The organism is Comamonas sp. SCN 65-56, assembly GCF_001724135.1.
GTDB lineage: Bacteria > Pseudomonadota > Gammaproteobacteria > Burkholderiales > Burkholderiaceae_C > Comamonas_C.
The window spans coordinates 1-93688 of sequence record NZ_MEDS01000009.1 but is presented as its reverse complement, the minus strand read 5'-3'; the positions used below and the strand labels follow the sequence as shown (position 1 = coordinate 93688).

The window sequence follows — 93688 nt, the reverse complement described above, 5'->3', positions numbered from 1 at the left end:
CAACGAGCAGCGCGTGTACGGCGACTCGGCCTACGCCAGCCAGAAGGCTCTGATCCGGGGCAAGGCGCCCCAAGCCAAAGACTTCACCAACCAGCGCACACGCAGGTGCGGGGTGGTCGACCAGACGCAGCGGTCCAAGAACCGCAACAAGTCCCGCATCCGCGCTCGCGTAGAGCATCTATTCGGGGTGGTCAAGCGGCTGTGGGGCTTTGGCAAGGTGCGCTATCGCGGGCTGCAAAAGAACGCCACGCGCGCGTTCACGGCCTTGGCGCTGGCCAACATCTACCTTGCCCGAGGGCGTTTGCTGGGACAGATGCGCCCGTAAGGGCGGGAATCGGGCCTCAAGGCCCCGCGAACTGCCCAAATGGGCGGCACAAGAGGCCACAACGTCCGAAAAACTGCATCATCCAGTGCCGCACGGCAAATCACGAAGGCTTGTTCAGCGTAGCCTTAAAGATAACGTGGTTTTAATTGTGCTGCGAATTGACGCTTCTGTCCATGCAGAAGCGACCCATCCAGCGCGGCCGACCGGCCGGCGCCACCACCTTCGACGCCGAGTTGGCCCAGGCCTTCGGCGCGGCAGTGCGTGCGCTCCGGTTGGAGCGCGGGATCGCGCAGGAATCGCTCGCGCACCTGGCTGGCGTCGAGCGTTCACACATGGGCAAGGTTGAGCGCGGCGAGCACATGCCCACGCTGGCGATCATCTTCAAGATCGCCGGCGCGCTCGAATGCAGCACGGCGGTGCTGATGACCGCGACGGAAGGCCAGCTCGCGGCCTCCGAGACATAGGCCGTCGACCTATGCGCCCCGCCGCGACGGACGGGGCGCTGCGGCGGTCACGCCGCCTGGGACTTGCTGCGCGACCAGATCAGGGTGTGCGTGCCGTCCTCTTCCTCGATCAACCGGGCATAGACCGTCGCCGGGAACGAAGGATCATCGAGGGTGCAGGACACGTAGGCTCGGCCGGCCTCGCTGGTCTTCCTCCATGCCGCGCCCACGTCATAGCCCGAAGCCTGGATGCGGAAGTCCGGGGCGTTCTCGTTGCCGCCCTTGTCGTTGGGAACCAGCTTGGCCTTGACGTTGAGCGTCAGGGTGCGGAGCGTGCCGGTGAAGCCGTCTTTGTCTGCGGTGAAGGTGCCGATGGTTGCCATGATGAATTTCCTTTCGGTTGAACAAGGTTCGCGCCCATCGCGTCCTTGTTGTGATCCGGCCGGCGGGGGATGGGCTGGCTGCACCGTTTGCGGGCGCAACGCAGTGGAGAACCGGGAGGCAAAAAGAATTTGGCCCGCGAGGAATGCGCCGAACGCAGTGACAAAGCAGGGGAAATTGTTTTCGCGGGACGGTTGCAGCCATTAAGCCCGAGGCGCAGCCGCGCCTCCGCCAGGATTCACAACGAGACAAGGACGCCTTGGGCCGAACCGCTCCGAAAGGAGGCATGGCCGACTCGACATCCCCGCACGAAGGCTTCAGCGGCTCGCGCCCTGACGCGGGCCAGGCCAACGCTCCAACGACACGCGAGAACGTCCCCATCGCACCCTGCGGCGCCGTTGAGACGCGGCGTGGAAGCTCCATAGCGAGGTCGGGCGTTGTGTCCACGAACCATCCTTCGTGACGCGATGGACGAGAGCCGCCAGCGTCGAGGACGACACGCATCTGCACAACCTGCCGCAGCCAACTGCGGCGTATCCGCCACGCCTTGACCATTGCAGTGGGCACTGGCTTGGCCGATCCGGCACCGCCGGTTCGGCGGTAATCGAGGGGCGCCAAGCATCGCGCGGCGGGGATGGGCCTCGCGCCGATCCCCTGGAGGCAAGCGAAGCGCGCAGCGCCGCAGGCGCGAAGGCGGGAGGGATTGAAGCCGAACGGTCGTGACGACAAAGGCGGCACGGGGCGCAGCCCGCAAAGCCCGGCGGCGCATCGCGCCGACCCGCCAAGGCCGTTCTATATTCTGGAAAGAAACAGATGCAGATGCTGGCCTGAAGTGACGTCTGTACTGCTTCCCCTTGGCCAGCAGGCCTGGTGGCGCTTCGCCTTCCCGTCAGTCGGCTTCTGGTTCGTGCTCCAGCTTGATCGCGTGAATGCGTGCCTCGATGGCGTCGTCCTGCACGCGTATTGAGTCGAGGCGTTCCAGCAGGAAATCCTCTCGAATGACCTCCACGACCGTCGTTTTACGATCTTCGCCGTCGTGCCAGTTGAATTCCAGTCTGGCAAGTGGCACCTCTTGCAGTTGCACCGCCCCGTCTACGGTCACCTTCGCGGTAAGAAGCTGGCCGCTCACGACCACCATCGGGTGCCAAAAGAACAAACGCCAATACCGGCCCGTCTCCTCTGCGACCCACCCGTTGAACGTGCCTACTTCGGCTTCCGTGTACTGGCTGGCCTTGAGCAGCGCCGAGTAGATGTCGTCGGGTTGACATGCCGTGAACTTGTCCTGGCCATGCAGCTTGCTCAACGCGCAAATCTCAGAGAACAGGTTGTGCCAGTCCGCGGCCCTCTCCTCGTAGGGGTGAATCTGATCGAGGAAGGGGCAAGGAACCGGGCTTGTGCCGAACTTGATGTAGCTCTCGAAGTCTGCGTTGGGCGTCGATGGCCGCTCCGTCAGGAGAACGATGGGATAGGCGTTGTTTATGGTCTGGACCACGAACGTCGTCTTGACACAAACACCACGGCGATTCAGTCCACCAGCGGCTTCCGCTGTGAGATCGATTCCCCGCGCCTTGCCATGATTGTCTTTGTGCGTGACGTTCGGCTCCACGAAGAAGTCCGCCGCCGCGAGCGCGCGCACAACACGAGACTTCATCAGGTATCCCGAGCGTTCGAGGGATTCGCGAATATCGTCGATTGGGATTGGCGGCTCTGCAGGCATGGCGGGATTGTGCCGCCTGCGGTGATCTTGCCATGCAGCGCATGGGCGGCGGCGCGATGTTCTGGCTGTTCGGTTTCAACACCGGGCGCGGCCACTGCCGCGCCCGGACTCTGCGCTCACCGCGCCCAGGCCGGAACGGCTTGGGCGCGGTGCAGATCGCGGTTATTCGTTCGTCTCGATGAGCCATCACACGGCACGCGGCGAGGCTCGGCCCGTGATGGGGTGAATGTCGGTGAGGTCGGCGCGGGCCGACCAGCCCGAGGGCGGGCGGTAGCCGCGCACATCACTTTCGCCGTGCCATCGGCGGGCGCGTACCGTGCCGGGGGCATAGATCGCCGCCATGCGCGGGTGGGGTGTGGTGGTGCGTGGGCAGTCCTCCATGCAAGCGAAGCGCCCGATCGAAGCCGGGGCGCTTGCCTTCGGTGCAAATCAAGCGGTCAAAGCCTCGGCGGGTTCATACGACACGGTGGCGGCTTCCTGCGCGTTGTCCGGCTCCACATCCTGCGGGCCTTCTTCGGGCGCATCCTCCTGCATGCCTTCGGCCTTGAAGATGGCGGGCATCCAGCCCGTGCCATCGGCCAGCCGTTCGGCTTCGCTGGCAATGTCGACCTTCTTCAACTTCGCCAGCCGCGTGACGTGCTCCGGCGCGTACTCGCCCACGGCTTGCAGGATCACGGCTTTGGAAACGTGCTTGAAGTAGCTCTCGGCGGTCGGCTTCCACCACGCGGCCATGTCCAGCCCCACGGCCTGCGCCAGATCCTTGCCGGGCTGGTGCGGCGTGGCACGCGGCGTCACCACGTCCACCGTGGAAGCCACGCACACGGCCAGCAGCTTGACCAGTTCGTCTTGCGGCTTCGCCAGCAGCGCGGCGAACAGTTCGGCGCTGTCCTCCGGCAAGGCAACACCTGTCACCTGTTGCAGTTCGCGCAGCGCCACGGCGGCAGGCGATTCCGGCCAGTCCGGGGCCATGCCTTCCAGCCGGTCTTGCACCGTCAGGCGCACACCCAGCGGCAGATCGTGCTCGTAGTGGCGATTCTGCAGGACGGTTTGCACCATGCCATGCACCAGCGCGGCCAGCGCCACTTGCGGATGCCGTGCGACTTCGATTTGCAGCGCGGCGGTGCGGTGGGCGCTCAAGCGTTGGGCCAGCCGGTCGGAGATAGAGGCCTTGGGCGCTTCGTCGCGCTCGCCTTCGTCGTCGTTCTCGGCTTCGCCTTCCACGCTGCCGAAACCTTGGCGCAGCTTTTCCAGCGTGCGCAGCGCCTTGGCCTCGGCTTCGCGCAGCAGCCCGCGATGAATCACGGCCTCACCATTGCGGTCGATGGTGACGATGGCACCGGCTGCGGCCTGCACGTTCGCGGCATAGCCCAGCAAGCCATCTTCCAATGCCTGCAAGTGCTGGCCCAGGCGCTCGCCGTTTTCCTGCAAGGCTTCGGCCTTTTCCTCGTCGTCGGCTTCCATCGCGGCGTCAATGGCTTCGGCAAGCTCCTGCATCTTGGCTTGCAGCTTCTCGATGCGCAGGGCATCGCGCTTGCCCGGCGTGCGCCGTTCCCTCGGAGCGCGTTGGAAGGCTTGCAAGTCGGCATAGGTGGCAGCGGGCGCGGCATCCACCCATGCCCATCCTTCGGCCTTCACCTCGGCGGTGATGCCTGCCAGCTTGTCGTGCGCCAGCCGTTCCAGCAAGGCCGCATCGTTGAGGTACACGCCCGCATCGCCTTCCGCGAACAGGTCGCGGCGCACGCCGCCGCCTGCGGCCTCGTAGGCGGCGAGCCCCACGAAACGCACTATCGGATGCCGATGGGCGTCGATCTCGCGCTCGGTCAACCGCTCGCGCAGGGCCGAAGGGCTACGCTGCCACTGCGGCGCATCGTAAAACGCAGCGTCCTGCAGGGTGTGATCGTCGGTCACGGCCAGCGCCATGAGTTGATCCAGCGTCACGGCATCGGCCCGGTAGTCGGCCATCAGGCGCGGCGAGACGTTCGCCAGCTTCAGACGGCGCTGCACCACCAGCGGCGTGACGCTGAAATCCGCCGCGATGTCCTCGATGGGCCTGCCCTCAGCCACGAGTGCCGCGAAAGCCTCGAACTGGTCAGCGGGGTGCATGGCTTCGCGCTGCACGTTCTCGGTCAGGCTGGCAGTGCGGGCCGTGCCATCCGCCACGCGCAGGCAAGGCACCTGCCAATCCTTGGCGATGCGGTGTTTCTTCGCCAGCAGCTTCAACGCTGCGAGGCGTCGGCCACCAGCCACGACCTCGTAATGGTCGCCATCGGCGGCAGGGATCACGATCAGGTTTTGCAGCAGGCCCACGCGCTCGATGGATGCGCTGAGTTCAGGCAGAGACAGGCGCGGCACGGTCTTACGCACGTTGCGGCCCGTGGGGCGCGACACCAGCCGCGACAGCGGCACCAGGATCATGTGCTTGCTTGGGTCGGCGGCTTGTAACCCGTTGGCGGCGATGTTGGCGGCAGTGGCGTTGACGGCGTGGGCTTCGGTGGTGGTCAAGGCGTTCATGGTGAATCTCCAATCAGATGAAACAAGGGATGGAGGGGAAACGCCCCTCCGGCGGGTAAAACGTCGGCGGGATTCAGGCTTTCAGGGCGCGCATGCCATCGGCCAGCAGCCACAGGGCGCGGTTCAGGCGGATGTCGGAATCGATACCCTGCACCGGCCGGGTCTGTTGACGGCGCCCGTTGGCGCTACGCCCGGACAGCCCGCCCTTGGTCAGGTTCTCCTGCGTTCGGTTGAACACGCTCCACAGGTCGGGGCGGCGATCCTCGAAGCGGCGCGGCATCAGGATTTGCGATTCCGTGATGGGCGCGGGCTTGTCCGGGTCGTCGTACTTGAGGGCCAGCGCGGCGCGGGCGAACACCTGGGATTCGCCATCGTCCAAGGTGATGCCGCGCATCAGGTCGCGCGACTCCTTCACCCGCTCGAAGCCGTCGAGCACCTGATAGGCGCCCTCGATGACGTGGCCCGCCACGTCGCCCTTGTGGGGCACGCGCACATCCGCGAAGGTGTCGCCACACACCAGCCCATTGGCAGAACTATGTCCAGCATCGAACTATGTCCAGTGCTACGTTGACCCGCCTCGTAAAGGCGGCCATGCAACACGGGACATAGGAGGCAGCGGCTAGAGACTCTTCAAGAACGCCAACAGCGCGTCGTCTGGACGGTACCGACCTGGCTTGCTATCCGGCGGCGTCAGTTTGTCGAGCAGCTTCGACTTCATCTCCAGATCGGCGTCGAGGTAAATCTGTGTCGTCTCGACGGACTCGTGCCCGAGCCACAGCGCGAGCACAGAACGTTCGACTCCCTCGTGCGTCAGGTCCATCGCCGTCGTGTGCCGAAGCACATGCGGGCTCACCCGCTTGTGCGCCAGCGAGGTGCAGACACGGCTGGCGGTGGCGACGTGCTTGGCCACGATGTATTGCACACCGTGAGCACTCAGTGGGCCGCCGCGGGCGTTCGGGAACACGGGTTGATCAGGCGCTCTGGGCGGTTCACGCATCCACGCCGCCATGACCGCGCGCGAGGCCTTGCTCAGAGGCGTACATCGTTCCTTGCGTCCCTTGCCAATCACACGCACGTGCGCGCCCGCGCCCAGCACCACGTCGTCCCGGCGCATGCCCGTCAACTCCGACAGCCGCAGACCGGTCTGCACTGCGACCAGCATCAGCGCGTGATCGCGACGCCCAGACCAGGCGTGCAGATCCGGCGCCGCCAGCAGTGCATCGACTTCGGGCCTGCTCAGGAAGGGAACCAGCGCTCGGGTGAACTTCTTCGCGGGGATGGCAAGCACCCGGGCAATCTGCGCCGCATGGGTGGGAGCCTCGTAGGATGCGAAGCGGAAGAACGAATGCACGGCCGTCAGCCGCAGGTTGCGCGTGCGGGCTGTGACGCCGCGCAAGGCTTCCAGCTCATCGAGGAACGCCGTGACCAGCGGCGCGTCGATGTCCTCCAGTGCGAGCGCCGACGGCGCTTTGTGCAGCCGCTTCTTGGCGAATTGCAGCAACATCTTGAACGTATCCCGGTAGGAGGCGATGGTGTGTGGGCTGGCTTGGCGCTGGTGCATCAGTCGCTGGGTGAAGTAGCGTTGCAGCAGGCTGGCCAGCTTGGTGTCGGCCGTCATGACGATGCCCCCCAGCGCCGCTCCAGGCGTTCCATGGCGTGCGACATCAGTTCCGGCCAGGCGCTGAGGTACCAGTACGTGTCCTCGACCCGGACGTGGCCCAGGTACGTCGACAACACGGGCAGGAGCCGGGTGGCATCCTGGCCTGCCTCGTACCAGGCCGTCAGCACCTTCACCGCAAAGCGATGCCGAAAGTCATGCAGCCGAGGGCCCCGGCTCGCGCCTGTCGCACGCAGGCCGACGCTGCGGGACAGTGCGTAGAAGGTTCGGTGCAGGCCCGCCTGATCCAGCCGGTTGCCGCGACTGGACACGAAGACGTAAGCTGAGACTGCGGCGCCAAAGAACTCCGTGCGCCGACGCAGGTAGTCCGCCAGCACATCCCTCGTTGATGGATGCAGCGGGATGCACCGGCTCTTGCCGAGCTTGGCGCTGCGGATGGTCAGCAGTGCCTGGTCAAGATCGACGTCGGGGACCTGCAAGTCCAGCGCCTCGGACATCCGCATGCCGGTCGTGCTCAGCAGGCCGATCAGGCAGTGGTACTTCCACGGGTACAGCGGGGTGCGGTGCCAGTTCGTCGGTAGCTTCAAGGCGGCGGCCAGCAGCCGTTGCACTTCCTCGTCCGAATACAGGTACGGTCTGGCACGCATGGCCCGATGGGGCAGCAGACCCAGCGGCGGGATCTCCGTCAAGGGATCGCTGGCGTGGCGGTAGCGCGCGAATCCCCGAACTCCACCAAGGCGCCGCGCCCACTCCGCCGGCTGCACAGCGGTCGGTTGCTGCGCCCATTCCATCGCCAGCGCCGTCGTGATGTGCAACGCGCCGCGGGTATCGAGGAAGTCGATGAACCGCGGCAACTGCAGGCCAGCGTCTTCCAGCTTGTAGCCCAAGCTGCGGCGCAGCTCGAGATAGTCGCGCAGGGCCTCTCGAAGCCCGCTCATGACAAGCTCCCGGGCCACGGCAGGGCCAGAGGGCGAAGCGCAGCGAGGTCCACCTTGGCATAGATCGAGGTGGACAGCTGGCTGCGGTGGCGAAGGAGCTCACCGATCTCGGGTAGCGACGCCCCGTCTCGCAGCATCCCGACCGCCAGGGCATGCCGAAACTGGTGTGATCCCTTGCGAGGCGTGTCGACGCCGGTACGCTCGATCGCGTTGCGCACGATGGACCCGATGCCATCGGAGCCGTGAAGCAAGCATTGATGAGGCGCGCGCGTGCGCAGGAACACGTGGCGATCCAAACTTGCAGGTCGTCCTTGCCGCAGGTAGGCGGCGATGGCTTCGCCGACATCGACTGGCAGCGGCATCAGGCACTGGTGGCCGTTCTTGCCGCGCACGCGCAGAAGACCGGTGTCCCACTCGATGTCCTCCAGTAACAGGGTGAGGACCTCGCCGCCTCGCAAGCCCAGGCGCGCAAGCAGCAGTAAGACGGCACGGTCCCGTCGGCCGACGGCGGTGCACTGATCGCAGCTGTCGATGACGCGCCGCGCGTGTTCCGCCGAGATGGCCCGGGGCAGCGGTGGCGTCGTTGTCCATGCCGCCACGGCTGGCACGGCGTTGATCAATGAGCCCTTGATATCGCCGCGGTACTGGGCATAGCGAAGGAAGGCCCGCAACCCGTTGACCACATGCTTGAGGCCGCGCGGACGAAGGCGTCGCGCCTCCCGCCGAACGAAGTCGATGACGTCGGTGGCACGGATCGCGCCAAGATCGATATCGTCGCTGCCGAAGCGGTGTGCAAGGAAATCACGGGCGAGGGTCCGGTAGCCACCGATCGTCGTGGAGGCCAGCCCTCGCGCATGCCCCAGGTACTGCGCGAAGCTGGCCGCCAGTTGATCGGCGGGCGTGATGGCCGACGCCGGGACAGCGCACAGGCCTTGCGCGCGCAGGTACCGCAGCAACTGGCGAATGGCCGGTGGCTCGTGGCGACGAGGCGTGTCCCGGCAGTCACTTCGAGGCTGATACGGTCGACGCAGGAACGCCTCGACATGCGCATCCTGAAGCTCGGCAAGCACAACGCCTTGATCGTCCAGCCAGGTATCGAACTCAGTCGCGCGCCAGGCCTTGGCGCGCAGGCAAACGACGGCGTAGCCATGATCAATTAATGACGTGACGAACGCCGGCAGGTGCGGCGAGAGCGGTCCCTTCGCGCGTAGGACGAGCGCCATCGCGCCTTCAATGGTTGGTTCCAAGATGGTCTCCTTGTGGGCGACATGCCCAGCAAGGAGGATTGCTATGTAAGGAGGATTGCTATGTACAGCGTTATTGGCCAGCAAGACTTGCTCGCTCAGGCGCAAGTCGAATGACTGGACATAGTTCGACGCTGGACATAGTTCCGCCTATGTCCCGTTGGGCATAGACGGAACTGACCCGCGAGCATCTGATAGCTGCTGGTGCCGTCGTGCGAGTTCAGCAGCACGACCTCATTGGCTTCCGCGCCGTTGATCTGGCTCGCATGGCGAAGCCGGATCAGGTGCTTGGTGAAGTCGCGCCGGTCTTCGCGCCGCACGCGGGTCTGGCACACCATGAAGGGCTGGAACCCTTCCTTGCGAAGCTCGGTAAGCACCGTGGCGGTGGGGATGTAGCTGTACCGCGGGGACCGGCTCTCATGCGGGGCGTCCGCGAAGATGGACGGGGCCACGCGGCGAATCTGGTCATCCGACAGGGGATGGTCGGAACGCAGTGCGGGGGAATGGTTGGCGAAACGGGATGCAAGCATGTCTTTCTCCTGAAAAATCCAACGGGTTGTGTTGGCTGTTGAAGAAACCGCACACCGGATTCCAAGATTCGGAGCCCAGCCTCGTGGCTGTTCGGTGCGGTCGGCACGAAGAACCCGGTTGGCCTCGTTGCCACCGTCTTCCTGAGTTCATCGCCCGCGACGAAAGGGAGCCCGTGGACGGGGGCCGTCAAGGAGACAAGCGCAGGGTGGGTGCGGCCCGCAGGCGCAGCCAAGGACACGGCCCTGCGCGCCTTGACGGCACACGGCCGCGGGCTACAGTCGCGGACAAGGTGATGGAGTCAGGGAAGACGGCTGAACAAGGCAACGGCCCTCCCACACGCCGACCGCACGGCAAGCGAAGCGCGCAGGCCCGGATCTGGAGCCGGGCCGGAGGCGTCAGCCGAGCGGAGCGAGGGGACGATGGAAGCCCGTCAGGGGCGAGACTCGCGCAGCGAGGCTCGATGCGCCACGCGCACGACAGCGCGACCGGCCATCTCCCAGGGGCCGGAGACGCCCGGAGTCCGTTACCGTCTCGACACGTTGATCCCAAGACATAGAAGTACCGGATGAGCACTCCAACACCCAGCACCGAAACCCGTGTCGCCGTCCTGGTCGACTGCGACAACGTCTCCCCAGAGATCCTCGAACATGCCCTGCGCATGGTCGCCCAGTTCGGCCGTGTGGTCCTGCGCCGTGGCTACGGCAACCAGAACACACTGGCCCACAAATGGCAGGAAGCCCTGGTCCGCCTGGCCTTCACGCCGTGCCTGCAGTACCAGTACGCCGCCGGAAAGAACACCGCAGACATCGCGCTTGCCCTGGATGCGCTGGAAGCGCTCTTCGATCACCGGGCCGACACCTTCTGCCTGGTCACCAGCGACTCCGACTTCGCCTACCTGTGCCGCAAACTGCGCGAGCGCGGCGCGACGGTGTGCATCGTGGGCGAGGCCAAGACGCCCGACGCGCTGCGCAACGCGAGCGACCAGTTCTTCGAGTGGACCCGCCCCGAGCCGCCTGCCGAACCCATCGCAGACACAACCCCAAAGACATTGAAGGCAGAGCCCGCGAAGGCGGAGGCCCCGAAACCCGAGGCAGCCAAGCCCGCCGTCAAGCGCCGCCCGCGCTTCCTCGTCGAAGCCGTGTCGCTGCTGGCCAGCGACACGTCCGAAGGCAAGGTGGGCCTCGGCGTGCTGGGCCAGTACCTCAAACGCACCGACCCCGCCTTCTCGCCGCAGACCTATGGCCACTCCGGCCTGCTGAACATGGTCAAGACCTACGACCTGCTGATTCCGCGCCAGGAGGAAGGCGGCCACTGGTCAGTGAGCCTGGCGCCGAAAACCGACGCGACCCTGGAAGGAACCGAAGTGCCTGGCGGCTGAGCCCCCAGGCACATGGGGCCGCAGGCCCCAGAGCTAAACCAGTCCGCGTTCAGCCATCGACAGCACAGTCGTGCCTGCCACGATCAGGTGATCCAGCACCCGCACGTCCACCAACTGCAGCGCCGCCTTGAGCGTCTGCGTCAGGACCTCATCGGCCCGGGATGGATCCGCCAGTCCCGATGGATGGTTGTGCACCAGCAGCACGGCCGAACTGCTCTTCAGTAGCGCGTCCTTGACCACCTCCCGCGGATACACCGACGTCTGCGCCACGGTCCCACGGAACATCTCCACGTAGTCGACCACCCGCAATTGCGAGTCCAGATGGACCACCGCGAACACCTCATGCGGCAGATGCGACAGCCGAGCCCGCAGGAAGTCCTTCACCACCGCCGGCGAGTTCAGCATGTCGGCCCCACGCACCCGGCCAGCTAGCAGCCGCTGCGCCGCCAGCAATACCTCATCGGCATCGGCCAGCCGGTAGTCGCCTGCCACGTCGCGGACCATCAGGGCCGTATCAGCTATGGAAGCAGAAGCGAAGGAATCGAGGGAAGAAAACAGATCGTGCGCCATGGCGGACTCCAGTGATCGGGCGGGATTGCCCGAGACCGGAAACCGGCACGCCGCAGCGCAGTGCTCAAGTCTCGAAGACGGCCGTAAGGACGCCAGCGTGCAGCGCACGCGCCGGACTTGAACGCGAGAACGGTGTGGCACCATGAAGGGAACAGCAAGCCTGCCCCTCAAGCCACACAGCCATGCCTTCATCGGCAAGCGCAATGCGCAGGCCAGGAGCGCAGCGGGGCCGAAGTGCGTGAGGGATCGGAGCCGAATGGCCATAACTCGCTTCGAGGCATGGGGCGCAGCCCGAGAGCCCGGCTGTGCAACGCACAGACACGCCATGAACCTTGATCGACGAATGGGGACAGAAAAATCCTGTCATGGTCTGGCCCGGCTACATGCGCCGTTGGCAAACCCGCGCCGCACTCAAAGATCGTCATCATGCCGCTGCAGCCAGATGCGTCGGTAAACTCTCCGCGGCAAGCCAACTGCCTGGTTACACGAGCAACCCAGCTCTGGAGCTTGCGCGCCAAGCAAGGCGCTGCGACGAGAACCTTCGCCCTCGTGATCCACGCAGGCTGCCTCCATCACAGTACACCCAAAGGGACTCTTTTGAACAAGACCGAACTGATTGCCGCCATCGCTGCGGACACCGACCTGAGCAAGACCGATGCGAGCCGAGCGCTTGACTCCGTTCTGGAGAACCTGTCCCAGGCGCTGGCGCGCGGCGACTCCGTGCAGTTGATCGGCTTCGGCGCCTTCAGCGTGTCGAGCCGCGCGGAGCGCGCCGGCCGCAACCCCGCGACGGGCGAGGCGATGACCATCAAGGCGAGCAAGGTGCCCAAGTTCACGCCTGGCAAGGCGCTGAAGGATCGGGTGAACGAAGGGGCCTGATCGGCCCTGAATGTCCGGGCGAACGGTGCCGCGAGGCTCGGCAGCAGGAACAAGAGGAGGCAATGGCACAAGGATCCAGCATCTGGCAGGTGAGAAGCTCCACTTCCGTAGACCGGCGCACGGTCTCCGCCAGCAGCGTGCCGCTGAAGTGGGCCCACGATGCGCGCACCGGCGAGCCTCGCTACATCCACGATGCCGAGGTCTCCGAAGGTCGGGCCGAATGCCAATGCCCGTCCTGCCATCTTTCTCTGACGCCGGTGCTGGCTGGTCAGCCTCTGCATCGCAACCCCACAGCGCACTTTCGTCACCCCAAAGGCGCTCAGAAAGATGACTGCACGCTTGTCGCTGCGCGGCTCGCGGCGATTCGAAACCTCCAGGAGCGGGGTTTCATCGATCTGCCTCGGCACAGGAGATCGGCTTCTGCCGTCGGGTTCAGCGGTCAAGGGTATGAGGGCTGGGCCGAGATGCCGGCACGGCGCGTCTCGATTGCCGGCGCGGTACTCCATGACCATGCCACTGCGCTGCTGACGCTCGACGACGGCAGCGAACTCCTGGTCGATCTCACCGGCCAGCGCGAGATTGGCAGCGATGGCCATGGGCGGGCGATCGTTACGGTATCCCTGTCCGATCCCGCCATCGCGATGATGTCTCCAGAAGAGATCCGCGCACGGCTGCGGTTGCTCCCAGACATCCAGTGGTGCACCCATTGGAACGACCAGGCTCTGCAAGCGGCAGCTGCCGCACAGGCCCGTCAGGCCGCGCTGGACGCCATGGATGCCTGGGGAGATGCGGAGGAAACCTCGTTTCATCGCAGCCTGTCTCCTGATCTGGATCTTGCCGCCGCCCTGCAACTGCGTCGCGAGACGCTGCTGCACAGCGAAGTGAAGGCGATCCTGGAGCAGTCCTCGCACATCGCAACGCCGGGCCTCAATGTGGAGGTGATCCGCTACGCCCCGGACGAATTCAGCGGTGAATGGGAGAGCAACACGCTTCGCATGCAATGGTTGACCGGATCCACGACGCTGTCGCTTGAAAAGACTCGGCTGGAAAAGCAGCAAGGCAGCATCGTCCCCGACGTCATCAGCACCCTGCGCGAGCCTCGGCCCTTCATCTTCGGGGTTGTGGAGACCTGGCTCGATGATGGCTTCGAGGAATTGATCGAAGACAGCCACAGCAGCCAGCGTTGGCCCGAGACCTTGCTGGTCGAAGTCACCGTGACGCATGGCATCGACCAGGAGAAGCTGCGCCGCATTCAGGAGCTTGACCTTCCAACATTGGAAATAGACATCGGATCGCTTGGCGGCCGGGTCACCCGGGAGGGACTACGTCGCCTGGTGGTGGACGAGACCGTCGGCAAGCGCTGGGTCCATCACCCAGCCTGGCGTTTTCGTCGCCAACTCCTCGAAATGGAGTTGGACGAGCACCCGGTCACAGTCCGCTTCCAGGAGCGCCTTGCCGAACTGAGGCGCCCTCGGCTGCTCGCGACACCGGCATCGGAGTGGGCATCGATCTATCTGGCGGCCGCCACGGAATTCCACGATACCAACACCCGCATCGACAAGGCCAGGCGAACGCATCGAGGAGAAGGCCCCAAGCCCGAACTATTGAGCAAGGACAGCGAGCCCTGGCAGCGGCTCACGGAGGCAGCCGAAGCCCTTGCCGTTCACGGCTACCCAGGCGCAGCCGACCCCGAAATGGCGGGGCTTGCGGGCATCGTCCCAAGGCTGCTGTCGATCCAGCATGACCGCGGCATCGGCTATGCATTCGACACGGGGTATCAGGTTCTCAACGCCATCATGCAGAGCGGCTCCGACTACCAGCAATGGCATACGCTGTACCCCATGGCGGTCAAAGCCTACGGCCTGGAGTCCAGATTCACGGCCAAGCAGGCCGAGCGCTACGCATCCTGGCGTCAAGGGATCATCGACAAGGTGAACGCCAGCGATGCAACCCACCTGCGGCCGGCGCGCTACGACGCGGTACTCAGCATGCTTTTCCCCGCAATGGCTTCCCGCCTAGTCAAGGGCTATGGCCGAGCCTCATGAACTGAGGCTCTTTCCGGACAAAGGCACCATTGAGGCGTTATGGCGATGCAAGGAGGGTCTGTCGGGTCGACGCTGGGATGCCAATGAATTGATTGGCGGCTATTCCACGGCGTTCAGCACCGCGCCGCGACCTGAACTGGGCACCAGTTCAACATGCAGCGACTTTCGTCCAACGATGACGGCGAGCATGGGCCGCTTGTCTCGACGCTGCGCTGAAAGTCGGTTCCATTCCGATCTGTCGAGACCAGAAGGATGGGGATGATCTTCAGGATGGGTATGCCATTCGCCCAGATAGCGCACCGTTCCGGCTTCGTGTCCAAACGGCATCCGCTCGAACAGGTAGCGAAACCGTTTGTCCCAAGCCGTGGGAACCGTCGCTTGCTCAATGAGCAAGTGGCCTCCATGCACGGAGCCAAGCAAAAGCCCACCGGCTTCGCAGTCGGCATCAGTGCCCTGAATATGCTGATTGAATGTCTGCAGCGTACCTGCCGAAAAATGCAGCAACGTGCCTTTGTCGCCGGTTGCCCAGGAACCTAGGAATTGCATAGAGGGCAATCCCGATCTCGCTGAGGATCGCAGTCGGACGTGGCCAGCTGATGGGTCTGATCGATCAGCCGGGTTCGCAACGCAGGAGAGTGGACGCCGTTGATCCAATCAAGGGCCATATCAGCGCCCAGGCTGGCAGCCTGCACCGACACCGAAGCCGGAAATGGCACATACAAGCCCTCGCACCCATGGCCTGCCAAGATGTTCGGTAGAGCATCAACGGTCGAGCGAAGTTCGCCTCTTCTGTGGCTGTGCCATAAGCACCGGTAGCACGCACCCGACGCGTTCGTTCTCAGGAGCGCCCGCACAGCTGTTCCAGGCCCTTCGATCCAGACAGAAAGCATAGGGGTGGGCGCCCGATATCGGCCGCACAGCCAGTGCCCGAGGGATTCTTCGCCGGTGGCATCGATGAGCAGGTCAAGCTTTCCCAATTGAGCCTGTCTGACATCTACAGGAAGCGCGTGAACCTCGGCGCCTGGCGACAAGCGCTTGAGTTCCTGCGCCATGGCCTCTGCCTTGTTCGACAGCAGGTCGGGAAATCCGAGGCGATGCCGCCCGATGTTCTGTGGAAGGAGTGCGTCGAAATCCACCAGCGTGAGTTTTCCGCCGCATGTGCCCGCCCCGGCCTTGACCAGCATGTCCGAGAGGTATCCGCCGATCGTGCCGCACCCCACAAGTGCGATTCGTTTCCCCGCCACCGTTCTCAACTTGGGAATGTTGCGCTGGGCCAGATACCGGTCATCGATCCGGATCACAGAGACGGGCATCACCTTCAGTCCAAAGGTTGAATCTCTGCGATCAGCGAGCTTGGCTTTGTGCGTCAACGGTTGGTGGTCAAAGAGCACAACAAAGCCATACGTCATCAATGGCGACTCGATGACGATGAGGACACCATTGGCCTTCTTGCTTTGCCCCTCCTTGATCCGTTCGTGAATCTTGCGCCGACACCGAGGGTCCAGGGTGCTTTGCCAAGTCAACACGTCCCCCACGGTTTCGGGAGGCCAGTGGCTGGTCAGCGGCCGGGGTTGAGCGGTCGTCTTGACTCGGTAGGTCAGCACCGTTCTATCGGTGACCTGGTAGCCGAGCGAATGCAGCTTTTTGGTTGTTCGTTCTTCGTTGTCGGTGATGAACCAGAGCGGATTGCCATGGGCTTGCGCAACGATACAGTTCTGCCGGCCCAGATCTTCGCCTTGCATGTCTACGAAGCAAAGCCAGCCGCTCCAGTAGGCAAAGAATTCTTCGGCGAGGTCTTCGATCATCTCGCCTTTCAATATTCGCCCCAGCACGGCGGCCGCGCGTTGCAGACATGCCAAGGACTGCCCGACTGGATCGTAGATGTCCAATACCACGGTCCCCTTGGCCAAATAGCAAAGGCCGCCATCCGCACCAAGATGAGGAACCGCCTTGGGCAGTTCAGGCGGAATTTCAAGCAGCCGGATGCGAGGCAGGTCGAAGAAGGCAGGGTCGAGCTGAACCTCACATGGAATGCCATCGACCGCGCCGCAAGGGATCAACAGCCCCCGCAGCTTGAACCAGCTGTCTTCCGTCTTGCCGACGAACTCGAAGCCTTGCCGCTCAAAGGCTTCGATCACGTCCGCGACTGCGGCAACGCTGCTCATCCCGCCTTCGTTCGCCCGACCAATTCGCTCGGACCAGCCGTAGCCGGCGCTGCGGCGATGGTGGCTGCAACGGATACCACCTTGACCCGAGCCGGTTCATTCGGGAAGCGCGGGCCGAACTCGCCTTGCATCCAGATGCAGGCCTGTGAAGGACTGCCGGCGTCAGTTGCGCCGCGCAGCACCTTCTCCAATGCTTCAAACGCCTTCGCCGCTTCTTCGACGCCCTCTTTGCCGAGTCGCACCGTGAGCGACTCCGACTCATCCACCGGGTTGTTCACCCCCGCACGCAGCTTAGCCGGCAGGGCCGCCACGACGTCCAGCAACGCCAGGTCGTCGCGCCGATCCCGCTTCTCGAACAGTGGTGCCGCCGCAGCCATCAACAGGATGGAGGCGGGTCCGCCGCTGGACCACCGCCAATCGCGGAACGCTTTCAAGTAGCGAATCACACGGCGGAACTGTTCGCCCTTGGCCTCCACTTCGCCCAAGAACCATTCCTTGACAGGTCTGGGATCGGAGGGCATCCAGTTGCACTCGCGGTGAGCCAGGAGCACCTTGTCTGCGGGCAGCGCCGTCCAGGCATCCCGCTCTGCCATGTTCACCGCCTCCGTCAGCGAGTCGTAACCGTATCGCTCCATCGAGGCCTTCGCGAGCGTGACGAACTCTTCATCGGGGATGGCGTACAGCGGAACGTCGATGTGGGCATAGGCCGCAATAACGATCCGGACGCATGTCGGCTTGTCGGAGACCAGCTTCCAGTGCTTCTCTTGGACCAGCGGCTTCAAGGCTTCTTCAGCGGCGGCAAAGAACACCGTCGTGGCCCTGCTGGGGCGCTTCGTCTGCGAGACGAAGCTCAGTGGGAGATAGCAGCCATCATCGACATCCGCTTGCTGCGGGCGCTGTGCAGGAGCGTTCAAGGTCTTGTACGCCCACGATCCTTGCGTGAAAAAGCGCGGCTGCGGCACGTCGTCCGTATACCCGCGTTCGCGCAAAACGCGCGGGATGCCGGTGCGCAGGCAGTTTCTGACATCGTTGCGAGCGCTGGCGATCCAGGCACGTTGTTCAACTGGCAGATCCAGCTCTTCATGCATGCAGGTTCCGTCATCGACGGTGGTGAAGAAAAGCGGACTCAGGTTCAGCATGCGGCCTCCGGCACATTCTTGTTGGGGCCGTGATAGAAGGTAGGTGCGCCGGCCTGGTGCGCTCGAAACGGTTGGAACAGAGGGTCGCCCAGTGCGCGCTGTGCAGCGTGGCTGCCGCGGTCCTTCAGCGTGTTCGTGGCACCGATGGACACACGGTCCAGCGCTTTTACGTCCTTGCTTTGATCGGGCGTGGCCTTGTCGTCGATCTGGAAGTAGTTGCCACCCAAGGCCTGTCGCAGCATGTAGTCCACCGACGACTCCTGGGCGGAGATCACCAGATCGAATAGCCCCCCGCGCCACTTGCCGAATCCTCGGTCAAGGCTGGCGCCACCGCGGACCGTTGCGCCGATCGTCATCGTGCCGATGGACAGCACCCGAACCAGCGCACTCTGTTTAGGCGCGAGGAACGTATTGACTTCGTGAAGCCCGAACAGTCCGGGCGCATTGCCTACCAGACCCCCATCCGCAAAGACGCCACGGTCGTTGCGCGCCAGTGGAAAGTAAACGGGGGCAGCGGCGGTCGCCAACGCCACATCCACGATCTTCATGCGGTGGTCCATCTCAAATGAGGGATGGTGAGGCGTCTTGAAGAACTGGCCACGCCCGGTCGAATAGTTGACGGCTGGCACGAGAACACGGTGCTTCAAGTTGCCGATCGTGGCGTCTTGGAAACGATCGGTCAGCACCGACCGCAATCCCGCGGAGTCGTGCTTGGCGGTTAACCAGAAGCCCAGAAGGCGCCGAGCGAGACTGCGGCAACCAAAGATGCGGGAGCCCTGCTTCTCGAACAGTGCCTTGAGTTCAATGGCCGGGATTTCTGCTGCCAGTCCCAAGGCCAGCATGCCGCCTGCGGAAGTACCGCAGATCAGATCGAAATGCGAAGCGATGGGGCGGCCCAGCACGGCTTCGAGCTCGGCCAGAACCGTCGCTGTGTACAGGCCGCGATAGCCGCCCCCAGACAGGGCGAGCACATGGTAGGTGGGCACGCCCGTCATCGCACTCAGCCCTTCGGCGGGAAGGAGTCGTTGCCGTGGCTGTCCTTGTCACGGATGCGGCCATCCGGACGGTGGATGACCAGTTCCGACTGCTGGTTGCGCGCGATGTCTCGCCCAGCGTCAATGGCCTGCTGCTGTGTGTCGTGCACGGATGATTGCCGGCACCCTTGACGGCCCAACCGTCCTGGTGAGGAACTACATGCTGATTCTTGCCTGTCATGGCGAATTTCCTAAAGTTGAACCATCGAGACCCCGGCCAGCCGGCCGAGTTGCCAATGACCACCTGCTGAAGCAAAATACGTTGCTCTTGCAGACAACGGGCGAGTCAAGCCAAGTCAACCTGCTGGAGTCGAAGAATCCATGTCTGTTGTCTGGCTGGACAACAATGTATCAGAGTTGGTGCCAGGCTGCAAATGGTGGGCTTGGTGCCGCATAACGCAGTAGCTGCGGCGGCGGGCGCATCGCGCCGTCCGTCGCAGTCGCAAGGAACGGAACGGATGTCACAAACAGGCCTGGGCGTCGCCCTCAAGACGCTACGCGAGCGCAGGACCCTCTCATTGCGCGAAATCGGGCAACTGTCCTCGGTGGACCATGCCTATGTCCACCGGCTGGAGTCCGGCGAGAAGACAAACCCCTCAACTGACTTGGTCGAGAAACTGCTGAAGGTCCTGAAACCAGGTGAAAGAGATGCTGCGCTGGTACTGTGGCTGGTTGACCATGCGGAGGCTGATCCGCGCCTCGTGGAATTCGTGCTGAACGATCCGTCCATCAGCATTGAGATCTTTTCGGCTGCAGCAGGCGTGAGGCATCGTGGAAATACAAGGCCCGATCCCGCGACACTGATCGCCCGGATACAGCGAGCATTCGAGGACGAGGACGACTGAACATGGATGAAGCGGATGTCACACAGAAAGCACGGGCCTTTGTTGCGAAGGTTGATGTGTCCGGCATCCGGGAAGACCTGACTCCCTATGTGGTCGCGGCCAACGCCAAAGTCAAGAAGGATGAGCTTGGTGAGGGTGAGTCCGGCTACACGATCACCAAGCCGAATGGCAGGCACGTGATCACGGTGAATTCGCTGGAGACAGAAGAACGCCAGCGCTTCACCATCTGCCACGAAATTGCGCATATCGTGCTTGCGCTGGAATCGAGCCATGAAGAGGTGCCGTCCTGGTCCTATGCGAAGCGGCATCCGAACGAAGTCGCCTGCGACACCTTCGCCGCCGAGTTGCTGATGCCGTATCAGCAGTGGCTGTCGCTTGTGCCCAAGGAGGAGCCTTCGCTGGAACTGATCCAGCGCATGGCGACCTTGTTCAGCACATCATTTCCCGCCGCGGCGTCACGGTTCGCCTCCCTCAGCGACATCCCGTGCGCCTTCGTAACCATGGAGCGCGGGGCCGTGCGCTACGCGGCACGCTCCACCAGTTTGCGACAGGCTGGAGCTTGGATATCTCCCAGATCTGTCATCCCCGTCGGCTCTGTGGCTCACCGTCTCCGTTCTTCAGGCAGCAGTGCTACCGACACGGATGAAGTTGCACAAGACATCTGGTTCGACAACTGGGAAAAGGGCCTTGACCTCTGGGAGCTCTCCAGGCACTACGCACGCACTGACACCACAACTTCGCTGTTGTGGTTCGACAGCGAGGATTTACCCGAGGTCGAACTGAACCGCTTTGGTGTGCGTGTCGAGGACGATGGTGGTTTGGCTGAACTTACGGGGCAACTGTCTTGGCCTGGGCGGAGCAGGCGTCGTTAGCAAAGCATGATCAACGGCGACGCCTGTTTCGCACACCAACCACAACCCAAACTAGTGAAGGAAGGCTGATGGGCCAAGCCTCGAAGCTGTTCAACGGAAACATCGACCAGACACTCATTGGACGCGTCACCCCGACCACGGAGCAGCGAGAGTTTCTGCAGCAACAATGGAATGACCTCGCTGACCACTTTGAACCGCCCCGGGTTTTGAGGAGGCTCTTTTCTCTGAGAGGATTGAGCTATGAAGAAGTCGAACAAGTTCTCACCCGAGGTGCGCGAACGCGCTGTTCGCATGGTGCGAGAGCACCGAGGCGATTACCCGTCGCTGTGGGCCGCCATTGAATCCATTGCCCCCAAGATCGGCTGCGTGCCGCAGACCCTGAATGAATGGGTCAAGCGCGACCAGATCGACACTGGCGTGCGCGATGGCATCACCACGTCCGAACGCGAACAGATGAAGGCGCTGGAACGCGAGAACAAAGAGCTGCGCAAAGCCAACGAGATCCTCAAGCTCGCGAGCGCTTTTTTCGCCCAGGCGGAACTCGACCGCCGTTTGAAGTCCTGAAGAGCTTCGTCGACCAACATCGACAAGCCTATGGGGTCGAGTCGATCTGCAAGGTACTGCAGATCGCCCCGTCAGGCTACTGGCGCCACGCCGCCCATCAACGCAATCCCCATCTGCGCTGTGCCCGTGCACAACGAGACGACACCCTTGTTCAGCAGGTTCAACGTGTGTGGCAAGCCAACCGGTGCGTCTACGGCGCCGACAAGGTCTGGAAGCAGATGAATCGGGAGGGAGTTGTCATTGCCCGCTGCACGGTCGAGCGCTTGATGAGGCGTCTGAATTTGCAGGGTGTGCGCCGAGGCAAGGTGGTGCGAACCACGATCAGCGACATGAAGGCGCCTTGTCCGCTGGACCGTGTCAACCGGATCTTCAAAGCCGATCGGCCCAACCAGCTCTGGGTCTCGGACTTCACCTATGTCTCGACCTGGCAAGGCTGGTTGTATGTGGCCTTTGTCATAGACGTGTACGCCCGGCGCATTGTGGGTTGGCGGGTGAGCAGCTCCATGCACACGGACTTTGTGCTCGATGCCTTGGAGCAAGCCTTGTACGCCAGGCAACCTGAGCGCGATGGCGCATTGACGCATCATTCCGACAGGGGCGTTCAATACGTCAGTATTCGCTACACCGAGCGGCTGGCAGAGGCCGGTATCGAGCCCTCGGTGGGCAGCAAGGGCGACTCATACGACAACGCCTTGGCCGAGACAATCAACGGTCTATACAAGGCCGAGGTGATACACCGCCGGTCTTGGCCAAACCGTGAATCAGTAGAGCTGGCAACGTTGGAATGGGTGTCCTGGTTCAATCATCACAGGCTGCTCGGGCCCATCGGATATATCCCACCGGCAGAAGAAGCTGAGGCAAACTATTACCGGCAGCTTGCCAAGCAGGCCACCGCGGTGGTGGCCTGACTTAAACCAAACGGCCTCCACGAAAGCCGGGGCGGTTCACACGGCTACACCATCTCCACGTGGCTTCAGGGCTCCTACAAGTACGCTACGCTCATCAAGCCGGTTCACCTCGGTGAAGAGTATGACGTTGACGTCGGCCTGTACTTCGAGTGGAACAACGACCAAGACGCAGAACCAACACCTAAGCAACTGTGAATCGCCCCGGCTTTTCTAGACACCCCTGAGCCGTTGGAAATGTCGCTGCTCGAACTCTACCGGCGATAGTCCATCGGCCGACGAATGGCGGCGTTGGGAGTTATAGAACATCTCGATGTAGTTGAAGACATCGCTGCGTGCATCACTGCGAGTCGCATAGATGCGTCGGCGGATGCGTTCACGCTTGAGCAGTTGGAAGAAGCTCTCGGCCACGGCGTTGTCGTGGCAGTTACCGCGCCGGCTCATGCTGCTGATCAGGTTGTGGTCACGCAGGAAGGTCTGCCACTCATGGCCTGTAAATTGGCAGCCCTGATCGGAATGAACCACTACGGGTGTCAGCGGCTGGCGTCGCCATAGCGCCATCAGCAGCGCATCGAGGACCAAGCTGGTGTCGATACGGCTTGCCATGGACCAGCCCACCACCTGCCTGGAGAACAGGTCAACAACGACGGCCAGGTAGAGCCAACCTTCATGGGTTCGGATGTAGGTGATGTCGGTGACCCAGGACTGGTTGGGCTCGGCCACCGTGAACTGGCGCTGCAGGTGGTTGGGTGCAACTACCGCAGGCTTGCCACCTCGCATGCCTGGCCTGCGACCGTAGCCGGTTTGCGAACGAAGACCTTCGGCCTTGAGCAGACGCGCCACGCGGTGCTTGCCGCAGCGCTCACCCAAGTCGCGCATGTCCAGCGTCAGCTTGCGGTAGCCGTAAATACCGCCGCTCTCCAGCCACGCCTGCTTGAGCAGGCCCAGCAGGCGCTGGTCGTCCCTGGCCCGCGGGCTCTGCGGTTCTGCCTTCCAGGCGTAGTAGCCACTGGGATGGACCTGCATCACTTTGCACATGCGCCGCACGCTGTACTCCTGCGGCGGCCTTTTTTAGGATGTCGCGCTCCTCGGTCACACGCCTGAGTTCGGCCTTCAGGCGCCGCAGCTCCTCGGTCTGGGACACCTGGACCTGGCGCTCAGATTCAGGCACTGCGAAGAGCTTGATCCATTTGTACAGGCTGTGCTGGCTGACACCGATCCGCGCGGAGACCTCGGCCACCCGATGGCCTCGCTCCGTGATCTGCTTGACCGCTTCGATCTTGAATTCCTTGAATTCTTCAGGGTAAGGTTGTTTGCTTGTCATGGCACCTCCTATTGGGCCTCAGGTTTGAGGCTCGAAGGTGTCTACTGAAGCCGGGTCGATTCAGGGACTGGGTTCAAGCCGAGCTTCTTGAGTACGAAAGAGTGTGCGCAGAATTGAAGAAGGTCGAAGTTCCGCCCAAGGAGCGCTGCTCCCGCGCCTCATACATTCAGCAGTTCCACATTGACACGCCGGTCTACCATCTCAATACAAACTCTGACGTCCGACGTTTGGCCTGTTTGTCTGGGAAGTGGGAGCACAGCGACCCAAAAAAGTTATACAAGTGGTTCAAAGAAGCAGTCAGTGGCGACGATCGCGACCAGCTTCGACGGCTTGTTCGGTATCTCAAGGCTTGGGCAGCAGTCTCTTTTGATGATGCTCCCGGGTCGCGGCCGACATCCATTTTCCTGACCGTCATTGTCACTGAGGCCTATCAGGACTTGTGGGCGCAGCGCCTGCTCGGCTTGACTGATGACGATGCGCTCCTTGCGGTCATTAAGAAGATGCACGATCGATTGTTCGATGACCCTAAGGTCGAGAATCCGATCGACAAAAAAGAAGATCTGAATCGAATGACGGTGGAGGCATGGGACGGGTTCCTGCCTCGGCTGTCTGCGCTGCAGGACATTGCCGAGCGAGCTGGCGACGCCAAAGACGAAGCATCGGCTGCGCTTACTTGGTCGGAAGCGTTCTCGTTCCTTATGCCATTACCTGAGGCAGACCAAGTTGAGATCGTAGACGAAGGCTCCGGGCGAGCAGTCATGCAGCTACCAGAGATCGAGGTGAAGGTGTTCACTGGAACGCCTCCTCGCACCGTGGCTACATATCGTAATGAGGTGCCAGGCGTTGCAAAAGACTGCACGCTCTCCTTCGTCATTGTCAATCCGCATGTGGTGCCAGAGTTTGCGACGGTCGAATGGACTGTTCGCAATGAGGGGGTTGAGGCGGACCAGCGCAGCGACTTGGGACATCGACGCGTTGGAATGCGGCTACTCAGCGCGGAGGAGCACACCGCCTACGTGGGGCGACACTTCATGGACTGTGTCATCCGCTTGAACGGGCAGGTTTACGCGGTACGGCGTGTGCCTGTCACCATTCGCAACGTTCAGCACGTGGCTCGCAACCCTCCAAGGCCTCCATATACAAAGCTCCGAAGCTTTTTTCGCCGGCGCAGGTAATAGGTCGTTCGGTATTGGGAGGGAGCGGCCGCGGGTAAAGTGTGCACCACCGCCGCGAGCATGATTTTTCGGTAGCTTTAGGAAATTAGTCGATCCCGCCGGCACGCAGTAAGGGCGGAAAGCTGAATCGCGCAGGGCGGTTCAAGTACTCATGACTTCTATATAGAATCCGACTTCAGTTCGAGACGTTTTTTGTTCCTTAGAGCATCCTCGAACGAGCGAATGTCATTGCAATCGCGGGTCAGTAACATAAGGCGAATGCGACCGGAGGACGGCGAATTCGTCCAGTAATGACCTGTGAGCTCCCTGTCCTCGCCACCAAGCACCAAATCCCCGTAGCCGAGGGTGGCCTTGTTCTCTGCGTTAGCCCGTCTAGTCATTTGATAGGCGTAGCGGAGGTTCGCATCACCGGTCACTGGATGCGCATGAAGCGTTTCAAGGATGGACTCACCCGGTAAGGCGGACGTGTATGACTTAATCGACAAGGTTAAGTAGGTCTGCCTGATGACGAAGGCGATAGGAATGGGAGGAAGTGAGGCATCTCCTGCATTCTTGACATAGTCCGAATCAAGCTCTCCCCACCACAGTCCGTGAGCCATACGGCGACCAAGGAGCTTCGAAAGCCATGGATACTTCCACTCAATCTTTCTCACTATCAAGATGACCAGCGTAGGGGCCGCTAAGGCAGCAGAAATCGCCGGCCCAATCACTGAAAAGGGAGCAGTTGAAAGCGCATCCCACCGGGCCGTAACGGCTAACGCAGCGGCAATGGTTCCCAACACCGCTGAAAGCTTAGCAAGCCGCTCTAGGTCAGACGAAGTAACGCTTAAAGGAATCACCGCAGCCGCTCCTCGAATATTTTGATTCCGTCCTTGTAAACGACACCATTGCCATCCTTTGCCATGAGAGCCGTTGCCTCTATACCTTGGGCTCTAGATGCCAATTGTGCAGACATGTGCCTTGCACCTGCGGCGAACTGGACATTCGATAAATCTGAAGGAATCACTGGAGCAATGAATTGGCAAACGTGAGTCAACGCAAAGCCCTGAGCTGCGATGAAATGAAACCCATCGTGAAGCGGCGAGGAGCCTCGCGACGCCTCTGCGAGGAAGGCCCCGGTAGCGATCACCCCAACAACGGGCAGTGCGCGGACCGAGCATGGTGGAACATTTAACGCCAGATGGGGCAGGCCTGAGAGGTCGCTATAGCAAATGAATCCCACGCCGGAGAAATCGGCGTCTGCATCCTTGGCAACGCAATGTAGTAGTTCGATGCAAAACGAGCAGGTGTTCATTATGGACATGGCAGCCCCATTGATTTTAGTCGTCAGCAACTGTCTTGAATGTGAACCCTGGCGGCGCAAGTCTGGCGGCTGATGGCGTGTTCCACGGATCACGGTGGAGTGGTCGGTGGGCTGAATTTAGTTGGGCTGGCTCGGCCAACGCCTGCACACCGCTGAACAAGGGCAATCATCACCAAGGGCGCCACCATGGCCGCGACTCTCCGCGTGCCGACAGCGGCCGCATGTCCAGCACGACTTGCGTTGCTTCGTTGCTGCTGCTCCTGCCCCGGCGTCTCAATTCGACCTCGTACAGGTGCGCAGTTCCCCGCGCATCCTTGGAGCCGCGCAGCGCCTCACCGCGCCAACGCCGCGCCAAATCGGCCAGTTCGTCGTCCGGTATCCCTTGCAAGTCCGTCATGCGTCAACGAGTCCTGAGCGGCCTCGGCCGGTCAGATGCACGAGCTTCCTTTCAGATGATGGCCTGCAGGCCCTTGTCCGCGATCACGTTGAGCAGCTTGAGCGCAGGCCCCGCCGGCCGCGTCTCGCCTTGCTCCCACTTGCGCACGGTCGAAGCCGACGTGTGCAGGTGATGCGCGAACACCGGCTGGCTGAAGCTCAGTGCTTCGCGAAGACGCTTGATGTCCATCGCGCTGAACTCGCGCACCGGCGGCGGGCAGATGGCGTCGAACTCGCGCATGGTCACCTTGCCGATCGCGCCGGCCTCGTGCAGCGCGGCTAGGTCGCCGCGCAGCGATTCAATAAGCTTGCTCGTCACAATGCACCTCCAGTAGAACGCCTGCCTGCAATGCCTTCACAAGCGCTGCCGCGGGAAGGTCCAGGAACACCTTGCCCGCGTACTGCAGCGCCTTCTTTTCATCCTGCGCGATGTTCGCCGTGGCGCTCTTGGGAAACCCGTGCAGGAACACGTACCGGGTGCCGATGCGGGCCGAGAGCAAGGTGCGATAACCAGCACTCTTGCCGCCACCGGCGCGCGCCACGCGCTTTTTGTAGAGGTGGCCGCCCAGATCGGCATCGATCAGACCGCTTTCCATCTCCCGCACCGCTTTGCACAGGGCGGCATCGGACAGTTTCTCGCCCGCCTGCCACCGAGCGAAGTCCTTGCGCTTGAGAACCTGCGGCAACGTATCACAACTATACCCGAGACGGGTATAGTTTTCCAGTGTGGCCGTCACGGTGCTGCCACCAGTTCCGTTGCCAACCGCGCGCCCACCACCGTCTTGCGCCGCTGGGCCACCAGTTCGGCCGCCTCGCGCACCGGCTTGTCCTCGGTGTGGACGTAACGCATGAACATCGCCACGGTCTTGTGTGCCGTCAGCGCCATGCCGACCTTGACCGGAATGCCGGAGTTGGCGATGTCGGTCGCCGAGCGATGGCGGATGCCGTGCGTGCCAACGTGGGACACGCCGGCACGCTTGAGGATGCGGGTCCAACCACCGTAGTACTCGCCCGTGGTCATGTGCTGCCCGGGATGGTTCGGGGAAGGGAAGACATGCGGGCAGTCGTCGTGACGAGGTGCGGCGGACAGCAGCCGCCAGGCTTCCTCGCTCAGGGGCTTGGACATCCCACCGGTCTTGCTGTCGGGCCAGACCACACGCCGGTGCTCCAGGTCAACCCAGTCCCATTGCAGCGTGACAACCTCGGAGCGGCGACCCGCGAACTCGAACTGCAGCCGGATCGCCAGGGGCAGGACGGCGTGGTCCAGTCCCAGCCCATCGGTTTCCAGGAAGTCGAGGTATCGGAACAGCTTGCCCATCTCCTCGTCGCTGATGAGGTGGGTGGCCTTGCCGTTCGGGTACATCGGGACATGGCGGCAAGGGTTGGTGCCGTCAGGCCTGTAGCCCCAGACTTCAGCGAGGTTGAACATCTTGCGCATCACGCTGAAAGTGCGGTTCGCGTCCGCCGGCTTGTGCGCCATCTTCTTCATCGCCCCGGCCACGTCCGGGCGCTTGACGTCCTGCACCTTCATGCGGCCCAACATCGGAATGATGTTGTTCCTGATGCACTTCTGGTAGCCAGCCTGCGTGCTGGGCTTGTTGCGCTGTTTGGAGTGCTCCTCCATGAACTTGTCGCACAGTTCGGCAACGGTCGGGGCTTTGCGTGCAGCAGTCTTGGCCGCGCCGGGATCGCCGCCCCGACGGACCTCGGCCAGCCATTCCTGGGCCAGCGAGCGCGCCTGCTCGACGGTCAGTTCCCCGTACAGTCCGATTGCCGGCTTGCGGCGCTCGCCAGCGTTCGTGCGGTACTGCAGCATGAACACCTTGCGGCCCGCTGGGGTAACCTTGCACAGGAAGCCGGGCACCAGGGTGTCGCGCAGTTCGACCGGCTGCGCCTGGGGTTGCGCCGCATCGACGGCGGACTTGGTGATGATGACTCCTCGGAAAGACCCGGTTTCCAGGGGCCACATGGGAGCCATGCGGGCACAAGCCGGGTCAGGTTTCGGAAAGCACCGGCATATGTTGAACGCGCCTAAGTGATTGATAAACCTGCTGTATCGGGCTTGGGCGTAGTTCAGCGAGATGCGGTACTGGAGTCATGGTGAAATGAAAAAAGCCCGCAGTGGTGTGCACTGCGGGCTGTTCAATACCTTGGGATCAGAAAACTGCCGTCCTCAGAAACGGTGACGGATGCCCACCGCGAAGCTGCTGCCGCTGGTCTGCGCCGTGATGCGGTCGTTCATGTACATCGCGTACAGATCGGTGCGCTTGGACATGAAATAGTCGTAGCCCACGGTCAAGGTCTTGCGCGTGGCGCTTCCCCCGCCGATGGTGTTGCGGGTGCGGGCCCAAGAAGCCAGCAGGCTGCCGGTACCACCCAAGGGAGCGGAGGCCCCCAGATGGAAGGTCTTGGCGTTGCCACCGACCGATTTCACCTTGGACTGACCGTAGCCGAGATAGGGCTTGACGACCTTGAAGTCATAGGCGGCCGTCAGCAACCAGTTGGTCTTGGTGTGGCCAAGATCTGCCGGGACGGGGTTGGCGAGCTGGGTCCGCTCGTAGAAACCCGTCACCGTCAGGGGGCCCTGGAAATACAGGAAGCTTGCGCCGGCGTTGTGCTTGCCTTTGTCAGCTGCATTGCTGTTGCCCAGTTGGTAGTGCACCGTGCCCTTGAAGCCACCCAAGTTGGGCGTGGTGTAGGCGATCTGGTTGCTCCAGCCGGTGTCCCCCTCGATCGTGCTGCCCCAGCCGCTGCCGTTGAAGAGCGGCACATCCATGTGCAGGATCAGCGGCGCAAAGGTGAACGAATCGCCCAGCGGGTTGCCGATGATGGACGGCAGGAAGTTGGGCGCCAGCCAGCGGCCCAGCTTCACGGAACCGAAATTGCCGGATAGACCGATATTGGCATCGCGCGACCAGAAGGTATCGCCGGGGAAGCGCCCTTGGCGGCCGTTGGACAGGTTGAAAAACGAGGTGAAGGCAAAGTCGACCTTGAGCCCGCCGCCCAGGTCTTCCGAGCCAGTGAGGCCGAGCCAGGAGGTGGTCATGCCGCTGTCGCCCAGGCCGGTGCGGCGGGAGGCGTCACCCGCCATGCGGATGGAACCGGCATACACGTCGGCGAGGCCGCTCAGTTGCACCGAACTTTGCGCCTGTGCGCCCAGGGTGCAAGCCGCGGCAGCGGCAAAGGCTATCCATGATTTACGCATTGTGTCTCCTGTGGTGGATGGGGCTTCTGTGTTGGAAAAGGCAGAGTTCGCCTGTCGTTCACAAAAGTGTATACAAAATATCGGTCAAGTCGCAAGCGTTGGCAGCGCTGGCCCCGGCAATTGTGGCGTGGTTGCATCATTGGGTGGCACTCAGTGCGCCTCCTGGGGTTCGCCGTAGCGCTGCACCAAGGTCCAGGCGATGGTGGCAGTCACCACACCCCACACCAGGACGCCATGCACCAGCGGCCAGATGCTGCCATCCAGCGCGTTGCCAAGCCAGAAGCCGGCGGCAAAGGCCACAACCATCATCATGAAACCGTTCATCGCGGATGCCACACCGGCGGCCTGTGGAAAGGGCGACACCGCGCCCACCTGCCCGCAAGGCTGATGAATGCCGTGGCCGAGCATGAAGAGGTAAAACGGTGGCAGCAGCGTGGTGATGCTGCGCGCCCCCAGCGAGGCCGACAGCAGCATCAGCAGCCCGCCCGAGAGGCTGAGCCAGCCAGCCACGGCCACCGTGCGTCGCAGCCCCAGCCGGGTGAGCAGCCGACGGCACAACAGGGTGCCGGTCAGATAGAACATGGAGATTGAAAACAGCGCCAGGCCGAACTCCGCCCGCGACAGGCCCAGCACCTCGATGAAGACAAAGGGTGACGCCGCGAGAAACGTGAACAACCCGCCGTAGGTGGCGCAGGTCAGCAGCGAGTAGGCGAGAAACGTGGGCGAGCGTGTGACCAGCGCCCAGGTGTGCATCAGCACCTTGGGTTGCAGCGCGTGCGGATTGCGCTGGCGCAAGGTCTCGGGCAGGCGCAGCACCACCAGCGCCAGTACCGCGCAGCCATAGAGGGTGCAGACCAGCAGGGCGGCGCGCCAGTGCAGCCATTCAGTCACCAGACCTCCGGTCGGCGCGCACAGCGCGGCGATCACCCCCAGGCCGGTCAGCGCGCGCGACATGGCGCGCGCGCCGACCAGTGGCGTGTACAGGTCGCGCACGATGGCGCGGGCGCACATCACCGCGGCACCCATCGCCGCCCCCTGCAGTACGCGCCAGGCGACCAACCAGCCCATGCTGGGCGCCAGCACACTGCCGATGGAGGCGACGGCGTAGACCGACAGCCCCGCCAGCAGGATGGGGCGGCGCCCGAAGCGGTCCGACAGTGCACCCCAGAACAGCTGCGAACAGCCAAACGCGAGCAGCAGCGCCGACAGCGTGAGCTGTGCCATCGACACCGGTGCCTGCAGATCGCGCGTGAGCGCGGGCAGTGCCGGCAAGTAGACGTCGGTGGTGATGGGCTGGATGCTCAGCAGCAGCGCCAGCGCCACCACCGCCAGTGCTGGCGAGACCGTGCCGGATTCGAGCGCGCCCTCCCGGGGGGCTGCGGGTGGCATCAGGAGCCAGACCCGGTGGTGGAAAGCGCCGTCTGCAGGCGGCGGGCGTAGTCAGCCAACTGATCGGCGCCGGGGTTCTTGCGCGGCCAGGTGAAGTCGATGCCGTCGTCTGCATGCCGCGGCACCACGTGCAAATGAAAGTGCGCCACGGTCTGGCCGGCCACCTCGCCATTGGCCTGCAGCAGCATCAGACCGGCGGGCTCGAACACCGTGCGCGCGGCAGCGGCGATGCGGTGCGCGGTGCGCATCACGGCGGCAGCTTCGTCGGGCGTCACATCCCACAGCGTTGCCGCATGGCGGCGCGTGGCAACGAGTACATGCCCGGGGTTGACCTGGCCCAAGTCCATGAAGGCCACGGTCTGCTCGTCCTCGAAAACCCTGGCGCTGGGAATCTCCCCCGCGATCAGGCGGCAAAAGATGCAGGAACCGGGGGCGGAGGTGTCGGTGAAGTTCGGCATGGCGGATTCTGTGAAGGCGAACGCGATTGTCGCCGCATCGGCGATGAAGCCGGGCGGCGTCGGCGTCGATCAACCTAGGGTTTTCCTTGCGGCATCACAGGGTTGTACCCAAGGTGACGGCACGCCGTCCCTGTCTATAGTCGTTCGGGAGCCGGTGCAGGATCGGCTGGATGCATGCGTATGCAGATCGTCTTGGGTTGGGTGCTGACCGGTGCGCGCGCGGTGTGGGAGGAGCGCTGATGGACGCTGCCCCCGACACGCCGGTGCCCGAGGAGGCCCTGCGCCGTACCTGGCTGCCCGGCCCGCTGGTGCGCGCACTGGCGTTGCTGTTGCTCGTGGCCGTGGTCGCCAGCGGGGTGGCGTCGGCATGGCTGATGTCGCGCACCAGCGAGCCGCAGGCGGTGCGGCGCATCCTCGACCAGGATGGCGGCGAGGTGGAGATGCTCGCGCGCATGCTCTCGAGCAAGATAGAGCAGAACCTGAAACTGCTGGCCACGGTGGCCGACGGCGTGACGCCTGCCGTGCTCAATTCCACGCCGAAGTTGCGCACCTGGCTGCTGCAAGGACGGCAGGTGGGGCGGGTGTTCGATTCGGTGGTGGTGCTCAAGGTGAATGGCGCGAGCGGCCTGCGCCTGCAGGGCGACCGGGTGGAATCGGTGGCGGCCATCTCTGGCGCCGAGCAGGAGGTACTGCAGCGCGTGCGGGCGAATGGCAAGCCCATGGTTTCGGGCGTGCTGGGGGACACCGCCGCCCAGGCGCAACTGCTGCTGGCGCTGCCGGTGCTGGACGACGCAGGAGGGGTCACGGCGGTGGTGGTCGGCGCGTTGCGCCTGCAGTCGCAAAGCCTGCTGCCGCCGGCGCTGGCGCTGCCGGTGCGCGATGACACCCGCTTTGTGGTTTTCTCGCGCGACGGGATCATCCTCTCGCACCCCGACCCTGCCCGGGTGCTGGGTCCGCTGCGCGACGAGCCGGAGCTTGGCGGGCTGTTCATGCGCAATGGCGCGGTGCGCTCGCCCGTGGTGCCGGGCAAGGTGGTGCTGGCGGATGGCTCGGTCGTGGGCTGGGCCGTGGTCGGCCTGCCGCAATGGGTGGTGGTTCGGGTCAACCACAGCCCGGCGCTGCTGCAGCCCCTGGTGGCGGCCGAGCAGCGCGCATGGTGGCTGGCTGGCGCGGGAATGGCGCTGGTGGCGCTGCTGGGACTGGGGGCCCTATGGTGGCTGATGCACCCGCTCACGCTGCTGCGTCAGCGCGCGCGGGCGGTGCTGGCGGGGGAGCACCCGGCCAGCGTGCCGTGGTCGGAGCAGCGCCGCGCGCTTGCCAATGGCGAAGTGGACGACGTCGTGCGCGTCTTTGGCCGCCTGGTGCAGTTGCGCCGCCAGCAATTGCGCAACGCGCTGGTGCTGTCGCGCCACCTGGACGCGGTGCTGGAACAGGTGCCGCTGGGCATTGCGCTGACGCGGGCGCAGCGCATCGAGCTGGTCAGTGGCGAAGCCTGCCGCCTGCTGGGCTATGACACCTCGGCGCAATTGGTGGGGCGCGACCTGCTGCAACTGGTCTCCAGCGCACCGGATGGCGCCGATGTGCTTGAGCGCGTGCGCGCCGATTTCGCGGCGCACGGGAGCTTTCATGGCGAATTGCCGCTGGCACGCAGCGACGGTGCCACCTTCTGGGCGCGGGTGCAGGGCGCTGCGGTGCGGCTCGACGGCCCGATCGAGGGCGTGGTCTGGGTGCTGGAAGATGGCTCCGCCGAGCGCGAGGCACGCCTGCAGCATGATTGGGAGCGCTGGAACGACACGCTCACCTTCCTGCCCAACCGTGCGGCCCTCGAGCGGCGCCTGCAGCTGCTGCTGTCGGAGCGCGTCGGCCGCGGCGCGCGCGCCAATGCAACGCTGTTCCCCGAGGCCGGCGCCCTGCTGCACATCGATATCGACCACTTCACCCTGATCAACGAGCTGGCCGGTCATGCGTCGGGCGATGACGTGTTGCGCCACCTCGCACGCTTGCTGCAGGCGCAGGTGCGCCAGATGGGCTGGGTGGCGCGACTGGGAGGTGACGAATTTGCGGTGGTGCTGCCCGGGGCCAACGTGCACCGCGCGACGGCACTGGCCGACCAGCTGCGCCGGGTGGTGGCAGGGTGGGAGCCGACCTACCACGGGCGCAGTTTTTCCATGAGTCTGAGCATCGGCCTGGTCATGCTGATGCACGATGCCGCAGTGGCCGATGTGCTCTCGCGTGCCGACATGGCATGCTATGTGGCCAAGCGGGCGGGGCGCAATCGCGTGGAAGTGAAGGCTGTCGACGCGGCGCAGCCGGGAGCGTCACCCGCTGCGACGATGGATGCGGCATCGTCTTCCAGCGCATGATGGCGCGCTTCGCCTTGCCGATTCAGAGACCTGCGTGCCGCTCCCCGTCGGGCTCGGCGCTGGTGACTGGGGTTTCTTCGGGTTTCTGCTGATGCTCGATCACTGATTTATGTGCACAATTTTGGTGTACAACGATCGTATGCAATTTTTGGCTGGTATCGGCTTGCCGGTGCCACACAATAGACCACTGCGGCCCTTGTCCCGTCGGGCAAAGATTTCATCCATACCTACAAGAGAGACAAACCAGCATGCCGCCCCTGCATGTCAACCCTGCGCTCGATGCGACCGTGCCCCGGTTGCAGCTGAGCGGCATCACCAAACGCTATCCTGGCGTCGTCGCCAACAGCGATGTGTCGCTGACCGTTCAGCCCGGCGAAGTGCACGCGGTTCTGGGCGAGAACGGCGCCGGCAAATCCACGTTGATGAAGATCATCTACGGCGCGGTCAAACCCGATGCGGGCGAGATGCGTGTCGATGGGCATCTGGCGCTGGTACGCAACCCGCAGGCGGCGCGCCAACTCGGGATTGCGATGGTGTTCCAGCATTTCAGCCTGTTCGAGACACTTTCGGTGGCGGAAAACGTCTGGCTGGGCCTGGACAAATCCTTGCCGCTGGTGCAGGTGACGCAGCGCATTCGGGATACCGCCACGGCCTACGGGCTGGACATCGATCCGCTGCGGCCGGTGCACACGCTGAGCGTGGGCGAGATGCAGCGGGTGGAGATCATCCGCGCGCTGTTGGCCGGCCCGCGCCTGCTGATTCTGGATGAGCCCACCTCGGTACTTACGCCGCAGGCGGTGGAAAAGCTCTTCATCACCTTGCGGCGCCTGTCCGCGGAAGGCTGCTCCATCCTCTACATCAGTCACAAGCTGCACGAGATCCGCGCGCTGTGCACCGCCTGCACCGTGATGCGCGGCGGCAAGGTCACGGGCGTGTGCGATCCGCGCCAGGAGACCAATGCGTCGCTCTCACGCCTGATGATAGGTGCCGAGCCGCCACCGCTGACCCATGTCGCCAAGGAGCCGGGGGCGGCGGTGCTGACCGTGAACCAGCTGAGCCTGGAGCGGGATTCCCCGTTTGGCGTGGACCTGCACGGCGTGTCCCTGCAGGTGCGCGCGGGCGAGGTGGTGGGTATTGCGGGGGTTTCCGGCAATGGCCAGCGTGAATTGCTGTTTGCGCTCTCTGGCGAGGACCGGCGTGCGCCAGCAGCATCCATTTCGATAGCAGGCAAACCGGCGGGGCGCATGCGCCCGTTTGGCCGCCGCGCGCTGGGTCTGCACTTTGTGCCCGAGGAGCGCCTGGGGCGTGGCGCCGTGCCGGACATGAGTCTGGCGCAGAACCTGCTGCTGACGCGCAAGGAGGCCGTGGGCCGCATGGGATGGCTGAGCATGGGCAAGCTGCGTGCGCAGTCGGCGGACATCATCCAGCGCTTCAACGTGAAAACGGCTGGCACGCATGCCGCGGCGCGCTCGCTCTCGGGCGGCAATCTGCAAAAGTACATCATGGGACGCGAGATCGATGCCAAGCCCAGCCTGCTCATCGTTTCGCAGCCGACCTGGGGTGTGGATGTGGGTGCTGCGGCGCAGATCCGCGGCGAGATTCTGGCGCTGCGCGACAAGGGTTGCGCGGTGCTGGTGGTGAGCGAGGAGCTGGACGAATTGTTCGAGATTTGTGACCGCCTGCACGTCATCGCCAAGGGCCAGCTTTCGCCCAGCTTGCCGCGCAAGGATGCGAGCGTGGAGCAGATTGGTCAGTGGATGAGCGGCCTGTGGCCTGGTGCCGAGGGTGCGCAGGCAAGCGAGAAGGAGGTAGCCCATGCTGCGGCTTGAACTGCGCCCGACACCCTCGCGCACCTGGGCCTGGGCCTCGCCGTTGCTGGCGCTGGCCATTACCGTGGTGCTCGGGGTGCTGCTGTTTTCGCTCTTGGGCAAGGACCCGGTCAAGGGCCTGGGGGTGTTCTTCTGGGAACCGATCAAATCCACCTATGCGCTTGGCGAACTGGGCGTGAAGGCGACGCCGCTGCTCTTGATCGCGCTGGGCCTGGCGGTGTGCTTTCGTTCCAACATCTGGAACATCGGCGCCGAGGGTCAATACGTGATCGGCGCCATTTTCGCCGGTGGCGCGGCGCTGATGGCGGGCAAGGAAACCGGTCGCTGGATCGTCGTCGTCGTGCTGCTGGCCGGGGTGATCGGCGGCATGCTGTGGGCGGCCATCGTGGCCTTTTTGCGCGACCGCTTCAATGCCGGTGAAATTCTCGTCAGCCTGATGCTGGTCTACGTCGCCATCCAGGTACTCAACTACCTCGTGTTCGGACCGTGGAAAGACCCGATGGGTTACAACTTTCCGCAGACGCGCACGTTTGAGGCGATGGCGCGCATCCCGAAGCTGATGGCCGGCTCGCGCGTGAACATCGGCGCGCTGATCGCGCTGGCGGGGGCGGCGTTGCTGTGGCTGTACCTGTTCAGGACGCGCGCCGGCTATGCGCTGCAAGTGGGCGGCGTGGCGCCCGCGGCGGCACGCTATGCCGGGTTTTCCTCGCGCAGCGCGCTGTGGACGGCATTGCTCATTTCGGGTGCGACGGCCGGTCTGGCGGGTGCGCTGGAGGTGGCCGGCCCGGTCGGGCAGCTCACGCCCTATGTCCCGGTGGGCTATGGCTTTGCCGCCATCATCGTCGCCTTCGTCGGGCGGCTGCATCCGCTGGGCATGGTGCTGGCGGCCATTTTGATGAGCATGTTCTACATCGGCGGTGAGCTCGCGCAATCGCGCCTGGGCCTGCCCAAGTCGCTCACCGATGTGTTCCAGGGTTTGCTGCTGTTCTCGCTCATGGCCTGCGACACCCTGGTCAATTACCGCATTCGCCGCGCCAGTCGCGTGGGGGTTCGCTGATGGAAGTCTATCCACTCCTTTTTGCTTCGACGCTGAGCGCCGGCACGGTGCTGGCACTGGCCGCGCTGGGCCTGCTGATCAATGAAAAATCCGGGGTCGTGAACCTGGGTGCCGAGGGCATGATGCTGTGCGCGGCGATCGCCGGCTTTGCCACCGCGGTGCACACCGGCAGCGATAGCCTGGGCTTCCTCGCCGGCATGGCCGTGGGCGCGCTGCTGTCGGCGGCCTTTGGCTGGCTGGTCATCTGGCTCAATGCCAACCAGTACGCCACGGGGCTGGCGCTGACCTTGTTCGGCGCCGGCTTTTCGGCCTTTGTCGGCACGGGTTATGTGCAGGCCAGGCTGGCGGAGCGCCCGCGCTTCAACTGGCTGGGCATGGGAGATGTGCCCATCATCGGCCCGGCACTGATGCGCCAGCACCCGCTGGTGTATTTCGGCATCGCGCTGACCATCGCGCTGATCTGGATGCTGTACCGCACGCGCGTCGGCCTGGTGCTGCGCGCGGTCGGCGAATCGCCGGAATCGGCGCACGCACTGGGCTATCCGGTGCGACGCATCCGCATGCTGGCGGTGATTTCCGGCGGTGCGCTCTGTGGCTTGGCGGGTGGCTTTCTGTCGCTGGTGTACACGCCGCTGTGGGTGGAAGGCATGGTGGCGGGCAAGGGCTGGATTGCGCTGGCACTGACCACCTTTGGCACCTGGCGCCCGATGCGCGTGCTGCTGGGCGCCTATCTCTTTGGCGGCGTGACGATGCTGCAGTTCTATCTGCAGAGCCAGGGTTCGGCCATTCCCAGCCAGTTGCTCAGCGCCATGCCTTACCTGGCCACGGTTGTCGTGCTGGCGCTCATTTCACGCAATCCGACCTGGATTCGTGTCAATATGCCGGCCTCGCTGGGCAAGCCTTTCTACCCTGGCTGATCCGATTCACACTTTTCCCTTACCCCTGTTACCGGAGGATTTCTTGATGATGACTATCAACAAACGCACCGCGCTGCGTCTGGCCATGGCTTCGGCTGCGACGCTGACCATGGCAGCCTGCGGGCAGAAGGAAGCATCTGCCCCGGCTCCCGCTCCGGCACCCGCGGCCGCAGCGCCTGCTGCCGCGCCCGCACCGGCGCTCGCGGAGCCCCTGAAGGCTGCCTGGATCTATGTGGGCCCGGTCGGTGACGGTGGCTGGAGCTATGCGCACGACAACGGGCGCAAGGCGGTAGACAAAGACTTCCCCGGCAAGGTGATTACCAGCTATGTCGAGAACGTGCCCGAGGGCGCCGACACCGAGCGCGTCGCGCGTGATCTGGTGGCGCAGGGCAACAAGCTCATCTTCGGTACCAGCTTCGGTTTCATGGAGCCCATGGCCAAGGTCGCGGCCGACAACCCCGACGTGAAGTTCGAGCACGCCACCGGCTACAAGAGCTCGGCCAACATGCGCACCTACGACAGCCGCACCTACGAGGGCGCCTTCATGGCCGGCGTGGTTGCCGGCGCGATGACCAAGAGCAATGTGCTGGGTGTCGTCGGCACCGTGCCCATTCCCGAAGTGGTGCGCAACATCAACAGCTTCACGCTGGGCGCGCAGATCACCAATCCCAAGATCAAGACTCTGGTGGTCTGGATCAATGAGTGGCACAACCCGCCCAAGGAAACCGAAGCCGCGACGTCGCTCATCAATGGCGGCGCCGACGTGCTGTTCCAGAACACCGACTCGCCCGCCGTGCTCAAGACGGCCGAATCGCTGGGCAAGCGCGCCTTCGGCTGGGATTCGGACATGACCGCCTACGGCCCCAAGGCGCACCTGGCCTCAGCCATCATCAACTGGGAGCCCTACTACAAGAAGGCCGTGGGTGAGGCCTTGGACGGCACCTGGAAGACCGGCCCGAACCAGTGGTGGGGCGTGAAGGAGGGTGCGATCGACCTGGTCTCGATCGCCGACGACGTGCCCGCCGAAGCCAAGGCCAAGCTGGCCGAACTCAAGGCGGGCCTCAAAGACGGCAGCTACCACATCTGGAAGGGCCCGCTGTCCGACAACACCGGCAAGGAAGTGCTGGCCGAAGGCAAGAATGCCGACGACGACTTCCTGCGCGGCATCAACTTCTTCGTCAAGGGCGTGGAAGGCAAGGTTCCTGGAACGGATGGAAAATAAGTCCGTCTGAGCAGGGAGATTCGGGCCGCCTCGTGCGGCCCTTTTTCATGCGCGTTGGCGCAGCGTTCGGCGCGCCATCAACCCGAGCGCGGCGCACAGCAGCACCATGGCCCAGCCCGAGAGCGTCGGTATGGTGTGCGGCGCGGGTGGCACGGGAGGGCTGGGCGGCACGGCGCTCGCATCGCAGGCGCCGGTGAAGGGCAGAGGTGCGCTCCAGCGCCCCGGCAGCATTTGCACGCCACCCGCAGGCGTGCCCGAGCCATCGTCGAAGCTGCCGCCACCGCCGCCCGCCATCACGCCAAAGACCTGTGGTGCGCCATCCGCTGCCCAGCCGATGGCGCTGCCAGCGGCCAGGCCCGCCACGTCGAAATCGGCCCAGGCCATGGCACCGTTGGTATGTACTGCAGAGAACAGGCCGGTGAGGGTGCCAGCCGCATTCGTTGTCGCCACGCCCGCGCCTTGCGCGATGCCGCCGGATAGATCGAGCGCCACCGCCACTCTGCGCGCAGCGTCCACACGCCAGCGCCAGAAGCCGCAGCGCAGATCGGCCATCGACCAGCTCTGGCTGCCCGCGCTCGCGCCGCCGTTGTCCAGCACCAGAGTCAGGGTGAATGCGGCGCCGTCTGGCGCATCAAAGGGCAGGCCGGAATGAGCGATCACGCCGCCATAGGTGGTGGCGAAGGGTGCGGCCGTGGCACCCGCAGCCACCCAGAGGCCTGCGATGGCGATCACGCCATGCGCCAGGCACAGCACAAATTTGTTCATCGTTTTTGATAGCTGTTTGCGCTTGACCAGTATGCGCAAACAGCTTTTTTCATCCAAATTTTCAAGGCAAATACTGCACCGGCAGCAGCGCGGTGATAGGTCTGTGCTGCAGGGCGCTGCCTGCCGGGGAAGGAATGCGCATGTCGTCGCTCCTCGCGAAGGGGAAGGGTCGGAAACTGGCGCCATGGCAGGCGGTGGGAAAGCCCCTGCGCCATGCCATCGCCATGGGTTGAAAAATTCTAGAAACGAATGCCTGCCTGACGAGCAGTGAAGTCGAGGGCAAACGTCCCGGATTGAGGTGATGTGTCCCGCCATCCCTTGGTCCAGAGGTGACACCTGCGCGGCGCAGGTTGCCGGGATCGTTCGGGTGGGCAGAAGTAAACTTTCCGCCATGCACAACCCGCCTCCCTGCGTACTGGAACACTGGTCTTCCAGCGAGGTCGATCCGGCCATTCGGCTGGCGTACTGGCGCGAGGTGGCGCACAACTGGGTCGACGTGCAGCCGCTCTCGCGCGGCGCCGAATTGGACGCATCCTGGTCTTTGCTGCGCGGCGAAAACCGCTTTTTCGGCACCAAGCGCTCGACCGCGTACGAGATGCGCACCCATGCGCGCCATGTTCCGCCGGGCGAGGACATGGTGGTGTTGTCGATGCTGGAGTCCGGTGAGCTGGATTTGAATGCAGCGCCAGGCCAGGGCCACCATGCCGGCACCGGCATGCTGGGCTTGTACGTGCCGCAGCAGGAGGGCGCCTACCGCTGGGGCCACAATGCGCGCCAGACCTATGTGGCGCTGGAGCGACGCGAGGTCTGGGCGGCGCTCGGTCATCCGCCCGGCAACCTGCTGGTGGCGGCGCAGCGCTGCGAATTGGTGCCGATGCTGATGAGCCAACTCAGCCACCTCGGGCGGCTGGTGCGTCACCCCGGCACGCTCACCGATGAGGATTTCGCAGGTCTGCTCGATGCCACGCGGTCACTGGCGCTGCTGTTTCTGCGCACGCTCGGGCGCCAGGATCAGGAACGTGCCCCGGACGATGGGCATGAAAGCCTGCACGCCGGGCGCCATGCGGCGGCGCTGCGCTTCATGGAACAGCAGGCGCACCAGCCATCGCTGGACGCGGCGCAGATCGCGCATGCGATCGGGTGTTCTCGCACCCGGCTGTATGAGGCGTTCGCGGCGCAGCAGCAGACCGTCATGGGCAGCTTGAGAGAGCTGCGTCTGCAGCGCGCGCGGCGCGCCATCGAAACCAGCCTGCGTCTGCATGTCGGCATGCTGGCCTGGCATTGCGGGTTTGCCCATGCGTCCGACTTCAGCCGCCTGTTTCGCACGCGCTTTGGCCTGTCGCCCACCGAGTGGCACCGCCAGGCTCGGGGCGGGCCCGATTGACGCCGCTGGCAGAGTCCCGCACACCATGCGGAAATAGTTGAGGCAATGCGTCCCGATGTGCGGGAATGCGTCCGGCGCGCGGCATCTGCGTCGGGACGGATTTCTAGAATCTGCCGGCATGATGCACGCACTTTCCACCCCACCCGCGCCTCTGCTGGAGCACCACCGTTCCGCGGCGCTGGAACCTGAGTGCCGCCACGCGGCCTGGCAGGAAATTGCGCACCGCTGGAACGATTTCGAACCCGCACCCGATGCCCCGCTGCAGGCGGAGCTGCTGCTTTTGGGAACGGACGTCACCTGCCTGCTGGGCGCCGCGCAGTCCTCGGCGCACGAAATGCATGGCGGCTCACCGCGCGCGCTGCGCGACGATGTGGTGGTGCTCTCGCTGTTGCAGGCAGGCGGTGTGCGCTCCAGTGCCTATTCGCGCAAAGGCCCGGGCAGCCTGAGTCTGTGCGATTTGCGAGAGAGGCACTCCTACCACTGGGAACACGACACGCGCCAAGTCTTTCTGACCTTGCCACGGCAGGACGCGGCGGCCGCACTCGGCGCCGAACCGACGACCCGGTTGCTCAGCACGCGCTGCGCCCTGGCGCCCGCGTTGTCCAGCCAGATGGCGCACGCCGCCTTGCTGCTGCGTCAGGGCGGTCTGGACGATGCCGAATGCGCCGGGCTGCTTGAGGCCACGCGCGCACTGGCGCTGCTCACGCTGCGCAATCTGGGCCGCCAGGGCATGGCCGTTGACTTGCCCGATGCTCACGAAACTCTGCACGCCGGCCGCTATGTGGCGGCGCTGCGCTTCATGGAGCAGGAGGCGCATCGCCACACGCTGGACGTGGCTGCCATCGCACGCGCGGCCGGCTGTTCGCGCACGCGCTTGTACGAGGCCTTCGCGGCGCGCAACCAGACCGTGATGGGCGTGCTGCGCGACATTCGTTTGCAACGCGCGCAGGGGCTGCTGGCGCAGAGCCGGCGGTTGAACGTGGGCGCGCTGGCCTGGCGCTGCGGCTTTGCCGACGCGTCGGGCTTTGCCAAGCTGTTTCGTGCGCGCTTCGGTCTTTCGCCGACCGAATGGCATGCGCGTGCGCAGGCCGTGGGCCTTGATTTTCTGGAACATTCATGACATCACTTCTTGACAGCGGCCTGCCCCGGCGCAGCTTTCTGGCTGGCGCCGCCAGCGCGCTGATGGCGCCCGCGGTGTCTGGCTGCAGTGCCTCGGCCAAGGAATCCGGCGGCGATTCCGGTTTAGAGCGCGGACAGTTGCGCGTGGCCGGGTTTGCCGATGCGGAGATGGACTTTCAGCTCATCCGCCAGATCGGCGCCGCACGCTACGGCGGCGCGTCGCTCGGCGAATGCCTGGCGCTGGCGCAACGCATCACCAATGCCGACCCGGCCAGCTGGGTGCGCGAGTTCGCCGCCGCCGCAGCGCGCCAGGAGGCCGATGCGCTGGTGCGCGCGCAGCGCGGCCATGCGCTGAGCGCACAGGAGCAATACCTCGTCGCCTGCAACAGCTACCGCGCGGCCGAGTACTACGCCAGCATCACCGATGCCGAGCACCGCCGCCACGGCCTGCAAAGCCGTGCCTGCTTCAAGGCGGCGATGCAGGCGGGTGGCGTGGACTGTGAAGAGGTGAACCTGCCCTGGGGCGATACGCCGCTGCCCGCCTACTACGTGCGTGCGCCGCAGGTCGGGCGTGCGAAGGCCAAGACCCTGATGCTGATCAGCGGCTACGACGGCACGCTGGAAGAAACCTGGATCGCTTATGGCCGCGCGGCACTGGCGCGGGGCTACCACCTGTTCCTTTTCGCCGGGCCGGGGCAGATGGACACGCTCAGGTTCTACCCGACGATGGGCTTCATCCCCGAGTACGAGCGCGTGGGCAAGCTGGCGCTCGACCATGTCCTTGCGCGCTCCGACACCGATGCGCGCCATGTCGCGCTGATGGGTATCAGCTACGGCGGCTACTTTGCCACGCGCATCGCGGCGCACGACGCACGCGTCACCGCGCTGATCGCCAACTCGCCCATCGTCGATCTGCACGCCTACATGGTGTCCTTCGTCGGCTTCGATCCGGCGCAGATGCCACCCGAGGAGGACATCCGGCTGGAAGACATCGACCACCTGCCGCCCGACGCGATGCCGGCGCAAACCCGTGAAATGCTGCGCAACCTGATGCTGCGCATTGGGCAGCCCAGCTTTCGCGCCACCTACGAGTACCTGCGCGCGTTTCGCGTGGACGAAGCGGCGCTCAAAAGCATCCGTTGCCCGGCGCTTGCGCTCGTGGGCAGCGGCGAAGGCAAGGAGCCGCTGGCGCAGCACGCGCGCTTTCTGCGCAGCGTCGCGGGGCCGGCGGCCAGCCATGTCTTCACGCTGGAGGAGGGCGCGGAAGGGCATTGCCAGACGGCGAATCTGGGGTATTCGGCAGCGGTGTCCATGGATTGGCTGGACGAGGTATTTGCCGTGTGAGCTGCAACCGCGCGAGTGCGGCACCGGGACGTCGCGCCGCAACCCGGGACGGCGGCAGGCAAGTCGTTGCGACGGATTGCGCCGTACAGGCATACAGTGCATCCCATTCGTTTCCTGGAGGTTTGAAGATGCTGCGTCGATCCTGGCTGTTGTCTGCGGGTGGCTTGGTGGCCCTGCCCTGGTCCATGAGCGCTGGCGGTGGTTCGGCCGATGCCGACGTCACCGAGGCCCGCGTGCGCGATGCGCTGGCGGCCATCGACCAGCAGGTGCCGCAATGGCTGGCGCGCACGGGAGTGCCAGGCGCGTCGGTTTCGGTGGTGTTTCGCGGCGAAACCGTGCATGCGCGTGGCTATGGCGTGCGCCGGGTCGGACAGGCAGCCGCCGTCGATGCGGATACCGTGTTCCAACTGGCCTCGGTCTCCAAACCGGTGGGCGCTACCGTGATGGCGGTATGCATGCCCGGTGGCGCGCATGCGCTGGCCGGCCGGTTGGTGGACTGGAACACGCCGATTGATCAATTGTTGCCGGATTTCGCGCTCGCCTATCCGTCGCCCGCGGATAACGCGCGCCTGACGCTGGGCGACCTGTATGCCCACCGCAGCGGCCTGCCCGATCACGCGGGCGACGTGCTGGAAGACATGGGCTACACGCGCTCGCAAATTTTGCAGCGCCTGCGGCTGGTGGCGCTCAAGCCCTACGGCAGTTATGACTACACCAACTTCGGCCTGACGGCGGCGGCGCAGGCCATGGCGCAGGCGCAGGGAATCGATTGGGAGAGCCTGTCGCAGCACGCGCTCTACGAGCCGCTGGGCATGCGTCGCACCAGCTCGCGCTTTGCCGACTTCGCGGCGCAGGACAACCGCGCGTGGGGCCATGTGGTGGCCGGCATCAGCTGGGACAGCTATGGTGCCATGCCTGCGCGCTATGTGGTGCAAGAGCCGCCCCGGCGGCCCGATGCACAGTCTCCCGCCGGGGGGGTGAGTTCCAGCGCCGCCGACATGGCGCAGTGGATGAAGCTCGTCCTTGCGGGCGGCGTGTGGCAGGGCAAGCCATTGGCCAGCGCAGCGGCGTTGCAGGCCGCGATGACGGCACGCCCGGGCGGCAAATACGGTTACGGTTTCAATGTCGGGGCCGACCCTCGCGGCCACGCCAGCGTCTCGCATTCCGGCGCTTTTCTGATGGGGGCGGCCACCAGCGTGGTGCTGTGGCCGCAGGCGCAGCTCGGGATCACCGTGCTTACCAATGCGCCGCCGCGCGGCCTCGCGGAGGCGATTGCGCTGCGCTTGGGCGAGCTGGCCTGGGGCGACGTGGCCGTGGGCCAGTCGTCCACCGACTGGCTCGCGAGCATGCAGGCCGCCATGCACGACCTGTACAAACCCGAAGGGCGCCTGGCGGGTGAGCAGCCACCGGCGCAGCCCGAAGCAGCGCCGCCGCTGGCCGATTGCACCGGGCGCTACGTGAACGATTACTTTGGCACGGCGCAGGTCACGGTGGGTCAGGGCGGACTGTTGCTCACCATCGGCCCCGCCGCGGTCAGTTACCCGCTGCGCCACTGGAGTGGTCGCGTGTTCGTGTTCTCACCCGGCGGTGAGAGCGCGGCGCCGCAGTCCCTGTCGACGGTTGAATTTGCTGATGGTGCCATGCGCATCGAGCGTTACGCCGAAGACCTGTCGCATGGGCTCTTCACCCGCGCCGCCGCGGCTTCCTGAACCGCACCATGCCACATCCCCGTTTGCAGGCACCGCCCTGCGCTGCCCCAATCCCGTTCACTTCACGGAGCCTTGTCATGAGAGTCCTTCAACTATTGTTCTTCAGCTTCGCGCTGCTGCTGGCCGGCTGCGGCGGTGGCAACGACACCCCCGCCGCGGATGACGGCGGCGACCTCACGCAGCGCATTTATCTGCTCTCGTCCGCTGGCGGACAGATGCAGCCCGATGCCACGGGCACGAGCTACAGCGTGGTGCTCACCGGTGTCGAGCCCCGGGTCGATTGGTACAGCGATCGGCCCGCGCGTCTCACGGGCGATGGCGCAACAGAGGATTTCACGGCGCCCGCGTACTGGCAACGCGTCTATGGCCAGGTGGCGCCCAACGGCTTGCTGCAGGCCTACACCCCCGCCGGGGTGAATGCCGTTTTTGGCAGCGTGCAGGCCGTGAGCTACGACGCCGCCTCGCGCACCTTGCGTTTGACTCTGCATCGAAGCGCATCGGCCGCGAGCGCGCCGCCCGCGACCTTTGGCACCGCGGTGCTCACGCTGCTCAACAATCTGCAGCCCCCGGCGGAGGGCTCCACCTTTGCGCTGGCGGCCGAGCGCAGCACGGTGGTGAGCGACGGCGCTGGTGGCTGGCGCCTGCAAATGCAGGGCGTTGTCGGCGACGTACTGTGGATGAACAACGCGCCGGCGCGCGCCGCCGATACCGAGATGCTTGGCAATTTCATCAACCTTTGGCCCGAGCGCTTTGCCGCGGCGCTGCCCAATGCGTCGGTGGCTGGCGATCTGGGCGATGGGGATTACGACATCCAGCCGCTCACCCTGTCCGATCCGCGTTACGACGCAAGCGTTCAGACGCTGAGCTTCGCGGTCACGCCGGTCAGCGGCCCCGGCATTCCGGCCGCCGATTCGGTGCTGCGCAACGTGGTGCTGTTTGTCGATGCGGGCGCACGCAACAATCCCTCTGACGTGTTCAGCAAGGCATGGCGCGGCGTGGCGTATTCGGCCATTCCGGCCCAATTCACCCATGCACCCGACGGTGCTTTCTTTGATTCGGACACTACGGCTTCGGCCTTCCAGGCACTGTGGGGCAGCAAGGACGGCTGCGGGCGCAACGACCTTGAGGCCATGGCCGCGCAGGGCGTGAACCTGGTGCGCCTGTACGACTACAACTACCAGCGTGGCTCCGACAAGTGGATGACCGCGGGCAGCGGCCACATCGCTTTCCTGGACAAGGCACAGGAGCTCGGCATCAAGGTCATCATCCCGATTTCGAACTACAACTTCAGGAACCAGGTCGATGGCAACCGGCCCTGGGACAACATAGAGCACACGGTGACGCAGATCATCAACAGCGTGAAGAAAAACGGCGCCATCCACCCGGCGGTGCACTCCTTCAGCATCGGCAACGAGCTGGATCTGGACAAGTATGGCGAGACGGCGGCCACGCTGATGCCGAAGGCGATCAAGGTGGCGGGGCTCATCCACAAGCTCGCGCCCGATCACTACATGACGGTGCCCATCAGCAACGCCAAAGAGAAAGATTTTTACCGGATGCTGCGCGACCAGTTGCCGCCCGAGATCTACAACGGCCACTTCTACAACTCGGTGCAGACCTTCAAGCGCAAGGACGGCAATGACCTCAGGGACAACATCCTCAAGGCCTACGACGACCTGAACCTGGGCGTGCCGCTCATGATCACCGAGCTGGGTACTTACAGCTGGCAGATAGGCGTCGACGCCAAGGTGGATGCGGTGCTGGGTCAGGCGAGCGCCGTGCGCGAGTACATGGACGCCAATCCGCAGTCTATGGTCAAGGGCTTTGCGATCTTCGAGTGGCAAAACGCGAACTCGAAGCGCGATGGTGGCGCTGACAACTCCGAGAGCACCTTTGGCATCAACGCCTACGGCGGCACGCTGTGCCAGTCCAAGACCGGCGCGTTCGGCATGTGGAACGCTGAAAAGGGGTTCTGGGCAGGGTTTCACGACGACGTGACCTACAACGTCGACAAGCTGGTGCCGCTGGTCAGCAGCGCTCATCCTGAAGGCCTGCTGCCGGCCTTGTCGGTGTACTTCAAGTAATCGTGGTGCAAGCCCTGCGCCGCCACAGGGCGCAGGGACTTTTCACGTCCGCACGCGCAGTGAGCTGCAGATGCCCGAGGCCACGGCAAAGCCGGCGGCCAGCAGCAGCCCCAGCGATTCCGCACGGCCGTCGTGCCCGGGATACAGCGAGAAGAGGGCGGCAAGGATGACTGCGCCCAGCGTCTGGCCGGTCAGGCGCGCCGTACCCAGCATGCCGCTGGCACCGCCGCTGCGGTGCAGCGGAGCGGAAGACACAATGGTGTGGTTGTTGGGCGATTGAAACAGCGCGAACCCCGCACCTGCCAATGCCATGCGCCAGGCGACGTCGAGGTTGCCTGCCTGCACGGGCATGAGCGAGAGTGCGGTGAGGCCGCAGGCAAACACCGCCATGCCCAGGCCGCCCAGCATGCCGTCGTGAAAGCGCCCGATCAGACGCCCCGCAATCGGCGCGACGATGGCTGTGGCCAGCGGCCAGGCGGTAATCAGCAAACCAGCCTGCAAGTGGCTCTGGCCGTGCGTCTGCAGCAATAAAAACGGAAGCGCGAGAAAGCTCAACATCTGTGCGCAGAAGGCGCCAATCGACGCACCCATGGAGAGCGCGAACACCGGGATGCGCAGCAGGTCGACTGGCACCAGCGGCACGGCGAGAGACCACTGGCGCCGTAGATGCACCGCGCCCACGGCCAGCCCGGCGGCGAGCAGCCACCAGCCCGAGATCACAGGCGCTTGCATGTCACCGCCGCGCTGCGTCAGCTCGGCGCTGCCCAGGAACAACAGACCGAACATGGCTGCGTTCAGCAGCACGTCCAGCAAGGAAAAACGCGCGGCGGGCGTGCTGCTTGCAGGATTGCGCGGCAGCACGCGCCCGGCGCGCTCCCAGGCCAGCACGCCCAGCGGCAGGTTGAGCGCGAACAGCCAGGGCCAGCTGGCGACCGACAGAATCAGCGCCGACACCGTGGGCCCCGCCATGGCTGAGACGGCCACCACCAGCGAGTTGAGCGCCATGCCTCGGCCCAGGCGATCGGCGGGATAGATGAGCCGTACCAGCGCGGAGTTCACCGCCATGATGCCCGATGCGCCCAGCCCCTGCAGGGCTCGCGCAGCAATCAGCGTGCCCATGCTGGTAGCCAGCATGGCCGCGATCGAGGCGAGTGCAAACAGCAGCATGCCGGCGCGGTACACGCGCCTGTAGCCGATGCGCTCGCCGATGGCTGCCAGCGGCAACAGCGACACCAGGGTGGCGAGCTGGTAGGCGTTGACCACCCACACACTTTGCGCCGCATTCATGCGCAGCTCGCGCGCAATATCGGGTAGTGCCAGGTTGACGATGCTGGTATCGAGCACCGCGAGCGTCAGCCCGAGCACGATCACCCGCATCGCGCGCGAGCGTTGCGGCTCGCTCAAGCCATCCGGCACCGGTGTGTTCACGCCGGTCCCGCCTTGGCCAGCGCCTGCGGACGGTGGCGGAACGTGATCCAGGTCAGCAGCACCCCGATCAGCGCACCCGTCGCCATGCCAATCACCATGGGCAGCGGATCGCCGGTGGCAAACAGGCCGGCAACGGCCATCGCCACTGTGCCGATCAGCATCTGCAGCGTGCCCATCAGGGCCGAGGCGGTACCGGCGATCGGACCGTGATCGTCCAGCGCCAGTACCGAGGTGGTGGGAATCACCAGCCCCATGCAGCCACTGGCAATGAAGTAGCAGGTCAGCAATACCCACATGCCATCGCCGCCCAGCAGGTAGTAGGCCAGCAGCAGCACCATCATCACCCCCGCGCCGCTCGCGGCCCAGACGGTGACGGGCTCCAGGCCGAAGCGCCGCCCTAGCCGCGCGGTGAACTGCGCGCTGACGAAGAATGCGGCAGCGTTGATGGAGAACGCCAAGCTGTACTGCACCGGCGTCAACCCGTAGTGGTTGATGAAGACAAACGGTGAACCGGCCAGGAAGACGAAAAAACCCGCCATCGTGAAACTGCCTATGCCCACCAAGCCGAGATAGTGCACATCGCGCAGCAGTACGCCATAGGCCCGCGCGGCGTTGGCAAGCGTGCCGGCGTGGCGGTTCTCGGGGGCCAGGGTTTCCGGCAGCGTACGCCGCACCATGAGCGCACCCGCCACACCCAGCAGCGCCACCACCCAGAACACGCCGCGCCAGCCGGTGAGCGCAATCACGCCGCTGCCTATGAGTGGCGCCAGCAGCGGCGAGACGCTGAACACCAGCATCAGCAGGGACATCAAGCGCGCGGCTTCGTGGCCAGTGTGCAGATCGCGTACCACGGCGCGCGGGATGACCGTACCCGCAGCCGCACCGAGGCCCTGCAGAAAGCGCAGCAGCACCAGCATGCGGATATCGCTGGTGAGGGCGCAGGCAATGCTGGTCAGCACAAACAGCGCGAGCCCGAAGTACAGCGGCGGCTTGCGCCCGAGCATGTCCGATACCGGGCCGTAAACCACCTGCCCTACGCCCAGCGCCAGAAAGAAGGCGGTCAAGCTCCACTGCACCGGGCCGACCTCGGCGTGCAGGCTCGCACCGATGTCCGGCAGCGCCGGCAGGTACATGTCGATGGCAAAGGGGCCTATGGCGGACAGCAGGCCGAGAATCAGCGCCATGCGCAGGAATGGGGAGGAAGGCATCGGCGCGATTGTCCGCAGCCGGCCGGCCTTGCGCTGTCGCCACGGCGGAAGGCAGGGCAACATCCTCGGGTTTACCCTTGGTTTTCTCGGCATTTCCGGCTGTCGGAATGGGTGGCGACACCGCACAATTGCCCTATGGGGGTGCCATGTCCATGCGCTTTTTTCTGAACTGTGCCCTGGCTGCGGGCGGGCTGCTGCTGGCGGGGGCGGCGGCGGCGCAGACGAGCGCGCCCGCCAGGGTTCATGCCGATGGTGCGCTGGTGATCGATACGCGCGCAAAGATTGCCTGGCCGCGCTGTGTCGAGGGCATGCATTGGGACGGCAAAACCTGCACCGGCCGCGCGAGACTGCTGACCTACGCGCAGGCCAAGGCGCTCGCCACGCAGCGCTGGAAGGCCGACGGCGTGCGCTGGCGTCTGCCGCGCGTGGCCGAGTTGCGCCGCCTGGTGGACCGCAGCGCCCATCCGCCGGCGGTGGACCCGGTGCTGTTTCCCAATGCCCCCGGGGGCTGGCACTGGACGGGCACCAGCAGCGTGAATGCCGGCGCGGTTAACCCCTATGCCTACGAGAACGCGGCACGCGGCGGCAAAGGTGGGGATGAGCTCAAGGTGCAGCATGCCTGGGCGGTGGACATGGATTCGGCCAAGGGCCGCGGCGACATGCCGCGTGGCACGGCGCTGCCGGTGCGCCTGCTGCGGCCGGCGCCGTGAAGCGAAGCGCCGTTCAGGGGGCGTCGCGCCTCCGTAGTACAAACGGCGCTTGATGTCGGCGTCCGAATCCGTCCTTACCGGCCTGCCTCCCTTGGTGAGCCCCCATACGCGCGTGTTGATTCTCGGCAGTTTTCCCGGCGTGGCGTCGCTGCGCGCGCAGCAGTACTACGGCCATCCGCAGAACCAGTTCTGGCGACTGTTGTCGGCGCTTTGGCCGGCGTATCCCCTGCCTGCGGCACACGACTACGCGGCGCGATGCGACTGGGTGCTGGCGCGCGGGTTGGGGATTTGGGACGTGTATGCCGTCTGTGAACGCGAAGGCAGCCTCGATACCAGCATACGCAATGCACGGCTCAACGATTTTGCCGCGCTGCATGCGCGCCTGCCGCGCTTGGCCGGGCTTGCGCACAATGGCGGGGAGAGTTTTGCACGCGCCAGGCAGGTGCGCGCCAGCATGGGGCTGGCGGCGGATGCACCCGTCGCATCGCTGCGCCTGCCTTCAACCAGCCCGGCCAATGCCTCATGGAGTTTTGCGCGCAAGTGCGAAGCCTGGGGCGAGGCCTTTCGACGATGGGATCTGCTCTGATGTCTCCAGCCAAACGCTCGCTGCAGCTGCCCGAGGTGAACATTTCCGACGATGGCGAGCTGCGCTATCTGCACCTGGCCACGCCGTGGGTGCAAGGCGCAATGCGCGTCGACGCTCCGTACGACATCGCGCTCGAATACGTGCAGCGCATGATGGCCTGGCTGCTGTTCGTCGAGCCTGACAGCGTTGCAAAACGCCGCGCGATGCAGCTCGGTCTGGGCGCGGGCGCCATCACCAAGTTCTGCTGGAAGAAGCTGCGCATGCGCACCACGGCAGTGGAGCTCAATCCGCAGGTGGTTCATGTCTGCCGCAGCTGGTTCAAGCTGCCGCCCGACGGACCGCGCATGGCAGTGGTGCAGGGCGATGCCGGTACCGAGATCCGCCAGGTCGGGCATCTGGCAACGATAGACGCACTGGCCGTGGACATGTACGACGACGATGCAGCCGCGCCGGTGCTCGACAGCGTGGACTTCTACCGTGACGCCCGTGCGGTGTTGACGGATGAGGGATGCATGACGGTGAACCTGTTTGGCCGAACGAACCACTATGAGCAAAGCGTCGCGCGCATCGCCGAGGCGTTTGGTCAAGAGGCCGTCTGGGCCTTCAAGCCGACGCGCGAGGGCAACACCATCGTGCTCGCGCAGCGCACGCCCTCGCGGCCCAGGCGGGCACTGCTGCTCGAGCGTGCGGCCGGGATCGAAGAGCGCTGGGGTTTGCCTGCGCGCAAGTGGTTGCGCAGTTTCAAACCCGTCGCCGATTGATTTTTGCGGCACCATAGCGCCATGACATCCGCCTCCGCCGCCCCGCATCCTGCACCTCATCGCGCCAGCGCTCATGGCCCGCTGCAGTGGCGCCAGATCGTCGAATGGCTGCGCGAGGATGGCGTGATCTCCGCCGCGCAAGCCGAGCGCACGATCGAGCGCTGCTCCAGCGCCGAGAGCAGCCAGCACCCGCTGGTGCGCCTGGCCAGCGTCGCCATGGCGCGCGAGAGCGACGGCAAGCGGCTGGGCACCGAGTTGCTGACCGAGACCATCGCGCCGCGCTGCGGCCTGCCGTTTTTGCGCATCGATCCGCTCAAGGTGGACGCGGGGCGTGTGGCCGAGGCCATGAGCGCGAGCTACGCCGAGCGCCACAAGATCCTGCCGGTGCAGGTTTCCAATAGCGAGATCGTCGTTGCCACGGCCGAGCCCTTCATCGCCGATTGGGTCGGTGAAGTAGAGCGCCAGACCAAGCGCAGCGTGCGCCGCGTGCTATCAAACCCGGAGGATATCAAGCGCTATACCGCCGAGTTCTATGCGCTTGCCAAGTCGGTGCGTGCAGCGCAAAAAAGTGGTGGCAATGCCGGCGGCAGCAGTTTCGAGCAGCTCGTCGAGCTGGGGCGCAACAACAAGCAGCTGGACGCCAACGACCAGGGCGTGGTCCGCGTGGTCGACTGGCTCTGGCAGTACGCGTTCGACCAGCGCGCCAGCGACATCCACATGGAGCCGCGGCGCGAGCAGGGCGTGATCCGCTTTCGCATCGACGGCGTGTTGCACACGGTCTACCAGATCCCGATCGGCGTGCTCAACGCGATGGTGGCGCGCATCAAGCTGCTCGGGCGCATGGACGTGGTCGAAAAGCGCCGCCCGCAAGACGGCCGCATCAAGACGCGCAACCCCGGTGGCGAAGAGGTGGAAATGCGCCTCTCCACCTTGCCCACGGCCTTCGGCGAGAAGATGGTGATGCGCATTTTCGATCCGGACAACACCGTCAAGGACCTGGATGCGCTGGGCTTCGCGCCGCACGATGCCGAGCGCTGGCAGCAGCTGGTAGGGCGACCGCATGGCGTGATTCTGGTCACGGGCCCGACGGGATCAGGCAAAACGACGACCTTGTACTCCACGCTCAAGCGCGTGGCGACGGAAGAGGTGAACGTCAGCACCGTCGAAGACCCGATCGAGATGATCGAGGCGAGCTTCAACCAGACGCAGGTGCAACCGCAGATCGACTTCACCTTTGCCGAGGGCCTGCGCGCGCTGATGCGTCAGGACCCGGACATCATCATGGTGGGCGAAATCCGCGACCTGGAAACCGCCGAGATGGCGATCCAGGCGGCGCTCACCGGCCACCTGGTGTTCAGCACACTGCACACCAACGACGCGCCCAGCGCGATCACGCGTCTGATGGAGCTCGGTGTGCCGTATTACCTGATCAACGCCACGTTGCTGGGTGTGCTGGCGCAGCGCCTGGTGCGCACACTGTGCGTCAATTGCCGACGGCGTGACCGCGAAGCCGACCCGGCGGAAATTGCCGAGCTCATCAAGCCCTGGAAGCTCAGCGGCGGCTATCGCGCCTACCGCCCGGTGGGCTGCGTGGAGTGCCGCATGACGGGTTTTCGCGGGCGCATGGGCATCTATGAGCTGCTCACCGTGACCGAAGGCCTGCGCGAGAAAATTTCGCAAAGCCCGTCAATCGACGCGCTGCGCCGCCAGGCGGTGAGCGACGGCATGCGCCAGTTGCGCCTGGCAGGCGCCCTGCGCGCAGCGGAAGGCGTGACGACGGTGGACGAGGTGGTGGCCACCACGCCGCCGCTGGAATGAATTCTGCTTGTCCTTTGTGCCTGTGTGCCGCAGCCTGAGCGCCGCGCCACCCCGGGCACCAGAAGGAGACATCGGTGAAGATCAAGAACGAGAAGGATTTTTTCGCGGGCCTGTTGTTCCTGGCGCTGGGCACGGCCTTTTCCTGGGGCGCGACGATGTACCCGCTGGGCACGGCCGCGACCATGGGCCCGGGGTATTTCCCGTTGCTGGTGGGCATCCTGATGGCGGTGCTCGGCGTGCTCATCCTGTTCAAGGCCCTGGTGATAGAGACTGAGGGCGGTGGGCGCTTCGGTGCCTGGGCTTGGAAGCCGGTCATCTTCGTGCTGGGTGGCAATCTGGTGTTCGGCCTGTTGCTGGCGGGTTTTCCTGCGCTGCATGTACCGGCCCTGGGCATGGTGGTGGCGATTTACGGGCTGACGGTGGTGTCGAGCATGGCGGGCGATGAATTCAGCCTGAGGCAATCGCTGCTGCTGGCTACCGTGCTGGCGCTCGGCTGCTATCTGGTCTTTGTGCTGGCACTGGGCATGCCGCTGCCGATGTGGCCCGGCTTTCTCTCTGCCTGAGCCGGCACGAGGCGCACGATGGATGTATTTGGCCACCTCGCCACCGGGTTTGCGATTGCGCTCACCTGGCAGAATCTGGCGTATTGCTTCGCTGGCTGCTTTCTCGGTACGCTGATCGGCGTGCTGCCCGGCATCGGGCCGCTGGCGACCATCGCCATGCTGCTGCCCATCACCTACGCGTTGCCACCGGTGGCAGCGCTCATCATGCTGGCTGGCATCTACTATGGCGCGCAATATGGCGGTTCCACCACGGCCATCCTCGTGAACCTGCCGGGCGAGGTGTCGTCGGTGGTGACGACGATCGATGGCTACCAGATGGCCCGCCGCGGCCGCGCCGGGCCGGCGCTGGCATCGGCGGCCATCGGCTCCTTCATCGCTGGCTGCGTGGGCACGGTGATGCTGGCGGCGTTCGCGCCGCCACTGACCGAGGTGGCATTCAAGTTCGGCCCGGCCGAATATTTTTCGCTGCTGGTGCTGGGCATGATCGGCGCGGTGGTGCTGGCCTCGGGTTCGCTGCTCAAGGCGATCGGCATGGTGGTGATCGGCCTGATGCTGGGCCTGGTCGGCACCGACGTGAATTCAGGCACGGTGCGTTTTGCCTTCGGCATTCCAGAGCTTTTTGACGGGGTGGACTTCGTGCCGATTGCGATGGGCATCTTCGGCTATGGCGAGATCATCGCCAACCTCTCGCGCCCGCCCGAGCACCGCGAGGTCTTTGCCACCAAGGTCAACGGCCTCATGCCCACGCGCGAGGACTTTCGCCGCATGCTGCCGGCCATGCTGCGCGGCACCTCGCTGGGCTGCGTGCTCGGCGTACTGCCGGGCGGCGGCGCGGTGCTGTCCTCGTTTGCCGCCTATTCGATCGAGAAAAAAACCCGGTTGCGCGAAGGCGAGCTGCCCTTTGGCCAGGGCAACATCCGTGGCGTGGCGGCGCCCGAGTCGGCCAACAACGCGGGCGCGCAGGCATCGTTCATTCCCATGCTGACGCTGGGCATCCCGCCCAACCCGGTGATGGCGCTGATGATCGGTGCGATGACCATCCACAACGTCCAGCCCGGGCCGCAGGTGATGACGAGCAACCCGGAGCTGTTCTGGGGGCTGGTGGCTTCGATGTGGCTTGGCAACCTGATGCTGGTCGTCCTGAATCTGCCGCTGGTGGGGATCTGGATCAAGCTGCTCACCGTACCCTACCGCTGGTTGTTCCCCTCCATCGTGCTGTTCTGTGCGCTGGGGGCCTATACCAACAGCAACAACGTTTTCGACGTCTGGACGCTGGCGCTGTTTGGTCTGATCGGCTATCTGTTCTACAAGCTGGAGCTGGAGGCACCGCCGCTGCTGCTGGGCCTGATCCTGGGGCCGATGATGGAAGAGAACCTGCGCCGCGCGCTGCTGATCTCGCGCGGCGATTGGGGCGTGCTGGTGACGCGGCCGATCTCCGCCAGTCTGCTGGCGGCCGCAGCGATCATGGTGCTGGCGGTGATGGTGCCGGCCATAGGCAAGAAGCGCAAGCAGGCGTTCATCGAAGATTGATGGTCGGGAGCGGTTGGCAGAGGCCTGACAATCGCCGGCTTGCGAGGATGTTCATGCCAGCACCATCACTGCCCAGCCCACACCCTCAGCGCACTGCGCTGCACAACGAGATCCATGCCCGCCCGCCGGAGGCGCTGACGCCGCCGCTGGCGATTTCGCACGTCGTCATGTGGGCCGACGCGGCGCAGCGTGAGGCGAGCCGCGAACACCTTGCGGCGCTGCTGCGCGACAACCACCTGGCGCCACCGGATGCGCGCATGACGCATCTGCGCGCTGATCTGGGAACGTTCCATCTGCGTTGGGAACTGCACACCGAGTTCATCAGCTGGACATTTTCCGCCCCGCTGCAGGCCGATGGCTTTGGCCACCAGGAGCCAGCGGATGCGCTGGCGGCCGTGCCGCGGGAGTGGCTCGCAGCGTTGCCGGGCCAGTGCCTGTGCCGGCTCAATCTCTGGGTGCTGCCGATGGGCGCGCTGCCCGACAGCGCGCTACTGGCGCATGTGCTGCGTGAGGACACCCTGGTGGCCTCCTCGATCGCCGAGGGGCATGCGCAGGTTTTCACCGATTTTGCGCTGCAGGCCGACGGCAGCTCGCGCATGGTGCTGCTGGCGGGCGCGATGTCGCCGCGGCGCGTGGGGCGATCGGTGCAGCGGCTGCTGGAGATCGAAACCTACCGCATGACGGCGCTCATGGGCCTGCCCGTGGCGCGTCAGGCCGGGGAAGCGCTGGCGCAGGCAGAGCGGGAGCTGGCGGCGTTGGCAGAAGCCATACGCGTGGCCGAACGCGATGCCGAGCCGCAGCTGCTCGATCGCCTCACGCGCCTGGCGGGGCAGGTGGAAAGCCTCTATGCCGCCACGCACGCGCGGTTTTCGGCCAGCAGCGCTTACTTCGAGCTGGTGGACCGACGCATCCGCGACATCGGCGAAGCGCGGCTGCGCAATCTGCAGACCATTGGCGAATTCATGGACCGGCGCCTGAGCCCGGCGCGCAGTACCTGCGAATGGGCGGTGCGCCGCCAGAACGCGCTCTCGGAGCGCGTTTCACGCGTCAGCAACTTGTTGCGTACCCGGGTGGAAATTGCGCAGGAGCAGGGCACGCAGCAGCTCCTGGCCAGCATGAACCAGCGCCAGGACATGCAGTTGCGCCTGCAGTCGACGGTCGAGGGCTTGTCGGTAGCGGCCATCACCTATTACGTCGTTGGACTGGTGAGCTATCTGGCCAAGGGCGCGCAGAAGCTCGGCTGGCCGTGGTCGCCGGAATCGACGGCAGCGGTGGCGATTCCCGTGGTGGCGCTGGGCGTCTGGTGGTCGCTGCGGCGCATGCACCGCAGACTGTTCACAGGCATGCACTGAACATGGGCCGAAACGCCTGTCAATCCAGTATTGAAAGCGCCGAGTGGTCAATTGATTGCCAAGAAACACGGAGATCCGTGTTCTCGCAAGACTGATTCCGTGGGCGTTCAGGCCCGTCGCATGTGCATGATGACAGCGGGTGCTCAGACTTGCTCCGTTCCCGTGACCGGGTCGTAGCGCCGACCGTCGATATCTACCAGCAGACCGTTGTCGTAAGTGGCGAGCTTGTAATTGTCGGCACCTTTGCCGTCCAGGCCGATGAATCGCGGATTGGAGCCGGCGCTGTGGTCGCGCTCCACGATGCCGTTGGGTGTCCACTGGTGGGTCATCAGCCAAGAGGGATCGCTGTTGCGCTCCAAGGTGCCGTCCATCTGCATCTTGTACAGCGTTGGATCCATTGAAAAGCCTTCCGCCGCGCGCAAGGCGGCGGGATTCTTGCGGTAGTAGTCGGCGACGTCCGTAGGCAGCTTGGAGAGATCTGTGCGAATGACGGTGGAGCCATCGGTGGGGAACTTGGACAGTTGGCCGTTGCGTATGGCTTCGTAATCCTGCGCGTACTGCGGGTTGTTCTTGAAGAAAACGTAGCGCTTGAAGGCGTCCTGGTCGCCACCTTGCATCGCCAGGCTAATGAAACGCAGGTAGTCCGGTGCTTGGTAGCCGGGTGCGAGTGGCGCCTTGCCCAGCCCCTTTTCCCATTCGCGAAACTCCTCCAAGTTGTCAAACGGTGGTTTGGCGTCTGAGCTAGGCGCCTGTGCGGTGGTGTCCGTGGTGGTTGTGGTGCCCTGCGTTGCCGTCGATCGGTCCAGATCCACGGTCGAGAGAGTGACCGAGGCGCCGGCGTTGGCAGGGGTGCTGGTGCTAGTGGGGGTGCTGACGCTGGTCGCGTTGCCTGAGACGGCCTGCAGTGCGTCGTGCAGTTCTTGCAGAAAGCTCAGCGCATAGGTATTGGCGGCCTGTACGGTGCGCTGCGCTGCCTGGTTGGCAGTGGAGGCGTTGACGCCAAGCGATTGCAGCAGCGAGGTAGTTTTGGAGACATCCAACATGACGCGACACTCTCTTTCGACGGGGAGGCGGCCACACCCGTCTCCGGGTGCAATACTGCAGCGTTTGCCGAGTTCGGATGGCTTGAAAAGGGTGCTGTTTCCATGTCAGTTTTTTGTCATGAGTGTCGCGTTGCGAACTGCGGCAGCGGTTGGTGGCACGGTGAAACTTGCTGACACGGTGGGCATGGGCGCGGCCAATCCCACCGTGGGTCTGGTGCTTGCGGCGCTCGGTGCGGTCGCGTTCAGCGGCAAGGCGGTGATCGTCAAGCTCGCGTACCGCTATGGCGTGGATGCGGTCACGCTGCTGATGTACCGCATGCTGTTCGCGCTACCCATCTTTCTCGTGATGGCCTGGTGGGCCGGCCGCGGGCAGTCGGGCCTGTCGGGGCGTGACTGGCGCGGCATCGTGGCGCTGGGGGTCTGTGGTTACTACCTCGCCAGTTTTCTGGATTTCGCCGGCCTGGCTTGGATCACCGCCGGGCTGGAGCGCCTGATCCTGTATCTCAACCCGACGCTGGTGGTGCTGCTGGGCTGGCTGCTGTATGGCCAGCGCATGCAGCGCAGGCAGGTCGCGGCCATGCTGCTGAGCTACTGCGGTGTGGCTCTGGTCTTTGGCATGGAGGCCTGGGGCCAGCGCAGCGGCAACACCGCCTGGGGCGTGCTGCTGGTGTTTGGCAGCGCGGCGAGCTATGCGTTCTATCTGGTCTGGAGCGGCGAGATGGTGCGCCGTGTCGGCGCGTTGCGGCTGGTGGGGCTTGCCACCAGCGTGGCCTGTGTCTGCTGCGTGCTGCAGTTTCTGCTGATGCGTCCGCTTTCGGCGGCGCTGGTGGCGCCCGAGGTGATCTGGCTCTCGGTGCTCAACGCCACCGCTTGCACCGCGGTGCCGGTGCTGTTGGTGATGCTGGCGATCGAGCGCATCGGCGCGGCGCTGACGGCGCAGACCGGCATGATCGGGCCGCTCTCCACCATCGTGCTCGCCGCCTGGCTGCTGGGCGAGACCATCACCGCCTGGATGGTGGCCGGGACGGTGCTGGTGCTGGCGGGCATCTATCTGTTCACGCGTGCGGGGCGCCGTGGCGCATGAAGGAAGCTGCCGCGCGGCCCTGACGCCCAAGGGAAAACCCGGGCACATGCCTACCGGATCGGCGGTTTTCCCGTGACAAAATCGCGCACCGGCTCGCCAGGCCCTTGCGCTTGGCGGGCGATTTTTCAAATGCGTGTTCAGGCGTGACACCGGCCGACGCCCACAAGGCGACGCCAGCGGTGCCACGGCACGGTCTGCCAGTGCCTTCTTGCCCCGCCTTCGGGTGAGCAATTGCGCCTCAGGCTGCGGCATGCCGCCGACGCGCCTACAGGGAAGGACGGCATCTATGGATATCCTGCTGCAGCAGATCATCAACGGTCTGGTCCTGGGCAGCATGTACGCCCTGATCGCGCTGGGCTACACCATGGTCTACGGCATCATCCAGCTGATCAATTTTGCGCACGGTGAGGTGTTGATGGTCGGCGCGCTCACCAGCTGGTCCATCGTCGGCTGGATGCAGCAGAGCATGCCCGGCCTGCCGGGCTGGGCGATGCTGCTGATCTCGATGGTGATTGCCTGCATCGTCGCGGCGGTGCTCAATTTCTGCATAGAGAAAATCGCCTACAAGCGCTTGCGCAACAGTCCGCGCCTGGCGCCGTTGATCACCGCGATCGGCATGTCGCTGTTCCTGCAGACCGTGGCGATGGTGATCTGGAAACCCACCTACAAGCCCTATCCCACCTTGCTGCCTATCGATCCTTACGAGATCGGCGGCGCGGTGATTACGCCGACGCAGATTCTGATCCTGGCGATCACCGTGATGTCGCTGGCCGCAATGGTCTATCTCGTCGGCCACACCAAGCTGGGCCGGGCGATGCGTGCGACAGCCGAGAGCCCGAACGTGGCGGCGCTGATGGGCGTCAAGCCCGATTTCGTGATCTCCGCCACCTTCGTGATCGGCGCCATTCTGGCGGCGATTGCCGGGGTGATGTGGGCGGCCAATTACGGCACGGCGTTTCATACCATGGGGTTTTTGCCGGGGCTGAAGGCTTTCACCGCGGCGGTGTTTGGCGGCATCGGCAATCTGGCGGGTGCGGTCGTCGGCGGCGTGCTGCTGGGGCTGATCGAGGCCATAGGTTCGGGCTACATCGGCGATCTGACGGGCGGCGTCCTGGGCAGCCAGTACACCGACATCTTTGCCTTCTTCGTGCTCATCATCATCCTCACGCTGCGCCCCTCGGGCCTGCTGGGCGAGCGCGTCGCGGACCGCGCCTGACGGGAGCCACGCATGAACAAGAACCTGACCAAATACATTGCCTGGGCGGTAGGCCTCATCCTGCTGCCGCTGGTGCTGCAGCAGTTCGGCAACGCCTGGGTGCGCATCGCCGATCTGACCATTCTCTACATCATGCTGGCGCTGGGGCTGAACATCGTGGTCGGCTATGCCGGTCTGCTGGACCTGGGCTATGTGGCCTTCTACGCCGTGGGCGCCTTCGGCTATGCGCTGCTCGCGTCGCCGCACCTGACCGACAACTTCCCCGCGATTGCCGCGATGTTCCCGCATGGCCTGCATATTTCCGTCTGGCTGGCCATGCCGCTGGCTTTGCTGCTGGCGGCGGTCACCGGGGTGATTCTGGGCATTCCGGTGCTCAAGCTGCGTGGCGACTACCTGGCCATCGTCACGCTGGGCTTCGGCGAGATCATCCGCATCTTCATGAACAACCTGGACCAGCCGCTGAACATCACCAACGGCCCCAAGGGCATTGCCGGCGTCGATCCCATCCACATGTTCGGCTTCAACTTTGCCAAGTCGCATGAAATTTTCGGCATCACCTTCCAGTCGGTCACGATGTACTACTACCTGTTCATCGTGCTGATGCTGCTGACCATCCTGATTTGCTACCGGCTGCAGGATTCGCGTATCGGCCGTGCCTGGATGGCGATTCGCGAAGACGAAGTGGCCGCCAAGGCCATGGGCATCAACACGCGCAACATGAAGCTGCTGGCGTTTGGCATGGGCGCCTCGTTTGGCGGCGTCTGCGGCGTGATGTTCGGCGCCTTCCAGGGCTTCGTCTCGCCTGAATCGTTCAGCCTGATGGAGTCCATCATGATAGTCTCCATGGTGGTGCTCGGCGGGCTGGGACATATCCCCGGCGTGATTGTGGGTGCCATTTTGCTGGCTGCGTTGCCCGAGGTGCTGCGCTACGTTGCCGGCCCCTTGCAGGAGCTGACCGGCGGGCGGCTCGATGCCGCCATCCTGCGCCAGCTCTTGATCGCGTCGGCCATGATCGTCGTGATGCTGCTGCGCCCGCGCGGCCTGTGGCCCTCGCCGGAGCACGGCAAATCGCTGGCGCACAAATCCTGAGAGGCACGCACATGACGGAAACATCCAGCGATGTGGTGCTGCGGGTGAGCGGCATTTCCAAGCGCTTTGGCGGCTTGCAGGCACTCTCTGGCGTAGGCATCACCATCCGCAAGGGCCAGATCTATGGCCTGATAGGCCCCAACGGTGCGGGCAAGACCACCTTTTTCAACGTGTTGACCGGCCTGTACACACCCGATACCGGCAGTTTCGAGCTCGGCGGCAAGCCCTATGCGCCCCATGCGGTGCATCTGGTGGCCAAGGCCGGGATTGCGCGCACCTTCCAGAACATCCGCCTGTTCGCCGAAATGACGGCGCTCGAGAACGTCATGGTGGGTCGCCATGTGCGTACCCATTCGGGCCTGTTTGGTGCGGTGTTTCGCAGTGGTGGCTTTCGCCGTGAAGAGGCGCAGATCGCGGCGCGTGCACGCGAACTGCTCGACTATGTGGGTCTGGCCGACTATGCCGATTTCAAGGCGCGCACGCTTTCCTATGGCGACCAGCGGCGCCTGGAAATTGCCCGTGCTCTGGCGACTGACCCGCAGCTCGTGGCGCTCGATGAGCCCGCGGCGGGCATGAATGCGACCGAAAAAGTGGCCCTGCGCGAGCTGATCGACCGCATTCGCAAGGATGGCAGCACGATCTTGCTGATCGAGCATGACGTGAAACTCGTCATGGGCCTGTGCAACCGCGTGACGGTGCTCGATTACGGCAAGCAGATCGCCGAAGGCACGCCGGCCGAGGTGCAGAAGGACCCCAAGGTGATCGAAGCCTATCTGGGCACGGGAGGCCACTGACATGGCGGATAACGAAAAGGCGGTGCTGCTGCGCGTCAAGGGTCTGAAGGTGGCCTATGGCGGTATCCAGGCGGTCAAGGGCATCGACATGCAGGTGCGCGAGGGCGAACTGGTCTCGCTCATCGGCTCCAACGGCGCGGGCAAGACCACGACGATGAAGGCCATCACCGGCATGCTCGGCGCCAACGATGGCGACATCGAATACTTGGGCCGCTCCATCAAGGGCCGCGGCCCCTGGGATCTGGTCAAGGAAGGCCTGGTGATGGTGCCCGAGGGGCGCGGCGTGTTCGCGCGCATGAGCATCACGGAAAACCTGCTGATGGGTGCCTACACGCGCAACGATGCGGCCGGCATCGCCGAGGATGTGGAAAAAGTCTTTGGCATCTTTCCGCGCCTGCGCGAGCGCAAGGGCCAGCTGGCCGGCACCATGAGCGGCGGCGAGCAGCAGATGCTGGCCATGGGCCGCGCGCTGATGGCGCGGCCCAAGGTGCTGCTGCTCGATGAACCGTCGATGGGGCTGTCGCCCATCCTGGTGGACACCATTTTCGAGGTCGTGCGCAATGTCTATGCGCTGGGCGTGACCATCGTGTTGGTGGAACAAAACGCCAGCCGCGCGCTGGCCATTGCCGATCGCGGCTACGTGATGGAGTCCGGCCTGCTCACGATGGAGGGCAGCGGCAAGCAGTTGCTGGAAGACCCGCGCGTGCGCGCTGCCTACCTGGGCGAAGAAGCCGCCTGAGCCTCAGTCAAAAATCCGGCGCAGCCGCTCGGGCAGCGCCATGGAGCGCTGCTTGGGGAAATCCAGCCAGACCATGGTGGCGCCGCCGGTGGCGCACAGCACATCGGGTGCATTCGCGTGTGCCATCGTCACCCAGGTGTCGAACGAGGAGCGCCCCGGGTGGCTCACGTAGGTGCGCACCAGGATGTCGGCGGGGTATTCAAACTGGCGGATGAAATTGCAGAAGGCGTTCACGATGACAATACCCTCGCCCTGCGGATTGGGCGCGATGCCGAGCGAGACAATCCATTCGATGCGCGCCGTCTCCATATAGCGGAAATACACCGTGTTGTTCATGTGGCCCATCGCATCCATGTCGCCCCAGCGCATGGGGATGGTCATGGAGTGCACGAGTTTCTTTTCTTGCGGGATATCGATTTTCATGGCTTGATTCTGCCGTGTAATCCGTCTCTCGCCCTTGCCTTGCTTGCATGAACTGGCTCACGACGCTTCCGATCCCGCTGCAGACCATTTTGCTGCTGATTGCCAGCAACGTCTTCATGACGTTTGCCTGGTACGCGCACTTGAAGAATCTGAGTGCGTCACCGTGGTGGGTGGCAGCCTTGGTGAGCTGGGGCATCGCGCTGTTCGAATACCTGCTGCAAGTGCCGGCCAACCGCATTGGTCATGCCGAGTTCAGCGTGGCACAGCTCAAAATCATGCAGGAAGTGATCACTCTCTCGGTATTCGTACCGTTCGCCGTGTTCTACCTGAACGAGCCGTTGAAGTGGGATTACCTCTGGGCCGGGCTGTGCCTGATGGGCGCGGTGTACTTCATGTTCCGCGGGGCGTGATGCACAGGCCAGCCGTGCAGTCTTTGCCATGCGCTGGCGCCCCCGGCAGGAATCGAACCTGCATCTAGCGCTTAGGAGGCGCTCGTTCTATCCATTGAACTACGGCGGCATCAAGGACGCCCATGCAAGGAGATCCTGGAGCGGGCGATTGTATCGACACGGGAGGGTCAAAAGGAATTTTTGCCCTTGTTTTCATAGCTGACCGCGGTTGTTCAGCATGGGCAAAGGCGGTTTTTCTTTCTCAATCGTAGCGAATGGTGTAGATCAAATCGAGCGCGCTTTGGGCGCCGGTTTGTCCGCGCAGCGTGAGCCGTCTGGAGAGGTCCAGGAAGATGGACAGGGTGCCCACGGCGCCGGCCAGGCTGTGCTCGTAGGTCACATACAGATCGCGCGACAGCCGCTTGCCGAGCGTGAGTGCGGCGCCGCTGGCGGGGTTGTCGGCATCGGCTGCGCTGGGGCCGCGAAAGCCGATCTCGTCCAGCCCGAGCCGCTGGGCGACGCTGCTGCCGGGGTCGCGCCCGCCGCTGAGCAGGGCGAGCGCCGCCTGCTGCATCAGTGCCGCGTCGGCCCCGCCGGCCGCGGCGCTGCGCCCCAGCACCAGCCAGGAGAGTTTTTCTGCATCCGGCATGTCGGGGTCTGAATACAGGCGCAGGCGCGGTGCCTGGGCCGAGCCGCTGACTTGCACGCCCACGCGCTGGCTGATTTGCGGCCGCAGCGCGAGGATGTCCAGCTGCGGGTTGTCCATGGCACCGGAAAAGCGCAGCAGCCCGGTGTCGACATCCAGCATCTGGCCCCAGGCGCGGTAGCGGCCCTGTTCGGTGCGGATTTCGCCGAGCACGCGCGGCATGGAGCCATCGGCGCCGCTGCTGGTGAGCGTGACGCTGCCCTTGAGGCGGGTGGTCAGGCCGTGGCCCTGGATGGCGAAGTCGTCGCCCATATCCAGCGTGAGATGGATGCTGGGTGCTCGCGCGGGCTGTACCCGTGATTCGGGTTGCGCCCTGGCGCCTGCGCCTGAGCCGGGGCGCACCACCACGACGTCGTCGCCCAGCTTGGGCGCGCTGCCCTCGGGCAGCAGGATGCTGGCGCGGTCCGTCTTGAGCTGGCCGGTGAGCGCGAGCCGACCCTCCTGCAGCTGCGCGCGCACCTGGCCGGAAACGCTCAGTTGCCGGTCGACGCGCACCAGCGCCTGCAGGGCGTGGGCCTGGGCCGTCACGTCCATCTGCACCGCATCGCCCTGCCAGGTGATCTGGCCGCTGGCATGGAGGCTGCCACCGTCCTTGGGCGCGCTGGTGCGATTGCCGCTAGGCCCTGCGATGCGCGCGCCGCTGCTGCTGCCACCGGCGAGCTTCAGCTCGGTGAGGGTGAGGCGGTCGCCGTCGAGACGGGCGCGCAGGCGGCCGTCCTTCAGATCCACGCCATCGAGCACGGAGCGCAGCGCCAGGCCATCGGCGCTGATCTCGCCGCGCAACTGCGGTGCGTTGAGCCGGCCTGCCAGCTGCACGTCGGCCGCCAGGCTGCCGTGCAGGCGCCAGCCGGGCGGCGCCATCAGCGACCAGACGCCTACGTCTGGCAGCGCCGCATGCAGCTGGCCGGCCAGCAGGGCGCCCGCGTCCAGGCGCCAGTGCCCTGGCGGGCCTTGCAGTAGCGGGGCTGTGGCCTGCAGGCTCAGCCGGCCCGCGCGCTGGCTGTTCCAGGTGAGCTGCGCCGCAAGCTCCGCGCCGTGCGCCTTCAGCGTGAGCTCGGCCTGCTGCAGGCCGGCCGCCGTGTCCTGGCCGTCGATCAGCAGGTGCAGGTCGCCGCTGCTGCGCGCCAGCGTCATCCGCGCCTGCAACGTTGGGCCGACGGCCACGTCCCAGGAGCCGCCCAGCACCAGATCGCCGCGGATGCCCAGGCGATCGAGCAGCGGTGGCTGGGCGGTGTCGGCGGCATTGGCCCAGGCGAGCGGGAGGCCTTGCACGCTGCCCTGGCTGCGCAGTTGCAGGCTGCCGTCGTGGGGGATGGCAAGCTGCGTGGCCTGCCAGGCCAGGCGTGCGTTGCCCGGTTGCGGGCCGCTGAGACTGGCCTCGCTGGCGCTGGCCTGAAGGTGCAGGCCGGCTTCGGTGGCAAGGTCCAGCGTCAGTGGTGCCAGCAGTTGCAGATGCCACGGGCCGGCTTGGCCGGCCATGCTGGCGTCCAGCGCCAGTGCGTTGATCTGCGCCTGCCAGCGCTGCGCACCACGCAGGCCGAGCGCGGCGCGCAGGTGGATGCTGGCGCCCAGGCGCTGCGCTTGCGCGCCCTGGCTGGCGCTGCCGTCGAGGCTGAAGGTGGCTTGCGCCAGCGTGCCGTGCAGCCGCGCTTGCACGCCCGACAGAGCCAGGGCTGGGCCCTGCGCCGGCTGGTAGCCGAGCCGTGGCACGCTTAGGCGGGCCTGCAGCGCCAGTGCATCGGGCCCAGCCTTGCCCTTGCCCTGGATCTGCTGCAGCGCGGTGAGCCAACCGCCTTGCCAGTGCGCCTGCAGCTGTGCCTTGCCGTCGATCTGCGCCTGCGTGAGCGCGCTTGGCAGGGCCTGTGGCAGCGGCAGGGCGGACAGCCAGCGCTGCAAGGCCTGCGCGTCCGACACCGTGAGGTCCATGTCACCCTGCCCGCTGCGCTCGGCCAGCGTTCCATTGCCGCTGAGCGCGGCGCCCGGCAGGCTGGCGTTGAATTGCCCGCTACCCGAGCGCGTGCCGAGGTTGAGCGTTACGCCCTTGCCCTGCAGCCGTGCGTGCTGCGCGCTCAGGTCGAGCCGGCGCAGGTGCAGTGCCTGGTCCTGCCATTGCCCGTCCACGGCCAGGCGGTCCAGGTGCAGCGTCTTGGGTGATTGCGCAGGCGCTGCGCTGAGCCGGGCCTGGAGTTGCAGCGTGCCGCCCAGCTGGCCGCTCACCTGAGCCGTGCCATCGACCGGTGCCGCATCCAGCAGCGAATGCAGCCGCGCCGGGCTGAGTGCGTGCAGCGCCAGTTGCGCTGCCAGCGTCCGGGTGGTGCGGCCGTACCGCGCGTCGTTCAGACGCAGCACGCCAGCGCCGAAATGCAGGCTGGCCTTGGGCAGCGTCAGCACCGCGCCGTCGTAGCGGGCGCTGGCCTGCAGTGCGGAGACGGGCAGGCGATGCGCATCCCAGGGCCCTGGAGATTTATTGGTCAAATTGGCCTCCAGCGCCCATCCAGTATGCGCTGACAGCTCCTGAGGTTGTAGTGAAAATTCACCCCCCAGGTGGGTTGCCGGCGCTTGCGGCCACAGCGCGGCCAGATCCAGTGCCTCAAGCACCGCATGGGCCTGTTGCAATGGCTGACTTGCCCAGGGGTGCACCACGGCCTGGGCATCGAGGTGCGGGGGGCTGCCTGCTCCTCCTTGCCCCGTTTCCCCTTGCATCTGCGCAGAGAGCGCCAGCTGCGCCGCTGCACCCGCCAGCGTTCCGCTGATCTGTGCCTGGACCTGCGCCGACAGCGGACCATCGCTGCCTGCCACGGGGGTTTGCAGCGTGCCCTGCAGCGATGCCGCAAGCGCCATCGGCGCCACGCCCTGCAGGGTAGCGTGCAGGGCGTAGCGGCCTTGGGCGAGGGCGATGCTTTGCACCTGCAGGCGGTGCGCGTTGCCGTCCCAGTCGTATCGCCCACGCAGGTCCGTGATCACCACCGGGGCCTGGCCTTGCGCCGCCCAGGTGATGGTGTCGGCGGCAAACGGCAGGTGGATGGTGAGTGGCAGCACCAGGCTGTCCAGCGGGTCGGCGGGTGTGGGGTCGGGCGTGCCCTGCGGGTGCAGGGTGATCCTGGCGGCGTGCAGCTCGGTCAGCACCAGGCGCCGCTGCAGCAAGGGCGCCAGTTGCCACGCCACGCGCGCATCGTGCAGCTGCACGGCCATGCGTGGGCTGCTGAACTGCAGGCGGCCTATGCGTCCGCCGGCGCGCACGCTGCCGCTCACGTCCTCGGCCTGCAATTGCATGTCGGCCGGCAGATAGGGCGCGGCCATGCGCAGTGCCGCGGCGAGCGAGCCCTCGCTGCCCGCCCAGCCCCAGAGCCCGGCCGCGAGCGTGACGATGAGGATCAGCAGCGCCAGCAGCAGACGCGCCAGCATGTCGGCGCGCGCGCCCGGGCGGGCGGGTGCGGTGCGGGGCGAGGGCGTTTCAGGGCTGGACATGGGCCAATGCTGCGGCGGTGGCAGGTGTTTCAAAAGCTGAAGCCGAGCCGCAGATGCAGCTTGAGTTGGTGCGCTTGCACGCCCCAGGCCAGGTCCGCCTGCAGCGGGCCGACCGGGCTCCTCCAGCGCAGGCCTGCGCCCAGGCCCACGCGCGGGCGCATCTCGGCCGGGCTGTTGCCCACCGCGCCAATGTCAATGAAGGTGGCGCTCTCGAAATCGGTGAGGTTGCCGCGCAGCGCGATGGGGCGCTGCCACTCGACGCTGGCCACCGCCAGGTAACGTCCGCCATAGATCTGGTTGCCTTGCAGATGGGCGCCTATGCTTTGCCAGCCGTAGCCGCGCACGGTGGTGTCGCCGCCGCTCAGAAAGAGCTGGGTGGCCGGGATTGCCGCCTGCCTGCGCGCCAGCACCGCACCGCCTTGCAGGCGCAGCGAAAGACGGCTCGCGCGCGAGAGCTGCTCGTTCATCTGCACCCGGCCCAGCCCGACAAAGCCCTGCCAGCGCAGCAGCGCGCGCACAAAGGGATCGTGCGCCGTTCGCAGCGTGCTGCCGGCGCCCAGCTCCGCTGCCAGGCCCCAGCCCCGCGTCGGCGCCGTGGGGTTGTTGAAGCCCTGCCAGGTCCAGCCCCATTGCGCACTCAATGCGGCGGCGATGGGCGGCGCGCCCGTGCCGCGCGCGCGGCTCAGGTCGTATTGCAGCCACTGGCTGCGCTCGATGTGGTCGCTGCTCTGGCTGCGGCCAAAACGCAGCTGCGTGCTGTCAGTCTTGAAGCTGCCGGTGGTTTCACTGCGCACCTGCGCGCCGCCGGTCCAGCGCCAGCCGTCTGCGTGCGGCAGGCCATTCCACTGGGTGGACAGGCTCTTGAGGTTGCGGCTCAGCTGGATCTGGCTGAGCGCGCGCCAGCCCAGCCAGGGCAGACGGTTGTGCGTGTGGTCCAGCGACAGGCGCGGTCCGTTGTCGGTCGAATAGCCGATGCCGAAGACCGCCTTCTGCAGCTTGGCGTCGCGCACATGGGCGGTGACGGGGGCCGTCACTTCAGTCGCCTGTGCGTCGGCATGATCGGTGTCCAGCGTCAGGAACACACTGTCGTAGTAGCCGCTGGCCGCCAGACGTTGCTGGGCATCGAGCAGTGCGGATTCGCTGTACACCTCGCCCTCGGGCAGGCGGGTGATGCGCGCCGCGCCTATGGGGTCGTAGCGCTCGCCGCCTTCGATGGCCAGCGCGCCGAAGCGATAGGCCGGGCCGCTGGCGTATTCCACGCTCAAACCGGCCTGGTTGGTGCCTGCATCGATCTCGGCGCGGCTTGCGGCAATGCGCGCGCCGGGGAAGCGCCGCTGCTGCAGCGTGCGCAGGCCCTGGGTTTTGGCGTCGTCCCAGGCCGACTGCGTGAAGGGCACGCCCGCCTGCAGCGCAAAACTGCGTTGCAGCCTGGCCTCGCGGCGCGCGCGCGCCGCGCTGTCGCCGGGGCTGGTGAGCGTGATCTGCGTGCCGTGCACCCGCGTCTGCGGGCCAGTCTGCACCGTGACGGTGATGACCGGCGGCTTGCCTTCGGTGGTGTGCACCGCAACGACCGGGTTGAAATAGCCCAGCGTGGCCAGCAGCTCGCGGGCGTTGTCGGGCACCGCATTGGCCAGGCGCGCCAGCTCGGAAGCGCGGAGATCGGGCAGTTCGCGAAAGCGCTGCAATTGCAGGTATTGCTGCAGCAGGTCGCGCACGATCTTGTCACTGGCATCGATCTGCAGCGTGAAGGCGGGTGGCGCGGTCGGGGTGCTGGCTTCGTCGGTTGGAGGTGCCTGCGGCAGCAGGCTGCACGCGCCCAGCAACAGTGGCAGCAGAAACAGCATCGCCGACCCGCGGGCCCCGGCCCTGCGCAAAAACGTCATGCCACCTATTTTGACAAGAGCCGCATCGCCTCTTCCAGTCCCTTGAGCGTGAGCGGGTACATGCGGTGCCCCATGAGCTGTTCAATGATGCTGATGCTCTGGCGGTATTGCCACACGCCCTGCGGCTCCGGGTTGATCCAGGCGAACCGGGGGAAGGCGTTTTTGAGGCGCTGCAGCCATTCGGCGCCGGGCTCTTCGTTGTTGTACTCCACGCTGCCGCCGGGCTGCAGGATTTCATACGGGCTCATCGTCGCGTCGCCGACGAAGATCAGCTTGTAGTCCTTGTTGTACTTGCGGATGATGTCCCAGGTGGGGAATTTTTCCGCGAAGCGGCGCCGGTTGTTCTTCCACAGGTAGTCGTAGACGCAGTTGTGAAAGTAATAGAACTCCAGGTGCTTGAGCTCGGCCTTCACCGCCGAAAAGAGCTCCTCCACGCGCTGGATGTGGTCGTCCATGGTGCCGCCCACGTCCATCAAGAGCAGCACCTTCACGTTGTTGTGGCGCTCGGGCACCATCTTGATATCCAGCCAGCCGGCGTTGGCGGCGGTACTGCGGATGGTGTCAGGCAGGTCCAGTTCGAGCTCGTTGCCCTCGCGTGCGAACTTGCGCAGACGGCGTAGCGCCACCTTGATGTTGCGCGTGCCCAGCTCCTGCGTGTCGTCGTAGTCGCGATACGCCCGCTGTTCCCAGACCTTGACCGCGCTGCGGTTCTTGCCGGCGCCGCCTATGCGCACCCCCTGCGGGTTGTAGCCGCCGTGGCCGAACGGGCTGGTGCCGCCGGTACCTATCCATTTGCTGCCGCCTTCGTGGCGCTCCTTCTGTTCTTCCAGGCGCTTCTTGAGCGTTTCCATCAGCTCGTCCCAGCCCATTTTCTGGATCGCGGCCTTTTGCTCGGGCGTGAGTTCGCGCTCCAGCATCTTGCGCAGCCAGTCGGCCGGGATCTCTTTGGTGATGTCGGTCAGCAACTCCACGCCGTGAAAGTAGGCGGCAAAGGCGCGGTCGAACTTGTCGTAGTGCTTCTCGTCCTTCACCAGCACCGTGCGCGCCAGATGGTAGAAATCGTCGATGCTCCAGGACTGCTGCGACAACGGCCCGACCACGCCCGCCTGCAGCGCCTGCAGCAGCATGAGGAACTCCTTGACCGACACCGGCAGCTTGGCGGCGCGCAGGGTGTAGAAGAAGTCTATGAGCATGAAACCAGCCTCCAGCGCTTATGCAGTCTGCGTGCGCTGCTGCAACAAATAGAGCAATTGCGCTCGTGCTTCCGGCCACTCGCCCGCCGTCATGCTGTACATCACCGTGTCGCGGATGGTGCCGTCGCGGCGCAGTGCGTGGCCGCGGATGACGCCGTCCTTCTTTGCGCCCAGGCGCTCGATGGCGCGCTGGCTGGCGAAGTTGAAGTTGTCCGTGCGCCAGCCAACGACGCGGCAGCGCAGGGTGTCGAAGGCATGGCCCATCATGAGCAGCTTGCAGGTGGTGTTGACATGCGTGCGTTGCACGCTTTTGGCATACCAGGTGTAGCCAATCTCCACGCGCTGCACGGCGTCCAATATGTCGTGGTAGCTGGTGCTGCCCAGCACGCGCTCGCTGGCTTCGTCGATCACGGCAAAGGCGAAACGCGTGCCCTGCTCGCGCCCTTGCAAGGCCGCTTCGATGTAGGCGCGCGTGCTTTCGGGCTCGGGCACCGAGGTGACGCGAATGCGCCAGAGTTCGCCATCGGCAGCCGCGGCCGCCAGGCCTGCCTCATGCGTCAGCGCCAGCGGCTCCAGCCGCAGACCGCGATCGCGCAAAACAACGGGTTCGACAAAGGCCATGGTTCACTTCCCTGATGATTCGTAGCCCCGCAGCGCGCACCAGCGACGGGCAGCCGCCAGACCGATGCCGCCACCCAGGCCTATGAGTGCTGCCGCCAGCACCCCCTTGCCGCCCTGCAGGTCGCGCAGCACATCGATGCCGAGCAGGCGCGCCAGCCAATACCCGGCCAGCGCACCGGCGATGAAACCAACGCCGCGCGCCAGAGGCCGGATGAGCGCCGGGGGCATCGCCGCCATGGCGTCAGCGGTTGCGCTGGTTCATGAAGACGAGCTTTTCGAACAGGCTCACGTCCTGCTCGTTCTTGAGCAGCGCGCCTATGAGGGGCGGGACGCTGACCTTGGCATCCTGGCTTTGCAGCGCCTCGGGCGGGATTTCCTCGGCCAGCAGCAGCTTGAGCCAGTCGAGGAATTCGCTCGTCGAGGGCTTTTTCTTCAGACCGGGCAGGCCGCGCACGTCGTAGAACGACTTCATGGCGGCGTTCAGCAGCTCACCCTTGAGCGTGGGGAAATGCACCGCGACGATTTTCTGCATCGTTTCGGCGTCGGGGAACTTGATGTAGTGAAAAAAGCAGCGGCGCAGGAAGGCGTCCGGCAGCTCTTTTTCATTGTTGGACGTGATGAACACCAACGGTCTGTGCTTGGCGCGCACCATCTCGCGCGTCTCGTAGCAGTAGAACTCCATGCGGTCGAGCTCGCGCAGCAGGTCGTTCGGGAATTCGATGTCGGCTTTGTCGATCTCGTCGATCAGCAGCGCCACGGGCTGCTCGGCCGTGAAGGCCTGCCAGAGCACGCCCTTGACGATGTAGTTGTGGATGTCCTTCACGCGCTCGTCGCCCAGCTGCGAATCACGCAGGCGGCTCACCGCGTCGTACTCGTACAGACCCTGTTGCGCCTTGGTGGTCGATTTGATGTGCCATTGCAGCAGCGGCATGTTCATCGCCTGCGCGACTTCCTCGGCCAGCATGGTTTTGCCGGTGCCGGGCTCCCCTTTGACCAGCAACGGACGCTGCAGCGTCACGGCGGCATTGACGGCAAGCTTCAAGTCCTGGGTGGCGACGTAGTGGGGAGAGCCTTCAAATTTCATATCAGGAAAAATGCGAGAAAGAGTTCTTGCAATGTGTGACAAGTGCCTGCCTATAATCGAGCGCTGGTCAACATCGAGACAACCCACGGATTGTGCGCGCAAAATGAACAAAGCATTGCCTACGATATTTGGTCTGATCGTCGCCTTTGCGACGGCCTCCGGTTATGCCCAGGAGGTGAAGGGAGATGCGGCAGCTGGCGCGCAGAAGAACGCGATGTGCATAGGCTGCCACAACATCGTGGGCTACAAGTCGAGCTTCCCCGAGGTCTACAAGGTGCCGATGATCTCGGGCCAGAACGCCGCCTACATAGATGCCGCGCTGCAGGAATACAAGAAGGGCGCGCGCAAGTTCCCCACCATGCGCAGCATTGCCGATTCGCTGAGCGATCAGGACATGGCCAATCTGGCGGCCTACTACGCGGCCGATGGCAAGAAGATTGAAGTGGCTGAAAAACCGGCCAAGGCCCCGGACGAAACCGTGGGGCTGCTGCTGCAAAAGGGCGCCTGCGTCTCCTGCCATGGCGAGAATTTCTCCAAGCCGATCAACGACGCCTATCCCAAAATCGCGGGTCAGCATGCGGATTACCTGTATGTAACGCTCAAGGCCTACAAGAACCCCAAGGAAGGCCCGTACTCCGGCCGCGCCAATCCCATCATGGGCGGCATTGCCGCGCAGTTCACCAACCAGGAACTGCGGCAACTGGCCAACTACATCGGGTCGCTGGACAGCCAGTTGCAGGTAGTGCCGGAGTCGCGCTTTCGTTGATGGTGCGCTCGATTGCTGCCCAAGGCCCGCCCCGAGCGGGCTTTTTCTTGGGCGCGATTCAGTCGCGCGTGGCGCGCCGCTGCACGCAAGCGAGGTAAGCCTCGCCGTCGGGCGCGCGTCCTGCCTGCTGCGCCTCCCAGAGCATGCTGCCCAGGCATTCCATCGCCGCGTGGTGCGCGTCGTGCAGCGAATCCAGGCGGGCCGTGAGCAACTCCACCGCCTGGCGAATGCCGCGTGGCTGGTCGATGCTGCACTGCTCGCTGATCGAGAGGTGCATGGACAGATGCAGAAACGGGTTGGTGGCACCAGGCTTTGCGTCGTAATTGCGTGCGAGCGCCGCGTCCACGTCGGCCAGATCGGCGTGGTATTCGGGATGTTCGTCTATCCATAGCGCCGCCAGCGTTTCTATGGCTTCCATGGGGGCGCCGGTGTTCTGTTTGTGAAGTACCGTGCAGAAGAAACGGCGAACGTCAGCCTGGCTGGGATTGAACATGGTGCGAAGGTTTCGAAGGCTGGTGCGCTCGCCTATTATTGGTCGTTTGGCAAGCAGGGGTGTGTGCAATGAAGTTGGCAACGATTGTCGTGGATGGTTTGCCGCATGCGGCGGTGCTGCGCGACGGGGCCTTGGCTCTGATTGGGACTGCAGGTGCGGATGTGGGTGTCTTGCTGCGCGATGCAACAACGACCGAGCAATACGCTGCCATGGCTGCAGTGGCCAAACGCCTTTTGCCACTGGAGGGCACGCGCTTTCTCGCGCCGGTGCTCGCGCCTGGCAAGGCGGTGTGTGTCGGGCTCAATTACGCCGACCACACCAAGGAAAGCGCCTATGAGCAGCCACGGCACCCCACGCTGTTCCTGCGTGCCGCGACCAGCCTGGGCGCGGACGGCGCCGATGTGCAGCGCCCTGCAGGCGATGATTCGCTGGATTTCGAGGGCGAGATGGTGGCGGTCATTGGCAGCGGTGGCCGGTGCATCCCCAAGGAGCGCGCGCTGGCGCATGTTTTTGGCTACACCGTCGGCAACGACATTTCGGTGCGCGAATTCCAGTTCCGCTCACCCCAATGGACCTTGGGCAAAAACGTCGATGGCAGCGGGCCCTGGGGGCCGTTTCTGGTCACCGCCGACGAACTGCCACCGGGCGCCGCGGGCCTGGCGATAGCGACGCGGCTCAACGGCGAGGTGATGCAGTCGGCGAATACGCGCGACATGATTTTCAATGTCGCGACCATCATTGCCACCATCAGCGAGGCGATGACGCTGGAGCCCGGCGATATCATCTTTACCGGAACGCCGGCAGGCGTGGGCCTCGGGCGTACGCCCAAGCGCTACATGCAGCCCGGGGAACTGGTGGAAGTCGAGATCGAGCGCATCGGGAGGCTGCGCAATGGCATCACCACAGCGTAACAGAATACATATCAAATCAGGCTGTAGCGCTTGTCAGTAAAGCGCGGACAGCTCTCTTTTTAGTTGCAAAATGACGGGGAACCCCATGATGGAAGCTTTTATTTGTGATGCCGTTCGCACGCCCTTTGGCCGTTACGGCGGTGCCTTGAGCAGTGTGCGCACCGATGACCTGGGCGCGATCCCGATCAGGGCACTGATGCAACGCAACCCCGGCGTGGACTGGCAGGCCGTCACTGACGTGCTCTACGGCAATGCCAATCAGGCGGGTGAGGACAACCGCAATGTGGCGCGCATGGCCTCGCTTTTGGCCGGCCTGCCGGTCGAGGTGCCTGGCGCAACCATCAACCGCTTGTGCGGTTCGGGACTGGACGCCGTGGGTACGGCCGCACGTGCCATCAAATCCGGCGAAGCCGGTGTGATGATCGCTGGCGGCGTGGAAAGCATGAGCCGCTCGCCCTTTGTCATGCCCAAGGCGGAATCGGCCTTCAGTCGCAGCAATGCGGTGTACGACACCACCATCGGCTGGCGCTTCGTCAACAAGCTGATGAAGGCGCAGTACGGCATCGACTCCATGCCAGAGACGGCAGAGAACGTGGCGGCGGATTTCAAGATCGAGCGCGAAGCCCAGGATCGCATGGCGCTGGCGAGCCAGCAGAAGGCGGCTGCCGCCATCGCCGCAGGCCATCTGGCGCGTGAAATCTGCACGGTCACGATTCCTCAGAAAAAGGGCGACCCCGTCGTGGTCGATACCGACGAACACCCGCGTGCGACCAGCATGGAAGCCCTGGCCAGGCTCAAGGGCGTGGTGCGTCCTGACGGCACGGTCACGGCCGGCAATGCCTCGGGCGTGAACGATGGTGCTTGCGCCCTGCTGCTGGCCAATGAGGAAGCTGCCAAACGCTATGGCCTGACGCCGCGCGCCCGCGTGGTCGGCATGGCCACGGCGGGGGTTGCGCCGCGCATCATGGGTTTTGGCCCGGCGCCAGCCACGCGCAAGGTGCTCGCGCTCACCGGCCTGACGATCGCCCAGATGGACGTGATCGAGCTCAACGAGGCTTTCGCCGCGCAGGGCCTGGCGGTACTGCGCGATCTGGGCGTGGCCGATGACGATCCGCGCGTCAATCCCTGGGGCGGCGCGATTGCGCTCGGCCATCCGCTCGGGGCCTCGGGCGCGCGCCTGGCGACCACGGCCGTCAATCAGCTGCACCAGCTGGGCGGGCGCTACGCGCTGTGCACCATGTGCATTGGCGTGGGGCAGGGCATCGCCGTGGTGCTGGAGAAGGTCTGATCGCAGGGCGGCGCAGGCCACGGGCCGTCGCCGTTCAGGCGGCTGGGGTATCACTGTCCTGCGCTGGTGATCGGCTGTCGTTGGCGGCGCGCTTTTCACGCAGGCGCTCTTCGCGTTCGCGCGCCATCTGTTCGACGAGCTGATTGCGCCCCTGCTTGGCCGTGGCAATGAAACGCTCTCGGTCCTTGTGGTGCGGGTAGAGGCGCTCGGCGAGCTCCTTGTTGTGAACGCGAAAGCGCTCGATGGTGCGGTCGGCCTCGTATTCCTCCAGGCCCATGCATTGCAGCACCGTGGCGGCACTTTGCAGGCTGGATTCGAAGAGCTCGCGCTCCACCAGCGTCACGCCCAGGTCGCGCAGCGCGTGCCAGTGAGAAATGTCGCGTGCGCGCGCCACGATCTGCAGATGCGGGAAATGCTTGCGCGCGATTTGCGCAATTTTCAGCGATTGCTGCGGCGTATCGACCGCGATCATCAGCACCTTGGCCTGTCCGGCACCGGCCTGGCGCAGCAGGCGCACGCGCGTGGCATCGCCGAAGTACACGCGGTAGCCGAAGGTGTGCGCCACCTCCAGCATTTCCACGCTGTGGTCCAGCACCGTGGCCGGGATTCCCTGCGCCAGCATCACGCGCGCCACGATCTGCCCATAGCGCCCGAAGCCGGCGATGATGACGGGCGCCGTCTGAGGCTCGGCGATCGCGTCTTCGGCAGCTTCCTCGGGCGGGCTCATCCGTGCATAGTGCTTTTGCAGCGCGCGATCGAGCGGTACCAGCAGCAGCGGCCCGAGCAGCATGGAGATCGTCACCGCTGCAATCAGCATGGAGGCAATGTCCGACGGCAGCGCCTCGAAGTTCGTCGCGGTCTGGAACACGACAAAGGCGAACTCCCCGCCTTGCGTGAGCAGCAGCGTGAACACCGGCCGCTCCTGCGCCGGCATGCCGGTGGCGCGTGCCAGCAGGTAGATGGCGACCGCCTTGAGCGAGAGAAAACCGACGACCAGCGCCAGCATCTTGAGCGGCGACGCGATCAGCACGCCGAAATCGATGCTCATGCCGACGGCGATGAAGAACAGGCCCAGCAGCAGGCCCTTGAACGGCTCGATGTCGGTTTCCAGCTCGCTGCGGTATTCGCTGTCGGCCAGCAGTACCCCCGCGAGAAAGGCCCCCAGCGCCATCGACAGGTCCACCAGCACCATCAGCATCGCGATACCCACGACCAGGAACAGCGAGGTGGCGGTGAAGATCTCTGGCGTCTTGCTCTGCGCTACCCAGCGCAGCACCGGGCGCAAGGCCAGACGCCCGCCAAGAATGATCACGCCCACCACGCTGAGCGTCTTGAGAATTTCGGTCAGCAGGGCCGGACCGGTGCCCGGCAAGGCATTGCCCGTGGCGCCCAGCAGCGGCAGCAGCGCGAGGATGGGGATGGCGGCGATATCCTGAAACAGCAGGATGGAGAAGGCGTGCTGCCCGCCTTCGCTCTGCAACAGGTTGCGCTCGGCAAGAATTTGCAGCGCGATCGCGGTGGACGAGAGCGCCAGACCCAATGCGGCCACCAGCCCGACACGCCAGGGCAGGCCCCAGAACCAGGCGCCTATCCCCAGCAGCAGCGTGCAGGTCAGCATCTGCGCGCCACCCAGGCCGAAGATGGGGCGGCGCATGCTCCACAACCGGCTGGGTTGCAACTCCATGCCAATCAGAAACAACATCAGCACCACGCCGAATTCGGCGAAATGCAAGATGTCCTGCACATTGCTCACCAGTGCCAGCCCCCAGGGGCCGATGGCCATGCCGGCGGCCAGGTAGCCGACGATCGCACCCAGGCCAAGCGCCCGCGTGATGGGCACGGCGATCACTGCCGCGGCCAGGTAGGTGAAACCGTAGGTAAGCCAGAGGGGGGCGTGGGACATGGGGAAGAAAAAATTCGACAGCTGGCGCCGGTGAAGGCGCTCGCATGCAACCGATTTTCGAACATTCGGGTTGACACGATGGTGGCTGCCCTTGCTGCGTTAGAGTAACCGTTCGTGGCGGTGCTGGCGGCGACCGCTGGGCGAGTCCTTGTTTGATAGCTGCCAACGCATGCATGGCAAGGGCTGCAGGCCTTTTTGATTCTTGTGAAAGGAAGCGGCGATGGCGCTTGTTGCAGTGGCCAATCCCAAAGGTGGTGTGGGCAAATCCACGCTCGCCACCAACATTGCAGGCTACTACGCCAGCCGCGGCCATGCGGTGGCGCTGGGCGATGTGGATGGCCAGCAGTCTGCGCGCTGGTGGCTTGGCGAGCGCCCGCAGGTGGCACGCAGCATCCAGCTGTGGGAAGCCACGCCCGACTGGATCGGGAGGCCGCCGCGCGATGCCCGGCATGCGGTGCTCGATACGCCCGCCGGCTTGCAGGGCTGGCGTTTGAAGGATGTGTTGCGCAAGGCCGATCGCATCGTTGTGCCGCTGCAGGCCAGCGTCTTCGATATCTTTGCCACGCGCCAGTTTCTGGACGATCTGCAGGCGCTGCGCATCGATACGTCTGCGCAGATCGGAATTGTTGGCATGCGTGTGGACGAGCGCACGATCGCTGCCGACAAGCTGCACGCATTTGTGAGTGAACTGGGCCTGCCGGTGCTCGGTTTTTTGCGCAACACGCAAAACTACGTGCATCTCGCGGCGCATGGGCTGACACTCTTTGACATCGCGCCGGCGCGCGTTGCGCGCGACCTGGAGCAGTGGCAGCCGCTGTGCGCCTGGCTGGATCAGGCCTGAACGCTGTCGCCGCGCTGACACGCTGGCCCTGCGGCGCCCGCTACATTGCAACGCATGAAGATCTTTCGCAGTTATTCGGAGTTGGCTGCCTGCACCGGTCAGGAAATTGCGGTGACCGACTGGATCGACGTCAGCCAGGCGCAGATCGACCAGTTCGCCCAGGCCACCGGCGACCACCAATGGATTCACGTCGATCCGGCACGCGCTGCGGATGGCCCTTTTGGTGCCACGGTGGCGCACGGCTTTCTCACGCTGTCGCTGCTTTCGCGCTTCTTCGAGCAGGCGTTCGCCATCGAAGGCGCGAGAATGGGCATCAACTACGGCCTCAATCGCGTGCGTTTCCCGGCGCCGGTGCCAGTGGGCAGCCGCTTGCGCGGACGGTTGACCTTGCGCGCCGTGGAGCCGGTGCAACCCGATGGCGTGCAGATGGTGCTGGACGTGGTGGTGGAGCGCGAGGGCGCAGACAAGCCCGCCTGCGTCGCCGAATCGCTGGTGCGCAGCTACGGCGCGGCGCCCTGAGGCGGCAGGAGCAGGGCGTCGGCAAAGCCGTTTTGCCGCCAGGCTTCAAACACCGTCACCGCAACCGCGTTCGAAAGGTTGATGCTGCGTTGCTCTGGCCGCATCGGCAGGCGCAGGCGTTGTGCAGGCGCAAAACGCTCGCGCAGCGCCGGCGACAGGCCTCGGGTTTCCGAGCCGAACACCAGCCAGTCGCCAGGCAGAAATCGCACGTCATAGGCTGAGCGCGTGCCGTGCGTGCCGTGCGTGGTGAGCGCGAACATGCGCGATGCGTCGGGCTGCTCCGTCTCCAGCAGGGCTTCCCAGCTGGCGTGGCGCCGTACATCCACCCACTCGTGGTAATCCAGCCCGGCGCGGCGCAGCAGACGATCTTCCATGGAAAAACCGAGCGGCTCCACGAGGTGCAGCCGGCAGCCGGTGTTGGCAGCGAGGCGGATGGCGTTGCCGGTGTTGGGCGGGATTTCCGGTTCGACGAGGACAATCTGGAACATGCCCGCGATTGTCTGCCAGCGCATGCTGCCCTCAGGGCGTGCGCGCCAGCACCAGAGCGCTGACATGCGCGGCACCGGCCGCGCGCAGGGCGCTGGCGGCCGCGTGGAGGGTCGCCCCGGTTGTCATCACGTCGTCTACCAGCAGCAGGTGGCGCCCACCCAGGTCGCGCGGAGCCTGCGCGGAAACGGCAAATGCGCCCTGCAGATTGTGCAGACGCGCGCTGCGGTTCAGGCTGCTCTGCGCCAGTGTGTCGTGGGTGCGCAGCAGCCAGCGCGCACGCACCCTGGGGTGTGCCAGTGCACGTGCCAGCAACAAAGCCTGGTTGTAGCCGCGCTGGCGCAGGCGTTCGCCAGACAGGGGAATGGGCAGCACCGCGTCGGCTGTGGAGAGCAGTGGTGCGTCGGCAGCCGCTGCGTGCATGAGTGCGGCAAGCGCGCCGGCAAGCCCGGGTTCGGATCGAAACTTGAACCGCGTGATCAGTGCTTCCCAGGGGTAGGCGTAGTCGACCGCGGCGATGCAGGCGTCGATGGCCGGCGGGTGAGCCAGGCACTGCCCGCAGCGCAACACGCCTTGGGGCACGCGTCGGGCACATTGAACGCAGCGCAAGGCGGGTGCCGCAAACTCCGTTCGGCAGGCCGCGCACACGCTGTGCGATGGCCATGCGTGACAGATGGCGCACTGGCTTGGCAGCCAGCGGGCATGCACTGCGGATGTCCCCAGCAGGCGTGTGAAGAGCATGGTCTCAATATACTCGCGCCCGTTTGAATCATAGTCATGCCGGAAAAGAGCCCGCCCACCATTGACGCCGTCGCCGCAGCACGCTGGCACGCGCTGGCGTGCGCGCCGTCGCCTTGGCTGCATGAGGAGGTAGCGCGGCGCATGCAGCAACGCCTGAGCTGGATCGTTGAGCCGCCACTGCAGTGGTGCGATTGGGATCCGCTGCGCGGGGGGCTGGAGGGGCATGCGCTGGTTGCGGCTGGCCTGCCGAAGGCGGTGCAGTGCATTTGCGAGACTTCAGGCGCATCGGCGCAAGCCACCGTGAAGGCACAGCTGCGACGTCCGTGGTGGCATGCGTCTCGCTGGATTGGCCCGCCGCAGCGCTTTGACGCTGCACCCGCGCCGGCCAGCATGCAGATGGTCTGGGCCAACATGGCGCTGCACATGAGCGCCCAGCCGCAGGCCCTGATCGGCCAATGGCACCAGGCGCTGGCGGCCGACGGATTCCTGATGTTTTCCTGCCTGGGCCCCGATACCTTGCGCGAGCTGCACGGTGTCTATGGCGCGCTCGGCTGGTCGCAACCCAGCCACAGTTTCACGGACATGCACGACTGGGGCGACATGCTGGCAGCGGCCGGCTTTGCCGAGCCGGTCATGGACATGGAGCGCATCATCCTGACGTTCGCCACTCCGGCGCGCCTGTTGCAGGAGCTGAGGGGGCTGGGGCGCAACCTGCATCCCGACCGCTTCCCCGCGCTGCGCGGGCGCCACTGGAAATCGACGCTGGAGGCGACCCTTGCCAGGCAGTTGGCCGACTCCGCCAGTGCGGGGCAGCTGGCCCTGACTTTTGAGGTGATCTACGGCCATGCGTACAAACCCGCGCCCAGCGCGCGCCGGGAGCGGCGTTCATGGACCAAGACCAAGACCGAGTTGCGGGCTCAGTCCGCATCGTCGGGCGAGCGCGAAGGTTTTTCTGGTGATTAAGTGGATTAGAATTTACGTCTGAAAACAATCTGGTGGTCTGTGCCCCGTTGCAAGCCTCTTTGACGAGGCGGGCAGCCATGGTGGTACGGGTCAATCCTGTGGGGACAACATGCCGCGTCAGGCGGCTTGCGTCAGTTATGTGGTTTGCGCTACCCGGGTCGAAGAACATGTGCGCGAGCGTTTTTTCGAATCGCTCGCGCGGTACGCCGCTGCCCGGCGGCGTTTGGTGCGTCATTTGGAGTGCGCGGTAAACTGCAGCAGTGTCTGCGCTTAGCTTACAAGTGGGAGAACTATGAAGAGCATTTTCAACCGGCTGGCAGCCTCTCTGATGGTGTCTGGCGCCTGGCTGGCGACGGCGGCCCACGCGGTTCAAGACCTGCCCGGCGGTCCCGGGGTCAATCAGTTGAACCTGACGACCGGTGTGACCAAAATTGCGCAGGAACAATCCGATCTGCATTGGATGGTCATGATCATCTGCGCGGTGATTTTTGTCGGTGTGTTCGGCGCGATGTTCTATTCCATCCTGAACCATCGCAAATCCAAGGGCGCCAAGTCCGCCAATTTCCACGAGTCGACGGTGGTTGAGATTACCTGGACCGTGGTGCCGTTCCTGATCGTCATTGCGATGGCGGCTCCGGCCACCAAGGTCATCGTGGCGCAGAAGGACACGACCAATCCGGATTTGACGATCAAGGCCACTGGCTACCAGTGGAAGTGGGGCTATGACTACCTTGCCGGAGAAGGCGAGGGCATCGGCTTCGTCTCCACGCTGGATTCGGCGCAGCGGCAACTGTCCAGCGCCGGCACGCCCCAGGGCGACGATTACCTGCTGAAGGTCGACAACCCGCTCGTGGTGCCGGTCAACAAAAAAGTGCGCATGATCATCACGGCCAATGACGTGATTCACTCGTGGTTTGTGCCGGCGTTCGGTGTCAAGCAGGATGCCATCCCCGGTTTCGTGCGCGATACCTGGTTCCGTGCGGAAAAAACGGGAGATTTCTATGGCCAGTGCGCCGAGCTGTGCGGCAAGGAGCACGCCTACATGCCGATCCATGTGAAGGTGCTGTCCGGCGAGGACTACGCCAAGTGGGTTCAGGGGCAGCAGCAAAAGAAATCCGCCCAGGCGGGGCAGCCTTCCCAGGCTGTGGCCCAGCTGGCCCAATGAGCGTTAACGCACAGCGTGTAAAGAGGAGTCGAGCATGAGTGCAGTTTTGGACAACCATGGGCAGGTCGGCGGATTGACCCATCACGACGATCACCACCACAAGCCGACGGGTTGGCGGCGTTGGTTGTACGCCACCAACCACAAGGACATCGGCACGATGTACCTGTTGTTTTCTTTCGCGATGCTGATGATCGGCGGCTTGCTGGCCATGCTGATCCGCGCCGAGCTGTTTCAGCCCGGGCTGCAGATCGTGAACCCGGAGATGTTCAACTCGTTCACGACGATGCACGGTCTCATCATGGTGTTTGGCGCCATCATGCCGGCCTTTGTGGGTTTTGCGAACTGGATGATTCCGCTGCAGATTGGTGCTTCGGACATGGCGTTCGCGCGCATGAACAATTTCAGCTTCTGGCTGCTGGTGCCAGCCGGCATCACGCTGGCGGCGACGTTCTTCATGCCTGGCGGCGCACCTGCCGGCGGCTGGACGCTTTATGCGCCGCTCTCGCTGCAGATGCCGATGTCGCTCGACTTCGCGATTTTGTCGCTGCACGTGATGGGTGCTTCTTCCATCATGGGGTCGATCAACATCATCGTGACCATACTGAACATGCGCGCACCCGGCATGAAACTCATGCAGATGCCGATGTTCTGCTGGAGCTGGCTCATTACCGCCTATCTGCTGCTGGCGGTGATGCCGGTGTTCGCGGGCGTGCTCACGATGACGTTGACGGATCGCCACTTCGGCACCAGCTTCTTCGTCACGGCCGGCGGCGGCGACCCGGTGATGATGCAACACATCTTCTGGTTCTTTGGCCACCCGGAGGTGTACATCATGATTCTGCCGGCGTTCGGCATGATCAGTGAAATCGTCCCCGCCTTCGCCCGCAAGCGCTTGTTCGGCTACACCTCGATGGTCTACGCCATTGCCGCCATCGCAACGCTGTCGATGATTGTCTGGGCACACCACATGTTCACCGTCGGCATGCCGGTTACGGGCCAGCTGTTCTTCATGTACGGCACCATGCTGATTGCCATTCCAACAGGCGTGAAGGTGTTCAACTGGACGGCGACGATGTGGCGTGGTTCCATGACCTTTGAGACGCCGATGCTCTGGGCCGTTGGCTTCATCTTCGTGTTCACCATTGGCGGGTTCACCGGCGTGATTCCCTCGGTGGTGCCGATCGATACCCAGATCCAGGATACCTATTACATCATCGCCCACTTCCACTACGTGCTGGTGGCCGGCTCGCTGTTTGCCATCTTTGGCGCCTTCTACTATTGGTCGCCGAAGTGGACGGGTGTCATGTACGACGAAACCCGTGGCAAGATTCACTTCTGGTGGTCCCTCATTGCGTTCAACGTGGCGTTCTTCCCGATGCACTGGCTCGGCCTTGCCGGCATGCCCCGTCGCTACGCGGATTACCCCATGCAGTTTGCCGACTTCAACATGATTGCGTCGATTGGCGCCTTCTTCTTCGGTGCTGCGCAGGTCTACTTTTTCTTTGCGGTCGTTCTGCCGGTGATGCGTGGCAAGGGAGCAAAGGCGCCTCAGCGGCCTTGGGAAGGTGCTGTCTATGCCCTGGAGTGGGAGCTGCCGTCGCCGGCCCCGTTCCATTCCTTTGAGACGCCCCCCAAGCTCAATGCTGCGGCGACGCACATCATTGCCTGATGCGCGTGACGTACCCAGGAATTGCGCAAGAGATGCACATGCCTCGTGATGAGCAGCGCAAGCGCAACATGCGTCTGGGCCTGATTCTTGGCTCGATCGCCTTGGTGCTGTTTTTTGGCATCATGGTGCGTTGGGCACTCCTGGGATCGTGAGAGCGGAGGAAAAGCGGGTGAATCTGCGTGCGGAAAATGCCAAGATGGTGGGCAAGTTGCTGGTGGTTGCCTGCGGCATGTTTGCGTTTGGCTATACGCTGATCCCGTTGTACCGCGCCATTTGCGAAGCGACCGGAATCAATATCCTGTCGTTGCAGGAGACGCAGGTTCCGGGCAATGGGTATTCTGGCGAGGCTGCGCGTACCCGCGCGGCCAATACGCAGGTTGATCGCACACGGACCATCACGGTGCAGTTTGACGCCAACGCGCGCGGGCCTTGGGAGTTCAAACCCGCACAGCGAACCATGCAGGTGCATCCGGGTGAGATGGCGACCGTGATGTATGAATTTCAGAACGTGCAGGGCAGGCGCATGGCTGCCCAGGCCATTCCCAGTTATGCGCCGAGACAAGCCGGTCCCCATTTCCATAAGCTCGAGTGTTTTTGCTTCAACCAGTACACGCTGGACCCCGGAGAAAAGAAGGAATGGCCAGTCACTTTCGTGATTGATCCCAAGCTCTCCAAGGATGTGCAGACCATCACCTTGTCCTACACGTTTTTTGAGGTGGGTGGCGGAACGCCGCCGCCACCAAGCTCGTCGGCGCAGGCCCCGGTGCCGGCGCGGGGAGTTACCGGATCATGAGCAATAGAACGGGTCCGTCCTGGGTGCAGACCGTGCGGACGGTGGCTTGGTCGTTGATTGGCATACGCAATAGTTCCAAACATGGGCAGGATCAGCGCGCATTGCGCCCGCTACCGTTGATATTTACAGCCCTGGGGGCAACGCTGTTGTTTGTGCTGGCCTTGATGGGCCTGGTGCACTGGATCGCGTAAGCCTGTTGCGGCAGAAAACACTGACTGAAAGTCCGAGAACCGAGGAGTAGAAAAATGAGTGCAACTTCCCAAGGGGCAACCCCGTACTACTTTGTACCTCACCCATCCAACCATCCTGCGATGGCGATGCTGGGCGTATTCATGATGCTGCTTGGTACGGCAGGCTGGTTCAATGACATAAACGGCGGCGGTTATCTCTTTCTCGTCGGACTGGTTTGGTGGCTGGTTGTGCTGTTCCAGTGGTTCCGGGATGCGATTCATGAAAGCGAAGGTGGCCTGAACAGCCGACGCGTCGATGTCTCCTACCGTTGGAGCATGAGCTGGTTCATCTTTTCCGAAGTGATGTTCTTCGGCTCCTTCTTCACCGCGCTGTGGTGGGGGCGTGTGCATTCGGTACCGGAACTCGGTGACTTGGCGCACCATATTCTCTGGCCTGATTTCAAGGCGGTTTGGCCCACCATGGCTGCCGGCGCCACCGCGTCGCCGGGCGGCACTGTCGAACCCTTCCAGACGGTGGGGCCGTTCTGGCTGCCGACGATCAACACGGCGCTGCTGCTCACTTCGGGGGTGACGCTGACCATTGCGCACCACGCCTTGCTGGCCAGCAATCGTGCAAAGACCATTGCGTTCATGTGGCTGACCGTGCTGCTGGGCTTTACCTTTCTGTGCGTACAGGCTTACGAATACCACCACCTGTATACCGAACTCAATCTGAAGCTGAGTTCCGGCATTTTCGGCTCCACCTTCTTCATGCTCACAGGCTTTCACGGTTTTCACGTGCTGGTGGGCATGCTGATGCTGTTCTTCATTACGCTGCGTCTGCAAAGTGGCCACTTCACTGCCAAGCATCATTTTGGCCTTGAGGGGGCGGCCTGGTATTGGCACTTCGTGGACGTGGTGTGGCTGGGGCTGTATATCCTGGTGTACTGGATGTAATGCGCACGAGGCAGGATGCCGCGCACGAAAAAAGCGCCGCAAGGCGCTTTTTTCATGGCGTTTGCCTTGGCTCTTCCCGTATTCAGAGCTCGCTCACGGCAAGCCCCGTTGGCTGGATGTAGCCCAGTTTCCAGGCAATGAGCAGGCAAATGAACAAAGCCACGGAAATGCCCACGCGCACCGCCAGCGCACCGGCCATGCGCTTGCTTGAATCGGCGTTGGTGCCATCTCCGCGCATCATGAAATACAGAGCGGTGCCCAAGCTGCCGAGGATGGCGAGAAACGCCAGGGTGATTGCGATTTTCATGGTGGGTACTGGGGATGTCTGACGAGCAGAGAGCGCATTTTCGTTGGCGATTCGCCATTGTGACGCTGACAGCGCTGCTTTGCATTGCGGTGACGGCCTCATTGGGCCGCTGGCAATTGTCGCGCGCAGCGCAGAAACGGACTCTTCATGCTGCGATGCTGTCGCACCAAGGCCTGCCTCCATTGACGCTGTTGCAGCTGCTGGGCGCTTTGCGCGGTATCCATGCGATCACGCCGGAATTGGCGTACCGGCGAGTGCAATTACGTGGTGAGTGGATACCGGGTGCAACGGTGTATCTGGACAACCGGCAGATACGGGGGCGTTCCGGGTTTTATGTCTTTACGCCACTGCGGTTGTCCGGCTCCCAGGCGATCGTGGCGGTGCAGCGCGGCTGGATTGCGCGGGACATGGATGTTCGTACCCGACTTGCTCCCGTGCAGACTCCGGCGGGCGAGGTGACTGTCGACGGCTATCTCGCGGGTGAACCAGGCAGGTTGTTCGAATTCTCTGGTGCTGCCTCCGGACAAGGGGCATCCGACATACGGCAAAATCTCACCATTGCGGCCTATGCGAGCGACTATTCGCTCGATCTGCTGCCGCTCACCGTGGTGCAAACGGACGCTGCCAGTGATGGATTGCAACGCGATTGGGCGGCACCCGACAGCGGCGTGGCAATGCACTACGGCTACGCATTTCAATGGTTCGGGTTTTCCGCCCTGGTATTGGTTCTCTATGTCTGGTTTCAAATCATCCGACCTGTCTCTCGACGGAGGGCAGAAATTGCCCGTTGAGGTGGACGATCCGGTTGCTCTCACGGTGCACAGCCTGCCTGTTGCCGGCGATGCCGCGCGATTGCCGCAGTCGCGCAAGGGCCGCTGGCAACTGTGGCTGATGCTGTTGATCAGCATTGCCCCGGTCGCTGCTTCTTATTTCATGTATTACGTTGCGCGCCCGCATGGTGCACTGTTGAATTTCGGTGAGTTGATCGAACCGGTGCGACCCATTCCTGCCGGTCTGCAGGTCACCACGCTTGACGGCAAGGTGGAGCCGCTGGGTAATCTCAAGCGCCAGTGGCTGCTGGTCAGTGTGGCGGACGGTGCGTGCGACGACACCTGCCGCAGCAATCTGTATTTGCAACGCCAGTTGCGCGAGAGTCTGGGCAAGGAACGCGACCGGGTGGATTGGGTGTGGTTGATCCCGGACAACGGGGCTCCGCCGACAGAAATACGGGCTGGCCTGGCCGATGCGATGGTGCTGCGTGTGGATCGCTCTGCATTGCAGGCGTGGCTGACCCCGCAGGCAGGGCAGCGATTGGAGGATCACCTGTATCTGGTGGACCCGATGGGCAACTGGATGATGCGATTTCCGGCGCATCTGACGGTCGATATGGCAGAAAAGGCCAAACGGGATCTCTCCCGGTTGCTGCGTGCGTCTGCGAGCTGGGATCAGCCGGGTCGTGACTGAGGCCTTGCATGGCAAATCCCACCCCTGCCTATGACCTGGCTCCCGTCTGGGAGCTGCTGGTTTTTGGCGCGTTGCTGGCGGTGGTGCCGCTCGCTTGGATCGCCTGGCGTCACCGGGGAAGCAGTGGCGCGCGGCGCCTGCAGGCGCTGACGGTGCTTACGCTGTTTCTGACCTTCGATTTGGTGCTGTTTGGCGCGTTTACGCGGCTGACCGATTCCGGTCTGGGCTGTCCGGACTGGCCCGGGTGTTATGGCCAGTCCAACCCATTGCAGGCCAATCAGCAAATCAGCGCCGCGCAGTCAGCGCTGCCCAGTGGCCCGGTCACCCATGCCAAGGCGTGGATAGAAATGGTCCATCGCTATCTTGCGACGGGAGTCGGGGCGCTGATTGTGCTGCTCACCGTTGCAGCCTGGTGGCAGTGGCGCCGTTGGCGCAAGGGGCGGGGAGAGGCCCCATCGCTCTCGCGCTGGTGGGTCACGGCGACGCTCGCGTGGGTGTGCGTGCAAGGCGCTTTCGGCGCATTGACCGTGACCATGCGCCTCTTTCCGGCGATCGTCACCTTGCATTTGTTGGGGGGGGCGACGCTGCTGGCGCTGCTGTGTGTACAGGCGGTGCAGCAGACCTTCAGGGTTCATGGCACGGTGCCCGCGCTAGTGGCTCGGGGCCTGCGCTTGGGCTTGGTGTTCGGGGTCGTTCTGGTACTGCTGCAGTTGCTGCTCGGTGGCTGGGTCAGTACCAATTACGCGGTACTGGTGTGCTCCACGTTTCCCAAATGCCAGGGGAGCTGGTGGCCGTCGATGGCGTTTGACGAGGGGTTCCAGCTTTGGCGCGGTCTCGGTCTGCTGGCTGATGGCAGTCATATCAGCTTCGAGGGTCTTACCGCCATTCACTATGTGCACCGACTGGCGGCGTATGTGGTGCTCGCGGTTTTGGGCTGGCTCGCCTGGCGCATGCTGCGTTCGGGGCACTTGACGCTGCAAGGGCGCTGGTTGGCGGGGCTGCTTGTGCTTCAATTCTTGACGGGCTTGTCCAACGTGGTTCTGGGCTGGCCTTTGGTGGCGGCCGTCATGCATACCGGCGGCGCCGCTGCGCTGCTGGTGGTGCTGGTCTGGGCGCTGGCGTCAACCCAGGTGCCGAAGGCACGGCAGCACGCTGTGCCCGCGACGTTTGCGATTTCCTCTTCTTCTGGAGCGTCTGCATGACAGCAGTCCATACCTCCGATCAGCATTCCACCACGACGCCACAGCGCAGCTTGCCGGGGCGTGCACTGCAGTTCTATGCCTTGACCAAGCCCAGGGTGGTGCAGCTGATCGTTTTTTGCGCCTTCATCGGCATGGTGATGGCGATACCTGGGGTACCCTCGCTGGCCTTGTGGTGGCGCATGGCTGTCGCCAGTTTCGGCATCTGGTGCGTGTCAGCGGCGGCGGCGGCATTCAATTGCATCATCGAGCAAACGATGGATGCGCGCATGAAGCGTACGGCCTGGCGGCCTACCGCCCGGGGTGAGCTGTCCAACCCTCAGACGCTGGCGTTTGCAGCCGCGCTCGGTCTGATTGGCTGCGCAGTGCTGTATGTGTTGATCAATCCGCTGACGATGTGGCTGACCTTTGCCACCTTTGTCGGATACGCAATCATCTATACCGTGGTCCTCAAGCCGCTGACGCCGCAGAACATCGTCATTGGTGGCGCTTCCGGGGCCATGCCGCCCGTGCTGGGCTGGGCAGCGATGACCGGGCAGGTGGGGCCGGAAGCCTGGATCATGTGTTTGATCATTTTTCTTTGGACGCCGCCGCATTTCTGGGCGCTGGCGCTCTACCGAGCCGACGATTACCGCAAATCGGGACTGCCCATGCTGCCTGTGACGCACGGGAACCAATTCACGCGACTGCAGGTCTTTCTCTACACGTGGGTATTGTTTGCCGCCTGCCTGATGCCTTTTGTGTACGGCATGAGTTCCTGGATCTATCTGAGTGCCGCGGTTGGATTGAGTCTGGGCTTTTGCTGGTATGGCTTTCGGCTATGGCGTAGCTATTCAGACCAACTGGCGCGCAAGACTTTCCGTTTTTCCATCTTCCACCTGAGTGCTTTGTTCGCCGCGCTGCTGGTGGATCATTACGTGTTCTGATAGCCCGGATGCAAAAAAGAAGATTCATCAAAACCATAGCTTCTGGCGCACTGTTCGCAAGCGCTCCGGCCTTTTTTTCTGCTTGCTCTGAAGCGTCCAAACCAGCATTCAAGGGGGTGGACATCACTGGTGTTGACTACGCCAGAGATCTGCCGCTCACAGATCAATTCGGCAAGGCGCGACATATCTCCGACTTTGCCGGGAAGGTGGTGGCGGTTTTCTTTGGCTACACCCATTGCCCGGATGTCTGCCCGACGACCATGTCGGAAATGGCTCAGGTCAAGTCTGAGCTGGGTGCGGATGGTGACAAGTTGCAGGTGATCTTCGTCACTGTTGATCCCGAGCGCGATACCCCAGAGGTTCTCAAGGCCTACATGGCCAATTTCGATCCGACGTTTCTCGCGCTGCGCGGTTCCGCGCAGGAACTTGCCGCGGTAGCCAAGGATTTCAAGATTTTCTACAAGCAGGTGCCGGGTCCCACGCCGACGAGCTACACCATGGACCACTCGGCAGGCCTGTACATGTTTGATCCTCGCGGGCGGCTGCGCCTCTTCCAGCGCTACGGTGCCGGGGTGCAACCGCTTGCCGACGACATACGCTTGCTGCTTGCCGAGGCATAGACAAAAGCAGCCAAGGCGCGGATGTCACCGCGCGCGTCGCAGGTTCAGGCGTATTCGGCCAACGCCTTCTTCATTTTCTTCATGGCCGCCACTTCGATCTGGCGGATGCGCTCGGCGCTGACGCCGTACTCCGTGGCGAGCTCATGCAGCGTCATACCGCCGGAGCCGTCATCGTTGACCTTGAGCCAGCGCTCCTCGACGATGCGGCGACTGCGCGCGTCCAGCCCTTCAAGCGCTGTCGAAATCCCTTGGGAGGCGAGTACATCACGCTGGCGTGATTCAATCATCGACGTGGGTTCGTGCGCGGCATCCGAAAGATAGGCAATCGGCCCGAACGCCACTTCACCATCGTCATTGGGCGCAGGGTCGAGCAGCACGTCGCCGCCGGACATGCGCGTTTCCATCTCGATCACTTCTTCCGGCTTGACATTGAGCTGGCGTGCAACGGTGTCGATCTCATGCTCGGTCAGCGTTTCGCGATAAGTCTGGGCATCTTCTACGTCGGCCTTGAACTCCTGCTTCATCGAACGCAGGTTGAAGAACAGCTTGCGCTGGGCCTTGGTGGTTGCGACCTTCACCATGCGCCAGTTTTTCAGAATGTATTCGTGAATCTCCGCCTTGATCCAGTGCATGGCGTAGCTCACCAAACGTACCCCTTGGTCCGGATCGAAGCGTTTGACGGCCTTCATGAGCCCGATGTTGCCTTCCTGGATCAGGTCGCCGTGTGGCAGACCGTAGCCCAGGTATTGGCGCGAGATGGCAACGACCAGACGCAAGTGCGAGAGCACGAGGCGCCCGGCAGATTCGACGTTGTTGTCTTGACGCAATTCCCGGGCGTAACGCTGCTCTTCTTCCAGTGTCAGCATGGGCAAGCGGTTGACTGCCGTGATATACGCGTCCAGATTGCCCAGCGGCGGCACCACCGCCCACGGATTCGCGGACGCCAGTGTCGTTGCAGCGGAAGCGTTGTTCAAGGTCATGTCGGATAGCCTTTCTTGCATGGTCGGAATATTAGCACTCGTTTCGATAGAGTGCTAAACCCAAAGTTCCGCGCACATCGGACGCTTCATGCCACACTGCCGGCATGGAGAATCTTGCAGATTTGCCGGTGGTCATTCTGATCACGACAACCGTTGGTACTGCCGACGAGGCCAGAGGCATTGCGGACGCCGTGGTGACTCGGCGACTGGCTGCCTGCGTGCAGGTATGGCCGGTGCAATCGCATTACCGCTGGCAGGGCGCGCTGCAGCATGAAGGCGAATGGCAGCTCGAATGCAAGACGGCGCCGGCAAGAGCCGACGACCTGATCGCGCTGCTGCGGCGGCTGCACCCGTATGCCTTGCCGGAGCTGGTGGTTCAATCCCTGCGCGCTGATTCGGCCTATGCGGCGTGGGTAGCGCAGGAGACGGCGCCCGGTGCTTGACCAGGCGCAGAGGTCGGTCATGCGACCAAGTCGATCTGCTGCATGGTGCCGGCGCTGCCGTTGTCTCGCAGATAGATGCTGCTGGCGCGTACGGACCCGAGCATCTGGTTGTGCCGTCCTTGAGCGCGAACGGCGTGACGCTGGGCTGCAGTGACAGGGCGCCGATGCCGGCTTCACGCAGGCCCAGCAGTTGCCCGGCGCCTTGGTCCGTTGGATTCCAGATGCGCAATTGGTTGAAGACGGCATCGTTTTCGTCAATCCAGCCATTGCCGTCCTGATCGTGCTCGCCCAGTTCGCTGTAGCCATTGCCCTGCGTCGGGCCAAACAGCTCGCTGCCATTGTCGATGTGCCCATTGCCATTGCGGTCCAGCGCCAGGAAACCGCTGCCGCTGGCGAGCATGGGCAAGGATTCGGTAGTGCTGTCGGTATCGAGATCGAAATCAAAGCGACTGCCGTGCAACTGGGCTGCCGTGCCGTTGAAATTGATCACCAGCGGATCAACGGGCTTGACGGCATTGCTCATGCGTACCGTGGTGCTGGATGCTTCGCGATAGCTGCGTTGCATGGAAAGCTGCACGCTGAAGCGGATTTCCTGTCCGTCGGCGGTGCGGACAATGCCTTGGGCGGCGAATTGCGTTGATTCGGTTTCTTCGAGAACCGTTTGGTGTTCCAACTCGGCGCCCCAGTTGGGCTGTCCGGCGGCTGACTGCGTGGGCGCGGTGGATTGGGGCGATGGCGGCGGCGCATCCAGCCGCTGTTGCTTCGCGCCAATGGACCGCCTGAAGGCGTATTCCCGTCATGCGTTCGATCAGGTCGCGCAGCATGGAAAGCCGTGGAGTGATTGCGCCCACATCGCGGTCACAGCTTGACTGACTCGTGGATTTGGCATCGCCATCGCCGTGGACTGGCGGTGGTTTGGGGCGCTCCATGACGGGAGCGCGGCGCGTTGCCTCACTTGCTCGGACCAGCGAGTTGTCTGGCGTTGCCGCAGCATGCTGCCGGGGGTCCGCACCCACCCAGGTGCGCAGGCTGGGGTGCCGAGTCTGCGCGCGCATGGCGCTGTGCACCACCGTTGCGCTGATGGTGGAAGAAGCGATTTTCATGGCAGGCCCTGGTCGTGTCCCATCCCGTGGTGTAAGACCCCAGCCCGGACCGGCTGAGATACACGCTACTCAGCGTGCCACAGCGGGCAGCCGAGTCGGTGCAGTAT

The 93688-nt window shown here is 64.3% G+C and carries 89 protein-coding genes, 1 tRNA gene, 5 pseudogenes and 1 other annotated feature; of the genes and pseudogenes, 52 read left to right on the top strand and 43 right to left on the bottom strand.

Features of this window, described 5'->3' with window-relative positions; translation table 11 throughout:
• Window positions 1-325: transposase (locus tag ABS45_RS07180; protein ID WP_291554494.1), on the top strand; the 325-nt coding region annotated here is incomplete at its 5' end.
• A gap of 173 nt (window positions 326-498) precedes the next feature.
• A complete protein-coding gene (locus ABS45_RS07175; protein ID WP_291554491.1) occupies window positions 499-789 on the top strand; it encodes a helix-turn-helix transcriptional regulator in 291 nt (96 codons plus the stop codon).
• A gap of 47 nt (window positions 790-836) precedes the next feature.
• On the opposite strand, the gene ABS45_RS07170 is transcribed toward ABS45_RS07175, so the two are convergent.
• From ABS45_RS07170 to ABS45_RS07130, 9 genes and pseudogenes are all read right to left on the bottom strand, one after another.
• A complete protein-coding gene (locus ABS45_RS07170; RefSeq protein WP_291554489.1) occupies window positions 837-1151 on the bottom strand; it encodes a DUF736 domain-containing protein in 315 nt (104 codons plus the stop codon).
• Between the two features lie 887 nt (window positions 1152-2038).
• Window positions 2039-2866, bottom strand: coding sequence for a hypothetical protein (locus tag ABS45_RS07165; RefSeq protein WP_291554487.1), 828 nt, complete (start codon window positions 2864-2866; stop codon window positions 2039-2041).
• 186 nt (window positions 2867-3052) lie between these two features.
• Window positions 3053-3247, bottom strand: coding sequence for a hypothetical protein (locus ABS45_RS07160; RefSeq protein ID WP_291554486.1), 195 nt, complete (start codon window positions 3245-3247; stop codon window positions 3053-3055).
• 48 nt (window positions 3248-3295) lie between these two features.
• Window positions 3296-5377: a ParB/Srx family N-terminal domain-containing protein gene (locus ABS45_RS07155; protein WP_291554485.1), complete on the bottom strand. Its 2082-nt coding sequence runs from the start codon at window positions 5375-5377 to the stop codon at window positions 3296-3298.
• 73 nt (window positions 5378-5450) lie between these two features.
• Window positions 5451-5906 (bottom strand): annotated as a pseudogene (locus tag ABS45_RS07150) (DUF932 domain-containing protein); the annotation flags it as partial.
• 90 nt (window positions 5907-5996) lie between these two features.
• Window positions 5997-6995 carry a site-specific integrase gene (locus tag ABS45_RS07145; protein WP_055395126.1) on the bottom strand — a complete coding sequence of 333 codons (999 nt, stop codon included), beginning with the start codon at window positions 6993-6995 and terminating at the stop codon, window positions 5997-5999.
• Window positions 6992-7933, bottom strand: a complete 942-nt coding sequence (locus ABS45_RS07140; protein ID WP_055395123.1) for a tyrosine-type recombinase/integrase — start codon at window positions 7931-7933, stop codon at window positions 6992-6994. Before ABS45_RS07140 ends, ABS45_RS07145 begins: the two co-directional genes overlap by 4 nt.
• Window positions 7930-9180, bottom strand: a complete 1251-nt coding sequence (locus ABS45_RS07135) for a tyrosine-type recombinase/integrase (protein ID WP_156358608.1) — start codon at window positions 9178-9180, stop codon at window positions 7930-7932. Before ABS45_RS07135 ends, ABS45_RS07140 begins: the two co-directional genes overlap by 4 nt.
• 167 nt (window positions 9181-9347) lie before the next feature.
• Window positions 9348-9707 (bottom strand): annotated as a pseudogene (locus ABS45_RS07130) (DUF932 domain-containing protein); the annotation flags it as partial.
• Window positions 9708-10273: 566 nt separating this feature from the next.
• Here ABS45_RS07130 and ABS45_RS07125 point away from each other — a divergent pair.
• Window positions 10274-11086 carry an NYN domain-containing protein gene (locus ABS45_RS07125; RefSeq protein ID WP_291554480.1) on the top strand — a complete coding sequence of 271 codons (813 nt, stop codon included), beginning with the start codon at window positions 10274-10276 and terminating at the stop codon, window positions 11084-11086.
• 33 nt (window positions 11087-11119) lie between these two features.
• On the opposite strand, the gene ABS45_RS07120 is transcribed toward ABS45_RS07125, so the two are convergent.
• The gene (locus ABS45_RS07120) at window positions 11120-11656 is read right to left on the bottom strand and encodes a JAB domain-containing protein (protein ID WP_291554478.1); all 537 of its coding nucleotides are present in this window, start codon (window positions 11654-11656) and stop codon (window positions 11120-11122) included.
• 597 nt (window positions 11657-12253) lie between these two features.
• Between ABS45_RS07120 and ABS45_RS07115 the strand changes: the two genes are divergently transcribed.
• On the top strand, window positions 12254-12535 hold the full coding sequence (locus tag ABS45_RS07115) for an HU family DNA-binding protein (RefSeq protein WP_291554476.1): 282 nt from the start codon (window positions 12254-12256) through the stop codon (window positions 12533-12535).
• A gap of 62 nt (window positions 12536-12597) precedes the next feature.
• Complete coding sequence (locus tag ABS45_RS07110; protein ID WP_291554474.1) at window positions 12598-14580, top strand: hypothetical protein; 1983 nt, start codon at window positions 12598-12600, stop codon at window positions 14578-14580.
• A 99-nt stretch (window positions 14581-14679) separates the two neighbouring features.
• On the opposite strand, the gene ABS45_RS07105 is transcribed toward ABS45_RS07110, so the two are convergent.
• From ABS45_RS07105 to ABS45_RS07085, 5 genes and pseudogenes are all read right to left on the bottom strand, one after another.
• Entirely contained in the window at window positions 14680-15126 is a 447-nt protein-coding gene (locus tag ABS45_RS07105; RefSeq protein WP_291554472.1) for a Mov34/MPN/PAD-1 family protein, read from the bottom strand.
• Window positions 15114-16745 carry a ThiF family adenylyltransferase gene (locus ABS45_RS07100; protein ID WP_291554470.1) on the bottom strand — a complete coding sequence of 544 codons (1632 nt, stop codon included), beginning with the start codon at window positions 16743-16745 and terminating at the stop codon, window positions 15114-15116. The genes ABS45_RS07105 and ABS45_RS07100 overlap by 13 nt, the downstream gene beginning before the upstream one ends.
• Window positions 16742-17884, bottom strand: coding sequence for a CBASS cGAMP synthase (locus tag ABS45_RS07095; protein ID WP_291554468.1), 1143 nt, complete (start codon window positions 17882-17884; stop codon window positions 16742-16744). The genes ABS45_RS07100 and ABS45_RS07095 overlap by 4 nt, the downstream gene beginning before the upstream one ends.
• Window positions 17878-18879 carry a CBASS cGAMP-activated phospholipase gene (locus ABS45_RS07090; RefSeq protein WP_291554466.1) on the bottom strand — a complete coding sequence of 334 codons (1002 nt, stop codon included), beginning with the start codon at window positions 18877-18879 and terminating at the stop codon, window positions 17878-17880. The genes ABS45_RS07095 and ABS45_RS07090 overlap by 7 nt, the downstream gene beginning before the upstream one ends.
• 5 nt (window positions 18880-18884) lie before the next feature.
• A pseudogene (locus ABS45_RS07085) lies at window positions 18885-19099 on the bottom strand (DUF2188 domain-containing protein).
• A 277-nt stretch (window positions 19100-19376) separates the two neighbouring features.
• Here ABS45_RS07085 and ABS45_RS07080 point away from each other — a divergent pair.
• The 4 genes from ABS45_RS07080 to ABS45_RS17625 all read left to right on the top strand — a co-directional run bounded on the left by ABS45_RS07080 (window position 19377) and on the right by ABS45_RS17625 (window position 22302).
• Complete coding sequence (locus ABS45_RS07080) at window positions 19377-19763, top strand: helix-turn-helix transcriptional regulator (protein ID WP_291554464.1); 387 nt, start codon at window positions 19377-19379, stop codon at window positions 19761-19763.
• Between the two features lie 2 nt (window positions 19764-19765).
• Window positions 19766-20635 (top strand): ImmA/IrrE family metallo-endopeptidase, encoded by an 870-nt coding sequence (locus ABS45_RS07075; RefSeq protein WP_291554462.1) that lies wholly within the window; start codon window positions 19766-19768, stop codon window positions 20633-20635.
• Between the two features lie 240 nt (window positions 20636-20875).
• Window positions 20876-22107 (top strand): IS3 family transposase gene (locus tag ABS45_RS07070; RefSeq protein WP_291554461.1). Its coding sequence is split into 2 segments (ribosomal slippage): window positions 20876-21167 and window positions 21167-22107, totalling 1233 coding nucleotides; the frame shifts between segments, so codons are not numbered across the junction.
• Window positions 21154-21270 (top strand) — a sequence feature (AL1L pseudoknot). Its footprint overlaps the gene before it by 117 nt.
• Window positions 22108-22158: 51 nt before the next feature.
• Window positions 22159-22302, top strand: coding sequence for a cyclic GMP-AMP synthase DncV-like nucleotidyltransferase (locus ABS45_RS17625; RefSeq protein ID WP_366246626.1), 144 nt, complete (start codon window positions 22159-22161; stop codon window positions 22300-22302).
• Window positions 22303-22317: 15 nt separating this feature from the next.
• Here the strand turns inward: ABS45_RS17625 and ABS45_RS07065 are convergent.
• Window positions 22318-23428 (bottom strand): annotated as a pseudogene (locus ABS45_RS07065) (IS3 family transposase).
• Between the two features lie 113 nt (window positions 23429-23541).
• Here ABS45_RS07065 and ABS45_RS07060 point away from each other — a divergent pair.
• Window positions 23542-24603 carry a hypothetical protein gene (locus ABS45_RS07060; RefSeq protein ID WP_291554459.1) on the top strand — a complete coding sequence of 354 codons (1062 nt, stop codon included), beginning with the start codon at window positions 23542-23544 and terminating at the stop codon, window positions 24601-24603.
• A gap of 158 nt (window positions 24604-24761) precedes the next feature.
• Here the strand turns inward: ABS45_RS07060 and ABS45_RS07055 are convergent, their stop codons facing one another.
• The 9 genes from ABS45_RS07055 to ABS45_RS07015 all read right to left on the bottom strand — a co-directional run bounded on the left by ABS45_RS07055 (window position 24762) and on the right by ABS45_RS07015 (window position 31393).
• Window positions 24762-25442, bottom strand: coding sequence for a hypothetical protein (locus tag ABS45_RS07055; RefSeq protein ID WP_291554457.1), 681 nt, complete (start codon window positions 25440-25442; stop codon window positions 24762-24764).
• Window positions 25439-25906: a hypothetical protein gene (locus tag ABS45_RS07050; protein WP_291554454.1), complete on the bottom strand. Its 468-nt coding sequence runs from the start codon at window positions 25904-25906 to the stop codon at window positions 25439-25441. Before ABS45_RS07050 ends, ABS45_RS07055 begins: the two co-directional genes overlap by 4 nt.
• A 169-nt stretch (window positions 25907-26075) precedes the next feature.
• On the bottom strand, window positions 26076-26303 hold the full coding sequence (locus ABS45_RS07045) for a hypothetical protein (RefSeq protein ID WP_291554452.1): 228 nt from the start codon (window positions 26301-26303) through the stop codon (window positions 26076-26078).
• 51 nt (window positions 26304-26354) lie between these two features.
• On the bottom strand, window positions 26355-26660 hold the full coding sequence (locus tag ABS45_RS07040; RefSeq protein WP_275053718.1) for a DNA-binding transcriptional regulator: 306 nt from the start codon (window positions 26658-26660) through the stop codon (window positions 26355-26357).
• Window positions 26641-27027 carry a type II toxin-antitoxin system RelE/ParE family toxin gene (locus ABS45_RS07035; RefSeq protein ID WP_291554501.1) on the bottom strand — a complete coding sequence of 129 codons (387 nt, stop codon included), beginning with the start codon at window positions 27025-27027 and terminating at the stop codon, window positions 26641-26643. The genes ABS45_RS07040 and ABS45_RS07035 overlap by 20 nt, the downstream gene beginning before the upstream one ends.
• A 47-nt stretch (window positions 27028-27074) precedes the next feature.
• Window positions 27075-28319, bottom strand: a complete 1245-nt coding sequence (locus ABS45_RS07030) for a site-specific integrase (RefSeq protein WP_291554447.1) — start codon at window positions 28317-28319, stop codon at window positions 27075-27077.
• A gap of 195 nt (window positions 28320-28514) precedes the next feature.
• Window positions 28515-29546 carry a porin gene (locus tag ABS45_RS07025; protein ID WP_291554446.1) on the bottom strand — a complete coding sequence of 344 codons (1032 nt, stop codon included), beginning with the start codon at window positions 29544-29546 and terminating at the stop codon, window positions 28515-28517.
• A gap of 150 nt (window positions 29547-29696) precedes the next feature.
• Complete coding sequence (locus tag ABS45_RS07020; protein WP_291554444.1) at window positions 29697-30935, bottom strand: multidrug effflux MFS transporter; 1239 nt, start codon at window positions 30933-30935, stop codon at window positions 29697-29699.
• The gene (locus tag ABS45_RS07015; RefSeq protein ID WP_291554442.1) at window positions 30935-31393 is read right to left on the bottom strand and encodes an HIT family protein; all 459 of its coding nucleotides are present in this window, start codon (window positions 31391-31393) and stop codon (window positions 30935-30937) included. The genes ABS45_RS07020 and ABS45_RS07015 overlap by 1 nt, the downstream gene beginning before the upstream one ends.
• 239 nt (window positions 31394-31632) lie before the next feature.
• On the opposite strand from ABS45_RS07015, the gene ABS45_RS07010 reads away from it, so the two are divergent.
• From ABS45_RS07010 to ABS45_RS06990, 5 genes are all read left to right on the top strand, one after another.
• Complete coding sequence (locus tag ABS45_RS07010) at window positions 31633-33756, top strand: diguanylate cyclase (protein ID WP_291554440.1); 2124 nt, start codon at window positions 31633-31635, stop codon at window positions 33754-33756.
• A gap of 248 nt (window positions 33757-34004) precedes the next feature.
• Entirely contained in the window at window positions 34005-35585 is a 1581-nt protein-coding gene (locus ABS45_RS07005; RefSeq protein ID WP_291554438.1) for an ABC transporter ATP-binding protein, read from the top strand.
• Window positions 35572-36642: an ABC transporter permease gene (locus ABS45_RS07000; RefSeq protein WP_291554436.1), complete on the top strand. Its 1071-nt coding sequence runs from the start codon at window positions 35572-35574 to the stop codon at window positions 36640-36642. The genes ABS45_RS07005 and ABS45_RS07000 overlap by 14 nt, the downstream gene beginning before the upstream one ends.
• Complete coding sequence (locus ABS45_RS06995; RefSeq protein WP_291554434.1) at window positions 36642-37559, top strand: ABC transporter permease; 918 nt, start codon at window positions 36642-36644, stop codon at window positions 37557-37559. Before ABS45_RS07000 ends, ABS45_RS06995 begins: the two co-directional genes overlap by 1 nt.
• A gap of 46 nt (window positions 37560-37605) precedes the next feature.
• Window positions 37606-38781: a BMP family ABC transporter substrate-binding protein gene (locus ABS45_RS06990; RefSeq protein ID WP_291554432.1), complete on the top strand. Its 1176-nt coding sequence runs from the start codon at window positions 37606-37608 to the stop codon at window positions 38779-38781.
• Window positions 38782-38826: 45 nt separating this feature from the next.
• On the opposite strand, the gene ABS45_RS06985 is transcribed toward ABS45_RS06990, so the two are convergent.
• Entirely contained in the window at window positions 38827-39546 is a 720-nt protein-coding gene (locus ABS45_RS06985; RefSeq protein WP_291554430.1) for an IPTL-CTERM sorting domain-containing protein, read from the bottom strand.
• A 391-nt stretch (window positions 39547-39937) separates the two neighbouring features.
• Between ABS45_RS06985 and ABS45_RS06980 the strand changes: the two genes are divergently transcribed.
• From ABS45_RS06980 to ABS45_RS06960, 5 genes are all read left to right on the top strand, one after another.
• Entirely contained in the window at window positions 39938-40930 is a 993-nt protein-coding gene (locus tag ABS45_RS06980) for an AraC family transcriptional regulator (protein ID WP_291554428.1), read from the top strand.
• Between the two features lie 118 nt (window positions 40931-41048).
• Window positions 41049-42050 (top strand): AraC family transcriptional regulator, encoded by a 1002-nt coding sequence (locus ABS45_RS06975; protein WP_291554426.1) that lies wholly within the window; start codon window positions 41049-41051, stop codon window positions 42048-42050.
• On the top strand, window positions 42047-43393 hold the full coding sequence (locus tag ABS45_RS06970; RefSeq protein ID WP_291554424.1) for an alpha/beta hydrolase: 1347 nt from the start codon (window positions 42047-42049) through the stop codon (window positions 43391-43393). The genes ABS45_RS06975 and ABS45_RS06970 overlap by 4 nt, the downstream gene beginning before the upstream one ends.
• 128 nt (window positions 43394-43521) lie before the next feature.
• Complete coding sequence (locus tag ABS45_RS06965; RefSeq protein ID WP_291554423.1) at window positions 43522-45102, top strand: serine hydrolase; 1581 nt, start codon at window positions 43522-43524, stop codon at window positions 45100-45102.
• 77 nt (window positions 45103-45179) lie between these two features.
• The gene (locus ABS45_RS06960; protein ID WP_291554421.1) at window positions 45180-47186 is read left to right on the top strand and encodes a hypothetical protein; all 2007 of its coding nucleotides are present in this window, start codon (window positions 45180-45182) and stop codon (window positions 47184-47186) included.
• Between the two features lie 42 nt (window positions 47187-47228).
• Here the strand turns inward: ABS45_RS06960 and ABS45_RS06955 are convergent, their stop codons facing one another.
• Window positions 47229-48563 carry an MFS transporter gene (locus ABS45_RS06955; protein ID WP_291554499.1) on the bottom strand — a complete coding sequence of 445 codons (1335 nt, stop codon included), beginning with the start codon at window positions 48561-48563 and terminating at the stop codon, window positions 47229-47231.
• A gap of 47 nt (window positions 48564-48610) precedes the next feature.
• Entirely contained in the window at window positions 48611-49822 is a 1212-nt protein-coding gene (locus ABS45_RS06950) for a multidrug effflux MFS transporter (protein ID WP_291554419.1), read from the bottom strand.
• 146 nt (window positions 49823-49968) lie between these two features.
• On the opposite strand from ABS45_RS06950, the gene ABS45_RS06945 reads away from it, so the two are divergent.
• The 7 genes from ABS45_RS06945 to ABS45_RS06915 all read left to right on the top strand — a co-directional run bounded on the left by ABS45_RS06945 (window position 49969) and on the right by ABS45_RS06915 (window position 57142).
• Window positions 49969-50532 carry a DUF1566 domain-containing protein gene (locus ABS45_RS06945; RefSeq protein ID WP_291554417.1) on the top strand — a complete coding sequence of 188 codons (564 nt, stop codon included), beginning with the start codon at window positions 49969-49971 and terminating at the stop codon, window positions 50530-50532.
• 52 nt (window positions 50533-50584) lie between these two features.
• Window positions 50585-51118 carry a DNA-deoxyinosine glycosylase gene (locus tag ABS45_RS06940; protein ID WP_291554415.1) on the top strand — a complete coding sequence of 178 codons (534 nt, stop codon included), beginning with the start codon at window positions 50585-50587 and terminating at the stop codon, window positions 51116-51118.
• Window positions 51118-51879: a spermidine synthase gene (locus ABS45_RS06935; protein WP_291554414.1), complete on the top strand. Its 762-nt coding sequence runs from the start codon at window positions 51118-51120 to the stop codon at window positions 51877-51879. The genes ABS45_RS06940 and ABS45_RS06935 overlap by 1 nt, the downstream gene beginning before the upstream one ends.
• A gap of 21 nt (window positions 51880-51900) precedes the next feature.
• A complete protein-coding gene (locus ABS45_RS06930) occupies window positions 51901-53697 on the top strand; it encodes a type II/IV secretion system protein (RefSeq protein WP_291554412.1) in 1797 nt (598 codons plus the stop codon).
• Between the two features lie 74 nt (window positions 53698-53771).
• Window positions 53772-54260 carry a tripartite tricarboxylate transporter TctB family protein gene (locus ABS45_RS06925; RefSeq protein WP_291554410.1) on the top strand — a complete coding sequence of 163 codons (489 nt, stop codon included), beginning with the start codon at window positions 53772-53774 and terminating at the stop codon, window positions 54258-54260.
• 18 nt (window positions 54261-54278) lie between these two features.
• Window positions 54279-55790 carry a tripartite tricarboxylate transporter permease gene (locus ABS45_RS06920; RefSeq protein ID WP_291554408.1) on the top strand — a complete coding sequence of 504 codons (1512 nt, stop codon included), beginning with the start codon at window positions 54279-54281 and terminating at the stop codon, window positions 55788-55790.
• Between the two features lie 53 nt (window positions 55791-55843).
• Entirely contained in the window at window positions 55844-57142 is a 1299-nt protein-coding gene (locus ABS45_RS06915; protein WP_291554406.1) for a DUF3422 domain-containing protein, read from the top strand.
• Window positions 57143-57285: 143 nt separating this feature from the next.
• Here ABS45_RS06915 and ABS45_RS06910 read toward each other — a convergent pair whose 3' ends face one another.
• Window positions 57286-58185, bottom strand: a complete 900-nt coding sequence (locus tag ABS45_RS06910) for a hypothetical protein (protein WP_291554404.1) — start codon at window positions 58183-58185, stop codon at window positions 57286-57288.
• 184 nt (window positions 58186-58369) lie between these two features.
• On the opposite strand from ABS45_RS06910, the gene ABS45_RS06905 reads away from it, so the two are divergent.
• The 5 genes from ABS45_RS06905 (at window position 58370) to ABS45_RS06885 (ending at window position 63107) form a co-directional block, all read left to right on the top strand.
• Window positions 58370-59269 carry a DMT family transporter gene (locus tag ABS45_RS06905; protein WP_291554497.1) on the top strand — a complete coding sequence of 300 codons (900 nt, stop codon included), beginning with the start codon at window positions 58370-58372 and terminating at the stop codon, window positions 59267-59269.
• 286 nt (window positions 59270-59555) lie between these two features.
• Window positions 59556-60485 (top strand): branched-chain amino acid ABC transporter permease, encoded by a 930-nt coding sequence (locus ABS45_RS06900; protein WP_291554402.1) that lies wholly within the window; start codon window positions 59556-59558, stop codon window positions 60483-60485.
• Between the two features lie 12 nt (window positions 60486-60497).
• Complete coding sequence (locus tag ABS45_RS06895; RefSeq protein ID WP_291554399.1) at window positions 60498-61574, top strand: ABC transporter ATP-binding protein; 1077 nt, start codon at window positions 60498-60500, stop codon at window positions 61572-61574.
• A gap of 11 nt (window positions 61575-61585) precedes the next feature.
• Window positions 61586-62368 carry an ABC transporter ATP-binding protein gene (locus ABS45_RS06890; RefSeq protein WP_291554397.1) on the top strand — a complete coding sequence of 261 codons (783 nt, stop codon included), beginning with the start codon at window positions 61586-61588 and terminating at the stop codon, window positions 62366-62368.
• A gap of 1 nt (window position 62369) precedes the next feature.
• The gene (locus tag ABS45_RS06885; RefSeq protein WP_291554396.1) at window positions 62370-63107 is read left to right on the top strand and encodes an ABC transporter ATP-binding protein; all 738 of its coding nucleotides are present in this window, start codon (window positions 62370-62372) and stop codon (window positions 63105-63107) included.
• A 3-nt stretch (window positions 63108-63110) separates the two neighbouring features.
• Here ABS45_RS06885 and ABS45_RS06880 read toward each other — a convergent pair whose 3' ends face one another.
• A complete protein-coding gene (locus ABS45_RS06880) occupies window positions 63111-63530 on the bottom strand; it encodes a thioesterase family protein (RefSeq protein WP_291554394.1) in 420 nt (139 codons plus the stop codon).
• A 47-nt stretch (window positions 63531-63577) separates the two neighbouring features.
• On the opposite strand from ABS45_RS06880, the gene ABS45_RS06875 reads away from it, so the two are divergent.
• Window positions 63578-63940, top strand: coding sequence for a DMT family protein (locus ABS45_RS06875; RefSeq protein ID WP_291554392.1), 363 nt, complete (start codon window positions 63578-63580; stop codon window positions 63938-63940).
• Between the two features lie 34 nt (window positions 63941-63974).
• On the opposite strand, the gene ABS45_RS06870 is transcribed toward ABS45_RS06875, so the two are convergent.
• From ABS45_RS06870 to ABS45_RS06840, 7 genes are all read right to left on the bottom strand, one after another.
• Window positions 63975-64049, bottom strand: a tRNA-Arg gene (locus ABS45_RS06870).
• A gap of 132 nt (window positions 64050-64181) precedes the next feature.
• The gene (locus ABS45_RS06865) at window positions 64182-68093 is read right to left on the bottom strand and encodes a translocation/assembly module TamB domain-containing protein (RefSeq protein ID WP_291554389.1); all 3912 of its coding nucleotides are present in this window, start codon (window positions 68091-68093) and stop codon (window positions 64182-64184) included.
• 29 nt (window positions 68094-68122) lie between these two features.
• On the bottom strand, window positions 68123-69976 hold the full coding sequence (locus tag ABS45_RS06860; protein ID WP_291554387.1) for a BamA/TamA family outer membrane protein: 1854 nt from the start codon (window positions 69974-69976) through the stop codon (window positions 68123-68125).
• A 5-nt stretch (window positions 69977-69981) separates the two neighbouring features.
• Window positions 69982-71169, bottom strand: a complete 1188-nt coding sequence (locus ABS45_RS06855; protein WP_291554385.1) for a VWA domain-containing protein — start codon at window positions 71167-71169, stop codon at window positions 69982-69984.
• Between the two features lie 18 nt (window positions 71170-71187).
• Window positions 71188-71790, bottom strand: coding sequence for a GNAT family protein (locus tag ABS45_RS06850; protein ID WP_291554383.1), 603 nt, complete (start codon window positions 71788-71790; stop codon window positions 71188-71190).
• A 3-nt stretch (window positions 71791-71793) separates the two neighbouring features.
• Complete coding sequence (locus ABS45_RS06845) at window positions 71794-72027, bottom strand: hypothetical protein (RefSeq protein ID WP_291554381.1); 234 nt, start codon at window positions 72025-72027, stop codon at window positions 71794-71796.
• A gap of 4 nt (window positions 72028-72031) precedes the next feature.
• Window positions 72032-72874, bottom strand: coding sequence for a MoxR family ATPase (locus tag ABS45_RS06840; RefSeq protein WP_291554379.1), 843 nt, complete (start codon window positions 72872-72874; stop codon window positions 72032-72034).
• A gap of 103 nt (window positions 72875-72977) precedes the next feature.
• On the opposite strand from ABS45_RS06840, the gene ABS45_RS06835 reads away from it, so the two are divergent.
• Window positions 72978-73640, top strand: a complete 663-nt coding sequence (locus ABS45_RS06835) for a c-type cytochrome (protein ID WP_291554378.1) — start codon at window positions 72978-72980, stop codon at window positions 73638-73640.
• 58 nt (window positions 73641-73698) lie between these two features.
• Here the strand turns inward: ABS45_RS06835 and ABS45_RS06830 are convergent, their stop codons facing one another.
• Window positions 73699-74133 carry a DUF1841 family protein gene (locus ABS45_RS06830; RefSeq protein ID WP_291554376.1) on the bottom strand — a complete coding sequence of 145 codons (435 nt, stop codon included), beginning with the start codon at window positions 74131-74133 and terminating at the stop codon, window positions 73699-73701.
• A gap of 68 nt (window positions 74134-74201) precedes the next feature.
• On the opposite strand from ABS45_RS06830, the gene ABS45_RS06825 reads away from it, so the two are divergent.
• Together ABS45_RS06825 and pcaF are read left to right on the top strand one after the other, a co-directional pair.
• On the top strand, window positions 74202-75044 hold the full coding sequence (locus ABS45_RS06825; RefSeq protein WP_291554374.1) for a fumarylacetoacetate hydrolase family protein: 843 nt from the start codon (window positions 74202-74204) through the stop codon (window positions 75042-75044).
• An 85-nt stretch (window positions 75045-75129) separates the two neighbouring features.
• Complete coding sequence (pcaF, locus tag ABS45_RS06820; protein WP_291554372.1) at window positions 75130-76332, top strand: 3-oxoadipyl-CoA thiolase; 1203 nt, start codon at window positions 75130-75132, stop codon at window positions 76330-76332.
• 34 nt (window positions 76333-76366) lie between these two features.
• Here pcaF and kefC read toward each other — a convergent pair whose 3' ends face one another.
• Window positions 76367-78235: a glutathione-regulated potassium-efflux system protein KefC gene (kefC, locus tag ABS45_RS06815; RefSeq protein WP_291554370.1), complete on the bottom strand. Its 1869-nt coding sequence runs from the start codon at window positions 78233-78235 to the stop codon at window positions 76367-76369.
• A gap of 220 nt (window positions 78236-78455) precedes the next feature.
• On the opposite strand from kefC, the gene ABS45_RS06810 reads away from it, so the two are divergent.
• Window positions 78456-79076 (top strand): ParA family protein, encoded by a 621-nt coding sequence (locus ABS45_RS06810; RefSeq protein ID WP_291554368.1) that lies wholly within the window; start codon window positions 78456-78458, stop codon window positions 79074-79076.
• A 54-nt stretch (window positions 79077-79130) separates the two neighbouring features.
• Entirely contained in the window at window positions 79131-79595 is a 465-nt protein-coding gene (locus ABS45_RS06805; protein ID WP_291554366.1) for a MaoC family dehydratase, read from the top strand.
• Here the strand turns inward: ABS45_RS06805 and ABS45_RS06800 are convergent.
• Together ABS45_RS06800 and ABS45_RS06795 are read right to left on the bottom strand one after the other, a co-directional pair.
• Complete coding sequence (locus ABS45_RS06800) at window positions 79577-80083, bottom strand: tRNA (cytidine(34)-2'-O)-methyltransferase (RefSeq protein ID WP_291554364.1); 507 nt, start codon at window positions 80081-80083, stop codon at window positions 79577-79579. The genes ABS45_RS06805 and ABS45_RS06800 overlap by 19 nt on opposite strands.
• Before the next feature lie 31 nt (window positions 80084-80114).
• Window positions 80115-80822 (bottom strand): phosphoribosyltransferase family protein, encoded by a 708-nt coding sequence (locus ABS45_RS06795; RefSeq protein ID WP_291554362.1) that lies wholly within the window; start codon window positions 80820-80822, stop codon window positions 80115-80117.
• Between the two features lie 36 nt (window positions 80823-80858).
• On the opposite strand from ABS45_RS06795, the gene ABS45_RS06790 reads away from it, so the two are divergent.
• The 7 genes and pseudogenes from ABS45_RS06790 (at window position 80859) to ABS45_RS06760 (ending at window position 86539) form a co-directional block, all read left to right on the top strand.
• Complete coding sequence (locus ABS45_RS06790) at window positions 80859-81785, top strand: biotin synthase (protein WP_291554360.1); 927 nt, start codon at window positions 80859-80861, stop codon at window positions 81783-81785.
• A 292-nt stretch (window positions 81786-82077) separates the two neighbouring features.
• A pseudogene (gene coxB / locus ABS45_RS06785) lies at window positions 82078-82926 on the top strand (cytochrome c oxidase subunit II); the annotation flags it as partial.
• 58 nt (window positions 82927-82984) lie between these two features.
• On the top strand, window positions 82985-84619 hold the full coding sequence (ctaD, locus tag ABS45_RS06780; RefSeq protein ID WP_291554358.1) for a cytochrome c oxidase subunit I: 1635 nt from the start codon (window positions 82985-82987) through the stop codon (window positions 84617-84619).
• A gap of 38 nt (window positions 84620-84657) precedes the next feature.
• A complete protein-coding gene (locus ABS45_RS06775) occupies window positions 84658-84771 on the top strand; it encodes a cytochrome oxidase small assembly protein (protein WP_291554495.1) in 114 nt (37 codons plus the stop codon).
• Between the two features lie 17 nt (window positions 84772-84788).
• Window positions 84789-85412, top strand: a complete 624-nt coding sequence (locus tag ABS45_RS06770; protein ID WP_291554356.1) for a cytochrome c oxidase assembly protein — start codon at window positions 84789-84791, stop codon at window positions 85410-85412.
• The gene (locus ABS45_RS06765) at window positions 85409-85603 is read left to right on the top strand and encodes a DUF2970 domain-containing protein (RefSeq protein ID WP_291554355.1); all 195 of its coding nucleotides are present in this window, start codon (window positions 85409-85411) and stop codon (window positions 85601-85603) included. The genes ABS45_RS06770 and ABS45_RS06765 overlap by 4 nt, the downstream gene beginning before the upstream one ends.
• Window positions 85604-85657: 54 nt before the next feature.
• Window positions 85658-86539, top strand: a complete 882-nt coding sequence (locus ABS45_RS06760) for a cytochrome c oxidase subunit 3 (protein ID WP_291554354.1) — start codon at window positions 85658-85660, stop codon at window positions 86537-86539.
• Window positions 86540-86621: 82 nt separating this feature from the next.
• Here the strand turns inward: ABS45_RS06760 and ABS45_RS06755 are convergent, their stop codons facing one another.
• A complete protein-coding gene (locus ABS45_RS06755; protein WP_291554352.1) occupies window positions 86622-86846 on the bottom strand; it encodes a twin transmembrane helix small protein in 225 nt (74 codons plus the stop codon).
• 14 nt (window positions 86847-86860) lie between these two features.
• Here ABS45_RS06755 and ABS45_RS06750 point away from each other — a divergent pair, with 14 nt between their 5' ends.
• The 5 genes from ABS45_RS06750 to ABS45_RS06730 are packed head-to-tail and all read left to right on the top strand — an operon-like array spanning window position 86861 to window position 91055.
• Complete coding sequence (locus tag ABS45_RS06750) at window positions 86861-87637, top strand: SURF1 family protein (protein WP_291554350.1); 777 nt, start codon at window positions 86861-86863, stop codon at window positions 87635-87637.
• On the top strand, window positions 87579-88310 hold the full coding sequence (locus ABS45_RS06745) for a hypothetical protein (RefSeq protein ID WP_291554348.1): 732 nt from the start codon (window positions 87579-87581) through the stop codon (window positions 88308-88310). The genes ABS45_RS06750 and ABS45_RS06745 overlap by 59 nt, the downstream gene beginning before the upstream one ends.
• A gap of 8 nt (window positions 88311-88318) precedes the next feature.
• Window positions 88319-89512: a COX15/CtaA family protein gene (locus tag ABS45_RS06740; protein ID WP_291554346.1), complete on the top strand. Its 1194-nt coding sequence runs from the start codon at window positions 88319-88321 to the stop codon at window positions 89510-89512.
• Window positions 89509-90435 (top strand): heme o synthase, encoded by a 927-nt coding sequence (gene cyoE / locus ABS45_RS06735; RefSeq protein WP_291554344.1) that lies wholly within the window; start codon window positions 89509-89511, stop codon window positions 90433-90435. Before ABS45_RS06740 ends, cyoE begins: the two co-directional genes overlap by 4 nt.
• A gap of 8 nt (window positions 90436-90443) precedes the next feature.
• A complete protein-coding gene (locus ABS45_RS06730; protein WP_291554342.1) occupies window positions 90444-91055 on the top strand; it encodes an SCO family protein in 612 nt (203 codons plus the stop codon).
• Window positions 91056-91099: 44 nt separating this feature from the next.
• Here ABS45_RS06730 and rpoH read toward each other — a convergent pair whose 3' ends face one another.
• The gene (gene rpoH, locus ABS45_RS06725; protein WP_291554340.1) at window positions 91100-92035 is read right to left on the bottom strand and encodes an RNA polymerase sigma factor RpoH; all 936 of its coding nucleotides are present in this window, start codon (window positions 92033-92035) and stop codon (window positions 91100-91102) included.
• 104 nt (window positions 92036-92139) lie between these two features.
• Between rpoH and cutA the strand changes: the two genes are divergently transcribed.
• Entirely contained in the window at window positions 92140-92478 is a 339-nt protein-coding gene (cutA, locus tag ABS45_RS06720; protein WP_291554338.1) for a divalent-cation tolerance protein CutA, read from the top strand.
• Between the two features lie 190 nt (window positions 92479-92668).
• Entirely contained in the window at window positions 92669-93118 is a 450-nt protein-coding gene (locus ABS45_RS06715; RefSeq protein WP_291554336.1) for a hypothetical protein, read from the top strand.
• Window positions 93119-93688 lie beyond the last annotated feature (570 nt).

Bases quoted from the DNA above. Each gene is read 5' to 3' on its own strand.
- ABS45_RS07075 (WP_291554462.1), top strand. From the start codon at position 19,766: ATGGATGAAGCGGATGTCACACAGAAAGCACGGGCCTTTGTTGCGAAG.
- ABS45_RS06840 (WP_291554379.1), bottom strand. From the start codon at position 72,874: ATGAAATTTGAAGGCTCTCCCCACTACGTCGCCACCCAGGACTTGAAG.
- ABS45_RS06940 (WP_291554415.1), top strand. From the start codon at position 50,585: ATGTCGGCGTCCGAATCCGTCCTTACCGGCCTGCCTCCCTTGGTGAGC.
- ABS45_RS07120 (WP_291554478.1), bottom strand. From the start codon at position 11,656: ATGGCGCACGATCTGTTTTCTTCCCTCGATTCCTTCGCTTCTGCTTCC.
- ABS45_RS07095 (WP_291554468.1), bottom strand. From the start codon at position 17,884: ATGCTGAACCTGAGTCCGCTTTTCTTCACCACCGTCGATGACGGAACC.
- ABS45_RS06810 (WP_291554368.1), top strand. From the start codon at position 78,456: ATGGCGCTTGTTGCAGTGGCCAATCCCAAAGGTGGTGTGGGCAAATCC.
- ABS45_RS07030 (WP_291554447.1), bottom strand. From the start codon at position 28,319: ATGGCTCCCATGTGGCCCCTGGAAACCGGGTCTTTCCGAGGAGTCATC.
- ABS45_RS07100 (WP_291554470.1), bottom strand. From the start codon at position 16,745: ATGAGCAGCGTTGCCGCAGTCGCGGACGTGATCGAAGCCTTTGAGCGG.
- ABS45_RS06950 (WP_291554419.1), bottom strand. From the start codon at position 49,822: ATGCCTTCCTCCCCATTCCTGCGCATGGCGCTGATTCTCGGCCTGCTG.
- ABS45_RS06915 (WP_291554406.1), top strand. From the start codon at position 55,844: ATGCCAGCACCATCACTGCCCAGCCCACACCCTCAGCGCACTGCGCTG.
- ABS45_RS06965 (WP_291554423.1), top strand. From the start codon at position 43,522: ATGCTGCGTCGATCCTGGCTGTTGTCTGCGGGTGGCTTGGTGGCCCTG.
- ABS45_RS06920 (WP_291554408.1), top strand. From the start codon at position 54,279: ATGGATGTATTTGGCCACCTCGCCACCGGGTTTGCGATTGCGCTCACC.
- ABS45_RS07080 (WP_291554464.1), top strand. From the start codon at position 19,377: ATGTCACAAACAGGCCTGGGCGTCGCCCTCAAGACGCTACGCGAGCGC.
- ABS45_RS06880 (WP_291554394.1), bottom strand. From the start codon at position 63,530: ATGAAAATCGATATCCCGCAAGAAAAGAAACTCGTGCACTCCATGACC.
- ABS45_RS06775 (WP_291554495.1), top strand. From the start codon at position 84,658: ATGCCTCGTGATGAGCAGCGCAAGCGCAACATGCGTCTGGGCCTGATT.
- ABS45_RS07125 (WP_291554480.1), top strand. From the start codon at position 10,274: ATGAGCACTCCAACACCCAGCACCGAAACCCGTGTCGCCGTCCTGGTC.
- kefC (WP_291554370.1), bottom strand. From the start codon at position 78,235: ATGTCCCACGCCCCCCTCTGGCTTACCTACGGTTTCACCTACCTGGCC.
- ABS45_RS06765 (WP_291554355.1), top strand. From the start codon at position 85,409: ATGAGCAATAGAACGGGTCCGTCCTGGGTGCAGACCGTGCGGACGGTG.
- ABS45_RS06890 (WP_291554397.1), top strand. From the start codon at position 61,586: ATGACGGAAACATCCAGCGATGTGGTGCTGCGGGTGAGCGGCATTTCC.
- ABS45_RS06790 (WP_291554360.1), top strand. From the start codon at position 80,859: ATGCCGGAAAAGAGCCCGCCCACCATTGACGCCGTCGCCGCAGCACGC.
- ABS45_RS06760 (WP_291554354.1), top strand. From the start codon at position 85,658: ATGAGTGCAACTTCCCAAGGGGCAACCCCGTACTACTTTGTACCTCAC.
- ABS45_RS06755 (WP_291554352.1), bottom strand. From the start codon at position 86,846: ATGAAAATCGCAATCACCCTGGCGTTTCTCGCCATCCTCGGCAGCTTG.
- ABS45_RS06955 (WP_291554499.1), bottom strand. From the start codon at position 48,563: ATGCGGGTGATCGTGCTCGGGCTGACGCTCGCGGTGCTCGATACCAGC.
- ABS45_RS07155 (WP_291554485.1), bottom strand. From the start codon at position 5,377: ATGAACGCCTTGACCACCACCGAAGCCCACGCCGTCAACGCCACTGCC.
- ABS45_RS06730 (WP_291554342.1), top strand. From the start codon at position 90,444: ATGCAAAAAAGAAGATTCATCAAAACCATAGCTTCTGGCGCACTGTTC.
- ABS45_RS06995 (WP_291554434.1), top strand. From the start codon at position 36,642: ATGGAAGTCTATCCACTCCTTTTTGCTTCGACGCTGAGCGCCGGCACG.
- ABS45_RS06935 (WP_291554414.1), top strand. From the start codon at position 51,118: ATGTCTCCAGCCAAACGCTCGCTGCAGCTGCCCGAGGTGAACATTTCC.
- ABS45_RS07145 (WP_055395126.1), bottom strand. From the start codon at position 6,995: ATGACGGCCGACACCAAGCTGGCCAGCCTGCTGCAACGCTACTTCACC.
- ABS45_RS06835 (WP_291554378.1), top strand. From the start codon at position 72,978: ATGAACAAAGCATTGCCTACGATATTTGGTCTGATCGTCGCCTTTGCG.
- ABS45_RS06825 (WP_291554374.1), top strand. From the start codon at position 74,202: ATGAAGTTGGCAACGATTGTCGTGGATGGTTTGCCGCATGCGGCGGTG.
- cyoE (WP_291554344.1), top strand. From the start codon at position 89,509: ATGACAGCAGTCCATACCTCCGATCAGCATTCCACCACGACGCCACAG.
- ABS45_RS06980 (WP_291554428.1), top strand. From the start codon at position 39,938: ATGCACAACCCGCCTCCCTGCGTACTGGAACACTGGTCTTCCAGCGAG.
- ABS45_RS07050 (WP_291554454.1), bottom strand. From the start codon at position 25,906: ATGTCCATAATGAACACCTGCTCGTTTTGCATCGAACTACTACATTGC.
- ABS45_RS07105 (WP_291554472.1), bottom strand. From the start codon at position 15,126: ATGCAATTCCTAGGTTCCTGGGCAACCGGCGACAAAGGCACGTTGCTG.
- ABS45_RS06930 (WP_291554412.1), top strand. From the start codon at position 51,901: ATGACATCCGCCTCCGCCGCCCCGCATCCTGCACCTCATCGCGCCAGC.
- ABS45_RS06745 (WP_291554348.1), top strand. From the start codon at position 87,579: ATGTCTGGTTTCAAATCATCCGACCTGTCTCTCGACGGAGGGCAGAAA.
- ABS45_RS07000 (WP_291554436.1), top strand. From the start codon at position 35,572: ATGCTGCGGCTTGAACTGCGCCCGACACCCTCGCGCACCTGGGCCTGG.
- ABS45_RS06800 (WP_291554364.1), bottom strand. From the start codon at position 80,083: ATGTTCCAGATTGTCCTCGTCGAACCGGAAATCCCGCCCAACACCGGC.
- ABS45_RS06740 (WP_291554346.1), top strand. From the start codon at position 88,319: ATGGCAAATCCCACCCCTGCCTATGACCTGGCTCCCGTCTGGGAGCTG.
- ABS45_RS07015 (WP_291554442.1), bottom strand. From the start codon at position 31,393: ATGCCGAACTTCACCGACACCTCCGCCCCCGGTTCCTGCATCTTTTGC.
- ABS45_RS06970 (WP_291554424.1), top strand. From the start codon at position 42,047: ATGACATCACTTCTTGACAGCGGCCTGCCCCGGCGCAGCTTTCTGGCT.
- ABS45_RS07160 (WP_291554486.1), bottom strand. From the start codon at position 3,247: ATGGAGGACTGCCCACGCACCACCACACCCCACCCGCGCATGGCGGCG.
- ABS45_RS06975 (WP_291554426.1), top strand. From the start codon at position 41,049: ATGATGCACGCACTTTCCACCCCACCCGCGCCTCTGCTGGAGCACCAC.
- ABS45_RS07140 (WP_055395123.1), bottom strand. From the start codon at position 7,933: ATGAGCGGGCTTCGAGAGGCCCTGCGCGACTATCTCGAGCTGCGCCGC.
- ABS45_RS06905 (WP_291554497.1), top strand. From the start codon at position 58,370: ATGGGCGCGGCCAATCCCACCGTGGGTCTGGTGCTTGCGGCGCTCGGT.
- ABS45_RS06830 (WP_291554376.1), bottom strand. From the start codon at position 74,133: ATGTTCAATCCCAGCCAGGCTGACGTTCGCCGTTTCTTCTGCACGGTA.
- ABS45_RS07175 (WP_291554491.1), top strand. From the start codon at position 499: ATGCAGAAGCGACCCATCCAGCGCGGCCGACCGGCCGGCGCCACCACC.
- ABS45_RS06865 (WP_291554389.1), bottom strand. From the start codon at position 68,093: ATGTCCAGCCCTGAAACGCCCTCGCCCCGCACCGCACCCGCCCGCCCG.
- ABS45_RS06885 (WP_291554396.1), top strand. From the start codon at position 62,370: ATGGCGGATAACGAAAAGGCGGTGCTGCTGCGCGTCAAGGGTCTGAAG.
- ABS45_RS06985 (WP_291554430.1), bottom strand. From the start codon at position 39,546: ATGAACAAATTTGTGCTGTGCCTGGCGCATGGCGTGATCGCCATCGCA.
- ABS45_RS07165 (WP_291554487.1), bottom strand. From the start codon at position 2,866: ATGCCTGCAGAGCCGCCAATCCCAATCGACGATATTCGCGAATCCCTC.
- ABS45_RS06845 (WP_291554381.1), bottom strand. From the start codon at position 72,027: ATGGCGGCGATGCCCCCGGCGCTCATCCGGCCTCTGGCGCGCGGCGTT.
- ABS45_RS06960 (WP_291554421.1), top strand. From the start codon at position 45,180: ATGAGAGTCCTTCAACTATTGTTCTTCAGCTTCGCGCTGCTGCTGGCC.
- ctaD (WP_291554358.1), top strand. From the start codon at position 82,985: ATGAGTGCAGTTTTGGACAACCATGGGCAGGTCGGCGGATTGACCCAT.
- ABS45_RS06910 (WP_291554404.1), bottom strand. From the start codon at position 58,185: ATGTTGGATGTCTCCAAAACTACCTCGCTGCTGCAATCGCTTGGCGTC.
- ABS45_RS07005 (WP_291554438.1), top strand. From the start codon at position 34,005: ATGCCGCCCCTGCATGTCAACCCTGCGCTCGATGCGACCGTGCCCCGG.
- ABS45_RS07170 (WP_291554489.1), bottom strand. From the start codon at position 1,151: ATGGCAACCATCGGCACCTTCACCGCAGACAAAGACGGCTTCACCGGC.
- ABS45_RS06795 (WP_291554362.1), bottom strand. From the start codon at position 80,822: ATGCTCTTCACACGCCTGCTGGGGACATCCGCAGTGCATGCCCGCTGG.
- ABS45_RS06805 (WP_291554366.1), top strand. From the start codon at position 79,131: ATGAAGATCTTTCGCAGTTATTCGGAGTTGGCTGCCTGCACCGGTCAG.
- ABS45_RS06750 (WP_291554350.1), top strand. From the start codon at position 86,861: ATGTCTGACGAGCAGAGAGCGCATTTTCGTTGGCGATTCGCCATTGTG.
- ABS45_RS06895 (WP_291554399.1), top strand. From the start codon at position 60,498: ATGAACAAGAACCTGACCAAATACATTGCCTGGGCGGTAGGCCTCATC.
- ABS45_RS06850 (WP_291554383.1), bottom strand. From the start codon at position 71,790: ATGGCCTTTGTCGAACCCGTTGTTTTGCGCGATCGCGGTCTGCGGCTG.
- ABS45_RS07110 (WP_291554474.1), top strand. From the start codon at position 12,598: ATGGCACAAGGATCCAGCATCTGGCAGGTGAGAAGCTCCACTTCCGTA.
- ABS45_RS06990 (WP_291554432.1), top strand. From the start codon at position 37,606: ATGATGACTATCAACAAACGCACCGCGCTGCGTCTGGCCATGGCTTCG.
- ABS45_RS07010 (WP_291554440.1), top strand. From the start codon at position 31,633: ATGGACGCTGCCCCCGACACGCCGGTGCCCGAGGAGGCCCTGCGCCGT.
- ABS45_RS06900 (WP_291554402.1), top strand. From the start codon at position 59,556: ATGGATATCCTGCTGCAGCAGATCATCAACGGTCTGGTCCTGGGCAGC.
- ABS45_RS06855 (WP_291554385.1), bottom strand. From the start codon at position 71,169: ATGCTCATAGACTTCTTCTACACCCTGCGCGCCGCCAAGCTGCCGGTG.
- ABS45_RS06945 (WP_291554417.1), top strand. From the start codon at position 49,969: ATGTCCATGCGCTTTTTTCTGAACTGTGCCCTGGCTGCGGGCGGGCTG.
- ABS45_RS06860 (WP_291554387.1), bottom strand. From the start codon at position 69,976: ATGACGTTTTTGCGCAGGGCCGGGGCCCGCGGGTCGGCGATGCTGTTT.
- ABS45_RS07090 (WP_291554466.1), bottom strand. From the start codon at position 18,879: ATGACGGGCGTGCCCACCTACCATGTGCTCGCCCTGTCTGGGGGCGGC.
- rpoH (WP_291554340.1), bottom strand. From the start codon at position 92,035: ATGACCTTGAACAACGCTTCCGCTGCAACGACACTGGCGTCCGCGAAT.
- ABS45_RS07020 (WP_291554444.1), bottom strand. From the start codon at position 30,935: ATGCCACCCGCAGCCCCCCGGGAGGGCGCGCTCGAATCCGGCACGGTC.
- pcaF (WP_291554372.1), top strand. From the start codon at position 75,130: ATGATGGAAGCTTTTATTTGTGATGCCGTTCGCACGCCCTTTGGCCGT.
- cutA (WP_291554338.1), top strand. From the start codon at position 92,140: ATGGAGAATCTTGCAGATTTGCCGGTGGTCATTCTGATCACGACAACC.
- ABS45_RS07025 (WP_291554446.1), bottom strand. From the start codon at position 29,546: ATGCGTAAATCATGGATAGCCTTTGCCGCTGCCGCGGCTTGCACCCTG.
- ABS45_RS07045 (WP_291554452.1), bottom strand. From the start codon at position 26,303: ATGACGGACTTGCAAGGGATACCGGACGACGAACTGGCCGATTTGGCG.
- ABS45_RS06875 (WP_291554392.1), top strand. From the start codon at position 63,578: ATGAACTGGCTCACGACGCTTCCGATCCCGCTGCAGACCATTTTGCTG.